Origin of the sequence: Aristaeella lactis (genome assembly GCF_018118585.1) — a bacterium.
GTDB classification, from domain to species: Bacteria; Bacillota; Clostridia; order Christensenellales; family Aristaeellaceae; genus Aristaeella; species Aristaeella lactis.
This window is the reverse complement of the sequence record NZ_CP069421.1, coordinates 692,058-807,400: the sequence shown is the minus strand read 5'-3', so window position 1 is coordinate 807,400 and position 115,343 is coordinate 692,058. Positions and strand designations below refer to the sequence as shown.

Annotated in this window: 103 protein-coding genes, 3 tRNA genes, 1 other RNA gene and 2 pseudogenes (1 of these 109 only partly in view); 26 read left to right on the top strand and 83 right to left on the bottom strand. The window is 50.9% G+C overall.

Translation table 11 applies throughout. The features are described 5' to 3' along the window. The 3 genes and pseudogenes from JYE50_RS03795 to JYE50_RS03785 form a co-directional block, all read left to right on the top strand. Nucleotides 1–71: the 3' end of an ImmA/IrrE family metallo-endopeptidase gene (locus tag JYE50_RS03795; RefSeq protein ID WP_084094554.1), read on the top strand. It extends 583 nt beyond the left edge of the window; the window shows 71 of its 654 coding nt (coding positions 584–654); the start codon falls outside the window, past its left edge; its stop codon occupies nt 69–71. A gap of 12 nt (nt 72–83) precedes the next feature. Next, nucleotides 84–503 (top strand): hypothetical protein, encoded by a 420-nt coding sequence (locus tag JYE50_RS03790; RefSeq protein ID WP_143763494.1) that lies wholly within the window; start codon nt 84–86, stop codon nt 501–503. Continuing rightward, nucleotides 500–1,504, top strand: a pseudogene (locus tag JYE50_RS03785) (recombinase family protein); the annotation flags it as partial. The gene JYE50_RS03790 and the pseudogene JYE50_RS03785, both read left to right, overlap by 4 nt. 593 nt (nt 1,505–2,097) lie before the next feature. Here JYE50_RS03785 and fdxA read toward each other — a convergent pair. The 4 genes and pseudogenes from fdxA to JYE50_RS03765 all read right to left on the bottom strand — a co-directional run bounded on the left by fdxA (nt 2,098) and on the right by JYE50_RS03765 (nt 4,896). Beyond that, nucleotides 2,098–2,268 (bottom strand): 4Fe-4S ferredoxin, encoded by a 171-nt coding sequence (gene fdxA / locus JYE50_RS03780; RefSeq protein ID WP_283399142.1) that lies wholly within the window; start codon nt 2,266–2,268, stop codon nt 2,098–2,100. A gap of 361 nt (nt 2,269–2,629) precedes the next feature. After that, a pseudogene (locus tag JYE50_RS03775) lies at nt 2,630–3,541 on the bottom strand (PSP1 domain-containing protein); the annotation flags it as partial. Beyond that, nucleotides 3,529–4,548 carry a DNA polymerase III subunit delta' gene (gene holB / locus JYE50_RS03770; protein WP_283399159.1) on the bottom strand — a complete coding sequence of 340 codons (1,020 nt, stop codon included), beginning with the start codon at nt 4,546–4,548 and terminating at the stop codon, nt 3,529–3,531. The gene holB and the pseudogene JYE50_RS03775, both read right to left, overlap by 13 nt. 12 nt (nt 4,549–4,560) lie before the next feature. Beyond that, complete coding sequence (locus JYE50_RS03765) at nt 4,561–4,896, bottom strand: cyclic-di-AMP receptor (protein WP_084094550.1); 336 nt, start codon at nt 4,894–4,896, stop codon at nt 4,561–4,563. A gap of 165 nt (nt 4,897–5,061) precedes the next feature. Between JYE50_RS03765 and JYE50_RS03760 the strand changes: the two genes are divergently transcribed. Next, a complete protein-coding gene (locus JYE50_RS03760) occupies nt 5,062–6,183 on the top strand; it encodes a THUMP domain-containing class I SAM-dependent RNA methyltransferase (protein ID WP_179138196.1) in 1,122 nt (373 codons plus the stop codon). Here the strand turns inward: JYE50_RS03760 and JYE50_RS03755 are convergent. Further along, nucleotides 6,177–7,910: a CapA family protein gene (locus JYE50_RS03755; RefSeq protein ID WP_179138195.1), complete on the bottom strand. Its 1,734-nt coding sequence runs from the start codon at nt 7,908–7,910 to the stop codon at nt 6,177–6,179. The genes JYE50_RS03760 and JYE50_RS03755 overlap by 7 nt on opposite strands. Nucleotides 7,911–8,740: 830 nt before the next feature. On the opposite strand from JYE50_RS03755, the gene JYE50_RS03750 reads away from it, so the two are divergent. Then, nucleotides 8,741–8,825: transfer RNA gene (locus tag JYE50_RS03750), tRNA-Leu, on the top strand. 67 nt (nt 8,826–8,892) lie between these two features. Here JYE50_RS03750 and ssrA read toward each other — a convergent pair. Together ssrA and smpB are read right to left on the bottom strand one after the other, a co-directional pair. After that, nucleotides 8,893–9,236, bottom strand: a transfer-messenger RNA (tmRNA) gene (gene ssrA, locus JYE50_RS03745). A 26-nt stretch (nt 9,237–9,262) separates the two neighbouring features. Further along, nucleotides 9,263–9,730 carry an SsrA-binding protein SmpB gene (gene smpB / locus JYE50_RS03740; protein WP_084094547.1) on the bottom strand — a complete coding sequence of 156 codons (468 nt, stop codon included), beginning with the start codon at nt 9,728–9,730 and terminating at the stop codon, nt 9,263–9,265. A gap of 92 nt (nt 9,731–9,822) precedes the next feature. Between smpB and JYE50_RS03735 the strand changes: the two genes are divergently transcribed. The 10 genes from JYE50_RS03735 (at nt 9,823) to ispF (ending at nt 18,310) form a co-directional block, all read left to right on the top strand. Continuing rightward, complete coding sequence (locus JYE50_RS03735; protein ID WP_084094546.1) at nt 9,823–11,121, top strand: glutamate-5-semialdehyde dehydrogenase; 1,299 nt, start codon at nt 9,823–9,825, stop codon at nt 11,119–11,121. A 20-nt stretch (nt 11,122–11,141) separates the two neighbouring features. Further along, nucleotides 11,142–11,846, top strand: a complete 705-nt coding sequence (locus JYE50_RS03730; protein ID WP_143763492.1) for a pseudouridine synthase — start codon at nt 11,142–11,144, stop codon at nt 11,844–11,846. A gap of 50 nt (nt 11,847–11,896) precedes the next feature. Then, nucleotides 11,897–11,987 (top strand) — tRNA-Ser (locus JYE50_RS03725). 125 nt (nt 11,988–12,112) lie between these two features. Further along, nucleotides 12,113–13,477 carry a Trk system potassium transporter TrkA gene (gene trkA / locus JYE50_RS03720; protein ID WP_084094544.1) on the top strand — a complete coding sequence of 455 codons (1,365 nt, stop codon included), beginning with the start codon at nt 12,113–12,115 and terminating at the stop codon, nt 13,475–13,477. Then, nucleotides 13,474–13,770 (top strand): hypothetical protein, encoded by a 297-nt coding sequence (locus JYE50_RS03715; protein WP_084094543.1) that lies wholly within the window; start codon nt 13,474–13,476, stop codon nt 13,768–13,770. Before trkA ends, JYE50_RS03715 begins: the two co-directional genes overlap by 4 nt. After that, nucleotides 13,715–14,938 (top strand): TrkH family potassium uptake protein, encoded by a 1,224-nt coding sequence (locus JYE50_RS03710; RefSeq protein WP_084094542.1) that lies wholly within the window; start codon nt 13,715–13,717, stop codon nt 14,936–14,938. The genes JYE50_RS03715 and JYE50_RS03710 overlap by 56 nt, the downstream gene beginning before the upstream one ends. A 72-nt stretch (nt 14,939–15,010) precedes the next feature. Then, nucleotides 15,011–16,456: a MazG family protein gene (locus JYE50_RS03705; protein ID WP_084094541.1), complete on the top strand. Its 1,446-nt coding sequence runs from the start codon at nt 15,011–15,013 to the stop codon at nt 16,454–16,456. A gap of 65 nt (nt 16,457–16,521) precedes the next feature. After that, nucleotides 16,522–16,815 carry a non-specific DNA-binding protein Hbs gene (gene hbs, locus JYE50_RS03700; RefSeq protein ID WP_084094540.1) on the top strand — a complete coding sequence of 98 codons (294 nt, stop codon included), beginning with the start codon at nt 16,522–16,524 and terminating at the stop codon, nt 16,813–16,815. Between the two features lie 59 nt (nt 16,816–16,874). Further along, entirely contained in the window at nt 16,875–17,153 is a 279-nt protein-coding gene (locus JYE50_RS03695) for an RNA-binding S4 domain-containing protein (protein WP_084094539.1), read from the top strand. Beyond that, nucleotides 17,150–18,310, top strand: coding sequence for a 2-C-methyl-D-erythritol 2,4-cyclodiphosphate synthase (ispF, locus tag JYE50_RS03690; RefSeq protein WP_084094538.1), 1,161 nt, complete (start codon nt 17,150–17,152; stop codon nt 18,308–18,310). The genes JYE50_RS03695 and ispF overlap by 4 nt, the downstream gene beginning before the upstream one ends. A gap of 9 nt (nt 18,311–18,319) precedes the next feature. On the opposite strand, the gene JYE50_RS03685 is transcribed toward ispF, so the two are convergent. From JYE50_RS03685 to upp, 6 genes are all read right to left on the bottom strand, one after another. Then, entirely contained in the window at nt 18,320–19,324 is a 1,005-nt protein-coding gene (locus JYE50_RS03685) for a hypothetical protein (RefSeq protein ID WP_143763490.1), read from the bottom strand. Between the two features lie 186 nt (nt 19,325–19,510). Continuing rightward, nucleotides 19,511–21,085 carry a hypothetical protein gene (locus JYE50_RS03680; protein WP_084094536.1) on the bottom strand — a complete coding sequence of 525 codons (1,575 nt, stop codon included), beginning with the start codon at nt 21,083–21,085 and terminating at the stop codon, nt 19,511–19,513. A gap of 15 nt (nt 21,086–21,100) precedes the next feature. Further along, complete coding sequence (locus tag JYE50_RS03675) at nt 21,101–22,483, bottom strand: hypothetical protein (protein WP_084094535.1); 1,383 nt, start codon at nt 22,481–22,483, stop codon at nt 21,101–21,103. Then, the gene (dusB, locus tag JYE50_RS03670) at nt 22,480–23,460 is read right to left on the bottom strand and encodes a tRNA dihydrouridine synthase DusB (protein WP_084094534.1); all 981 of its coding nucleotides are present in this window, start codon (nt 23,458–23,460) and stop codon (nt 22,480–22,482) included. The genes JYE50_RS03675 and dusB overlap by 4 nt, the downstream gene beginning before the upstream one ends. Next, nucleotides 23,448–24,926, bottom strand: coding sequence for a hypothetical protein (locus tag JYE50_RS03665; RefSeq protein ID WP_143763488.1), 1,479 nt, complete (start codon nt 24,924–24,926; stop codon nt 23,448–23,450). Before JYE50_RS03665 ends, dusB begins: the two co-directional genes overlap by 13 nt. 205 nt (nt 24,927–25,131) lie before the next feature. Continuing rightward, nucleotides 25,132–25,761, bottom strand: coding sequence for a uracil phosphoribosyltransferase (upp, locus tag JYE50_RS03660; protein WP_084094532.1), 630 nt, complete (start codon nt 25,759–25,761; stop codon nt 25,132–25,134). A gap of 156 nt (nt 25,762–25,917) precedes the next feature. On the opposite strand from upp, the gene lgt reads away from it, so the two are divergent. From lgt to JYE50_RS03645, 3 genes are read left to right on the top strand one after another with little or no spacing between them, the layout of a single operon-like run. Beyond that, nucleotides 25,918–26,898, top strand: coding sequence for a prolipoprotein diacylglyceryl transferase (lgt, locus tag JYE50_RS03655; RefSeq protein WP_179138193.1), 981 nt, complete (start codon nt 25,918–25,920; stop codon nt 26,896–26,898). After that, nucleotides 26,879–28,033, top strand: a complete 1,155-nt coding sequence (locus JYE50_RS03650) for a serine hydrolase domain-containing protein (RefSeq protein ID WP_084094530.1) — start codon at nt 26,879–26,881, stop codon at nt 28,031–28,033. Before lgt ends, JYE50_RS03650 begins: the two co-directional genes overlap by 20 nt. After that, nucleotides 28,027–28,644, top strand: a complete 618-nt coding sequence (locus tag JYE50_RS03645; RefSeq protein ID WP_084094529.1) for a regulatory protein RecX — start codon at nt 28,027–28,029, stop codon at nt 28,642–28,644. The genes JYE50_RS03650 and JYE50_RS03645 overlap by 7 nt, the downstream gene beginning before the upstream one ends. Before the next feature lie 100 nt (nt 28,645–28,744). Here JYE50_RS03645 and ppdK read toward each other — a convergent pair whose 3' ends face one another. The 4 genes from ppdK to JYE50_RS03625 form a co-directional block, all read right to left on the bottom strand. Then, nucleotides 28,745–31,387, bottom strand: a complete 2,643-nt coding sequence (gene ppdK, locus JYE50_RS03640) for a pyruvate, phosphate dikinase (protein ID WP_084094528.1) — start codon at nt 31,385–31,387, stop codon at nt 28,745–28,747. Nucleotides 31,388–31,550: 163 nt separating this feature from the next. Continuing rightward, the gene (gene recN / locus JYE50_RS03635) at nt 31,551–33,260 is read right to left on the bottom strand and encodes a DNA repair protein RecN (protein ID WP_084094527.1); all 1,710 of its coding nucleotides are present in this window, start codon (nt 33,258–33,260) and stop codon (nt 31,551–31,553) included. Between the two features lie 20 nt (nt 33,261–33,280). Further along, nucleotides 33,281–33,733: an arginine repressor gene (locus JYE50_RS03630; protein WP_084094526.1), complete on the bottom strand. Its 453-nt coding sequence runs from the start codon at nt 33,731–33,733 to the stop codon at nt 33,281–33,283. Between the two features lie 27 nt (nt 33,734–33,760). Then, on the bottom strand, nt 33,761–34,573 hold the full coding sequence (locus tag JYE50_RS03625) for an NAD(+)/NADH kinase (protein WP_179138192.1): 813 nt from the start codon (nt 34,571–34,573) through the stop codon (nt 33,761–33,763). A gap of 128 nt (nt 34,574–34,701) precedes the next feature. Here JYE50_RS03625 and JYE50_RS15495 point away from each other — a divergent pair, with 128 nt between their 5' ends. Further along, nucleotides 34,702–35,397 (top strand): RluA family pseudouridine synthase, encoded by a 696-nt coding sequence (locus tag JYE50_RS15495; RefSeq protein ID WP_084094524.1) that lies wholly within the window; start codon nt 34,702–34,704, stop codon nt 35,395–35,397. On the opposite strand, the gene JYE50_RS03615 is transcribed toward JYE50_RS15495, so the two are convergent. The 7 genes from JYE50_RS03615 to JYE50_RS03585 are packed head-to-tail and all read right to left on the bottom strand — an operon-like array spanning nt 35,346 to nt 43,063. Beyond that, nucleotides 35,346–36,161 (bottom strand): TlyA family RNA methyltransferase, encoded by an 816-nt coding sequence (locus tag JYE50_RS03615; protein WP_084094523.1) that lies wholly within the window; start codon nt 36,159–36,161, stop codon nt 35,346–35,348. The genes JYE50_RS15495 and JYE50_RS03615 overlap by 52 nt on opposite strands. Before the next feature lie 4 nt (nt 36,162–36,165). Beyond that, nucleotides 36,166–38,028 carry a 1-deoxy-D-xylulose-5-phosphate synthase gene (dxs, locus tag JYE50_RS03610; RefSeq protein WP_084094522.1) on the bottom strand — a complete coding sequence of 621 codons (1,863 nt, stop codon included), beginning with the start codon at nt 38,026–38,028 and terminating at the stop codon, nt 36,166–36,168. 21 nt (nt 38,029–38,049) lie between these two features. Continuing rightward, complete coding sequence (locus tag JYE50_RS03605) at nt 38,050–39,261, bottom strand: D-alanine--D-alanine ligase family protein (protein WP_084094521.1); 1,212 nt, start codon at nt 39,259–39,261, stop codon at nt 38,050–38,052. A gap of 14 nt (nt 39,262–39,275) precedes the next feature. Continuing rightward, nucleotides 39,276–40,886 (bottom strand): UDP-N-acetylmuramoyl-tripeptide--D-alanyl-D-alanine ligase, encoded by a 1,611-nt coding sequence (locus JYE50_RS03600; RefSeq protein ID WP_084094520.1) that lies wholly within the window; start codon nt 40,884–40,886, stop codon nt 39,276–39,278. A 1-nt stretch (nt 40,887) separates the two neighbouring features. Further along, nucleotides 40,888–41,670: an alpha/beta fold hydrolase gene (locus tag JYE50_RS03595; RefSeq protein WP_084094519.1), complete on the bottom strand. Its 783-nt coding sequence runs from the start codon at nt 41,668–41,670 to the stop codon at nt 40,888–40,890. After that, nucleotides 41,667–42,134, bottom strand: a complete 468-nt coding sequence (locus JYE50_RS03590) for a GNAT family N-acetyltransferase (protein WP_084094518.1) — start codon at nt 42,132–42,134, stop codon at nt 41,667–41,669. The genes JYE50_RS03595 and JYE50_RS03590 overlap by 4 nt, the downstream gene beginning before the upstream one ends. A 2-nt stretch (nt 42,135–42,136) precedes the next feature. After that, on the bottom strand, nt 42,137–43,063 hold the full coding sequence (locus tag JYE50_RS03585) for a 1-phosphofructokinase family hexose kinase (RefSeq protein WP_084094517.1): 927 nt from the start codon (nt 43,061–43,063) through the stop codon (nt 42,137–42,139). A gap of 150 nt (nt 43,064–43,213) precedes the next feature. Here JYE50_RS03585 and JYE50_RS03580 point away from each other — a divergent pair, with 150 nt between their 5' ends. From JYE50_RS03580 to yajC, 4 genes are all read left to right on the top strand, one after another. Further along, a complete protein-coding gene (locus tag JYE50_RS03580; protein ID WP_084094516.1) occupies nt 43,214–44,683 on the top strand; it encodes an NAD(P)/FAD-dependent oxidoreductase in 1,470 nt (489 codons plus the stop codon). Then, nucleotides 44,676–45,935, top strand: coding sequence for an NAD(P)/FAD-dependent oxidoreductase (locus JYE50_RS03575; protein WP_084094514.1), 1,260 nt, complete (start codon nt 44,676–44,678; stop codon nt 45,933–45,935). Before JYE50_RS03580 ends, JYE50_RS03575 begins: the two co-directional genes overlap by 8 nt. A gap of 4 nt (nt 45,936–45,939) precedes the next feature. After that, nucleotides 45,940–46,296 carry a DUF1667 domain-containing protein gene (locus tag JYE50_RS03570; protein WP_084094512.1) on the top strand — a complete coding sequence of 119 codons (357 nt, stop codon included), beginning with the start codon at nt 45,940–45,942 and terminating at the stop codon, nt 46,294–46,296. 91 nt (nt 46,297–46,387) lie between these two features. After that, entirely contained in the window at nt 46,388–46,780 is a 393-nt protein-coding gene (gene yajC, locus JYE50_RS03565) for a preprotein translocase subunit YajC (protein ID WP_084094510.1), read from the top strand. 49 nt (nt 46,781–46,829) lie between these two features. On the opposite strand, the gene dnaX is transcribed toward yajC, so the two are convergent. The 23 genes from dnaX to JYE50_RS03450 form a co-directional block, all read right to left on the bottom strand. Beyond that, nucleotides 46,830–48,464, bottom strand: a complete 1,635-nt coding sequence (gene dnaX, locus JYE50_RS03560; RefSeq protein WP_179138190.1) for a DNA polymerase III subunit gamma/tau — start codon at nt 48,462–48,464, stop codon at nt 46,830–46,832. A gap of 1 nt (nt 48,465) precedes the next feature. After that, nucleotides 48,466–48,840, bottom strand: a complete 375-nt coding sequence (locus JYE50_RS03555) for a ComEA family DNA-binding protein (protein ID WP_084094506.1) — start codon at nt 48,838–48,840, stop codon at nt 48,466–48,468. Nucleotides 48,841–48,951: 111 nt separating this feature from the next. Then, the gene (locus JYE50_RS03550; protein WP_084094505.1) at nt 48,952–49,551 is read right to left on the bottom strand and encodes a hypothetical protein; all 600 of its coding nucleotides are present in this window, start codon (nt 49,549–49,551) and stop codon (nt 48,952–48,954) included. A 7-nt stretch (nt 49,552–49,558) separates the two neighbouring features. Continuing rightward, a complete protein-coding gene (locus tag JYE50_RS03545; protein ID WP_084094503.1) occupies nt 49,559–50,110 on the bottom strand; it encodes a hypothetical protein in 552 nt (183 codons plus the stop codon). Nucleotides 50,111–50,156: 46 nt separating this feature from the next. Further along, nucleotides 50,157–51,026 carry a diacylglycerol/lipid kinase family protein gene (locus tag JYE50_RS03540; RefSeq protein ID WP_084094501.1) on the bottom strand — a complete coding sequence of 290 codons (870 nt, stop codon included), beginning with the start codon at nt 51,024–51,026 and terminating at the stop codon, nt 50,157–50,159. Nucleotides 51,027–51,110: 84 nt separating this feature from the next. Next, nucleotides 51,111–52,028: a transketolase family protein gene (locus JYE50_RS03535; protein WP_084094499.1), complete on the bottom strand. Its 918-nt coding sequence runs from the start codon at nt 52,026–52,028 to the stop codon at nt 51,111–51,113. Nucleotides 52,029–52,032: 4 nt separating this feature from the next. Beyond that, entirely contained in the window at nt 52,033–52,845 is an 813-nt protein-coding gene (locus tag JYE50_RS03530; protein ID WP_084094497.1) for a transketolase, read from the bottom strand. A 79-nt stretch (nt 52,846–52,924) separates the two neighbouring features. Beyond that, nucleotides 52,925–54,175 (bottom strand): methionine gamma-lyase family protein, encoded by a 1,251-nt coding sequence (locus tag JYE50_RS03525; RefSeq protein ID WP_143763486.1) that lies wholly within the window; start codon nt 54,173–54,175, stop codon nt 52,925–52,927. Nucleotides 54,176–54,185: 10 nt separating this feature from the next. Beyond that, nucleotides 54,186–55,103, bottom strand: coding sequence for a tRNA (adenosine(37)-N6)-dimethylallyltransferase MiaA (gene miaA, locus JYE50_RS03520; protein WP_084094493.1), 918 nt, complete (start codon nt 55,101–55,103; stop codon nt 54,186–54,188). Between the two features lie 12 nt (nt 55,104–55,115). After that, nucleotides 55,116–56,996: a DNA mismatch repair endonuclease MutL gene (mutL, locus tag JYE50_RS03515; protein ID WP_084094491.1), complete on the bottom strand. Its 1,881-nt coding sequence runs from the start codon at nt 56,994–56,996 to the stop codon at nt 55,116–55,118. Between the two features lie 26 nt (nt 56,997–57,022). After that, nucleotides 57,023–59,620, bottom strand: coding sequence for a DNA mismatch repair protein MutS (gene mutS / locus JYE50_RS03510; protein WP_283399140.1), 2,598 nt, complete (start codon nt 59,618–59,620; stop codon nt 57,023–57,025). 13 nt (nt 59,621–59,633) lie between these two features. Further along, a complete protein-coding gene (locus JYE50_RS03505) occupies nt 59,634–60,038 on the bottom strand; it encodes a YlbF/YmcA family competence regulator (protein WP_084094489.1) in 405 nt (134 codons plus the stop codon). A gap of 14 nt (nt 60,039–60,052) precedes the next feature. Continuing rightward, on the bottom strand, nt 60,053–61,387 hold the full coding sequence (gene miaB / locus JYE50_RS03500; RefSeq protein WP_436197980.1) for a tRNA (N6-isopentenyl adenosine(37)-C2)-methylthiotransferase MiaB: 1,335 nt from the start codon (nt 61,385–61,387) through the stop codon (nt 60,053–60,055). Nucleotides 61,388–61,446: 59 nt separating this feature from the next. After that, a complete protein-coding gene (locus JYE50_RS03495) occupies nt 61,447–62,553 on the bottom strand; it encodes a ribonuclease E/G (protein WP_084094485.1) in 1,107 nt (368 codons plus the stop codon). A gap of 2 nt (nt 62,554–62,555) precedes the next feature. Then, entirely contained in the window at nt 62,556–63,230 is a 675-nt protein-coding gene (locus tag JYE50_RS03490) for a TIGR03936 family radical SAM-associated protein (RefSeq protein WP_084094483.1), read from the bottom strand. Beyond that, complete coding sequence (locus JYE50_RS03485) at nt 63,208–65,067, bottom strand: TIGR03960 family B12-binding radical SAM protein (protein ID WP_084094482.1); 1,860 nt, start codon at nt 65,065–65,067, stop codon at nt 63,208–63,210. Before JYE50_RS03485 ends, JYE50_RS03490 begins: the two co-directional genes overlap by 23 nt. A gap of 23 nt (nt 65,068–65,090) precedes the next feature. Further along, nucleotides 65,091–68,012, bottom strand: a complete 2,922-nt coding sequence (locus JYE50_RS03480; protein WP_179138189.1) for a clostripain-related cysteine peptidase — start codon at nt 68,010–68,012, stop codon at nt 65,091–65,093. Nucleotides 68,013–68,060: 48 nt separating this feature from the next. Continuing rightward, nucleotides 68,061–68,627, bottom strand: a complete 567-nt coding sequence (scpB, locus tag JYE50_RS03475) for an SMC-Scp complex subunit ScpB (RefSeq protein ID WP_179138188.1) — start codon at nt 68,625–68,627, stop codon at nt 68,061–68,063. After that, nucleotides 68,617–69,414, bottom strand: a complete 798-nt coding sequence (locus tag JYE50_RS03470) for a segregation and condensation protein A (RefSeq protein WP_084094476.1) — start codon at nt 69,412–69,414, stop codon at nt 68,617–68,619. Before JYE50_RS03470 ends, scpB begins: the two co-directional genes overlap by 11 nt. Before the next feature lie 21 nt (nt 69,415–69,435). Further along, the gene (locus JYE50_RS03465) at nt 69,436–70,233 is read right to left on the bottom strand and encodes a site-2 protease family protein (RefSeq protein ID WP_084094474.1); all 798 of its coding nucleotides are present in this window, start codon (nt 70,231–70,233) and stop codon (nt 69,436–69,438) included. 14 nt (nt 70,234–70,247) lie between these two features. After that, nucleotides 70,248–72,212 (bottom strand): NAD-dependent DNA ligase LigA, encoded by a 1,965-nt coding sequence (gene ligA / locus JYE50_RS03460; protein ID WP_084094472.1) that lies wholly within the window; start codon nt 72,210–72,212, stop codon nt 70,248–70,250. After that, the gene (locus JYE50_RS03455; protein WP_084094470.1) at nt 72,209–74,533 is read right to left on the bottom strand and encodes a UvrD-helicase domain-containing protein; all 2,325 of its coding nucleotides are present in this window, start codon (nt 74,531–74,533) and stop codon (nt 72,209–72,211) included. Before JYE50_RS03455 ends, ligA begins: the two co-directional genes overlap by 4 nt. Before the next feature lie 2 nt (nt 74,534–74,535). Continuing rightward, nucleotides 74,536–74,832 carry a YerC/YecD family TrpR-related protein gene (locus JYE50_RS03450; protein WP_084094468.1) on the bottom strand — a complete coding sequence of 99 codons (297 nt, stop codon included), beginning with the start codon at nt 74,830–74,832 and terminating at the stop codon, nt 74,536–74,538. Between the two features lie 210 nt (nt 74,833–75,042). Between JYE50_RS03450 and JYE50_RS03445 the strand changes: the two genes are divergently transcribed. Continuing rightward, nucleotides 75,043–77,127: a glutamine synthetase III family protein gene (locus JYE50_RS03445; RefSeq protein WP_084094466.1), complete on the top strand. Its 2,085-nt coding sequence runs from the start codon at nt 75,043–75,045 to the stop codon at nt 77,125–77,127. A 101-nt stretch (nt 77,128–77,228) separates the two neighbouring features. Here the strand turns inward: JYE50_RS03445 and JYE50_RS03440 are convergent, their stop codons facing one another. Genes JYE50_RS03440 through glmM form a run of 4 tightly spaced genes read right to left on the bottom strand, consistent with a single transcriptional unit; the run spans nt 77,229 to nt 80,893 of the window. Continuing rightward, on the bottom strand, nt 77,229–78,047 hold the full coding sequence (locus tag JYE50_RS03440) for an MBL fold metallo-hydrolase (protein WP_084094464.1): 819 nt from the start codon (nt 78,045–78,047) through the stop codon (nt 77,229–77,231). A 57-nt stretch (nt 78,048–78,104) separates the two neighbouring features. After that, nucleotides 78,105–78,836, bottom strand: a complete 732-nt coding sequence (locus JYE50_RS03435) for a glucosamine-6-phosphate deaminase (RefSeq protein ID WP_179138187.1) — start codon at nt 78,834–78,836, stop codon at nt 78,105–78,107. Between the two features lie 33 nt (nt 78,837–78,869). Then, nucleotides 78,870–79,529 (bottom strand): acyltransferase, encoded by a 660-nt coding sequence (locus JYE50_RS03430; protein ID WP_084094459.1) that lies wholly within the window; start codon nt 79,527–79,529, stop codon nt 78,870–78,872. Beyond that, the gene (gene glmM, locus JYE50_RS03425) at nt 79,529–80,893 is read right to left on the bottom strand and encodes a phosphoglucosamine mutase (RefSeq protein ID WP_084094458.1); all 1,365 of its coding nucleotides are present in this window, start codon (nt 80,891–80,893) and stop codon (nt 79,529–79,531) included. Before glmM ends, JYE50_RS03430 begins: the two co-directional genes overlap by 1 nt. A gap of 271 nt (nt 80,894–81,164) precedes the next feature. Between glmM and JYE50_RS03420 the strand changes: the two genes are divergently transcribed. Continuing rightward, nucleotides 81,165–83,120, top strand: coding sequence for a hypothetical protein (locus tag JYE50_RS03420; protein WP_084094456.1), 1,956 nt, complete (start codon nt 81,165–81,167; stop codon nt 83,118–83,120). A 58-nt stretch (nt 83,121–83,178) separates the two neighbouring features. Here JYE50_RS03420 and JYE50_RS03415 read toward each other — a convergent pair. The 30 genes from JYE50_RS03415 to JYE50_RS03270 form a co-directional block, all read right to left on the bottom strand. Next, nucleotides 83,179–83,263, bottom strand: a tRNA-Leu gene (locus JYE50_RS03415). 52 nt (nt 83,264–83,315) lie between these two features. Further along, on the bottom strand, nt 83,316–84,035 hold the full coding sequence (rsmG, locus tag JYE50_RS03410; RefSeq protein ID WP_084094454.1) for a 16S rRNA (guanine(527)-N(7))-methyltransferase RsmG: 720 nt from the start codon (nt 84,033–84,035) through the stop codon (nt 83,316–83,318). Nucleotides 84,036–84,038: 3 nt separating this feature from the next. Continuing rightward, on the bottom strand, nt 84,039–84,671 hold the full coding sequence (locus JYE50_RS03405) for a YdcF family protein (protein WP_084094452.1): 633 nt from the start codon (nt 84,669–84,671) through the stop codon (nt 84,039–84,041). Nucleotides 84,672–84,674: 3 nt separating this feature from the next. After that, the gene (locus tag JYE50_RS03400; protein WP_084094450.1) at nt 84,675–85,376 is read right to left on the bottom strand and encodes a JAB domain-containing protein; all 702 of its coding nucleotides are present in this window, start codon (nt 85,374–85,376) and stop codon (nt 84,675–84,677) included. Between the two features lie 3 nt (nt 85,377–85,379). After that, complete coding sequence (locus JYE50_RS03395; RefSeq protein WP_084094448.1) at nt 85,380–86,516, bottom strand: phosphonoacetaldehyde reductase; 1,137 nt, start codon at nt 86,514–86,516, stop codon at nt 85,380–85,382. A 24-nt stretch (nt 86,517–86,540) separates the two neighbouring features. Beyond that, nucleotides 86,541–87,893 carry a tRNA uridine-5-carboxymethylaminomethyl(34) synthesis GTPase MnmE gene (mnmE, locus tag JYE50_RS03390; RefSeq protein ID WP_084094447.1) on the bottom strand — a complete coding sequence of 451 codons (1,353 nt, stop codon included), beginning with the start codon at nt 87,891–87,893 and terminating at the stop codon, nt 86,541–86,543. A gap of 26 nt (nt 87,894–87,919) precedes the next feature. Beyond that, nucleotides 87,920–88,567 (bottom strand): ribulose-phosphate 3-epimerase, encoded by a 648-nt coding sequence (rpe, locus tag JYE50_RS03385; RefSeq protein ID WP_283399139.1) that lies wholly within the window; start codon nt 88,565–88,567, stop codon nt 87,920–87,922. After that, nucleotides 88,560–89,471: a ribosome small subunit-dependent GTPase A gene (gene rsgA / locus JYE50_RS03380; RefSeq protein WP_179138186.1), complete on the bottom strand. Its 912-nt coding sequence runs from the start codon at nt 89,469–89,471 to the stop codon at nt 88,560–88,562. Before rsgA ends, rpe begins: the two co-directional genes overlap by 8 nt. A gap of 19 nt (nt 89,472–89,490) precedes the next feature. Continuing rightward, entirely contained in the window at nt 89,491–91,374 is a 1,884-nt protein-coding gene (pknB, locus tag JYE50_RS03375) for a Stk1 family PASTA domain-containing Ser/Thr kinase (protein ID WP_084094444.1), read from the bottom strand. Beyond that, nucleotides 91,371–92,309, bottom strand: a complete 939-nt coding sequence (locus JYE50_RS03370) for a Stp1/IreP family PP2C-type Ser/Thr phosphatase (protein ID WP_084094442.1) — start codon at nt 92,307–92,309, stop codon at nt 91,371–91,373. Before JYE50_RS03370 ends, pknB begins: the two co-directional genes overlap by 4 nt. Further along, the gene (gene rlmN, locus JYE50_RS03365) at nt 92,296–93,360 is read right to left on the bottom strand and encodes a dual-specificity RNA methyltransferase RlmN (protein ID WP_084094440.1); all 1,065 of its coding nucleotides are present in this window, start codon (nt 93,358–93,360) and stop codon (nt 92,296–92,298) included. The genes JYE50_RS03370 and rlmN overlap by 14 nt, the downstream gene beginning before the upstream one ends. Next, the gene (gene rsmB / locus JYE50_RS03360; protein WP_084094438.1) at nt 93,353–94,708 is read right to left on the bottom strand and encodes a 16S rRNA (cytosine(967)-C(5))-methyltransferase RsmB; all 1,356 of its coding nucleotides are present in this window, start codon (nt 94,706–94,708) and stop codon (nt 93,353–93,355) included. The genes rlmN and rsmB overlap by 8 nt, the downstream gene beginning before the upstream one ends. Continuing rightward, complete coding sequence (gene fmt / locus JYE50_RS03355; protein ID WP_084094436.1) at nt 94,709–95,641, bottom strand: methionyl-tRNA formyltransferase; 933 nt, start codon at nt 95,639–95,641, stop codon at nt 94,709–94,711. It abuts the gene before it with no gap. Then, on the bottom strand, nt 95,641–96,138 hold the full coding sequence (gene def, locus JYE50_RS03350) for a peptide deformylase (RefSeq protein WP_084094434.1): 498 nt from the start codon (nt 96,136–96,138) through the stop codon (nt 95,641–95,643). The genes fmt and def overlap by 1 nt, the downstream gene beginning before the upstream one ends. Before the next feature lie 100 nt (nt 96,139–96,238). Continuing rightward, nucleotides 96,239–98,476 carry a replication restart helicase PriA gene (gene priA / locus JYE50_RS03345; protein ID WP_179138185.1) on the bottom strand — a complete coding sequence of 746 codons (2,238 nt, stop codon included), beginning with the start codon at nt 98,474–98,476 and terminating at the stop codon, nt 96,239–96,241. 117 nt (nt 98,477–98,593) lie between these two features. Beyond that, nucleotides 98,594–100,639 (bottom strand): TRAP transporter permease, encoded by a 2,046-nt coding sequence (locus tag JYE50_RS03340; protein ID WP_366212093.1) that lies wholly within the window; start codon nt 100,637–100,639, stop codon nt 98,594–98,596. A gap of 90 nt (nt 100,640–100,729) precedes the next feature. Further along, nucleotides 100,730–101,674: a TAXI family TRAP transporter solute-binding subunit gene (locus tag JYE50_RS03335; RefSeq protein WP_084094430.1), complete on the bottom strand. Its 945-nt coding sequence runs from the start codon at nt 101,672–101,674 to the stop codon at nt 100,730–100,732. A gap of 98 nt (nt 101,675–101,772) precedes the next feature. Continuing rightward, nucleotides 101,773–102,927: a cysteine desulfurase NifS gene (gene nifS / locus JYE50_RS03330; RefSeq protein WP_084094428.1), complete on the bottom strand. Its 1,155-nt coding sequence runs from the start codon at nt 102,925–102,927 to the stop codon at nt 101,773–101,775. Between the two features lies 1 nt (nt 102,928). Beyond that, nucleotides 102,929–103,231 carry a hypothetical protein gene (locus tag JYE50_RS03325; RefSeq protein WP_084094427.1) on the bottom strand — a complete coding sequence of 101 codons (303 nt, stop codon included), beginning with the start codon at nt 103,229–103,231 and terminating at the stop codon, nt 102,929–102,931. 1 nt (nt 103,232) lies between these two features. Further along, nucleotides 103,233–103,757: a VanZ family protein gene (locus JYE50_RS03320; RefSeq protein WP_179138184.1), complete on the bottom strand. Its 525-nt coding sequence runs from the start codon at nt 103,755–103,757 to the stop codon at nt 103,233–103,235. 137 nt (nt 103,758–103,894) lie between these two features. Continuing rightward, nucleotides 103,895–105,013 (bottom strand): molecular chaperone DnaJ, encoded by a 1,119-nt coding sequence (gene dnaJ / locus JYE50_RS03315; protein ID WP_084094422.1) that lies wholly within the window; start codon nt 105,011–105,013, stop codon nt 103,895–103,897. Nucleotides 105,014–105,102: 89 nt separating this feature from the next. After that, nucleotides 105,103–106,929: a molecular chaperone DnaK gene (gene dnaK / locus JYE50_RS03310; RefSeq protein WP_084094420.1), complete on the bottom strand. Its 1,827-nt coding sequence runs from the start codon at nt 106,927–106,929 to the stop codon at nt 105,103–105,105. Nucleotides 106,930–106,998: 69 nt separating this feature from the next. Continuing rightward, nucleotides 106,999–107,580, bottom strand: coding sequence for a nucleotide exchange factor GrpE (gene grpE / locus JYE50_RS03305; RefSeq protein ID WP_179138183.1), 582 nt, complete (start codon nt 107,578–107,580; stop codon nt 106,999–107,001). Nucleotides 107,581–107,591: 11 nt separating this feature from the next. Further along, on the bottom strand, nt 107,592–108,644 hold the full coding sequence (gene hrcA, locus JYE50_RS03300) for a heat-inducible transcriptional repressor HrcA (protein WP_179138182.1): 1,053 nt from the start codon (nt 108,642–108,644) through the stop codon (nt 107,592–107,594). Nucleotides 108,645–108,797: 153 nt separating this feature from the next. Continuing rightward, complete coding sequence (locus tag JYE50_RS03295; protein ID WP_143763480.1) at nt 108,798–109,406, bottom strand: outer membrane protein assembly factor BamE; 609 nt, start codon at nt 109,404–109,406, stop codon at nt 108,798–108,800. Nucleotides 109,407–109,467: 61 nt separating this feature from the next. Then, nucleotides 109,468–110,229 (bottom strand): lysophospholipid acyltransferase family protein, encoded by a 762-nt coding sequence (locus JYE50_RS03290; RefSeq protein ID WP_084094412.1) that lies wholly within the window; start codon nt 110,227–110,229, stop codon nt 109,468–109,470. After that, nucleotides 110,226–111,185 (bottom strand): prolipoprotein diacylglyceryl transferase family protein, encoded by a 960-nt coding sequence (locus tag JYE50_RS03285; protein ID WP_084094411.1) that lies wholly within the window; start codon nt 111,183–111,185, stop codon nt 110,226–110,228. The genes JYE50_RS03290 and JYE50_RS03285 overlap by 4 nt, the downstream gene beginning before the upstream one ends. Nucleotides 111,186–111,200: 15 nt before the next feature. After that, on the bottom strand, nt 111,201–112,256 hold the full coding sequence (locus JYE50_RS03280) for a phosphodiester glycosidase family protein (RefSeq protein WP_084094409.1): 1,056 nt from the start codon (nt 112,254–112,256) through the stop codon (nt 111,201–111,203). Next, nucleotides 112,253–112,567, bottom strand: coding sequence for a DUF1292 domain-containing protein (locus JYE50_RS03275; protein ID WP_179138181.1), 315 nt, complete (start codon nt 112,565–112,567; stop codon nt 112,253–112,255). Before JYE50_RS03275 ends, JYE50_RS03280 begins: the two co-directional genes overlap by 4 nt. Nucleotides 112,568–112,681: 114 nt before the next feature. Beyond that, nucleotides 112,682–112,900, bottom strand: coding sequence for a DUF896 domain-containing protein (locus JYE50_RS03270; protein WP_084094405.1), 219 nt, complete (start codon nt 112,898–112,900; stop codon nt 112,682–112,684). Nucleotides 112,901–112,963: 63 nt separating this feature from the next. Between JYE50_RS03270 and JYE50_RS03265 the strand changes: the two genes are divergently transcribed. Next, the gene (locus tag JYE50_RS03265; protein WP_084094403.1) at nt 112,964–113,419 is read left to right on the top strand and encodes a GNAT family N-acetyltransferase; all 456 of its coding nucleotides are present in this window, start codon (nt 112,964–112,966) and stop codon (nt 113,417–113,419) included. Here JYE50_RS03265 and JYE50_RS03260 read toward each other — a convergent pair. Together JYE50_RS03260 and JYE50_RS03255 are read right to left on the bottom strand one after the other, a co-directional pair. Next, a complete protein-coding gene (locus JYE50_RS03260; RefSeq protein ID WP_084094401.1) occupies nt 113,407–114,153 on the bottom strand; it encodes a hypothetical protein in 747 nt (248 codons plus the stop codon). The two genes, JYE50_RS03265 and JYE50_RS03260, sit on opposite strands and share 13 nt — an antisense overlap. Continuing rightward, complete coding sequence (locus JYE50_RS03255) at nt 114,146–115,240, bottom strand: bifunctional glycosyltransferase family 2/GtrA family protein (RefSeq protein WP_179138180.1); 1,095 nt, start codon at nt 115,238–115,240, stop codon at nt 114,146–114,148. Before JYE50_RS03255 ends, JYE50_RS03260 begins: the two co-directional genes overlap by 8 nt. Between the last annotated feature and the right edge of the window lie 103 nt (nt 115,241–115,343).

The window sequence follows — 115,343 nt, the reverse complement described above, 5'->3', positions numbered from 1 at the left end:
CTATGATTGCTCACGGTGATAATACCGCCGTTGCAGATTTTGGCTCTTTTATGGACGGATATAAAGAATAAGGAGTTATTGTTATGAGAAAGCTGTTTTGTCTACTTATAGTCTTTTTGTTCTGTTCCTCCGCCCTTGCTGACACCGTTTCTGTTTCTTCTCATTATTCGTTGTTTATTGATGCTTCTTCTGCTTCGGGCGGAAAAGGTAATTCTTTTGACTTCGATTCTTATTGTCTTGATATTTATTTTTTGAAAGACTCTCAAAAAGCATATGTAAACTCTATTACTTGCTTCTCCGGTGTTTTTACAAATTCCGGAACAATCCCTGTTACGATTGCTGAATCTAATAATGTTCTGTATTTTGTTTATGAAAACGGTAATTCTTTTACAGGCTATTTTGATAACGCCGGCGATCTGTGGATTGATCTTGATATGGGAACAGTCAGACTTCACTCTGTCCCCGTTTATTCTCCGCTTTATGATTTGATGGTGCAGCCATGAAAAAGCAGAAAACCCCTTCCTGCTCTCCGCGGACGGCTGTTGCTTATGCCCGGTATTCCTCCGCCGGCCAGCGGGATGTATCAATCGATCAGCAGCTCTCTGATATTCGTGCCTTTGCCCTCCGCGAAGGCTATACCATCGTGCATGAATATGCCGACCATGCTAAGTCCGGCTTTAAGGATACCGCCGCCCGCACATCCTTCCAGTCCATGATCGCCGCAGCGGAAACAGGATCATATGATACCATCATCGCCTGGAAGGTTGACAGGTTTGGACGCAACCGGGAGGACTCTGCCATTTATAAAGGCAAGCTCCGCCGGTTCGGTGTCCGTGTGCTTTATGCAATGGAGCCGATACCGGAAGGATCTGCCGGTGTTCTCCTGGAGGGAATGCTGGAGGCTACCGCCGAATGGTATTCCCGCCAGCTCTCTGAAAATGTCACCAGGGGCATGACTGACAATGCCATGAAATGCCTTTACAATGGTACAAAAGTCCTCGGATATACTCGCGGATCTGATGATAAATATGCCATTGATCCGGATGGCGCATCCATCGTCCGCTATATTTTTGATAAATACGCTTCCGGCGTTTCTGCGGTCCGGATCTGCGCGGACCTGAACTCTCGCGGTCTGAGCTCCTCCCGTGGAAAGCGCTGGAAGCCTGAAACCATTATCCGCGTCATCTCTAACGAGCGATATACCGGAACCTATATCTGGGGAGATATTCGCATACCTGACGGTATGCCCGCCATTGTCGACAATGTTCTTTTTGATGAGGCCCAGCGCATGAAACGAAAAACCGCCCGCCATGTCGACCAGGGCGCCGTTGATTACCTTCTCACTAGCAAAGCCTTCTGCGGTCACTGTGGCGCAGCTATGATCGGTGACTCCGGAACCTCAAAATCTGGCGCCCGTCACCTTTATTATTCCTGTCAGGCCCACAAGGCCCGCAAAGGCTGTGATAAAAAGTCCGTCCGGAAGGACTGGCTGGAGGATACCGTCATTGACTTTGTTCTCGATCACGTTCTTTCTGATGAACATATAGATCAGACCGCTGATGCCGTCCTTGCCCTTCAGCAGGAGGAAATGAAACATTCACCCCTTGCCGCCATGGAAGCGGAGCATGCTGAAACTTTGAAGAAGATCCGGAACATAAATGAAGCCATTGCCGCCGGCATCTGGAACTCCTCCACCTCCGCCATGCTTAAAGACCTTGAGGATAATGCTGAGTCCATCCGCGTGTCTATCGAAACTCTGAAGTATTCCCAGTCCCAGCTCCTGGATAAGGATCGTATCATTTTCTTCCTTCATCAGTTCACCCAGGGAGACAGATCTGATCCAGCCCTCTGCCGGCATATTATCGAAACCTTTATCAATGCTGTTTATCTTTATGATGATCATCTGAAGATCATCACCAATAACATAGAAGGCAATCAGCGCGTACCGCTTGAGGCCCTCCCTCCGTGTTCGGATAATAACAAAAATGGTGTACAGGAAAGCCGGAAGCGTAAAGTTTCCGGTTTTTTTATCTGTTCAGCTGTCTGTTTTAACAAAAAAACAGCTGCCATAAAGGCAGCTGCTCTTTTCATTCATGCTTATGCCTGGGCAGGAGCGCCTACCGGGCAGGTGTCAGCGCAAGCGCCGCATTCGATGCAGACTTCGGGATTGATTTCATACTTGCCGTCGCCTTCGCTGATGGCGGAAACGGGGCACTCAGCAGCACATGCACCGCAGCTGATGCATTCTTCGGAAATTTTGTAAGCCATTTGATTTACCTCCTCATTTTTGATCGCACATTCGTGTGATACTGAAATAATTATATCATCGTCATTTTGTGAAATCAATATCTCATTTATCCCTGTCAATAGCCTGCATGGCTTTCTGAAGCGCTTCCGCCCAGGAATTCTGATTGTTCGTTTCTTTACCTTTTGTATCGGTATCCCGGATGTTCATGTTTTTCGTTTCGGTGGATTCTGCCTTTTTGTTGGGATTTTCTCTTCTGACAGGCTGGCCGAGAACAGGTTTACGGTTCTTTTCCCTGTTTTTATCAGCCGGTATGTTGTTCTTCGTACGGACAGGAGCCAGCGCCGGCTTGCTTTCTGGAAGTTCTTCACTGTTTTCATTCATGTCAGAACGCTGTGCTTCCGGCTGCAGCCTGTTATCATCCTCCTGTATGTCCTCGCTGCAGGATTCCGTTTTAACCTCATTGGTTTCAGAATGCGTTTTGCCGTCCTGAATCCTTGTGATATTTTCCAGCGGATATTCCTTGATTTCACTTGTGTCTCCGTTCGTCATACGAACGAATACTGTTTCTTTGACAATATTAAGATCGGTAACTGTGCCCTTTCCGTCCGGTGTAATCACTTCCCTGCCGACTTTCGGCATCTTTTTACGGGTCATCTCATAATGCTCCTGCTCATATTTCAGGCAGCACATCAGACGACCGCAAACACCGCTGATTTTGGTCGGATTGAGGGAAAGGTTCTGTTCTTTTGCCATCTTGATCGAAACAGGCTGAAACTGATCAAGAAATGTTCCGCAGCAGATGGGACGTCCGCACGGTCCCAGCCCGCCAAGCATTTTTGCTTCATCCCTTACTCCGATCTGCCGCAGTTCAATGCGCATTTTAAAGATAGAGGCAAGATCCTTGACAAGCGATCTGAAGTCCACCCGTCCGTTTGCAGTAAAGAAAAAAAGGATTTTGCTGTTATCAAACGCGTATTCCACAGAAACAAGCTTCATTTCAAGCTTATGTTCGGCAATCTTCTTCTGGCAGATAGTAAATGCTTCTTTTTCTTTGGATCTGTTTTCCCTTCCGTGCTGTATATCCTGTTCCGTGGCAAGGCGGATCGCCTTTTTCAGGGGAGTATTCCAGCTTTCCTCATCTATATCACGCGCGCCCATGATGACTTCTCCCAGATCATACCCGCGTGCGGTATCGACAATGATATAATCTCCTGTTTTTGCTTCGATTCCGTTTGAATCAAAATAATACAGTTTTCCGTTTTTCTGAAACTGAACTCCAATTATTGTTGCCATAGTTCTCCTTCTCCTATAAATAGTAAAAGCAAACGTTCAATAACCGCCTGGAAATTTACGTTGAATTCACACTGCTGCCTTGCTGCCGATATACCGTCCTGCAGCAGCATGATTTTTTCCATATCAGCGGAAGCAGCAAAGGCCTGCCATTCTTCAGGAAACGTGTCAGGATAATCCTTTTTCTCCTTGTACAGGCGATATCGCAAAAGCTGATGAACATACTGTTCAAGAATCTCAAACAAAACCGGAGCCTCGGATTTTCTGTCTTTCCACGCTGCGGAAAAGCCGAGTACGCTGCTTCTGTTTCTGTTCCGGAAAAAAGCATTCATGATTTCTTCCCGTAGTTTCCAGTATTCATCATCCGCGGCAAGTCTGAACGCATTGCCGATGGATCCGCCTGATACGGAAGCCGCCTTCATGGCAGTTGCCGGATCAATTCCTGCATCTGTCAGCTGTTTGCTGATATAATCAGTCTCCCATGGAACCAGCCTGATCATACGGCATCTGCTTCTGACAGTAGTCAGTATTTGTTCAGCCCTGCCGGAGGTCAGGAGAAAGTAAGTATTCGCCGGAGGTTCCTCCAGTATTTTCAGGAGGCTGTTCTGGGCCTGTACAGTCATATTCTCCGCATCCGGGATAACAATAACCCGATTGCCGCCTTCATAGGCAAACCGGCTGCATTGCCTGATCATTTCCCGGATATCCTCAACCGGAATGGTGGATCGGCCCTTTGACGTTTCTGATGACAAAGGGATTCCTTTTTCAATGACAGTCAGGTCGGGATGTTCCCCGCTCGCAGCCAGTCTGCATCCTTCACAGCAGTCGCAGGGAATATCGTGATCATCCCGGCAAAGCAAAGCCCTTGCGATCAGAAAGGCAAGGGTTCTCTTCCCCGTTCCCGGTTCCCCGGTAATCATCAGGGCGTGTACAAGCCTGTGTTCTTTTATCTGCCGGTGAACAGACTGTATTTCTTCACCCTGATACAGATAATCGTCAAATGAAATCATTTTCATCCTGATTTATACTTTCAGAAACTGATCAACTGTCAGGACAAATACCGTGGCGCCTCCGACTGTTACTTCAATCGGATAGGAAGAATATTCACCATGGGATATACCGCCTGCCATGGATGAAGGCGCAGCTGATATCTGCTTTCTGCTTTTGCATACAGACTCTATTGTGCTGACAGCCTCATCTGTCCTGTTATCATCAACACCGAGAAGCAGTGTGGTATTCCCGGCTTTCAGGAAGCCTCCCGTTGTGGCAAGCTTGGTAACACCAAAGCCCTGCTGCATTAATACGGACAGGAGTTTTGAAGAATCTTCATCCTGAACAATTGCAATGATTAGCTTCATTGATCAATCATCCCTCCCGTATATATATTCAATATATTATACGTTACATTCCCTTGTAAATCAAGCATGTCAGGTATGCTGCCGGGGACCCGGAGTGTATTCCTCCGATATTCTTTACATCATGATTTATATGAGATAAACTGAATCTGTATGGGAGGGAGCTTTATGGAAAAGCTGTACAGCTGCCAGGCCAGCGCCGCCTTTGGTCTTGAAGGCCTGGTATCAAGGGAACTAAAACAGTCCGGTATTCAGGATGTCCGCACGGACAACGGCTGTGTCCGTTTTTCCGCAACAGCGGAGGAACTGTATCTGTGTAATCTTCGTATGCATTACAGCGACCGTTTATACATTGTTCTGGCATCCGGAATCTGTAAAAGTTTTGAGGATCTTTTCCAGCTGGTAGGATCTGTTAACTGGCCGTATTTCTTTTCCGGTAATGAATCCATTGATATTTCCTGCAAGTGCACGAGAAGTATCCTGATGAGCACAAGAGACTGCCAGTCCATCTCCAAAAAGTCAATCATTGAAAAAATCAAAAAAGAAACCGGACGGAAAGTGTTTCCTGAATCCGGTCCTTCCCTGTCTGTCCAGATTTCAATCAGAAATGATGAAGCAGCCGTTATGCTGAATGTATCAGGCGATGCTCTTTCACGCCGCGGATACCGCACATGGAACGGAGAAGCCCCGCTTCGTGAAACGCTGGCTGCCGCTCTTGTTTCGCTAAGCGGCTGGAAGCCCGGACAACCGCTGCATGACCCCTGCTGCGGAACAGGAACGATTCTTACAGAAGCCGCCCTGCTTGCTGAAGGAAGAGCTCCCGGAATAAACAGGCATTTTGCGATGGAGGATTATCTCTGCTTCTCCGGCGTCGATTTCAGGATAATCAGAGAGGAAGAACTTTCCAGGTCTGCACCGGATCGTGTACGTAACATCAGCGGATCGGATATCAATCCCGAGGCTCTTGAACTGGCACGCCGGCATATTCGTCAGGCTGGACTGAATGAAAGCATAATCCCCCTTGAACAAATCGCTCTTCAGGATCTTTCCGTTGATAAGGAAAACGGATATTTTATCTGTAATCCTCCCTACGGAGAAAGGCTCAGCGATCAGAAACAGTGCCGAGCCCTTTATCACGACCTGTTTCTCCTGAAGCAACGACATCCCACATGGAAATTATGCGCGATTTCTTCAGATCCGGCTTTTGAAAGAAGCTTCGGCCGCAGGGCTGACAGGAAACGCCGCCTGTATAACGGCCGTCTTGAATGTGTATATTACATCTATTACTGATTCAGGATATGGAATGCTGTTTTCTCCATAGCTTCATTCGTGGAATCATACCAGATTGATTCCATGATTTTATGCTCAGATGATACGGACGGACATTCAATCGGACAATAATTGTTTTTCCCCTCGGATACATTCCCTGACGGAATAATCGGAATAATCTTCAGCTTTAAACTGTCAGCATTCCTTTCATCAAATTCAAAAACTGCCTGAACCAGGATTCCATGTGCTGCTTTGGATATGGAGGATGTGCTCCCGTCCAGCAGACATCCTGTGCTGTATATCACAGGTACCTCCTGAATATACTCAATTCCCTGTACATGCACAGGCTGGTTTCCAATCACCAGATCCGCACCGGCCCTGACACATCTGTGTGCCATTGCCTCCTGCACAATGGAATGAGACAAGGCCTGATCTTCCTTCCGGCTTATCAGGAAAATAATTTTCTCACATTTTTGTTCTTTGAGTATACTGATCCTTTCATCAATAACGGAAGGATCAGCAATATATTCGCTTTCACTGCATCCCGCAAACCCAAACAGATGGCCTTTGATGGTAATGGTTTCCGGACTGTTCCGGTCCATGGATCCGGCGCAGCCGCTGATCACATTTTGGGTCTCCTTCAAAAATGCTTCATCGTTGGCAAACAGCCTGTCATCGGTCATTTGAACCAGGTCTATGGAGGCATTTTTCAGCAATTCACCGATTTCACCTGGTCCGTAATTGATATTGTTCCACTCTTCCCTGTCTTCAACGGCATTTCCCATATAACAGCCAAGGCTTACGCAGGTAAGATCATCCGATGCAAAATACCGCATCAGTCCGTCAAAGGGTTTAACATATCCTTCCGTTGTTATATACGAAGCAAAGCTGTCTTTCCGTGCATTCACCTTGCGGTTTCCGCCCGGAGTAAAGGATCCGCCGAAAGTGATTGTGACTGTGTCCTGATCTGCCGTAACCGATTCATCCTGATCGGTGCGGATCAGTGAATAATCCGGCTTCCCGTTTCCTCTTTTCAGCTTATTGATTGCCGCCTTTCTCTCATCCGGATCATCCAGTATCATCACACGCGTATGGTATGGAATGTTGGAATAAATCCAGTATGCATTCAGTCCGCCTTCTCCGGGTTCAGGTTGTATGCGGATACATGCATGGGAAGCTTTTGCGCCAAGGTAAGCCCTCCCCAGCGTGAAGTCCTTTTTCTGCTGTCCCCAGTCATAAGGTGTCTGATGAAGCAGGTTGCCGCCGTCATATTGAATGACATAATCATATTTTTTTCCGTTCGTCGAAAAATTAACCCTGTGATAGCCTGTCAGGAAGCAGCCCGCGGATGTTTCCTGGTAAAAGCTGTTTTTTTCAGCTCTTCCCGTGGAAACAAGCAATGTATCAACCGGTTTCCCCTGATGGAACACTGTCAGTGTCTGTGCTTTTTTATCGATCAGAATGGCATATTCACCCTGGGGATACTCCACCTTCAGTTTTTTCAGCGGAACCCAGCCTTCAACGTATTCTGCTTCCTCATGATTCCAGGCTCCTACCTGTGCCCAGTCGCCGTCAATACTGATCACTTTCAGCCCCTGCGTCTGTCCGTGAACCGTTCCGAGTGATCTGCTTTTACTGTCCGGCTCGCTGTATATATCCTGATGCTTAAAAAAATCGATATCAACAACGACAGACGGTTTCATCATCATTTCCCACAGCTCATCCGCCGTCGAGGACCTGTCAGGCATGATCTCTCCCGTAACAGCAACAACCGGTTGAGCAGGTTTTTCCTTTTGTATGTCAATTCTGAATTGTCTGATGTCATCCGGTCTGGATTTTTCGTATACGGAAACAGAATATGTACCTGTTTCCGGTACTTTCTTCCCTATGACCGAGTCGAATGTTTTCCTGTATATTTTTCCGCCTGTTACTGCCTGGCTGTATAAATATGAGCGGTTTTCATCCTCTTCAGACTGCAGCGATATGACAACGGTACCGTTTTTGACAGTCCTGTATTCAAGAAACCATTCATCAGCTGAATCAAGGTAAATACATTCAGAAGACGGCAGTACATATTGTATATATTGTCCTGCATACTCTATGGGCGACTGAAAGGATATTGTGTGTTCCTGACCGTTTTCGGTGATCAGTTCCGCAGTAACAGTATATGTTTTTTCATACAGTCTTTCTTTATTATATCCGCATCCGTCCCATTCAATGACGGTTTTGCCTTTGCCGATTGTTTGTGTGATGGTCCTGTATACACAGATATTGTCATGTATGCTGATGGTCAGTATGCCTTCCTGGTCAGAAATAACTTCAAACGAATTCATCTCGTATGGATGGATGTTTCCGATCCTTCTGACCTGGAACGATTCATCACAATAAGCGCTGTGATGGACAGCACAAAGAAGCATCATCACGATCAGCAGGAAAACTCCTGTCTGCAGCCTTTTTCCAGTCATACCCGATGCTCCTTTCTGTCTTTTTCATATTACTTCTTTCTTCTTTTCGCCGCAAGTTTTTCCTTTCTTCTTGACAAAGCGAATCCCCGGCTTTATAATTTCGATGTTTGTTCGCGGTCGTGGCGGAATCGGCATACGCGCACGTTTGAGGGGCGTGTCCGGCAACGGGTACGGGTTCAAGTCCCGTCGACCGCACCACAAAGGCCTGAGTTGTCTCAGGCCTTTTCTTTATCAAAAAAATCCGGCTTTTCACAGCCGGATTCTGATGTGGAGATGAGGGGAGTTGAACCCCTGTCCGAAAGTACTTCAGAAGGACTTTCTCCGAGCGCATTCCGTGGTTGATTTTCCCCTGGATGATGTCCGCGGAAAAACATTATTCAGAGTAGCTTCATGATTACGGATTCCGCTGCAAAGCTTAGGCGAAACTCGTTCCCTGCATTAATGACGCCGGGAACCTGATCTGCAGGCGGTCAGGGCCGACGCGCGGCATTAAGCCGCGAAAGCGTAATTGCTATTGTCAGTTATTGTTTTTCCCCGTTGATACGCAGTACAGGGTCTGCGGCTCGCTTATCCTACCTCTGTTACCCCCGTCGAAACCGGATCATCCCCGGGTAAATACAGGGTGACAACAACAATTATCTTTGTCTTTCCTTCAGCGCGCGCTGAATTTCACGCTGCGCGTCTTTCCGGGCCATGCTGTCTCGCTTGTCATGCAGCTGTTTGCCCTTGCACAATCCAAGCTGCACTTTCACACGTCCGTTGCTCAGATAGACTTCAAGCGGAATCAGCGTAAATCCCTGACGCATAACCTGGCTGTCAAGCTTACGGATCTCCCGGCGGTGCAGCAGCAGCTTCCTGGGGCGCAGGGGATCGCGATTGTAAATATTCCCCTGCTCATACGGGCTGATATGCATTCCTTCAACCCATATCTCTCCCTTTCGGATCTGTGCCCAGCTTTCCTTCAGGTTTATCCTGCCCTGCCGGATGCTTTTGACTTCCGTTCCGAAAAGCGCTATGCCGCATTCAAGTTTCTCCTCAACAAAATAGTCATGAAAAGCTTTGCGGTTCTGGGCGATCATTTTAATTCCCTGCTGATGCGGCATTTCCATATCCTCCCCGCAAAAGTATAACACGTACAGATTCCCTTTTCAATCGTCGGTTTGTCTGTTATAATCTCGCAAAAGGAGTGATTGATTTGAAAGACCTTCATGAGATTGCGGCAAGCGCAAGAAACGGATTTTATCAGATTTCCGTATCTGAATCCGATAAAAGAAACGCGGTTCTGAAATCCCTCGCGCGCCTCCTTACAGAAAATAAAGACAGCATTTTTGCGGCAAACCAGGCAGACAGGGATGCCGCAGAAGCGGAGAACCTTTCGTCTCCGCTTCTGCATCGCCTGACCTTTGGCGAGGAAAAGCTCAGCCAGGTAATCTCGGGCCTTTATGCCCTTGTGGATCTCCCGGATCCGATCAGTAACACTTTGGCCGCAACCGAAATAACAGAAGGACTTAAGCTTTATCGTGTTTCCTGTCCTATCGGTGTAATCGGAGTTATTTTTGAAAGCCGTCCTGATGCGCTTATTCAGATTTCATCCCTGTGTATTAAAAGCGGAAATGCTGTCCTGCTGAAAGGCGGACGTGAAGCGATCCATACTAATCAGGTTCTCTGCGGCCTTGTTCGCAGCGCGCTGGAGGAAAACGGTTTCTCTCCCGATACCGCCCAGCTTCTGGAAACACGTGAGGATGTCGCTCAAATGCTGAAGGAGGATACGCTGATTGACCTGATCATCCCCCGCGGAAGCAACAGCTTTGTCCGGTATATTATGGATAACAGCCGTATCCCTGTACTTGGCCATTCTGACGGAATCTGTCACGTATATGTGGATCGCGACGCTGATCCTGAAATGGCCTGCAAAATCGTTACCGACAGCAAAACACAGTATGTTTCTGTCTGTAACGCCGCTGAAACCCTTCTGGTTCACAGGGATATCGCGGCCCGCTTTCTTCCCGAAGTATACCGTTCCCTTCGGAATAAAAATGTTGAAATCCGCGGCGACGAAGAAGTGCGGAAACTGATTGACTGCGTACAGGCTACTGATGCTGACTGGTCTACAGAATACCTTGATTATATTATTTCCGTAAAAATCGTTTCCTCTCTGGAGGAAGCCGTTGCGCATATAAACCGTTTCGGTTCACATCACACCGATTGCATCGTTTCGGAGAATGCTTCGGCCGCATCTGCTTTTATGAATACTGTTGACAGCGCTGGCGTTTACTGGAATGTTTCCACCCGTTTTGCCGATGGCTTTGTCTATGGTCTCGGTGCCGAAGTCGGCATTGCCACCGGCAAGCTGCACGCAAGAGGGCCTATGGGTCTGGAGGGACTGACCACCTACAAATATAAACTGATAGGTTCTGGGCAGACTATGGAAGAGATGAAAACAGGGAAAAGGCATTATACCCATGTTCCCCTGCATGAAAATTGTCCCCTTTGATGAATGAAAGGAAGAATTGCATGCGTCTTCAGAAATATCTGGCTTCCTGCGGCGTTGCTTCCCGGAGAAGCGCTGAAAAAATGATTCTGGACGGCCGTATTACCGTTAACGGCGAAGTGGTGAACATTCTCGGCACACAGGTGGATGAGCAGGCTGATACGGTTCAGGTAGACGGAGTTACAGTATCCCCTGAAACGGAAAAGCATTATATCGCTTACAACAAGCCTGTCGGTGAAGTGACGACTGTATCCGATCCCGAAGGCCGGGCCACTGTCATGGATCGATTCAGGGATTATCCTGTGAGGCTTTTTCCTGTCGGCCGCCTGGACTATGACAGTGAAGGCCTGCTTCTTCTTACAAACGATGGAGATTTAATGAATCAGCTTCTTCATCCCAGTTTTGAAATCAAAAAATCCTATCTCACCAGGGTTTCCAATATTGTTACCGAAGATGAGATCCGTCTTCTGCGCAAAGGCGTTATGATAGACGGAAAACTGACGTCTCCCGCTGAAGTCAGGCTGATCCGCCATGACGCTTTTTCAACAGAACTGCTGATTACAATCCATGAGGGCCGGAACCGGCAGGTTCGTAAAATGATCGATGCCATCGGGCATCAGGTTGTCCGCCTGAAAAGGGTACGTTTTGGCCCTGTCAGCCTGGGCGATCTTCCTTCCGGTATGTGGCGCAAACTGACAGATGATGAGATTCGTAAACTGAGACCTTGACAAAACCTGAAATGACGCTATAATGTACCGATGTGAGCATTCGCTGACCCGGAGAGTTGGCTGAGTGGTCTAAGGCGCACGACTGGAAATCGTGTGTGGGGTGATACCTCACCCAGGGTTCAAATCCCTGACTCTCCGCCAAACAGTGCAGACTTGTCTGCACTGTTTTTGTTTCCGACTTTGTCATTTTCCACAGAACATGAAACCACTTTTCATGTGTTCTGAAAAATGATAAAATAAAATGATTTTTATGAGGAGGAAATGTCATGAGAATCATTGTGATCGGTGCAGGCAAAGTAGGTTATACCCTCGCGGAGCACCTCATTGCAGAAGAACACGATGTGATCATCATCGATAAGGATGATGACGTGATAGAAAGATGCAGCGGTTCCCTGGATGCACTCTGCATCCGCGGAAACGGAGCCAACGCTAAAATCCTGCTGGAGGCAGGAGTCGATAAGGCCAATATTGTGATTGCTTCAACGGAAAGCGATGAAACAAACATGCTGGCCTGCCTGATCTCCAAACGACTGGGTGCCGGCTATACCATCGCCAGAATACGTGATCCTGAGTTTAACGAAAGCCAGATGCTGCTCCAGAATGAACTTGGTATCGATGTGGCAATTAACCCTGAACGGGCAACCGCGCTCGAAATAAGCCGCCTGCTTCGTTATCCTTTCGCGGGAAGCATTGAATCTTTTGCCAAGGGCCTGGTTGAAATGGTGGAATTCCGTGCCCAGGAAGAAGATTGTTTCATTGGAATCCCGATGCGGGATCTGGCCGGAAAACTTCCCCGTCTGCCCCGTATTCTGTATGCCATGGTTGAAAGGAATAATACGGTCACAATTCCCGGCGGTGATTTTACCATTCTTCCCGGCGACAAGGTTTTCGTGTCGGGCGATATGATCACGATTACGGAGTATTTTCGTTTTCTTGGCAGAAACAAACATAAAGTACGCAGCGTCATGCTGCTGGGCGGAGGCAGAATTTCCTATTACCTCAGCAAGCTGATCGTTCCCATGGGAATCCATGTGACTCTTTTTGAAATTGATCCTGTCAAAGCGCGTGCCCTGAGTGAACAGCTCCCCAAAGTGGACGTGATCGAGGGAGATGGTACGGACCAGGATCTTCTGGAGGAACAGGGTCTTTCACAGATGGATGCTTTTGTTTCCTTAAGCAACAGGGATGAGGAAAACCTGATCTGCGGTATGCACGCTTCCCGGTGCGGAGTTCCCAAAGTCATCGCTAAAAACAGCCGCATGGCTTATCAGGAAATCCTGAACGACCTGGGACTCGATTCCGTTATCAGTCCGCAGTTTATTACCAGTTCCACCATTCTTCGTTATGTCAGAGCAAGGGAAAACAGCAACGGTACCAAAATTGAAAGACTTTACCGTCTTGTCGGCGGAAAGGCTGAAGCGATTGAATTCATTGCCCGCAAAGGTGATTCCTATATAGGCATTCCGTTAAAGGATCTGACCATGAAAAAGGGATCCCTGGTTTCGATTATTGTTCATCAGGGAAAAATCATTGTGCCTTTCGGTAATGACCACATTGAGGAAAATGACCACGTTGTAATCATTTCCGTTGAATCTGGTATTTCCGATCTGAATGAGGTGCTCTACAAATGAACCGGAAACTGATTATCCGAATGCTGGGTGCACTGCTTCTGATTGAAGCTGCTGCCATGGCACCTTCTCTTGTCGTTTCCCTGATATATGGAGAAGGAGACGCCGCTGCCATTCTGTACAGCATCATCATCAACCTTCTGGCCGGTTCAGGCATGTGTTTTATTCCCAAAAAGGATCAGAATTCCCATCTGCGGCTGAAAGAAGGATTTATCATCACAGCGCTCGGCTGGATTCTTCTTGGCATTTTCGGTTCTGTTCCCTTCATTACTTTCAGAAACGCTTCCGCGTTTTGAAGACGCGTTTTTCGAAACGGTTTCCGGCCTGACTACGACAGGTGCAAGTGTTTTTACGCAGGAAACGTTTGATCATGCCAAACGAGGCATTGTTTTCTGGCGCGCAACAACACACTGGATCGGCGGTATGGGCGTCCTTGTTCTCACACTGGCTCTTCTGCCCAAGCTGACGGGCCGTACAGCGCATCTGGTAAAAGCCGAAAGTCCCGGACCTTCCCTGAGCAAACTTGTGCCCAAAACAGGCGCCACTGCCAAGATCCTTTATAAAATTTACATTCTTCTTTCACTGTTTGAATTTGTTACGCTGCTGATCTGCGGCATGTCTCCTTATGATTCCGCTGTCCATACCATGGCCACCGCGGGCACCGGCGGATTCAGCCGTTACGGGGACAGTATTGCGCATTACAACAGTGTTCCCATTGAAATAGCCATCACCATTTTCATGTTCATGTTTGGCGTGAACTTCGCACTGTATTACAAATTCCTGATTGGTGACAGGTTTAAGGCTTTTTTCCATGACGAGGAATTCCGCTGGTATTTTATTTTTGCCTTTGGTTTTATCCTGCTTATTACCGTCCTGAATCTGGGTCACTATAACGGGGATTTCCTTACCTCCCTGCGGTACGGATCTTTCCAGGTCAGTTCAATCATGTCGACCACAGGATTTGTTACCTATGACTTTAATCTGTGGCCGGCGGCCTCTCATATCATTATTGTCATTGCCATGCTGATCGGATCCTGCGCTGGTTCAACCGCAGGCGGCATCAAAGTAATCAGAATCATCGTCCTGTGCAAACTGTCCCGCAGGAATGTCCGTGCCACTGGACAGCCTAAAAAGATGGATGTTATCCGCATTGACGGAAAATCTGTGGATGAGCATATGCTTTCCCAGATTGCTCAGTTTGCGTTCATGTACATTGCGCTGATCCTGGTAGGCGGGTTTATTATGTCATTGGGAAGCAGTTATGATCTGACAACAAATCTTTCTGCTTCCCTGACTTGTGTGAGCAATGTCGGGCCGGGTCTGGGTGCAGTAGGCCCGGTTGAGAATTATGCGGGTTTCACTGTTCATGCCAAGCTTACCGCTTCATTCCTGATGCTTTTCGGCAGGCTGGAACTGCTTCCTCTGTTTATTCTCTTTACCCGTTCCGCCTGGCATAAATATTGATTTACCCGGTCGGTTTATCTCATTTTTCACTTTTCGGTAGGTTGTCCTGATTTTGCGGAAGGGAGAGCACAAATGCATTCAGGAATCATGATTGTCTCACTTGGTTCAGGTGACCCCGAACTGATGAACGGGAAATCACTGCAGGCTTTTCATGACGCATCATCTGTCGTTCTTCGTACAGGAAAACACCCTTTTGCTAAATGGCTCAATGATAACGGGCTTTCTTATACAACGCTTGACGCTTTATATGAGGATGCTGACAGCTTTGATCATCTTAACAGTATGATTGCTGAGAGGCTTATCCGGCTGTCCGCAGATTCGGTTGTCGTATATGCCGTAGCTGATGCATATACGGACAGTTCAGTCCGCTGGCTTTTGCAGCACAGACCTGACAGTATTCAGATTTCTGTCATTCCCTCTGTCGGTTTCCATGATCTGTATCTGGCTTCTTCCGTTGTTCTTCTGAACGATTCAAACATTCAGATTTCTTCCGCGTATGACCTCCTCTTCTCAGATTTCTATAACCCGAATATTTCTCTCCTGATCACAGAAATCGACAATGAGATCCTTGCCGGGCAGATTAAGATCTTCCTTTCAGACAAGCTGGATGATGAATCCACTGTCTATCTCTTCAGCGGGCACAACAGTTACTCACCTGTTCCTGTAAAGCTTTACGAGCTGGACCGTCAGATGGGTCTGGATCACCGTTCAGCACTGCTTATACCGGGTTCTGATTGTCTGAGCCGCAGTCGTCACAACCTGGAAGACCTTGCAAGCATTATGGAAACACTGCGTTCTGATCACGGATGTCCCTGGGACCGTATCCAGACGCACGATTCCCTGAAAACATATCTGATTGAAGAGGCCTGGGAATGCGTGGCAGCGATTGATCAGGATGATCAGGATCATCTGTGTGAAGAACTCGGTGACCTTCTTTTCCAGATCGTTTTCCACGCCTCGATCGGCAAAGCCTTTGATGAATTCACACTGAATGACATTATTTCGACAGTATGCAATAAAATGATCAGACGTCATCCCCATGTTTTTGCCGATACAGAACTGGCGGATCCGTCCGCTGTATCTGAAACCTGGGAGCAGATCAAACAGTCTGAAACAGGAAATAATACTGTCCTGACAAGCCTGGAAGATGTTTCCACTTCCCTTCCTTCTTTGAAATATGCATCGAAAACGCTCAAAAAGCTTGATAGGATTGTTGGAACACACAGGCCTACGGACAAAATTGTGTCAGATATAAAGAAACAGCTGAACAGGATTTGTTCCGGACAGCAAACGCCGGAGACGTCTCTTGTATATGGTTCCCTTCTGCTGCTATGCTGCGAATTATGCTATCGTTCCGGGCTCGACAGTGAGGTCATTCTGCATCAGACAGTGGATCATCTGAAAAGCTGTCTCAGCAAGGCGGAAACAAGGCTATTACAGGACGGAAAATCCTTGGAACACTTGACTTTCGAAGAACTATGTGTATACTTAAAGTATGTTGAAGGCGAAATTGAATAATTCCGGTCTTTGGCATATTTATATTCTTTTATGCAACCTGCATAAAGACAAGGAGGAGATTACCCGTGAACAAAAGTGAACTGATCAACGCGCTGGCCGAGAAAACATCATTTTCCAAGAAAGATGCCGAAAAAGCTCTGAACGCCTTCGTTGAGACAATCAACACCGCTCTGGCAAAGGGTGAAAAAGTTCAGCTTATCGGTTTCGGAACGTTTGACGTGAAAAAGCGTCCCGCCCGTACCGCCCGTAATCCGCGGACCGGTGCTGAGATCAAGATCGCTGCTTCCAAGGCGCCCTCTTTCAAAGCAGGTAAAGCTCTGAAAGATAAAGTCAACGCCAAGAAAAAAGCCAAGAAATAATTCATCGTTTCTGCCCGCAGGAACACTGTTTCCTGCGGGCTTTGTTTTGTGAGGGTAATATGCGGATAGACAAATATCTCAAAGTTTCCAGAATTATCAAACGCCGCACTGTCGCTAGCGAAGCGTGCAGCAGCGGACGTGTCATGATCAACCAGAAAGTTGCGAAACCTTCTTCTGACGTAAAAGAAGGCGATATTGTCAGTATACGTTTCGGAGAACATACAGGATTCTATGAGATCCTTTCTGTACGTGAAACCGTCAGTAAAGAGCTTGCATCTGAAATGTATAAAGTCCTGGAAGAGGATGCTTACCTTTCTTCGGAGCGTAATAAAGCATGAAAAGGTATGTCATTATGCTCGCAGGCGGGCGCGGAACGAGAATGAATCTCCCCTACAATAAAGCGCTCCTTTCGCTCTGCGGGAAAACTGTTATTCAAAGAAGTATAGAAGCATTCTGTTCGTTTGCGGATGAAATGATCATTGTTTCACATGCGGATGAACAGTCATTTATACAGGAGTCGATCAGTCATTCCTCTCTTCCTTTTCCCTGCCGCTATGTATGCGGAGGTGAAACCAGGCAGGAATCCGTTCTGAACGGGTTGAAAGCACTGAATACGAATCCTGAGGATATTATCCTGGTTCATGATGCTGCAAGATGCCTTGTTGATCCTATGCTGATTGAACGCGTAATCCATTCTGTTGAAACCTGCGGAACCGGAATTCCTGGTATCCCTGCTTCCAGTACTTGTAAAATCTGTAACGCGGATCATCTTGTCGTCCATACGCCTGACAGGACAAATCTGTACGAAATACAGACTCCTCAGGGATTTACAGCCGGCACTCTCCTGCCGGTTGCGCTGAATGCATTCAGGGATGGAATAGAGTGTACGGATGACGCAGGTTTGCTTGAGCATTATCATATACCCGTTAAAGTTGTTCCGGGATCACCGGATAATATCAAGCTCACAGAACCCCAGGATATTGCCAGGGCCAAATCAATCATACAAGGAGTTGCTCATACCATGCGTGTTGGAATGGGATACGACGTTCATCGTCTGGTTGAAGGCAGAAAACTCATCCTTTGCGGAGTGGAGATACCCTTTGAATCAGGCCTTCTCGGGCACAGCGACGCAGATGTGGCTCTGCACGCGCTCATGGACGCTATGCTTGGCGCCTGTGCTCTTGGAGACATAGGAAAACATTTTCCTGATACCGATGACCGGTATAAAGGGATATCTTCCGTTCATCTTCTTCAGGAAACAGTCAGGATTATACGGGATGCAGGCTATAAAGCCGCAAACGCGGATGTTACAATCGTTGCGCAGAAGCCAAAGCTTCTTCCCTATATTCCGCAAATGATCAGTAACATAGCTTCTGTATTGAATTTGCCGGAAGACAGGATCAATGTGAAGGCAACCACAACAGAAAAGCTTGGTTTTGAAGGTCGTATGGAAGGGATTTCTTCCTATGCGGTATGTACTGTTGCTGAATTATAATATTTCTGTTCAGAGACCGGGCATAAGCGAGAAAATGATTTTCTGATAGGATAACGGCAAATTGGGAAATACCTTATCCGCCAGCGTCAGGCCCGCGGCAATAAAGTTCATGCTGATAGTGTCATAATCCTCTTTCAGTTCAGAATCCAGTGTCTTTTTATCAGAAAAAGACACTGGATTTTTCATATTGTCATAATACGCAGAAATATGCGCTATTTCCCTGCCGCTCTCCCCTGCAAGGATTTCCAGGCTCAGACTGTTTTCCTGTTGAATCCCTGAAACAATGAAAGGATCACCCAGTGCGGCGGATTCCGCTTTATACTCATAACGACAGGTATGGTCACTGTTTTCAACAGCATACAGGGAAGTCCGGATCAGAGGATTCCGATCGGACAGGTTCAGGAAAGAGGACTGTGTACCGCCGTAAAAACGATTTTCAACGGTAAAGGATTCCAGTCCGGCCGAATAGGTTATGTCATGATAGTAATACTTCCCGTTCTCCTTATGACCTGAGATAACGCGTCTTGCATGATCCGCTGTGTTGTCAACGGAAATGGTACAGATGGTCTCATTCTGCTTCTGTATTGCGAATGTAAAGTATCTGTTTTCATCATAGCAGCGTACGCTGACAAGAATCTTGTCATTTTCCGGAATGCTCTGGAGTTTTTTTGCGACATCTGACAGGAATCCGTAATACAATACTGATTCTGTCGTGTCAGTTTCAGTATCCGGATGGTATTCTTTTGAGAAAACATCATCCAGAAAACGAGCAAAATCAGAAAGCTGGAAAGACGTTGTACTCACGGAAGAAGCATATTCAAAAACCTCTCCTGAATAGCTTCCTGAATGCGTTTTCATATTCAGGCGCTGCAGCCATTCCGCAAGGATCCTGTCTGTCATATCCATGACGGACGCAAACCGTCCGGGTTTAAACAGGAACAGCTCATACAGTATATCATCCGTACAGCATCCGTGATTCAGTATAACTGCGAGATCCGGAAATAAAGAGGACACAAGAATGGTGTCCCCGTTCTGCTGATAAAGATCAGCTGTTATAATTTCCCCGTTATTCTGACCGGAAACAGTACCCTCAATGCCAATATGCCCACCTGCGGAAGCAGCTGAACAGGCAAAGCATATGATGACGATTAAAGTACAGAATAACCTTTTCATCTGTAACCCCTGTATATATCAGTTATTTTATTCCTGACCGGATTCACTGTTCTCTTCCGATGCCGGCTCATTTCCGCCGTCTGTTTCGTTTTCAGACTGAGGATTGCTTTCTGCGGTATCATTCAATGCTGAAGCTGTGTCTTCCGTCTCATCATTCATATACCGAAGCATGGACCGGGCGTTGGCAGCCCACTCTTCCAGGTAGGGAGCCAGAACCGTTTTGGTATCTGTTTCGGTATAAACGGGATTGCTGATTTCAAACGGAATAAACGGCCAGTTCCGGACTGTATTCATTTCGGCCTTTACGGTCATAACCGATTCTCCCTGATGAACAGACGCATTGATAACCAGCTTGGTTCCGCTGCTCTGCGCGTATTTGCTTGAATAATGCATTTCAACATCTGCATTGATTGTTTCAAATTCCTGGAGCTTTGATGTGTCAGTGTCTTCCGGGAGGTATCTGGTGTCATGGATAATGCTCACCTTGTACAGGTTCTTCTCGTTGCTGATTTCCTCATCTTTGGCGTTTTTTGTTTTAAATGCTTCATTTGTTTTGTTTATTTCAATCCGGACAGAAAGGTTATCCTTGTCTGTATCACTGGAAACACGCGAGAACCAAAGGTTCTTATTGTATGACAGCGCTTCATTATTATCCTGGACAGGCAGTCCGAGAACAGTAACTTCGTTTTCCTTTTTTAATGTATAGATCGTATTGCCGTCTGTCATCTCCATGCTGAACATCTGACAGCCTGTGCTTTTTTCATCCAGAGGCAGCTCCAGCTTGAATCCAAGCACTTCACCAAGCGCGGAAACACGTTTGTTCATTTTCAGAGTACTTTCTGCATCTATGGATTTCAGCGCTTCTGAATAGTAATACAAAAGATTATTGTTCAGATAGAGGTCTTTTTCTTCCTGCGTCATCACCGTATCAAGGAGTGCAATAACCTCAGGATCTGTTGTCAGCTCGCTGAAAAGCTGAATGATCTGTGTATTGACATCGCTCATTGGAATTTCATAGGAGAACACAAGGGCGGAAACTCCGTTTTCCTGCTTTACTGTTTCCGCGTTCACCGTGTATCCCGCAAGCCACATCTCCAGTTCGTTCTGGTATTTTGTCAGTACAGGATCCCAGTTCTGTTTCACGTCATTTTCAGGGAGGGAAACAATATTCATGATAAAAACAGCAGGAGAAATGTTTTCTCCTTTTACAGGAAACAAAGATTCAAGATACTGAACAGGAGTCGGAAAAACAAGCGTTTTTCCCTGAACCATATCACTTCTGAAATAATAAACGCCTTCTTTTCTGTACAGTTCCGACATGGCCGACTGATTGCCTTCATCGTCCTGGAAAAGATAAAAATACAAATCATTTTCCGGAACGGAGATTTCGCCGCGAAGGTTGAATTCCGCGCCGCTGACAGTTCTGAGGAAGGGTGTGTTGAACTTTTCTCCTTCAGCATGAATGGAGACTGTTCCCTTCAGACCGCTTCCGATCGCAAGCTGCTTGTACATTTTTTCCGGAAGCGTGTTATAGGCTGCATAACTGCTGCTGACAATCAAAGTGAGGATTATCGCAATAATAACGGCCAATCTCTTTTTCATGATTTTTTCTCCCTATTACTTATATTGAATCAGTGTATTCCAGATTTCATCCGGTATGTCCTTACTTAGGAAACTGAGATCCTCTTTCGGCAGTTCCAGCAGTTTCTGAACAAGCACCTGCGTAAAATCCGTCTGCGTATCATTCAGTTCAGCACCGGCGTCATGTCCCGCTGGCATATATTCAAGATCAGTGTTTGTGCTGACAGAAGGTCTTTTCATGCTTTCGCCGGCACCCAGTCTGATTCCGGTCTTTATACTGCTTGTCACTATTTTACCTTTTTTGTTTGTAATTTCAAGTATTCCGTTGTATTCAGACCTGTTTTCTTTCACAATCTCTGTTGAGACGCCAATGGTCTGATCTGTACTGTCCTGTTTGATGTTATACGTTATTTCACCTGACAGGGTACCCGCAGTCAGCGATATTGCAGCACTGAACTGGGTTTTTCTTTTGACCTGCCCCTGTTTCCGGTCAATCTGCATATTCCAGCTGACGGATGCATTTTCATCATCCGTTACAGTATAATCACGTTCATATGTGATGTTGTCCCTGTCATATCCCTTTACTTCAGGGGTTTTCAGCACAATAGCGTCTTTCCTGTAATTTTCATCCCTGAAGCATTTCCAGACGATGGAAACCTTCCTCAGTTTTTCAGCTGACAAACCCAGTATCCCGTCATAATTCACCCTGATCAGATGATCTTCTTTGTCATACAACAAGATAATTTTCTGGTTTCCCTGAAAGGAAAGGCTGTTCAGAAAAGCACTGGTGTACTCATCCGCGGATAAAAGGTGAAATGATTCCGGAAACAATTCACGGACTTTGTCAGGCGAAAGCTGTATGGTGATTCTTTTGACGCCCCGCCCGTATCCTGAAAAGTTCAGGTTCGCGCTGGAAACAGAAGAGTACTCTTTATATACATCAGCAGCATTTTCAAATACAGGATACAATCCGTCAAGCAGCCGGTTCATGTGGAAAAAGCGACTGTCAAGAAACTCAATAATATCATCTTTCTGATCAGTCACCGGCTCCCCATTGTCTGATTCCTGTCCGTCATTTGGCAGCTGCTCATAATCAGTCTGATTGTTTTCGCCGACATATGTATAAATGGTATAGAACGGTTCTTTATCAATGGAAAACACAGTCCTGCTGACATCTTCATCCATATTGATACATACAGAAAAATGCTTCATCAGGCGGTTGAGACTCTCGACTCTTTCACCTTCATATTGTGCAATCTGCAGGTATTCAGGCGATTCAATCACAATGGAAACAGGCTCTGACTGACTGCCGGTAAGCATGGTTTCCATCATGTCCTGTATCTCTGCCGCAGCACCGGATATAACAGTTGTCAGAAACAGGATAATGATTATGATATATACACCAACATGTTTCCTCATTTTTCTGCCTCCGGTTCTGCTTTTTGATATCTGTCAGCTTCTTCAAAGAAACAATCAATGATACGCATTGCCTCGCAGGCCTCTGTACAGCGGTTGATTTCAAGTCTGAACTGGGCAGCGCCCTTCATTCCTTTGATATACCATCCGATGTGTTTTCTCATTTCCCTGACCGCTATGTTTTCAGGTTTTGTCTCAAGCATCATATGATAATGCCTGATGATCATCCTGTGTTTTTCATCGGTTGTTACCGGGGTTTCGCTTTCCCCGTTCATCCGTCTTTTGATACTTCTGAAGATCCACGGATTCCCCATGGCGCCTCTTCCGATCATAACGCCGTCTGTATGACTGGCTTTCTGCTTCTGAATCGCGTCATCTGCCGTAAAAATATCCCCGTTACCAATCACGGGAATATGAACGCTGTTTTTTACTTTTTCGATGATCTCCCAGTCAGCTTCTCCTGAATACTGCTGCTCTCTGGTCCTTCCGTGAACAGTGATGGAAGAAACGCCCGAATCTTCAGCCATCCTCGCGAATTCAACGGCGTTGATGTGTTCCCGGTCATATCCCATTCTGATTTTTACCGAAACAGGCACAGAAGACGCTGCAACTGTTTTTCTCATCATTTCACGGGCTGTTTCAGGCGTTCTCATCAATCCGCACCCCTCGCCGGACGGTGCTATTTTTTTCGCCGGACATCCCATGTTCAGGTCAATGCCGTTGTACAGGCCGAGATCGCATATGCGTTCGGCGGCTTCCGCCACTGTATCCGGATCCCTTCCGAATAACTGCAGAATCAGCGCAGGCTCGTTTTCTCCCCGGATCATCAGTTCCTTTGTGGCCCGCTGGTTCGGTGCGCACAGATACCCCATTGCGCTGATCATTTCAGTATAGGCAAGATCACATCCCTGCTCGTAACAGATTGTTCTGAAAATATGATCTGTAATGCCGCACATGGGAGCAAGCCTTACTTGAAACATAAATTGTTAACCCTCGGAAACATCGTAATACGATTCTTTGTCATATGATAATAATGCAGTTCTGTCCCGGACACAGGTCCCTTCTTTTCAGGCAGGACCGGAATATCCCCGGGCTGACCGTCCTTCTGACGCCATTGTTCTGTAATTGAAGTCTGAACAATGAACCTTCCGTCCGTTTTTTCCGGCATTTCACAGACCGTATATGCATACTCACCCGGCGAAGCCTCTGCTGACAGCAGCCGGTTGCCCGCGTAAAAGCACACACCCTGATGATGGGTTTGTTCACAGAAAGTTTTTCCGCTTTCCTTGATGACAAATCCGTCCTGATCCTTCCATTCACCCTTCACACGGATATAACATCCCGTATCCGTGCTGTGGTGATGCGGGGTACACTCATTCTGCTCCCTGTTTCTGATGACCATAACGCTGTACGATCCGATGGAGGGAATATAGAAATCAGCATATGTATAAATTTTCTTTTTACATTGAATATGGGCGGAAAAAGAATCCATATGAAGAATCATATTCTGTTTCTGAACCATCAGAAGATATCTGGCCGGAATGAGATAATTGATGCGGATCCCGTCTTCTGTCAGTGATACAGCGTGTTTATAGGCAGCGGCAGCAGCTCTTGTCATTCTGGCGTATATCTTTTCCGGATTGTTCACAGGAACATTTCTTTCAGAAACCGTATTCAGGTACTGTCTTTCCGGAACAACATCACACTGCAGGCAGTCATCAAGTCCGTTGAAAACAATACGGATCATTTCATCCAGCGCCCATTCAGAATCAGGCAGAATCATCTGGGACGAAAAAGCCTCTGTCCACGCCGCAAGGGCAGCGTTGTCAACAGGCTGATCGGCCTGACTCCCGCATAAAAACGGATTTGAAGTTGTACCGCCGCACAGGGCATGATGATGCTTTTTCAGGTACTGCCAGAGATTATTCCCTGACGAAAGATCCTGTTTGTTTCCGCTGAACATCCCCGCATATAAAGTGTACCTCATTCCGTCGGCAAGCAGTTCAGCATAATTGATCAGTTTTTCTTTCTGGCAGTAATCCATTTCCTGCGGTTTCGCCGGCAGGGAATCAGGAAAACCGTCAGTATCCTCTGTTACAGGAATGGATTGCTGGAAAGTATGAAGCGCAGTAGTCCAGTCAAACGCAGTTGCTCTTACCCTGGCACACAGTCTGAGAACAGATTTCATTCCGGTGACAAGATAAAAACGGATCAGCAGTTCCATAAGATCTGCGGGCCTGTAAAGGAAATGATCCTGAAGGGACAGTTTGTCATATTCGATTTCAAGATAACGAAGCCAGACCGCGATCCTTTTCAGGATAGTACGGTCTGTATTGTATTCGAATACGGCAAAAGCCGCCCGCATCTTTTGGATCTGTTCCGCGAGACTGCCTTCAACTGATCCGTTGTCCGTGTCCCGTATGGCATTATAAATGAAACCTGCCACAGGTTCATCTGCCGGTTTGTTTTTAATCAGACAGGCAACTTTAAACAAGCCTTCCCATACACAAGGCTTTTCATTCCATTGGCTGGCTTTCTGATACAGGTTCGCTATTCGATGATCTGTTGTACGGATCGTTCCGTTTGCCGGAAAGCAATGCGGCACTTTCAGAATCGGAGATCTCTGATATAAAGGTTTTTGAGGCATTTTATCACTTCGTGCCGAAAAGGCGGTCTCCGGCATCACCGAGGCCGGGTACGATATAACCATGATCGTTCAGGTGATCATCCAGTGCGGCTACATAGATATCCACATCAGGATGGTCTTTCTGGATTCTGGCAATGCCTTCAGGCGCCGCGATCAGGTTTACAAGACGCATATGATGGCATCCTCTTTGTTTGATAAAACTGATAGCCGCGCTGGCGCTTCCTCCGGTTGCGAGCATCGGATCAAGGATCAGCAGTTCCCTGTTCTCGCTGTCTTCAGGCAGCTTGCAGTAATACTCAACAGGTTCAAGCGTTTTGGGGTCCCTGTACAGTCCAATATGACCTACACGGGCAGCCGGAACAAGATTGATCACACCGTCAACCATACCGAGACCTGCGCGCAGGATCGGAACAATACCAAGTTTTTTACCGGAGAGAACCCGGCACTTGCACGTTGTAATAGGAGTTTCCACATCTATCTCTTTTGTTTCCAGGTCTCTGGTTACTTCGAATACCATCAGCATGGCAATTTCGGACAGCAGCTCGCGAAATTCCTTTGTGCCTGTATTCTTATCACGCATAATGCTGAGCTTATGCTGGATAAGAGGATGATCAAAAACGACAACCTTGCTCATAACGGGTTCCTCCTCACATGATTTCGCGTTATTGGTTCCTTCATGGTATTTTACCAGAAACATCATTTCTCTGCAATGCACCTGTATGGTTTTCTCAGATTGACACCCGTTACAGCCACTTTTATAATATCTGTATCTGTACTGAGGAGATTTAGCATGTCATCTGTTCCTTATTCAAGATACCTGATCTATCCCGTTCCGTGGTATAGTTTTCTCATTGTGATCGGCGCTTCTCTGGCTGTTTTCCTTTCATGCCGGAAAGAGCAGAAAGCCGGTTTCCCGAAAGATACAGTGATCGATCTTGCTTTTTGGATCCTTCCCTTTGGGATTATCGGCGCAAGGCTTTACTATGTGATTTTTTCCTGGGATCAGTTTTCAGGCGATCTTCTTTCTGTTTTTCGCATCTGGGAAGGAGGTCTGGCGATCTACGGCGGTGTGATTGCGGGCCTGATCATTCTCTTTCTTTTTGCACGCAGGCGGCATCTCTCTGCGTTACTCCTGTGTGATATTATCGTACCCGGACTGGCTCTGGCTCAGAGCATCGGCCGCTGGGGAAACTGGTTCAATATTGAGGCTTACGGTTTCAACGTCACGGGAACCGCCATTTGTTTTTTCCCCCTAGCTGTCCAGGTCCCCGCGGATCAGTATGCATGGCATTTGGCAACCTTCTTCTATGAATCCGTATGGGATTTCATTGTTTTTCTGTTTTTAACCGTTCTGTGGCATAAGCCAAACCGGAAACAGGGAGATCTGTTCTTTTTCTACCTTTTCCTTTATGCTGCCGGGCGTCTCATCATTGAAGAAATGCGCCTGGATTCCTTATATGCTTCGTCTGTACGGATCAGTCAGCTTCTGAGTGTTTTACTTTGTATATCTGTTTTTATTGTCTTTTATATTTCAGCCCGCAGACGGACTTCCCTTTCCATTCCTGTACGGTATATCCTTTTCCCTTCAGCGCTGGCTTTTTCAATCTTCCTGCTGTTCTGTATGATTACGGGATACTGCCTTTATACCCTGTCCATATCCCGCATTCTGCTCATCCTGCTGATCTATGCGCTTTATATGACATTGTGCCTGTTTTCTGTTTATCATCGACTGACTCATTCGGAGGTCCGGAATGCCGACATCCAGGCTTAAAAATATTGTTTATCGTTTTGTGCTTCCTTTCAGCCAAACAGACAGCGGAACCAATCCTGTATCCGATGTGTACGGCCACAGTCTGACTCATCCGGATGTGTTTCGCAGGCTGATCCGCAGGCACCATGTGCTTGGCTCTTCAACACTGATTGAAACCGGCAGTCTTTCCTCTGTTATCTGTACTTCATCCATCTGTCCCCCTCACGCTGCTCAGCCTGATTCCTTTTTCCGCGTTGCTTCCATCACAAAAACTGCCACATCTCTGCTGACACTCCGCCTTGCTGATTGTGATATTCTGTCACTTGACGCTCCGATCAGCCATTACCTGCGTTCTTTTTATTCAGGCAGCAGTCTCGATGGCATTACGATCAGGCACCTTCTGTCCCACACATCCGGGCTTGTTGATCCTGCAGGTCTTGAATCCAGCCTTGAAAAAGGCGTCCCTTTTACTGATCTGCTTCATGACTCAAGACAGTTTCCTGCAGGCAGTTCCTTTCATTATTCCAACCTGGGATACGGTCTGATCGGCTGCATCCTGGAAGCATTGCTTGATCGTCCGGTAAGCGGTATTTTCAACGATTTTCTTTTCTCTCCTCTGCATATGAACGCAACCCTGGAAGGGTGCATTCTTCCCAGGGACAAAATAGTTCCTGTTGTCCGCGTTCTTCCATATCGCGAGAGGAATGAGATGATCCTCACCCCGCTTGGTTCAAAGCAGCTTACGGAAGCAGATCCCCTGCGTCATTACGGGCATACCGCCGGCAGTATGTATACTGACATCGCTTCATTACAGACCATGTTCCATGTCCTGATCTACGGCGAAAACGGGTTTCTGTCCGGTAATATATTGTCTGAAATGAAAAAAGAACATGCTGTTTACGGAAAGCTGTCCCCTACGCTCTCCTATGGCCTTGGACTGCTGATCGTAAAGGATCCGTCTGTTTCCAATAGTCGCATTCTTGGACACCAGGGTTTCGCTTACGGATGCGTTGACGGTGCATTCTGGGAAGAATCAACAGGACGTCTGCTTATTACTCTGAACGGCGGATGCAGTGAAGCCAGAAGCGGTCGTCTTGGATTATCAAACAGGGATTTTATGCGCTGGGCATTCCGGAAGGAGCTTCCGTCATGGTAACAATACAGGAGATTTCCCGAAACCGTTCCAGAGTTTCTGTCAGGCTTGATAACGGTGAGATTTTCTGGCTCACTCAATCTGATGTCTATGCGGAAGGATGTTATGAGGGGAAGAAATATGATCCGGAATCCTTTTATCAATGGATCCGAATCTGTCAGTATCCACGGGCACTGAATCACGCTGTATCGATGCTCGCGAGGCGTCCGTGCAGCACCGGGGAAATACGCAGAAGGCTTATGCTGCATCATTATACAGAAGAAGTTACAGAACTTGTTCTGTATAAGCTGGAGAAAGAAAAACTGATTGATGACATTTCTTTTTGCGAGCAATGGATTCACTTCCGGCAGCAGCGTGGTTACGGTCCTTCTTTGATCCGCCGCGAACTGAAATATAAAGGTATACCTGATGATATCATTCAGGATTGCTTCGACAGACAGGAATCCTGTGAAGATACATCCGGCGCTTTACTGCTCGCCCGTAAAGCATGGAAAAAATACAGTTCATCCGAAGACCGGCTCAAAAGCCGTCAGAAAGTGATACAATTCCTTGTCAGAAAGGGATATGACTGGAGTACTGCCAGATCAGCTGCTGAAGAGGCGGAAAAAGAATAAACCTGCGGAAAAGCATTCCCGCAGGTCTTTTTTATGGTTCATCAGTTATAAAAAGAACCGGTGCATTCAAACGCCGGTTCTGTATGGGACCAGGAGATCATTATTTGCCGGATTCGCTGATCGCAGCCTGCGCAGCGGCAAGGCGTGCAATCGGAACACGGAAAGGAGAACAGCTCACATAGTCAAGCCCGATCCTGTGGCAGAATTCAACAGAGCTGGGATCGCCGCCGTGCTCACCGCAGATACCTACATGCAGCTTCTGGTTGACCGGCCGGCCCAGTTCAATAGCCATCTTCATCAGCTTGCCCACACCTTTCTGATCCAGTCTGGCAAAAGGATCGCTTTCGAAAATTTTGGATTCATAATATGCGCCCAGGAATTTGCCTGCATCATCCCGGCTGAAGCCAAAGGTCATCTGTGTCAGGTCATTGGTGCCGAAGCAGAAGAAGTCAGCTTCAGCGGCAATTTCGTCAGCAGTCAGGGCAGCCCTCGGAATCTCAATCATGGTTCCGACTTCATACTCAAGCTTGACACCCGCAGCCGCGATCTCCGCGTCAGCGGTTTCCACAACAGTCTTTTTCACATACTTGAGTTCCTTGACTTCACATACCAGCGGGATCATGATCTCAGGCCGTACATTCCATTCAGGGTGGTCTTTCTGTGTTTTGATCGCAGCCCTGATCACAGCCCTTGTCTGCATTTTGGCAATTTCAGGATAAGTGACCGCAAGACGGCATCCGCGGTGACCCATCATCGGGTTGAATTCATGCAGGGAGGATATAATATTTTTAATCGTCTCAACGCTCTTGCCCTGTGCTTTGGCCAGCAGCTGGATCTCTTCCTCGCTGGTGGGAACAAACTCATGAAGCGGAGGATCCAGGAACCGGATGCATACCGGATATCCTTCAAGCGCTTCGTACAGTTTTTCGAAGTCTCCCTGCTGATAAGACAGGATTTTATCAAGCGCCGCTTCCCTTTCCTCAACCGTATCGGAACAGATCATCTCGCGGAAAGCAGCGATACGTTCCGGTTCAAAGAACATGTGCTCCGTACGGCACAGGCCGATACCTTCCGCACCGAGCTCGCGGGCTTTCCGTGCATCCGCAGGCGTATCGGCATTGGTGCGAACATGCAGTTTACGATACTTGTCAGCCCACGCCATGATCCTGCCGAATTCACCGGCAATACGGGCGTCCACCGTCGGAATCAGGCCGTCATAGATATTGCCTGTTGTACCGTCAATGGAAATGAAATCACCTTCATGGAATGTCTTTCCGGCAAGTGTAAACTTCTTGTTTTCTTCATCCATGGCGATATCACCGCAGCCGGAAACACAGCAGGTACCCATACCGCGTGCCACAACCGCCGCATGGCTTGTCATGCCGCCGCGTACTGTCAGTATTCCCTGTGCGCTCTTCATGCCGGTAATATCTTCGGGAGAAGTCTCGAGGCGTACCAGGACAACTTTTTCCCCTCTTTTTGCCCAGGCTTCTGCATCTTCAGCTGTGAAGACGATCTTACCGCACGCAGCACCGGGAGAGGCACCAAGTCCTTTGCCGATCGGTTCAGCCTTTTTAAGCGCAGCTGTGTCAAACTGGGGATGAAGCAGCGTATCCAGGTTGCGCGGATCGATCATGGAAACCGCTTCTTTTTCTGTGCGCATTCCTTCATCCACAAGATCGCAGGCGATTTTCAGGGCCGCCTGTGCAGTGCGTTTTCCGTTGCGGCACTGAAGCATATACAGTTTACCGTTTTCAACAGTAAACTCCATATCCTGCATGTCACGGTAATGCTTTTCAAGCAGATCGCATACTTTTTCAAATTCAGCATATGCCTGCGGGAATTGTTCCTTCATCTGGGAGATCGGCATGGGGGTACGTACGCCCGCAACCACATCTTCACCCTGGGCATTGACAAGGAATTCGCCCATCAGCTTGTTCTCACCGGTGGCGGGATCCCTGGTAAAAGCAACGCCTGTACCGGAATTGTCATTCAGGTTGCCGAAAACCATGGGCATAACATTGACTGCTGTACCCCAGCTGTAAGGGATATCATTATCCCTGCGGTAAACATTGGCGCGCGGATTATCCCAGGAACGGAAGACCGCTTTTATCGCGCCCATCAGCTGCTCTTTGGGATCGGAGGGGAAATCTGAACCGATTTTGGATTTGTATTCAGCTTTAAACTGACCAGCCAGCTCCTTCAGGTCTTCCGCTGTCAGTTCCACATCGTAGGAAACGCCTTTCTTGGCTTTCATTTCGTCGATCAGCTGTTCGAAATACTTTTTACCCACTTCCATGACAACATCAGAATACATCTGGATAAAGCGGCGATAGCTGTCATAAACAAAACGGGCGAATTTAGGATCGGGATTGCCGGCGATCATCGCTTCAACGACGTCATCGTTGAGTCCCAGGTTCAGAATAGTATCCATCATGCCAGGCATGGATGCACGCGCACCGGAGCGGACAGAAACCAGCAGCGGGTTTTTCAGATCACCGAACTTTTTGCCGTTGATCTCTTCCATTTTGGCAATGTATTCTATGATCTGTGCCTGAATCTCATCATTGATTTGACGGCCGTCTTCATAATACTGGGTGCAGGCTTCTGTTGAAATGGTAAAGCCCTGCGGAACCGGCAGACCGACCTTTGTCATCTCAGCCAGATTTGCGCCTTTGCCGCCAAGCAGTTCACGCATGGTGGCATCGCCTTCCGTGAAGAGGTACAGATACTTTTTGGACATTGAAAATTCCTCCCCGATATTTGTCGCAGCGGAGTGTTCTTGCAAAAGAAAATCCGACACGTTTTCCATTGATTTATTATATAATCCACAACAAAACAATGCAAGTGGTTTCTTTCTTTATTGTTTCGATTTTATTAAGATGTGCGGCATTTTTCATCCATATTTATCTTTCGGTTTTCTGCTTCAGGGCGGCCTGTATCATTCCTGATGCATAAGTCTTTGATTCCTCGGTCATTCCGGCTGCCCCGCTGATCATCCTGCCCACTTCTCCGATCCGGCCCTCTGTGTCCAGTTCGGCAACTGAAGTATGCGTCCGTCCGTCATCCACCGCTTTCCGTACAAGATACTGATAATCAGCCGCGGCGGCAATCTGCGGCAGATGCGTGACGCAGATGACCTGTTTTTCCTTTGAGATCAGTATCATTTTATCAGCTACAACCTGTGCCATACGGCCGCTGATCCCTGTATCAATTTCATCAAACACCATTGAATCGACACCGGAATGCGCTGATTCAAGCGTTTTGACCGCAAGCATAATTCTGCTCAGTTCTCCGCCGGAAGCAATCTTCGCAAGAGGTTTGACCGGTTCGCCAGGGTTCGGGCTGATCATGTATTCAATGCGATCATCCCCGTTCTCGGTAGGCATAACAGGCTTCCCTGTCTCGTTTTCCATAAACTGAATCACAAACCTGGTATTTTCCATGCCCAGGTCATTCAGTTCCTTCATCATTCTTTTTTCAAATAAGGAAGCCAGGTTCCTTCTGGATGCGGTCAGCTCTTTCGCCGTATTTCTGTAGCAGCTTAATAGCCTTTTATGCTCCGCGGACATATCGCTGATCTGCTTTTCCAGATCTTCCAGAAAGCTGTATTCTTTTTCCATGGATTCCAGCATTCCCGGTATTTCATCTGCATCCACACCGTGTTTGCGTTCAAGCCTGTGGATCAGGTCCAGCCTGTTGTCAGTTTTTTCAAGCGCTCCCGGCTCGTATCCGTTCCGCTCGGTCAGCATACTGATCTGATATGCGATATCTTCCAGTTCATAATACAGATTATCGCATCTTTCACTGATTTCGCGGATCTGATCATCATGAAGGGATAAAGCCCGTAATACGGAAGCAGTGTCTTTGATTTTTCCGAGACAGGACGAACCGTCTTCTTCACCGGTAAGAACGTTGCTGATCTCATTCAGGGATCTTGCTGTTTTTTCATCTTCCGCCAGCTGTTTCCGTTTTGCAAGAAGCTGATCCGCTTCACCGGTTTCAACATGGGCTTTTTTCAGCTCTTCCAGGTCCCTTTCAAGCGACCGCATTCTTGCTTCCCTGTTTTCGTTCTGCCGTACAAGCCTGGCATACGCCCGGTGATTATCGATAAATTTGGCATACTCCTCCCTGATTTGAATCAGGAGCTTCCTGTGTTTTTCATCGCCGGTCTGATCGAGAAAAGCCAGCTGTGCGGACGGATCTGACAGAAAAAGCTGATCACTTTGTCCGTGAAGATCCAGCAGCATTGCAGCCAGATCTTTCAGTGCCGAAACAGGGATCATAACCCCGTTAACCCTGCAGGTGTTTTTCCCACTGATGGAAATCTCACGGTATACCGTCAGGGTATCATCACAGTCAATGCCTTCCTGTTTCAGATAATCAAGTGCCTGGCGGTTGTTCTGCACGGAGAAGACTGCTTCAACCGATGCTTTTTCGCATCCTGTCCTGATCAGGTCACGGTCTGCCCTTCCGCCGAGAATCAGGTTCACCGAATCAACAACAATACTTTTTCCCGCGCCGGTTTCACCTGTCATCACCTGCATTCCGGGATGAAAACAGATTGTTGCTTCATCGATCAGCGCCACATGGCGGATTGTTAATGACTCCAGCATTTTATTCCCCCGGTATTTTATCAATGATCAGTCAGTTTGCGGATACGATTGGTGATCTCTTCCGTGTCCGAATGATCGCCTACAACCATAAAAACAGTGTTGTCTCCGGCGATCGTACCGAGGATTTCAGGCCAGCCCAGATTGTCCAGTGCCTCAGCCGCCACATTGGCTGAGCCGCTGAGCGTTTTAATCACAATAATATTGCCTGAAGAATCCACACTGATCAGGGAATCATTCAGGATTCTTGTCAGTCTTTCACTTACAGCGATCTCATGCTTTTCCGGTTTTGCATATTTGAACCCGCCGTCACCTGCTGTAACTTTGATCAGCCTCAGTTCACGGATATCCCTGGATACCGTAGCCTGGGTCACTTTATAACCGAGTGAGCGAAGGACTGAAGCGAGTTCTTCCTGTGTTTCAATATCTTTTGAAGAGATAATATCCAGAATTTCGTTTTGTCTTTTGGACTTCATATCAAATCATACCTCCGTAAAGACCGTTCAGATTCCCCATTCACTGAGTTTTCTGCGCATCAGCCCGAAGAAGTCATATGGATGTATACGGATCAGCCGGATTTTTTTATCTGTACCTGTGATATGGATTTCATCTCCGGTTCTGAGACTTTCCATACTCTGACCATCTATCTGCAGTTCTGCCGTCTGCTCTCTTTCCCGATTAAGCACCAGGCGTATGCGCGCGTTTTCAGGCACAATGCAGGGACAGTGCTGCATGCTGTGTGAGCATACAGGGGTGATGATCATACAGTTCATTTCCGGCTCGACAATCGGACCGCCGGCAGACAGTGAATACCCGGTTGAACCTGTGGGAGTCGCAACAATAATCCCGTCGGCGGTAAATGATCCGTATTCCCTCTGATTGACAAATGCGTCAACGCGGATAAGCCGGGCATAGCCTCCCCGTGTAATCACAGCATCGTTCAGCGCGTAATATTCATTCCCTGTTTCCGGACTGCTGATATGCAGAAGGCTTCTGGTTTCGATCTGATACCTGTCTTCGATAATCGCTTCAAGCGCTTCATCCAGGTGATCAGGATCCTCTTCCGTCAGAAATCCAACCGTTCCCAGATTGATTCCAAGGAGCGGTATATCGTATTTCATGGCATAACGCGCTCCGATCAGAAGAGTGCCGTCCCCTCCGAACGTGATGATCACATCAGGCGCTGCACTGCTGTTTTCAGTCTGAGGATTATAGGTCGTGATATGGTGTCTGTGCAAAAACGCTTCCGCCTGTCCGGCACACTGAACAGCATTCATATTCTTGCTGTTCAGGATCAGTCCGGCTGTTTTTATCATAGTCCTCATCCTCCCGCCGGGATTTGACAAAATAGTAACACAACCTGTATATTTACTCAAGCATCACGTTGTTTTTTCCGTTTTATACGAATAAACAATGTATATATTCATGTAAAGGACAGGTCTTTATGATACGTATACTGTACCGGGATGACCAGTTACTGGTCTGTGAGAAGCCTGTCGGAATCTCTTCTGAATCACCGGGGCTGCCTGATCTTGTCAATGATCAGACAGGTCTGAAAACATATCCGGTGCATCGTCTGGACCGGGGTACAGGCGGTGTCTGTATTCTCGCGCTCTCTTCCCGTATATGCGGTCTGCTTCAGACGCTTTTCCGCGACGGCAAAGTGGACAAGGATTACTTTGCCGTCGTCTGCGGCCGCCCGGAAACTGACAGGGGCTGCTATACCGACCTGTTGTTTCATGACCGCCGCCAAAACAAAACATTTATTGCCCGGCAGATGCGCAAAGGTGTGAAAGAAGCCTCCTGTGAATGGACTGTCATCCATTCTGTCACCCGTGAGGATCAGGTCCTGTCGCTGATCCATGTTCGTATTCATACAGGAAGAACCCATCAGATTCGTATTCAGTTCGCTTCACGCGGTCTTCCTCTTGCAGGTGACCGGAAATACGGCAGTCCTGTAAAAGGAAAAAACCCCGCCCTGTGGGCCGGGTGTATTTCTTTCCCTCATCCTGTTCAAAGCAGTATGTCGGTCCGCGCGTCTTCCGTACCGCCATCGGAATTCCCGTGGAACTGTTTTCCGGAAGAGGCTTATGACTGTGTCATATGTTCATGTGCGTCACGAACAAGCTCACAGACCTGATCTGTGCTGATTCCTTCATGGCTGTCATCTTTTCTGATGATCTCAGCAAGAAACTCAATATTCCCCTTGGGACCGGTAATGGGTGAATAATCCATAGCAATAACCCGGAGGCCGATCTGATCCGCATAGGATATAATCCCGTTCAGAACGTTTTTGTGCGTTTCGGGATCACGCACAACTCCGTTTTTCCCTACGTGCTCCCTGCCCGCCTCAAACTGCGGCTTGATCAGCGTGTAGAATATGCCCCCTTCACCCATGATCCGTGCCGCAACAGGAAGAATCAGCCTGATGGAAATAAAGCTGACATCCATAACCGTCACTGAGGGTTTTTCCCGGAACATTTCCGGTTCAAGATATCTCGCGTTTGTTCTTTCCATGACGGTCACACGCGAGTCATTTCTCAGTTTCCAGTCCAGCTGTCCGTATCCCACGTCTATAGAATAGACGTGCCTGGCGCCATTGCGCAGACACACATCTGTAAATCCGCCTGTGCTGGAGCCGATATCCATCACGGTTTTGTCTTTCAGGTCTGCATTGAATACACGAATTGCTTTTTCCAGCTTAAGCGCGCCTCTGCTTACATAATCATTTTCAGGAGCCCTGATGGTCAGTTCACCGTTTTCGCTGACCATTTCTGATGCTTTGTTGATCCTTTTTTCACCAAGGTATACCCTGCCCTCCATAATGGCAGCCTGTGCCCTTTCCCTGCTTTCGCACAGCTGCTGCTGCACAAGAACGATATCGGCTCTCTTTTTATCAGCCAAATTCTTACGCTCCCTTCAGCAATTTCCGGATTGTATCAGCAACAGAGTCAGCATCAAGACCCGCGTCCTTCATCAGATGCCCGTGATCTCCGTGCTGTATATACTGGTCCCTGACGCCAAAGCAATACATCGGGACTTTATATCCTTTTTCAAGACAGAGGCCGCTGACATATTCACCAAAGCCTCCTGTTACCATATGTTCCTCCAGTGTGAAAACAGATGCCGTCTGCGGAACAGCAGCCAGAAACGCCTCATCAAGCGGCTTCAGTGTTGAACAGTTGACAACTGTTGTATTGATCTTTTCATCTTTCAGTCTGTTATAAACATCCATGGCAACAGGAACCATAGACCCTGCCGACAGCAGAAGAACACTGCTTTCCTCTGTCATCGCTGTCCATCTGGCCGGACAGAAATCCTGACCCTGTTGCGTCCCGCATTCCTTCATGGATTTGGGATAACGGATCACACACGGCCCATCCTGTGTCAGGGTCCATTGAAGCATGCTGACCAGTTCTGCGGATGAGGAAGGAGCAAGCACTGTCAGGCCGGGAACCGGAAGCGAGAGGGAAAGATCAAACAGGCCGTGATGCGTCTGTCCGTCTTCTCCCCCGATCCCGCTTCGGTCAAGCAGGAAAACAACGGGCAGATTCTGCATGCATACATCATGGAGCATCTGGTCATAGCAGCGCTGGAAAAAGCTTGAATATACTGCCACATAAGGTCTCATGCCGCCCGCAGCAAGTCCGGCAGCCATTGTTACGGCATGTTCCTCAGCAATGCCCACATCAAGAAGCCTGTCCGGAAAACGTTCACCAAAGTGATCCAGTCCCGTCCCCAGTTTCATTGCGGCTGTAATGGCTACAATCCTCGAATCTGTTTCTGACATGTCGGCAAGCGTGTCAGCCATCATATGCCCCCAGGACGGGCAGGAAGGCTTATCGATTCTGTATCCCGTTTCGATATAGAAAGGCGGTGTGCCGTGGAAGGCTTCCGGCCTTTCTTCCGCTTTTTCATATCCGTATCCTTTTTTGGTCAGTACATGAATAACACATGAACCTTTATACTGTTTGGCCTGCCGGAATGCTTTTTCCATACCCGCCTGGTCATGTCCGTTGATCGGTCCGAAATACGCAAAACCAAGCGCTTCAAAAAAGCCGCTTTCAGAATCCCTGACAAACACGGAACGAACCAGTCTTTTGATCCCGTGAATTGTTTTATAGAGGGGCTTTCCGATCAAAGGAACGCTGTTCAGGTGACGGACCTTTCTTTTGGCACTCTGCCACCCGGCACTGATTCTGAGATTTGTCAGGTAGTTGGAAAGCGCGCCGACGTTCGGGGCAATGCTCATTTCATTGTCGTTCAGGATCACGATCATTTTGGTTCCGCTGTTTCCAGCGTCATTCAGTGCCTCGTAGCACATCCCGCCTGTGAGCGCTCCGTCTCCGACAACAGCAATCACTTCATACTGCTCTTTCTGATAATCCCTTGCCCTGGCCATCCCCAGGGCAGCGGAGATGGCTGTACTGGCATGTCCTGTTTCAAAACAATCGTATTCACTTTCGCTTCTTTTGGGAAAGCCTGCTATACCGCCGTAGGAACGAAGGCTTGTGAACCTGTCATATCTTCCTGTGATCATCTTATGGACATAACTCTGATGACCCACATCGAAAATGACCTTATCTTCAGGCATATGAAACACTCGATGCAGCGCAAGCGTCAGTTCCACCACACCGAGATTGGAAGCCAGATGTCCGCCGTTTACTGAAACGGTTGAGATAAGTTCCCTGCGTATTTCTCCTGCCAGCTGTTCAATCTGTTCATAGGACAGCCCATCCAGGTCACGCGGGGAGTGAATTTTCTCAAGCATGCTTATTCGTGGGCCCTTTCATCATTTTGAAAGCTTTGCAGCTTTGCTTCCTTTAGCTCCCTTTGCTCCCAGCGAAACATTTTTCAGTATGTCGCTGGTGTAGGCATAATTGGCCGTGTTTTTATCAGCGTGCGCTCTCTCAGCGTATTCAATCATATCATTAATCAGGCTGCTGTACGGAATTCCTGCGTTTTCCCAGAGATAAAACGCCAGGCTTCCCGGAATGGTATTGATTTCTGTGATATAGGTTTTCTCGCTTTCGCGGTCAAACATATAGTCGATCCGCACGACTCCCTTGCAGTCCAGCAGACGGAAGATTGTCCTGCTCATTTCCTGGATCTCATCCCTCAGGCTGTCTTCGATCGGAGCCGGCAGAACCCTGTGAAGACTCGCCATACCTTTGCTGCCGCCGGATGCAAGGTATTTATCTCCGAAATCCAGGAAACCGTCGCTGTTCAGAGGCATTTCAATCGGGGATGCCTGCACATCATCATCGTATCCTTTTACGCTGCAGTTCAGTTCAACAGGTTTATCCAGGCCTTTTTCAACCAGAACACGCCGGTCGTATTCAAAAGCAAGTTCAAGGCTGTCATAAAGGGATTCCCTGTCATCAGCACGGCTTACGCCTATGCTTGACCCCAGATTGGCCGGCTTGACAAATACAGGATATCCGATTTCTTTTTCGACCTGTTTGGCAACAGAATCACGGTCACTCCGGAACGCGCTACGTGAAAACCATATTCCGGGCAGGACAGGCAGTCCGGCTCCCCGGAAAAACTGCTTCATCATGATTTTATCCATTCCCAGGGCACTGCCGGCAACACCTGTGGAAGTATAAGGTACATTGGCCAGTTCAAGCAGGCCCTGCAGCGTACCGTCTTCCCCGTTCAGGCCGTGCATGACAACGATATATACATCAATACGGGCAGCAATTTCGATTTTTTCACGGCTGAAAAGTCCCGTTCCCCTGTTCAGTGTCAGCAGGGCACCGGAAGCGGAGGAAAGATCCGGAAAAACTTTGACAATCCCTTTCTGATCCCCGCGGAACGGCTTATAAGTATTGATGTCCATCAGTTTTTCTCCGGTGTACCAGTTTCCGGTCTCATCAATATAAACAGGAACTGTGTTGTACTTTTCCGTGTCAATATGGCGCATCAGCTGAACCGCGCTGATAATCGCGACTTCCCTTTCACAGCTTCTGCTTCCGAATATAACTCCGATTGTTTTTTTCATACTTCTGTCCTCCGTCAGCCTTCCGTATAATTATCAGGCAGATCGTTTTCAAATAAAACAGTATCCCCTGCTCCCGATATATTCCGAAGCAGTTCTGCCGCTTCATTCAATGATGACACCATCATAATCGAATCCACAGGAAATCCGCCGTTTTTAAGTCCTTCCGCAATGGGTTCACACCGTTTTTTCCCCACAAGGATCGCAATATCACAGCAATCGGCCATTGCTTCTCCGAATTCCCTGTTCAGTTCGTATTCCCGGCTTCCCAGTTCGACCATGCCCGGAGTAACAATGATTCTTTTTCCCGGAAACTGTTTCAGCACCTGGAAGGCCTGTCTGGCGCCTTTTATGTTGCTGTTGAATGCGTCATCTATAACACTGAGTCCATCCGGATGGCTGGTCAGCTGAAGCCGGTGCTCCACAGGCTGGATCCTGCTGATTCCCCGTACAATCTGTTCTTTCGTCAGTCCGAGGCTGATTGCAACGGAAGCACACAGGAGGATATTCCTTATATTCAGTTCACCCAGAAGCTGTGTATGGCAGGGATAACGTCCTTCTTCAGTACAAAGTACAAATGTTGTACCTCTCTGTGTATAGGCTATCTCCTCAGCCCATACCTCATCCTTCTCCCTGTCAAGCCCAGTCAGGTGCTTTTTGTTTTTCGTTTTATCATATAGCTTTCTGCAGATTCCGTCATCATCGGCAAAGAAGGCTTCACCGTCTTCAGGAAGGGCCTCGATCAGCTCATATTTTGTTCCTGCAACACGCTCCACTGTCCGGAAAGTGTCCAGGTGCTGCGGGCCCACGGAGGTGATAATCCCTATTTCAGGATGTACAAGCCGGCACATTTCCCTGATATCCCCGACATGCCTGGCTCCCATCTCCGCGACAAAAACACGGTGTCCCGGTTCAAGCCGGGTCCGGATCACTTTTGTGACCCCCATAGGGGTATTAAAGCTGGCCGGAGTGACCAGAGTCCGGTATTTCTCTTCAAGGATTGTACCGAGTATGAACTTAACGCTGGTTTTGCCCCAGCTGCCGGTGATGCCGATTCTGATCAGGTCTTTTCTTTCCCGGAGAATACGCTGCGCGTCCCTGAAATACATTTCGCTGATTGCCTTTTCCACCGGCCACGCCAGAAGTCCGCACAGTGCGGTCCAGAGAGGCAGAAGAACAGGAAAAACAATCAGTATGGCAGCGGCATAACGTCCTGCGTAACCGGTTGTCATACGGATAATAAGACAAAGCAGCAGCGTCAGAACAATAAAGGAAACGATATACAGTCTTTTAACCCGTGCTGTCAGTACAAATGCCTTTTTGGCATGTTTTTCAGAACACTGTCTGCCAATGAACCAGCCGCCTGCAGCAAGGATCAGGATCTCAGCCACGCAGAAAAAAGCATTGTTTCCTTTTCCCTGAACAACCAGGCTGAGAAGTCCTGCGGAAATACCAAACAGCAGCATAAAAAGGAAACCCGGCAGAAGGGATTTGAGGAGATTTCTTCTGACCGTACGAAAGTATCCCGGGAACTGATAGCTTTCCAGCTGGAAATAATGAAACAGAATCCTGCCGGACAGCAGACATCCTGCCGCAATCCCCATACTGAGAAGTACAGTGAGCAGCATATTACTCGTCTCCCTTCAGAAAATGAGATACTATCGTGTTAAACCTCTGGATCTGCTCGAGATAAGCGAAATGGCTTCCGCCCTCAAGGATCACAAGGCCTGCGTCAGGGATGCGTTTCTCCATCTCTTTGGCCATCCAGAGCGGAGTTTCCGAATCCGAATCACCCCAGATCAGCAAAGTGCTGGCCTGAATATCTTTATAAAGATCCGTAAGATCCTGGTTAATCACTTTGACAAATGTTTTGCGCATTTCCGGATCCAGCGCATTGTAATCCCGGCTTCCGAAACGCTTTCTGAGTTTATCTTCCATGCGTTCTGCCATTGAACGGGACAAAGGAACGCGCTTAAGAATCTCACAGTATTTTCTGAGTTTCTGATACCTGGCGCTGCGTTTTCTGGATTCTTCAGTCTGCTTCGGCCGAATTCCCGCGGCACCCGTAAAAACCATTTTCCCAAACATATCAGGATGATGGGCTCCTATCCAGGCAGCCACCCGGCACCCGAAGCTGTGTGCGACAACATCACACGGTGTGTATTCGAGTTTATCAAGCAGTGCCGTAATGCATCCGGCATATTCAGGCACTCCCCACGGTTCAGGAGGTCTGCCGCTTTCTCCATGTCCTGGAAAATCCACAAGAAGAATCTGATGCTCTTTCTCAAGCGCATCAGCCACAGGCTGCATCAGTTTCATATCGCAGCCCCATCCATGAAGCAGAAGGACTCTGCTTCCTCCGTTTCCGGCAGTCCTGTAATGAATCTCTGTTCCGTTAATGATCTCTTTCATTTCTCTTCCGCTGCATCAATATGCCAGATATACCGGCATTTGCTGTGACTGATTTCAAATTTCCTGTATATATCTTCCGGCACGTCTGTAATCCTTTCAAACAGGCATCCCAGCCTGCAGCATGTCTTCCGGCTGGCCTCGTTATCCGGATCACAGGTAATGACCACCGATGTTTTGCCTGACAAACGGATCTCTCTTTGCAGCAGTTTACAGGCTCTGGCTGCATAATGATGCCCCCGGTACGGAGGATCAATGTGATATCCGATATGTCCGTAATAATATACACACCTGCTTTCACCGTCCCGGTAACTGATCTGGCCGATCTCCTGTTGCTCATTATGCAGTGTGATTTTCCAGACCTGTTCATGCCCGAAACCCAGTTCACGGTTAGGTGCACCGATATGAAGCGGTATAAGATCAATCACGCCGTCAGAATACTCTACTCTGTAACGCCGAAAAAACATGTTTACACTTCCTGAATACGGACCTGGTCCAGAAGTTTTTCAAAATCAGAACGGACAATCAGCTGGGTGCCTTCTGTCATTACGCTGGCAGCGCCCGCTGCTATGCCGTACCTGAACGCTTTAGCCATATCCTTTTCCACTTCATAGCCCAGGAGCATTCCGCCGATCATAGCATCACCGGCGCCGACGGTTGATTTTGTTTCAACCCGCAGCGCAGGCGCAAACAGCGTTTTTTCCGCAGAAATATACATGGCCCCCATAGCTCCCATGGATACAACAGAATGCTGAACGCCGAGCCTGATAAACAGCAGAGCGGCATCCCGTATGGCACGCATCGTTCTCAGTTCAATTCCAAGCGTTGCTTCCATTTCCCTGAGGTTAGGCTTAATCAGAAAAGGATGTCCGCCCTTGGCGGCCATTTCCAGTTCCCTGCCTTCAGTGTCAAGGATACATTTTTTGCCTTCCAGCGCTTTCATCAAATTTCTGTATGTACCTTCGGGGCATCCCGGAGGCAGGCTGCCGGTCATAACAATCATATTGCTGTCCCGTGTGGCCTCTTCGGCAATCGCCGTAAACTGTTCCAGCATTTCCGGATTCAGCGGTGAACCGGGCTCATTCAGTTCCGTAACACCCTGCCCGTCCAGGCTGTATACCTTCATATTCGTTCTGACATGACCGGGAACAGTCATAAAACGGTGTTTCAGGCCTTCCCTGTCCATCATGGCTGTCAGCTCTGTGGAACCGTTTTCCCCCATTATGCCTATACACTGGACATCCAGGCCGAGACGGCTCGCAACAACGGCAACGTTGATCCCCTTTCCGCCCAGATCCACACGGGTATCCCTGATCCTGTTAACCTGTCCGGTCTGAAGATTCTCAACATTGACCGTCTTGTCAAAGCAGGGATTCAGGCAAATGGTTGTAATCATTTCTCCACCCCATTACACACTATTCGTATTATTATACCATTCCGATCATACATACGCAACCGAAGTCCGGTCGGCTGACTGCCCTTTCATCTTTGATTGCATGCCGATCTATATTTTGTTATATTATATACAGATACAGGAGGCGACAATATGTCTTATCAGGCTGATATCCTTGTGATCGGTGCCGGTATAACCGGTTGTGCTGTCGCGCGGGAATTGTCCAGGTACAATGCTTCCGTAACCGTACTGGAAAGCGCGTATGATATTGCCGAAGGTGCTACAAAGGCCAACAGTGGTATCGTCCATGCCGGTTATGATGCCCGTCCCGGAACCAAAAAAGCCCTGTATAATATCCGCGGCGCAGCCATGTACGAATCACTGTGCACATCACTGCATGTGCCATACAGGCGTAATGGTGCTCTTGTCATTGCCCTGAATGACAACGATATACCGGCTGTTGAGGCGCTGAAATCACGGGGACTTGAAAACGGTGTTGAAAACCTGGAGATCCTTGATCATGATGCCGTACTCTCCCTTGAGCCGAACATCAGTCCCGAAGTCAGATGTGCCCTGCACATCCCCGGAAGCGCTGTGATCAGTCCATATGAAACTGCTTTTGCACTGGCAGATCACGCTGCGGTAAACGGTGTTTCCTTCCGCTTTGATGAAACGGTTTTGTCCGCCGAGCATCTGCCTGACGGATGTTTTTCCGTTAAAACAAATCATGATACTTACACCTGCAGGGTTCTTGTCAACTGCGCGGGTGCTTCAGGAGCAGACATTCATAATCAGCTGTCGGAACAAAAGCTGACAATGATTCACCGGAGAGGCCAGTACTATCTGCTGGACCGTGAAACAGTTCCGGCTTTTTCACACACCATCTTCCAGTGTCCGTCTCCCATGGGAAAAGGCGTCCTTGTTTCACCGACTGTACACGGGAATCTTCTGCTTGGTCCCACAGCTGAAGACATCACTGATCCCTCCGATACCGCCACAACCGCGGAAGGCCTGGATGAAGTGATCCGTAAAGCCGCGATGACCTGGCCGCGTCTTTCTGTCAGATCCAACATTACAAATTTCAGCGGGATCCGCGCGCATCTTACAACGGATGATTTCGTTATCGGTCCGTGTGAAGACTGCCCGGGACTTTTTGAAGCCATAGGAATTGAAAGTCCAGGACTTTCATCCGCTCCCGCGGTCGGACAGGATCTGGCAGAAATGATCGCACGTTATCTGAATCTTCCTTTCAGGGATCCTTTCCTGGACTGTCCGGAAAAGCCCCGTCCTTTCAATGAAATGACAGACGCAGAAAAGGCAGAGGCAATATCTTCTGATCCGTCATACGGCAATATCATCTGCCGGTGCGAGGTGGTGACGGAGGCTGAAATCCGTGCCGCCGTACACCGGCCTGTCGGAGCACGGTCTGTTGACGGTGTCAAGCGTCGTACTCGTGCCGGTATGGGACGCTGCCAGGGCGGTTTCTGTATGCCCCGTGTGGCCGAAATCATATCGGCTGAGACAGGTTTGCCCCTTGACAAGGTCACAAAGAACGGCGGAAACAGTTATATCCTCGCCGGTACCGTTGATTCTTTTCTGAAGGAGGAAACGGTTCATGACTGAAAGAAATGTTGATATCCTCATTGTCGGTGCCGGTCCGGCCGGCCTTGCCGCTGCCATTGCCGCTCATGAGGAACACGTCGGTTCCGTACTGGTGATTGAACGTGAAAAAGAGCCGGGAGGCATTTTGCGTCAGTGTATTCATAACGGGTTTGGTCTGCATCGGTTTAAGGAGGAACTGACCGGTCCTGAATATGCGCAGAAAGATATAGACCGTATACATGAACTGGGGATTCCTGTTGAATGCTCCACAACTGTTCTTTCTGTATCGCGGGATAAATCAGTCATCTGTGTTTCATCCGAAAACGGATTGCAGCTGATTCATGCCAAAGCGGTTATTCTTGCCATGGGTTGCCGGGAACGTCCCCGCGGCGCTCTGTGCACTCCCGGCACACGCTGCGCCGGAATCTTTTCAGCCGGAACAGCGCAGCGTTTCGTCAACCTGGAAGGTTTTATGCCCGGACGGCGTGTAGTGATTCTCGGTTCAGGAGATATCGGTCTGATCATGGCTCGCCGGATGACGCTGCAGGGTGCAAAAGTGCTTGCCTGTGTTGAGATCATGCCTTATTCTTCCGGTCTGAACCGCAATATTGTACAATGTCTGCAGGACTATAATATCCCGCTGTATCTCAGTCATACAGTCACAGATATCAGAGGGCGTGAGAGACTTGAAGGGATCACTGTATCCAGGGTTGACGATCACAGAAAGCCTGTTCCCGGAACAGAGATGGATTTTGACTGTGATACGCTTCTCCTCTCCTGCGGCCTGATTCCGGAAAACGAACTGACAAAAGGCGCAGGAATCGATATTTCAGCAGTCACTTCCGGTGCTGTGGTGGATGACATGCTGCAGACGAGTATCCCTGGCATTTTTGCCTGCGGCAATGTCCTTCATGTACACGATCTTGTGGATCATGTTTCCGATGAGAGTTTCCGGGCCGGCAGGGCTGCCGCGGATTATATCCGTACGGGTTTTGTTTCTCCGGAATACATTTCTGTTCTTGACGGCAGCGGCGTACGGGGGACCGTTCCCCAGAAAATACGGATTCCCACGGACAATCCTGTTACGCTTTCCTTCCGTCCTGCGGATGTTTTCCGGGGCAGTTCCGTTGTCGTTGAATGCAACGGAAAGGAATTGCTCAGGAAAAAAGCTCTGATCTTTACGCCGGGCGAAATGGTCCATATCGTCCTTCAGCCCGGTCTTCTTCACGATCTTCCCTCGGATTCCATTATCGTTCGTCTGGAAAGGAACTGATTGTATGGAACAGAGTATAACCTGTATCAACTGTCCGGTAGGATGCCGGATGACTGTTGTTTTGTCGGACACCGGCGGGTTCGAATCGGTTTCCGGAAACACCTGTCCCCGGGGAGCCGCTTATGCCCGTCAGGAATGTACCCTGCCGGAACGCATGGTTACAGCCGTGATTCCTGTATCCGGCAGCGCAATCCCTTTGTCCGTCAAAACATCAAAGCCTGTGCCGAAGGATATGATCCCTGCGGTGATGGGTGAACTGAGCAAGGTATGTATCAGCGTCCCCGTTTCCCTGGGGCAGGTGATCATTCCCGACATCCTTCATACGGGATCGGATATTGTCGCGACACGCACCCTGAAATAACGCCTTGTTTTGTTTGTGTTGCTGTCTTGTATACGGTTATCTATTCTGATATAATACGTCTATATTTGAGTCCGAAAGGAGTTTATGGGTCATGGTCGAAAAAATCTTTGGAATTGCTTCCGCGGTTGCGGAGGATGCTGCCGCTGCCGCTACTGCTGCTGAAGGTGAAGCCGCTCAGGGAAGTATGGTTGCCGCACTGGCCACCACATTCCTGCCTCTTATCCTGATTTTTGTTGTTTTCTGGTTTATGCTGATCCGTCCGCAGCGTAAAAAAGATAAACAGGTCAAAGAGATGCTTAACAACCTGAAAGCCGGAGACCGCATCTGCACCATCGGCGGTATTTACGGAACCATCACCGGTCTGAAGGATGATACCGTCACACTGTCCGTCGGAAAAGACAACCTTTCGATGGTTGTTGCTCGCTGGGCCATCCGGAGTGTTGAGGAAGTGTCCATCGAAAACGATGCTCAGGAACTGAACTGATCATCCACTGTTCAAAAAGGGAATCCGGCTCAATAGCCGGATTCCCTTTTTATTTGATCTGATCAACCACATTGACCGGTCCTTTGCCGAAGGTATCATAAAGTGTTTCAAGATAGGCATCATCACTGTTATCGTTCAAAACTGCCGAATCTTTCTCGATGGCTGAGAACATGCATTGCTGTCCGGTTATATCAGCCAGGCAGTCACAGATGACCTTTTTTCTGTCCGGATTATTCAAAACCGCAATAAACTGCTGTTCTCCTTCCTTCCTGTTTGCCTGCCAGCGGAAATGCCCGTCCCGGCTGCTTACAAGACTTCCCTGGGAAAGGAAGCTCCATGCTGCCATATCTTTTTGCCGGATCACTGTCATAAACTGTTTCCAGACAGCAGGGTCTTCCGGCTGTGCATTTTTTGTCGGTTTAACGGAAGATGCTGCCTGCTTTTTTTCTGTCGGTGTTTTTTCAGTTTCGTTTCGGCCCGGCTCTGCTGCTGCCACCCTGACGCTGACAGAACCGTTTTCAAGTTTACGGGTCAGTTCCGCAATCCTGTTCTCCAGCTCCGTGATCCGGTCGGATAAAGCCTGTTCATCTGTTTCCGTCGTTTTCAGACAGCATTTGATGCTGATATTCTCAAGAGCCATACGCGGAGAGGACGTATACCTCATTTCCGTTCCCAGGCTCATATAGAGATCAAGAATCCTGATCAGCCTTGTGAACGTCATGTTCTCACTGTGCTGTATGTATTCCTTCGCTTCTTCTTCTGTTATATTCAGGATCGCCGCCAGATCATCCGGGCTTGTTTTGGCGATCAGCAGTCCCCTGATATGTCCGCATATATCTTTTGCGAAAACGGCCGGATCTTTTCCTTCCTTCATCAGCTGGTCGATCATCATAAATACGCATCCCGCGTCCTGCATCGCCAGCGCGTCGCAGAAGCGGAAAAGGAAAGAAGTATCGCTTGTCCCCAGAATGCTTCGAACCAGATTTTCATCCACCTTGTTACTGTATCCAAGGCACATATCCAGAAGGCTCAGTGCGTCGCGCATGCCGCCTTCCGCGGCCCTGGCGATCAGCATGAGTGCGCCGTCAGATACTTCCGCAGAACATCCGTCAGCTGCCTCTTTCAGTCTTCCGGTAATGTCCTGAATGGAAATCCTTCCAAAATCGAACCGCTGGCACCTGCTCAGAATGGTCTCAGGAAGCTTCTGCGGTTCAGTGGTGGCAAGAATGAATACAATATGAGCCGGCGGCTCCTCCAGGGTTTTCAGAAGAGCATTGAACGCGGAAGTGGACAGCATATGTACTTCATCAATGATATATACTTTATAGCTTCCGTACTGCGGAGGATACTTAACCGTGTCCCTGAGATCACGCATTTCATCAACACCGTTATTGCTTGCGGCATCGATCTCAATTACATCAAGGGTTTCTTCCCGGTCAGTACGCATGCAGTTTTCACAGACTCCGCACGGGTCGCCGTTTACCGGTGAAAGACAATTGATGGCTTTCGCCAGGATCTTGGCTGTTGACGTTTTGCCTGTTCCTCTGGATCCGCAGAAAAGATAGGCATGGGCAATTCTCCGGTTGATCACCTGGTTGCGAAGCGTTTCCATAATCGCTTTCTGCCCGACAACATGGGAGAAATCCTTCGGTCTCCACTCCCGGTAAAGCGCCTGATATGCCATGCTATTCCTCGCTTTCATCCTGTGACAGATTGATCATGGAGCGAAACTTCAGCAATGTGGCAGGACCGATTCCTCTCACTGCTTCCAGATCCTCCGGATAATAATACGGACCGTTTTGCCTTCGTTCGGCAATGATCATTTCCGCAATTGTTTCCCCGACGCCGTATAATTCTGTCAGTTCTTCTTTTTCGGCTGTATTGACCGAAACCGGACCCTGCTGTTCCTCTTTGACTGTCTCAGGAGAGAATACCTGTCCGGATCCGCTGCGATATCTGTCACTGATTCCCTTCCGGGAGGACAGGGCCGCAGCTGCGCAGAGAAATACGCTGATGATAACCAGCACTATCCCCAGGTTCCGCTTTAAATGCTCAGCCATCTTTTATACCTTTTGTACGGGTCTGACATCTTCATGAATACAGCGCGTATTGTTATTCCGCTGTTCCGGTACGGAATGCCGGACGCTTTGTTTCCTGAAAAGCTGCGGACATTACAGGTTTCTTTCCTTTTTGCGTATAATCAGGCTTCTGAGAAGAACAACCGCCCAGATGATAATGGCTGCTGTCCCGGCAATGATGGTAATACGCCCGATATTCCACGATATGTAAAACGAACCTGCGGCAGCTGCTGTATCATTGTCCCGCACGCTGACTTCATCGGTGATGCGCGTCAGTTCCCTGCCGGTATTGTCAAGGATCCGGAACTGAAACTCGATGTGTTTCACATGTTCTTTTTCCGGAAGCTTAATGCTCCCTGAAAAAGCCAGCATGGACGATTCCCCGCCGGGCGTGAAAACCGTGCTGCTGCTCTGCTGCCTCATCGGGATCCTTTTTCCGTCAACCACTGTAAAAAGCGGGTTATGGTCTTCATCATCCCCGTAAATCAGGTTTGTTGTCATATTGATTGTCAGTTCCTGACCTGTATAAGGGGATAATTGCATAGTACCGCTGAACAGGTTATAGTTTCCCGGATCCCAGGACCATTCTTCTCCTGTTTCTATTTGAACAGCGGCATATTCTTCACTGTATGCCGCTGTAAAGCACAGTATCAACATACAGATGACAGATAAAATGATGATCCGTACTTTCATTCCAAAGTTAATCCTGCCTTTTCTCCGTTTCTTCTTCATTAGCCGGAAACTTTTTTATGGATTCACTCATCTGGTTCAGCGTACTGTTTACTTTTTCAGCCATTTTCCCAACGGAAGAGGTATTATCGAACAATTCATTGATCTCTGTACATACAGGAGACTGTTCAGCCGGAAAATCAGCCGGATCATCCTCCGCTGTATCTTCACTGCCGGGATCGTTCGTTATGTTCCACTCACTGTCCTGAGACGCTCCGGATTCTTTAATGCTCATGGAAGCAGCATATCTTTCCGCTCTCATATCATTAAGCTGTTCATCCAGCTTTTTCATTTCCTCCAGCATCCTGACCATCGGCTGTGGAAAAGATTCTCCCTTCAGCCACAGGGCATAAGCTTTGTTTGCCAGGTCGCCGAGAACCTCCCTGCGCCGGTTCTGGATGGTCACTTCGTCAACTTTGTAGCGGGTGTTATTGGCAATACTGGCAGCTGTATTTCCGACAGCTTTCATGCCTCTCAGCCAGAGCGCCTTCGCCCTGTCGCGAATATCCAGTTTGTCTGCCATTTTGTCATCCTCCTTAGGGTTATGGGCCCTGATCACCTGTATCCGATCAGTGGATCAGGATAATCGAGCCCGGATTAATGCGGAAATCCGCACGGGACATGGAAACAATATCCCCGTCTATATTGATGCGAAGATCTTTACCTTCAACAATCACTTCGGATACTCTCCTGTGACGCGTGATCCGGAACTTGAGGTCCCTGGAGAGCATCAGCCCCGGAAGGTAGAAGGGGATCTGCCATCTGTGAACATCCCTGATCAGAACCAGGTCCAGCAAACCGTCACCAATATCCGCCTTGGGACAGATCGGAATCCCTCCGCCGATAAAACGCCCGTTCGCTACGGAACATATAAGGAACTGTCCTTCTTCCTGTTCCCCGTCTGCAATCAGGTTTAGTCTGACGCTTCTGTAGTGGAAAATAGCCTTTATCAGTCCAAAAAGGTAAGGGGTTAATCCACGGTATTTCTTTTTTTCAGCTTCAGCATAATCCAGTACAGTCACATCAAAACCTGTTCCGCATACATTCAGGAAAAACTGGTCATTGACAATACCTGTATCAATACTGTCCTGTTTGCCGTTAAGAAGGATTTCCATGGCTTTGTCCGGATCATTGGGAATATTGACGGATTTGATAAAATCATTGCCTGTCCCCGCCGGAATGATTCCCATGGGTTTTCCGGTTCCCGTGAGGCCTGCGGCAACCTCCCCTGCCGTACCGTCTCCGCCGACAGATACAACCGCAAGTACATCCTGATCCGCTGACAATTCAGCCGCTATTTCCGTACCATGCCCGGGTTTTTCAGTCCTGTATATCCGGTATTCGATGTTTTTTCCCTGCAGAACTGCCTCAAGCTTTTGCATGGCCGTGAGTGCAAAACCCGAACCGGCGGCAGGATTCACGATAAATGCATAGAACACATTCCATCACCCGGCCTTCTTCATTTCTTTGCAGAAACCCCCTTTCCGCAGCTGGAACAGCGTGCAGGAAAGGGGGAAATAACATTACAGATTTTTCAGGATCTTTTCAGCAATCTGGGGACCAGTCAGCTCATATTCCCTGAGCAGGTCAGCAGGTTTGCCGCTTTGTCCGAAAACATCATTGATACCAATCTTCAGGAATTTTTCAACACCGTTTCCGATAATAGCGGAGGCAACCGCATCTCCGAGTCCGCCGATCACAGAATGTTCTTCCACCGTAAATACCTTTCTGCACTTGGCCGTGTACTGCAGTGCCAGTTCCTCGTCGAAAGGCTTCAGTGTATGGAATGAAACAACAGCCGCATTCACGCCTTTTTCAGCAAGGATATCCGCGGCTTCAATCACGTGCTCGAGCATGATTCCGCAAGTAAAAATCGCGCAGTCGCTGCCGTCACGGATCACGACGCCTTTGCCAACGGTAAAGGGCCTGGGATCATAAACGGGAGTCGCCAGACGGGCGGTACGGATGTAAACCGGTCCTTCGATCTTCGCGGCAGCTTCAACGCACTGATAGCACTCGTTGGCATCAGAGGGGACGAAGACTGTCATACCGGGAAGAACACGCATCAGCGCGATATCTTCAATGGCCTGGTGGCTTCCGCCGTCTTCACCAAGTGTGATTCCGGCATGGCTGAATCCGAACTTGACATTGAATTTGGGATAGCAGACGCCGTTACGGATCTGATCGTAGTTGCGGCCGGCGAACACCGCAAAGGTGGAACAGAACGGGATCAGTCCCATGGTACTCATACCGGCGGCAACATCAACCATATTGGCTTCCGCAATACCGCAGTCATAAAACCGGTTCGGGTAAGCTTTCTTAAAACCGTTTGTCATGGTTGCGCCGGCAAGGTCAGCATCAAGCACAACAACCTTTTCATTTTCTTCGCCCAGTTTGACAAGGGCCTCACCATAGGCAACACGTACTGCTTTCTTTTCCATTGTTTCAGCCCTCCAATTCCTTCAGTGCCTGAGCGGCCTGTTCAGCGTTCGGTGCTTTTCCGTGCCAGCCCACCTGGCCTTCCATGAAGCTGACGCCTTTGCCCTTGAGCGTATTGAGGATAATGTACCTGGGTTTTCCGGGGCAGGCAGGCGCATGAAGCGCGTCCACAACCTGCTTCATATCGTTTCCGTCAGCCACTTCGATTACATCATAACCGAAAGCAACGGCCTTTGCTTTAATATCGCCAAGGCTCATAACTTCATCATTTGTACCATCGATCTGAAGACCGTTATGGTCCAGGATGACAGTCAGGTTGTCCAGTTTGTAATGAGCCGCAGCCATGCTGGCTTCCCATACGAGGCCTTCCTGGCTTTCACCGTCACCGATGATCGTGTAGACATGGCATTTGTTTCCGGTATGCTTCGCGCCAAGGGCCATACCGACAGCAATGGAGATACCCTGTCCGAGGGAACCGGTTGACGCATCAACACCGGGGCACTTTTTTGTGTCCGGATGTCCCTGGAGAATACCATGAAGCTGGCGGAAATGATCAAACTCCTCACGGCCGAAAAAGCCGCGTTCGCAAAGTGTGCCGTAAAGGGCGGGAGCGGAATGTCCTTTGGAGAGGACGAATCTGTCGCGATTGGGGTTTTTGTCATCCTTGGGATCAACATTCATTACATCAAAGTAAAGCGCGACCATTGCTTCCGTGCTGGAAAGGGATCCGCCGGGATGTCCCGCGCCTGCAGCAGCGGTCATGATGATGATATCTCTCCTCACCTGCCGTGCATATTTTTCCAGAGTCTGAATATCCATTTCCGTCCCTCCGATCAAGTGAATTGCTTTATGCTCAACATTAAAATATTATATGTTTCATGCCCGTTATTGTCAAGAATTACGGTACTTTTAGCGCACCGGTGCTGATCATTCTTTTCAGTGCTTCCGCAAGGGCAATTTTCCCGTGCGTATAGGTCAGGCCGCCCTGCATAAACGCTGTATAAGGAGGCCTTATGGGGCCGTCCGCGCTCAGTTCTATGCTGGCGCCGGCCACAAATGTTCCGGCCGCCATGACAACCTGATCATCATATCCGGGCATGTCCCATGGTTCCGGCATAGCCATACTGTCCACCGGGCTGGCTGTCTGAATTCCCTGGCAGAACGCGACAAGCCTCTCCGGAGACTGCATTTTGATGGCCTGGATAATATCCGCACGGCGTTCTGCGGAAGAGGGTGAAGACTCCATACCCAGATTCTCAAACAGCCTGGATGCCAGCAATGCTGTCTTCAGCGCCTGGGCTACTGTGTGCGGTGCCATGAACAGTCCCTGGTAAAACGGACGATACGACGCCGCATAGGAACCAAGTTCCCTTCCCAGTCCGGGAGCCGTCAGACGCCCCGCAATCCGATCCACCATGTCTTTCTTTCCGGCAACATATCCGCCTGTGGGAGCAATACCGCCGCCCGGATTCTTGATCAGGCTGCCGACGCAAAGGTCAGCACCGTAATCCGTCGGCTCTTTGCCGCAGACAAACTCTCCGTAACAGTTGTCAACCATCAGGGCAACACCGGGATGCCTGCTGTGAATCATATCCGCCAGATCGGCAAACTGTTCCGGAAACAGGCTGGGCCTCCAGGCATAACCCCGGCTTCTCTGTGCGATGACCAGCGAAGTGTTGGGTGTAATGGCCCGTTCCACTGCCTCAGCATCGATTTCGCCGTCTTTCAGTTCAACGCATTCGAAATCCACACCCATTTCCTTCAGGGAACCCGGCTGCGAACCCTCTCCTGTGCCGATCACCCCAAGAAGCGTATCATAAGGCATGCCTGTCGCGCTGATGATCTTTTCTCCCGGTCTGGTCATTCCGAACAGGGTCAGGCTCAGCGCCGCGGTACCGCTGGCAACATGCGGCCTCATCAGCGCGGCTTCTGTATGGAAAACGGCTGCGTAAATCCTTTCAAGCGTATCCCTGCCGATATCATCATATCCGTATCCGGTGGTAGGAGCAAAATGCCTGTAGCTCACTCCTTCATTCCGGAAGATATCCAGAATCTGCCGGGTTCTGGCTTCTTCATTTTTGTCTATCTCTTCGAAAGCAGTTTTCAGTGCTTCCTCCGCTTCCTGAATCAGGTTTTTGATATCTTTCATGCGTTCCTCCTCACAGCAGGATGCTTCTGATCTGCTCATAAGCGTTATCCATGTCCGTTCTCACATAGGTTATACTGTCTTCCCTGCGAAGAAAAGTCATCTGCCTTTTCGCATAATGCCTTGTCCCCGTCCGGATTTTTTCTGCCGCTTCCTCCAGGCTGTATTCGCCGCGAATGCAGGGGATCATTTCCTTATATCCCAGCCCGTTCATACTTTGCGCGTCTTCACGCACGCCTTCCTCCAGCAGCGAGGTTACTTCTTCTTTCAGGCCGTTCCGGATCATATCCGATACGCGCCTGTTGATCCTTTCATACAAAAGAGCCCTGTCCATCTGTGTGGAGACCGCTTTCCACCGGAACGGGCTGTGTTCTTCACGCCTGGGCTGCTGCGAAAACGGAATGCCGGTATCTTCCCACACTTCTATGGCACGGATAACCCGTCTGACATCATTGACAGGCAGTTTTTGCGCGGTCACTTCATCAATACGTCTCAGTCTTTCATGCAGAGCGATTCTGCCCTCCGCTGTTTCCGCCTGCTTCCCCAGTTCTTTCCGAAGTGCTTCATTGGCCGGAGTAAGGCCCATACCCATCGGATGCATGAGTGCCTGAAGGTACAGAACAGTCCCGCCGATAAAAAGGACTTCCTGCCCCTTCCCGGCCAGATCAGCAACCAGCCGTTCCGCGTCATCCCTGTACTGGGATACAGAATATTCATCATCAGGTTCACAGATATCAAGCAGATAATGCGGCACGTCCCGCATCTCCTCAGCCGTCGGTTTGGCTGTGCCTATATTCATTCTCCTGTAGATCTGCATACTGTCCATACACAGAACAGCCCATCCCTGCTCCAGAGCAAGCCGGATTCCCAGGTCTGTCTTTCCGCTGGCTGTCGGTCCTGTCAGCACCCTGCAGGTGATCTGATCCTTCATATGCAGCTCCGTTTATTTCTGTATTCTCTTAAACTTTTTATCCAGTTCATAGTGTGTAATGGCTACAACCAGGGGACGTCCGTGCGGACAGGTGGGCGTTACTTTTTTCTCGATCATCGTGTCCAGCAGGCTGCGCAGCTCATCCTCGGTCAGTGCCTCACCGCCCTTAACGGCATGTTTGCAGGCAGTCTGCAACAGCGCTGTCCGTTTTTTCTCAAAGGTCGGTTCTTTTCCGTTTTCCAGTTCCGTGATCACTTCCCGTATAAAATCCTGTGTCTGGGTTTCGCCAAGGATCATCGGAATCGTCCTGACCGCTATGTCACGTTCTCCGAAAGATTCCACCACAAGTCCGATGCTTTCCAGTGTATCACGGTTATCTTCCAGCAGCCTCTGTTCCGCATTGGTGACGCTGATGATAACAGGCACAAGCAGCTCCTGCCCTGCCTGGCTTCTCTGTTCCTGCATCAGCTTGTCAAAAAGAAGCCGCTCATGGACCGCGTGCTGGTCCACCATCAGCAGCTGATCCTCATATTCCACAAGAATAAATGTATTGAACAGTGCGCCGAACACCTTCATGGGTTTTTTGATATCCGGCAGGATGGTGTTGATCTGTTCAGCAGATTCTTTCACGGCAGAAAACTGCGGAGCTGTATAAACAGAAGCAGGTTGTTTTTCAGGAATATCAGGCGTAAAGGGGCGGATATCCTCTGTTTTCCTGACTTCCCTGAATTCCGGTACCGGTCTTTCCTGCGGAACAGGCGCGGCCGCTTCCGGCGGGAGCGTTTTACTGACCTGGACTATGCTGTCCTGAATGATAAAAGGTTTAACGCTTTCTTTATACACAGGCTGACGGTCGGGTTCCCTTCCTTTGTTCAGGACCATTTCAACAGGTTGTTCAAAGGCATCCCTTACCCTGATCGCATTCAGAACAGCGCTCATTACTGCCTCATAGACGCCTGTCTCATCCCTGAACCGAACCTGCAGTTTGTTCGGATGGACATTCACATCCACTGCTTCATAGGCAATCGTGATATATAAGGCGCATACAGGGAATTTACCGATCATAACGCGTTCCCTGCAGGCTGTTTCGACCGCATCGTTCAGGATTTTGCTGTGCATAACCCTGCCGTTAATGAAGAAAAACTCCTGGCTCCGGTTGCCTCTCGCGTTTTCTCCGATACCGACATATCCCTTTATCACAAGGCCGTTTCCGTGATCATCCACCGCCTTCATTTCCTTCATAGCGCGGCTTCCGTACACCGTCTGCATCGCCGTGGCTGTTTGTCCGTCTCCCGGGGAATGGTATTCTGTTTTCCCGTTTGATATATACCGGAAGCTGACATCCGGCCTGCTGAGCAGCATCTGTGTCATCAGGTCATGAACAGCTGTTGCTTCCTGGCCGGATTTCTTCATAAATCCTTTCCGGACCGGCACATTATAGAACAGATCTGAAACAGTGATGGTGGTTCCCTGCGGGCAGGCTGTTTCCTTGATATCGGTTATCTTTCCGCCCTCATTTGTCACTTTAAGGCCGGTTTCCCTGCCGGCCGTCCGGGTTGTCATGGTAACCTTCGATACAGCCGCTATACTGGCTAAAGCTTCACCGCGGAAACCGAGTGTGGCAATGGAATCCAGATCCTGTTCCCTGCTGATTTTGCTGGTCGCGTGGCGTTCAAACGCCATCCTGATATCGCTTTCATCAATACCGCTGCCGTTATCAGATACGCGGATATAGGACAATCCGCCTTCCCGGATTTCCACAGTCACCGTTGTCGCGCCGGCATCCAGGCTGTTTTCAACCAGCTCCTTGATGGCTGCAGCGGGTCGTTCCACAACTTCACCCGCAGCGATTTTGCCAATCAGGTTTTCGCTCAGTGGTCTGATTTTTCCCATGTCATTCTCCCTCTTGTGACAGCTGTTTAAAGCTTCCTTGCTTTTTCTCTCAGCAGGAACAGTGTGTTCATCGCGTCCATAGGCGTAATCGCCATTACATCAATCTGCTGCAGTTCCTGTATGATCTCATCCTTTTTATACTCAAACAGATCCATCTGTTCATTTTTTCTCAGTACAGACTCCTCGCCGAGAATATTCTGCCCGATGGTATTCTGGTTGATATCGCTGACTTCAAGCCTGGCCTGTATTTCATGTGCCCGTACAATGACCGGATGAGGAACTCCTGCCAGCCTTGCCACATGTACGCCAAAGCTCTTATCGGCTCCTCCCCGGACAATCTTCCGGAGGAAAATCACATCTTCTCCGTGTTCCTTCACGGAAATGCAGAAGTTCTTGACCCCTTCCAGATGGCCTTCCAGTTCGCTCAGTTCATGATAATGCGTGGCAAACAGCGTTTTCGCGCCGATTCTTTCCTTGTCCGCGATGTACTCAACAACAGCCCAGGCTATGGACAATCCGTCAAAAGTGCTTGTGCCCCTGCCGATTTCGTCCAGGATGATCAGGCTGTTTCGTGTCGCGTTCCTCAGTATATGGGCTGTTTCGCTCATTTCCACCATGAATGTGCTCTGCCCGCTTGCCAGGTCATCGCTGGCGCCGACCCTGGTGAAAATCCGGTCGCAGACCGGCAGGCATGCTTCTTTGGCCGGGACAAAGCTGCCGATCTGCGCCATCAGGCAGATCAGGGCAACCTGTCTCATGTATGTACTTTTACCTGCCATATTGGGGCCGGTGATGATCATCATCCGGTTTTCATCGCAATCCAGCACGGTATCGTTGGGGATAAACTCGCCGTCTTTCATGTTCTGTTCCACAACAGGATGCCGTCCCTCTGTGATGGAAAGGGATCCGTCTTCTGTCATGACAGGCCTTACATAATGGTTTTCAGAAGCAATCCTGCTGAGGCTTTGATACGCATCCAGTTTTTTGACCGCGAAAGCTGTCTGCTGAATACTGCCGATCCTTTCAGCGATGCTGTCCCTGATCTCCGTGAAAAGCTGAAGTTCAAGCCGTACGCTCTGTTCCTGCGCTCCGATAATCTTCTGCTCCACTTCTTTCAGCTCAGGTGTCATGTAGCGTTCGGCATTTGTCAGGGTCTGTTTCCTGATATACCTTTCAGGAACAAGGTGAAGGAAGCTTTTGGTCACCTCAATATAATAGCCGAATACTTTATTGTATTGAATCCTGAGGTTCCGGATGCCCGTATCTTCCCTCTCTTTTGCTTCCAGGTCCAGGATCCACTGTTTTCCGTTCGTCTGGGCTTCGCGGTATTCATCCAGTATGGCTGAATAACCTTCCCTGATAATGCCTCCCTCTGTTATTACGACGGGCGCGTCAGGATGGATGGCACGTTCCAGCAGATCCGTCATGTCTTCCAGGGGATTCAGTTCTTCCCGGATCCTGACCAGTTCAGAACAGGACGCGTTTTCGAGAAGCTTACGGAGGCCCGGAATCCGTTTGAGGCTCGCGCAAAGCGCAAGGCAGTCTCTTGCGTTCACGTTGCGGTACGCGACTTTATTCATCAGCCTTTCCAGGTCATAAACCCCTTCCAGTTCCTCGGAAAGCGTCATGCCAAGGATCCTGTCACTGACCAGTTCAGCTACAGCATCCAGCCGCTGGTTGATCTCTTTCTGATCCAGAAGCGGCTGTTCCACCCAGCTCCGCAGAAGTCGGCCGCCCATCGCTGTGCTTGTTTTGTCAAGCAATCCAAGCAGGGTGCCTTTCCTGCGGTCGCCCCTCAGGCTTTCTGTCAGTTCCAGGTTCCTCCGCGTATTCTGGTCCAGGAGCATAGTCTTTCCGTTTTCCGCAAAACGGAGTGTCCTGATATGCTCCAGGCTGTTTTTCTGTGTTTCATGAAGATACCGTAGCAGCGCTCCCGCGGCGCACGCGGCTTCCTTCCTGTCTGTGAGCCCGAGTGAAGTAAGCTGCGTCAGGTGAAAATGATCACAGAGCATCTCTTCGGCATTGCGGCGCTGGAACCATGTCTGGGGCTGTCCGCTCAGGCCGCGCACATGATCTCCTGTGATCGCCGTCAGCTGCGGAGGGTCGTTGCAGATCACCTCCATAGGGTTGACCCGTGCGATCTGTGCCCGGAGCAGGTTCATCTCGGGCTCCATCACATAAAATTCGCCCGTGGATACATCTGTGTAGGCAATCCCTGTTTTCTTCCCGTCCAGGAAAATACACATCAGGTAGTTGTTCGCCTTATCCTCAAGCATAGTCGGGTCTGTCACCGTTCCGGCCGTGATCACCCGGACCACATCCCGTTCAACAAGCCCTTTGGCCAGTGCAGGATCCTCCATCTGTTCGCAGATGGCAACCTTATATCCCTTGGATATCAGTTTTTCAATATAGGTATTGACGGAATGGTACGGAACACCGCACATGGGCGCGCGTTCCTCCAGTCCGCAGTCTTTTCCTGTAAGTGTCAGTTCAAGTTCCCTGGAAGCTGTTTTGGCGTCTTCGAAGAAAAGTTCGTAAAAATCTCCCAGGCGGAAGAGCAGCAGGCAGTCCGCGTATTGATCATGTATGCGAAGATACTGCTGCATCATGGGTGAAAGTGCCATTCTGCTCCCTTTCTCAGCGGCATCCGCTGCAGCCGGAGCAGTTACCGCCGCATCCGGAAAATTTTGTATCGTCCTCTGTTTCCCCTGTGATCACCAGCCTGAGGATTTTGTTGACATTGTCCATCATGGTCTGGAAATCCTTCCGGCAATCCTTCAGGGACTGGATCATCTCATTCTCATTCATCCGTTTTTCCGCTTCTTCCATTTCCCGGCTGGCTTCCGCCAGTTCATTCGGATCCATATCCGCCGCGGAAAGGATGTTTTCCACCCTGTTCCTTTTTTCGATCATATCACCCAGCGCTTTCGCCGCTTCCGGATCACGCCGGACAGCGTTTTCCTGCTGTTTCATTTTCTGGTATATTTCGCTGTCCAGGATGGATTCAGCCAGTTCCTGTGCTTTCATCATAACAGTGCGCATGCTTTGTGTCCTCCTCAGATTCTTTCCCCCATCAGGGTATTGTTTTTCAGTCCGGTGATCCTGCAGGGAAGAATCCGGCCTATATCTGCCTCGTTGCCGTCAACGGTCACTGATATTCCGTGCCTTCCTTTTCCGGAAACCGCAAGTTTGCTTCTCCGGCTCAGTCCCTCAACAAGGATTTCTTCTTCCTGTCCGATAAACCGTTTCAGTGTTTCCTGCTGAAGGCTTTCCTGCAGCGCGATAAGGCGCTGTATTCTATCCGTCGACACCTCATCCGGAATCAGTCCTTCCATTCTGGCAGCCTTAGTTCCGGTGCGCGGACTGTATATAAACGTAAATGCGCTGTCGTACCTTACTTCCTTTACAAGGCTCATTGTATCTTCAAATTGTTCATCAGTTTCCCCGGGGAAACTGACAATAATATCTGTGCTCAGTCCGATACCGGGAATCGCTTCCCTCAGTTTCCGAACCCGGTCCAGGTATTGTTCCCGTGTATAGTGGCGGTTCATCTTTTTCAGGATTTCATCGTTACCGCTCTGTACGGGCAGATGGAACTGCGGCAGGATGTGTCTGCTGCTGCTCATTACCTCAATCAGTTCATCACTCAGATCCTTGGGATGGCTTGTCATAAACCTGATACGCGGAATACCGATTCCATCCAGCTCCCTGAGCAGGGAGGCGAAGGTCGGATGGTCCGGCAGTCCTTTTCCGTAACTGTTTACATTCTGTCCAAGAAGCATGATTTCTTTCACGCCGCTCTTTGCAAGGCCCTCTGCCTCATATAGGATAGCCTTCATATCACGGCTCCGCTCCCTGCCCCGTACATACGGAACAATACAGAAACTGCAGAAATTATCGCAGCCGTACATGATTGTCAGGTACGCCGCGTCCTGCCTGAGCCTGCGAACCGGAAGGCCTTCCGCGATAACGTCCTTATCCTCCACGCAGACATGCTGCATACCGCTGTCCAGTGTTTCATACAGCAGTTCCGGCAGTTTATGGAGGTTTGACGTGCCGAAAGCGAGATTCACAAATTTATACTGTTTCAGAATGGTTTCAGCCATCCCAGGTTCCTGGATCATACACCCGCAGACAGCAATGATCATATCCGGCTTGCTTTTCCGGACTTCCTTCAGCCATGTGACATTGCCCAGGGCACGTCTCTCTGCGTTTTCCCTGACGCAGCATGTGTTGAATATGACAAAATCAGCCTCTTCCCGCACGGTGGACGGCTCCATTCCCATCCGGTCAAGCATACCCGCGATTTTTTCGGAGTCATGTGCGTTCATCTGGCATCCGTAAGTTACAACATGATAGTAATGCGGCCTGTGCGGAAGTGTCCGGATCATTTCCGTAAACCGTTCCTGCCGCTCCGTTTCTTCCTGTGAAACAAGTATTTCCGCTGTTCTCATTCTTTCTGCTCCCTCAGTCTGTATCCTGTTCCTCCGCAGGATGGGCAGACCTTAAATAGTTCTTCATATAGCGCCGGCCTTGTACGTTTCCTTGTCATCTCAAGCAAACCAAGACTTGTCCATCCATGAATGACCGTTTTGATCCTGTCGCAGCTGAAGCATTCCGTCAGTTCCTGCTGAACCCGGATCCGGTCGGTATCACTGTCCATGTCAATGAAGTCAATCAGGATGATTCCGCTGATGTTCCTGAGCCTGACCTGCCGGGCAATCATCCGGCAGGCTTCCAGGTTGGTTTCCAGGATAGTTTGTTCCTTCATGCCGTGTCCCGAAAACGAAGCGGTATTCACGTCGATCACGGTCATGGCCTCGCAGCGGTCCACAACGATATTTCCGCCGCCCGGAAGCGTAAGCTTTCTTTCTGTAGCTGTTGTCAGCTGTTTCCTGATATCCGGACTCAGGGTTTCCGTTTCCTGAACCATATCAATACCGCGTGACGCATAGTCCTGCTTCAGTTGTTCGGCAGCACTGCCGGAGTATAAAACGGTGCCGGGTTTCCCGATGGAGGCTGCGGTTTCTGTTAATGCGATCCATTGTTCATACAACGATTCTGCTTCCCCGCGGATCGTTTCAGCGTCAGCGGTCTCAGCGGCCTTCCTGAGCACAAGTCCGAACCTGCCTGCGGCGATTTCCCTGCCAAGCGTCTTCAGCCTGTCCCGGATTTCTTCGTCTTCTGTCCGGCTGCTGACGCCGATAAAACGGTTAAGCGGCATCAGGATAACCGTGTTTCCCGGAAAGGTCACGTCCCTTGTCAGAAAAGCGCCTTTGGAACCGGTCTCCTCCTTTTTGATCTGCAGTATGATTTTTTCACCTGACCGCGGCTTGCTGCCGGTAAAACTGCTGCTTTGTTCATCAAGCGGAAGAAATCCGCTTTTTTTCCGGCCTATATCCACAAATGCGCAGTTCAGTCCCGGCATCAGCCTGTCAATCCTGCCGGTCAGGATATCGCCGCACTGCCGGGACGGATCTTCCTGTATATACTCCACAAGAACTCCGTCTTCCGTAACAGCGCAGAATTCCGGACCCTGAATAATGTTCCTGATCATCTTTAAAGTGTCTCCAGGGGAACCAGGTTCCCGTTCTCATCCATTCCCAGCAGGCCGGTACGTGTGATCAGCACCCGGATCTCGCCTTCAATGCCTGCTTCTTTTGCGAGTGCCTCTATCAGCATTCCCGGTTTGCAGGCTTCCTTTTCTGTCAGCACGAGGGTGGCATAAATATGCTGTCCCTCGCCCTTCAGTTCATAAATAAGCGGTTTGATGTCACATTCCCTGACAGCGGTTTTGGTCTTTCGCGTCGCAAGGACAGCATCCTTTTCCATCATAGCAGAAATTGCCCCGACCAGCTTGTCTGCTGTATCCTTTTCGCGGATCAGCAGGTCATATTCAGCCGCCCGGAGGCTGGCCATCAGTGCCGGATGCTTCTGGTCCACCGCCCGTGCTTCAGACAGCTGCATTTCCGGAGGCATTGCCTGATTCATCCGTGTGAGGAACTCCTCCTCACTCACATCCTCAGCCATGGTGACATCCATGATTTCCCGCTTACCGCAGGCTCCCGTGGATAACGCGCTGGCGAAAGTGATCAGAATATGGGGGTTGAAACCGTTTGAGTAGGCTACTGGAAGCCCGCTCCTGCGCAGGCCGCGCTGTACGCTGCGCTGGATATCCAGGTGCCCGATATGCCGGATTCTTTCTCCTTTTTCAAACACTGCGAGCATTCGCATATGAGCATACTCCCTTCCACCGCTGCAGTCCGCATCCGTTGCATCCTTTTCTGCAGTCTTTTGTTGTCTCGGCGCGCTCGCTCTTTTCCTTTTCATGCCAGAGGAACTGCTTTGTGATGCCGCTGTCAATATGATCCCACGGCAGCACTTCATCTTTGCTTCTCTCACGGTGTGCGTAGAAATCCGGATCCAGGCCGCATTCCCTGAACGCTTCCATCCAAAGGTCATACCTGAACGTTTCATTCCATCCGTCCAGGAGGCATCCTTTTTCAAACGCCCGCTTCAGCACATTGCCCATGCGCCTGTCACCCCTGGCAAAACAAGCCTCCAGGAAACTGACAAAAGGCTCGTGCCAGTGGAACGTGACGCCCTTGATATTCAGTACCTGTTTCAGGTGTTCCTGTTTGGCGATGATCTTTTCCAGGGTATCCTGGGCAGCCCACTGGAACGGGGTGAATGATTTGGGCACAAATACGCTGACACTTACGGTTACGCGCAGTCCCTTCGCCCGCTGCGTCTTGGGAACATTGAAATACTCGGCGATGACCTTTCGTGCCAGGTCTGCGATCCCGTCAAGGTCCTCCATGGTTTCCGTCGGAAGTCCGGACATAAAATAGAGTTTTATACTGCTCCATCCGCCTTCAAAGGCATCCCTGACCTTGCCGAGAAGATCTTCTTCCGTAACACCCTTGTTGATGACATCCCGCATGCGCTGCGTTCCCGCTTCAGGGGCGAATGTCAGGCTTGTTTTCCGGACCTGCTGTGTCTCCTCCAGGCTTTCCTTAAGAACACTGTCAAGACGCAGGCTCGGCAGGGAAATGGAAACCCGTTTGTCCTTCATGCGCTTCATCAGTTCCCGGATCAGTTCCGGCAGGCAGCTGTAGTCACCGCTGGAAAGGCTGCTCAGGCTGATCTCCTCGTATCCTGTGGAAGCCTGGAGTTTTTCAGCCAGGTCAATCAGCTTCTCCATGCTGCGTTCCCGTACAGGCCTGTACAGCATTCCCGCCTGGCAGAAGCGGCAGCCGCGGGTACAGCCGCGCATGATTTCCAGCATAATCCGGTCAAAAACCACTTCCGTATACGGAACCGGAAACTCTTCCGGATAATACGTATTGTTCAGATCAGTAACAACACGCTTCCTGACAGTGGCTTTCGCCTCCGGGCAATTAGGCGTCACAGAGGCGACTGTTCCGTCTTCGTTATATTGGACGTCATAGAGGGAGGGCACATATACACCCTCCAGTTTCGCCAGTTCCTTCAGGCATTTTTCCCGGCTGTATCCTTTCTCCTTGCGTTCCAGGATCACACGGTTCAGTTCCGTCATCACGTCTTCCCCGTCACCTATCATAAACGCGTCGATAAAATCCGCCAGGGGTTCAGGATTAAAGGCACAGGGACCGCCGGCCACAACAATGGGATCCTTTTCTCCCCGCTCCCTGCTTTCCAGCGGAACACCGCCCATTTTCAGCATGGCAAGGATATTGCTGAAACTCATTTCATACTGCAGCGTAAAACCGATTACATCAAATTCGTTCAGCGGATGCCTGCTTTCCATGGAAAGCAGCGGCAGCTTCTCCTCTTCCATCAGTGCGATCATGTCTGTCCAGGGCATGAAAAAACGTTCGCAAAGGCTCCAGCTTTCACGATTGATCAGCCCATACAGAATTTTCATACCCAGATGGCTCATGCCGACTTCATAGGTGTCAGGGAAGCAGAAACCGAAGTGAATGGGACATTCATCCCACCCCTTCACTTCAGTATTCATCTCGCCTCCTGTATATCGCGGGGCCTTCTGGACCTTTTCCAGTACTTTTTCTATTTTGTCATTCAAATCCATATTCGGATACTCCGTATTCTTTGTCAGTGGATCGCCGGCGTCCAGTAATTCTGCTGATAGATGTCGGTAAAGCGGAATGTCACCTGGCATTTGCTCATATCAATGGGCGTATTCGCGATTTCTACCGTATTCCCAAGGATGATCGGATCACCCAGTTTATAGGTGTCACGGTAGTTCCCGTCATAATCAAAGTAATCGCACACAAACTGCAGCTTGTCGCCCTGTCCGATGGCGATCAGTTCCTTTGACTGGGTGTCTGAAACACCGTCTGTATACTTATACATTGCTCCGGCAATATATCCGTCTCCGTCATGCTCGCTGTCAAAATTCAGGATCAGGTCCACCAGGACTGCCTGATTATCCCCTTTCTTGGTCAGGTATGCCGGAACATAACCGTATATCACATAGTTTTCGCCGTCATCCACCGTATTCAGGTAATAATAGGCTACCGGCTGCCTGTCGATGGATAGCCAGGTTCCGTCAAAACTGGACAGCAGGCTGTTTCCGTCACTTTCATATGTGGTATCCATGCCCAGGTCTATAAACCCGTTTCCGTCATTGTAGAACACATTGATCAGCAGGGATGTTACAAGATCCCACTGTTCTTTGTCCAGGGTGATCTTTCCGTCTTTCCATACGAGGGTGGACGCGTCAAAATGATTGTCCAGGATGTATTCAGCCGCGTTCTGCGCTGTCATGCTCCGGCCCATGAACAGATCCAGGATGCTTCCTGTGGATCCGCTGCTGCTTCCGCCGCTGTAAAGCCCGCCAAGCAGTTCAGAAAGTCCGCCGGCTGAATAGGAGCTGGAATAACCGCCGCTCTGTCCCAGCAGGCTGCCAAGCAGATCCTGTGAAGCGTAGGCACCGCTGCCGTAACTGCTCAGGGAGGTTCCCGCACTCACCTGGCCGCTGACTTCGAGGCTGGCAAACTCCTGGATGCACCGGGTGTATTCCTCATCCATGCCGATTTCCCTGTATGTCGATACCATCTGGCTGACTTTGTTGGCCCGCTTGTACGGGAAATAGATGCTCAGTCCGTACGCGTGGCTGATGCTTCCGCCGGTCTTATTGTATTTAACGGCACTCTGGAGCGCCTTTGCCAGGGATTTCCCCTCACTTGTACCCATATTTTTCGCGAAATCCACCAGGTCGATCTGGTCGATCCGGGTTGACTGGGCAAACTCCCGTGTCTTGCTGCGGGCCTGGGAAACCGTTTTGTATTCCTTGTTCTGGATCAGTTCATTGGTATCAATGCTGAACTGTTTCAGTTCATCCGGAATCGTCGCCTGCAGTTCCGCAAGGTCCACAACACTGAGGGTGGTTGCCTGGCCGCGGCACTGCCGGCTGCAGACTTCAACAAAATCATCAGCAATCTGCTTGCCAATCTGGATCGTCGGCATGCTGGTGTTTTTATTCAGGTTATTCAGCCAGTTGGTATAATACCAGCCAACACCGGGCTCTGTTTCTTCGCTGGCAATCATATAATCCGCGTACTGGCTCAGCATGATCCCGTTTTCAACCGTTGCCATCAGGCAGGCATCAAAACCGATGAAATCAAATTTGACATCCGCCTTTTTCAGCGCGCGGTTTATTCCGGCCAGGGTCATCGACTGGTTATGGCCCACTTTTTCGTCATAGCCGAAGCCGCTCACAGATCCGCCGCCGTGGTCCCACAGGATCAGGCACATCCGGTTTGCCGGGAAATTCTTCTTACCGTAATTGATAAAGGACGTCAGCGTATCAGGATTCACCATGCTGGAACTTCCCATATCCTTTTCCAGGCAGATAAACTGTCCGTTCCGGATCTGGTAGATCTGGTTCACGGAAGAGGAAACAACATTGTTGCGCCATCTTCTGCAGCCGCCGGTAAAGACCAGCAGATTGATTTTGTCTCCGACCGACGCGTTGGCCATTTCCTTCAGGTCGGAGGTTGCCATTCCCTGCTGGCTTTCCAGGTCTGTTCCGCACATATAAACAAGGATAGTTACCTCATCCTTGTTGTTACCGATGATTTCGGTAAACTTGTCCCTGGCTCCCCTGGCCACCGTTTCATCGAGCGAGGAGGAGTTTTCACTGCCCGAGGAGGTAAAATACGGGGTGGAAGCGGTGCTCTGGGACACTGTGCCGGTTCCGCTCAGCCCGGACAGCAGGCTTCCGGCGCTGCCGGTAAAGTCATAGGCTGAACTGCCGGATCCCATCAGGGAACTGAGCAGGTTCGATAGATCCATTCCGCCGCCGGAAGAGGAGGAAACCGATCCTGAGGATGTGCCCGCGGACTGGGTAACGGTATTCAGGACGCTCTGTACGCCGCTTTCACCGCTGTCACCGCCGAACAGGCCGCTGAGACCGCCCCCGCCGAGCAGCAGCACCAGTGCCGCAATGATCAGCAGCAGTTTGCCTCCACCCAATCCGGATCCGCTTCCGGATGAGCGCTGTGTTCCGGTTCCGGTACCATTCTGCCTGATACCGCTGTTGTATTGTCTTTGGCCTCCCGCGTTATTTCCGGACGTCGGGCGTGTACCGTACGCGCCGGACTGCCCCGATGTCGGACGGCTGCCGAAAGGATTGGTGCTTCCGCTGTCCGGACGTGAACCGAAAGGCATGGAAGAACCGGATGACGGGCGGGTGCCATCAAAGGAATTCTGTGTTCCCGGCCGCTGCGTGCTGTTTCCGAAGGGGAAACCACTGTCCGGTCTCTGCTGCGGGCGCTGCTTTCCGAAAGGAGTATGCTGAACCTGCTCCCGCGCGCTTTGTCCCTGTGCCGGACGCTGCTGGGACTGGCTGACTGATGAACCCGGCATTCCGCCCTGCTGCGCACGGCGGTCCTCATAGTTCCCGGTATTGTTAACCGGACCCGTTCCAAGTCCTTCACCGCGTTTTTCGACGCCTTTGCCTTCACTGACAACCTTCTTTTCACGGGATCTCGGTCTTCTCTGCTCGTCCATGGTTCTGTCTCCTTTCATTTGGTTCATCTGATGTTTCCGTCTTCAGACTTACGGAATCAGTTCTTCTGTTTCTGTATCCTGTCCGCTCTGCTCTTCCGGGGGCTGCGGCATCGGCGGCAGGCCTTCCAGGCCTTCCAGCCCGAAATGACTCAGGAATTCGTCCGTTGTGCGAAACAGGATCGGTCTGCCGATGGTATCCTTCCTGCCCGCTTCACAGATCAGTCCCTTGTTCATCAGGCTTTGCAGGCTGTAATCACACTTAACCCCGCGGATCTGTTCCACTTCCGCGCGGGTAACCGGCTGCTTGTAGGCAACAACCGCCAGCGTCTCCATGGCGGCCTGGCTCAGGCTTTGCTGCTGTACCGGCTGGAGAAGCCGGACCACATCGCCTGAATACAACGGTCTTGTCGCAAGCTGCACGTGATCACCAAATCTTTTGATCAGGAATCCCCGCTGTTCATAATCATATTCATCACGCAGGCCCCTGATCGCCTCCCTGGTTTCACTCTCGCTGATCTGAAGGGCTCTTGCCAGATCCCTGATCGGAACGGCTTCTCCCGCTACAAACAGGATAGCTTCAATCCTTCCCTTCAGGTTTCCTTCTTCACTGCTCAAGCGTGACCACCTCCCCAGTCATATCAGCCAGATCCTTCGGCGCTTTCTTCTGCCTGGCTTTTCCCGCGATCAGTTCAATCCCGCCGTAAACGGAATCCTGTCTTACATGCATCTGTCCAAGCTTCAGCAGTTCCAGGACAGCCAGGAAATAGGTAACCACTTCTTCCCGGGTTGGCGCTTCTGAAAAAGCATCCTCAAATTTCATCCGTTTTTTCTTCCTGATCCGGTACATCAGGTTCAGCATACAGTCCTGCACCGTATGGCTGTCACGGTGTATATTCCTGGCCGCGTAATGATTGCTTTCCGGATCATCATCCAGCTGCGGCCGGCGCTGCCAGATCCTGAGGAATGCCTCCTGCAGGCCTTCCAGAGTCAGGCCGGTAAGCTCCACTTCCTGCGGCGGCAGAGGATATTCCTCCGGAAGTTTTGTGAAAACCCGTTTCGCCGCGTTTTCAAACTCCTTCATGCTTTCCGCTGTTTCACGGAACCGCTTGTATTCCTCCAGCCTCCTGATCAGCTCGGTTTCAGGATCTGTCTCATCCTCTGTTTTCGGAGGCCGGGGCAGCATGGCCCTGCTTTTGATTTCAAGCAGCGTGGCAGCCATCAGCAGGAAATCGCTCGCTTCATCCATGTCCAGATCCGGTGCGTTCCGTACGATCTCCAGGTACTGGTCTGTGATCTCGCTGACAAAGATATCCCGTATATCGATCTGGGCTTTGCCGATCAATGTCAGAAGCAGGTCGAGCGGTCCGTCATAATCCTTCAGTTTAAACTCTCTGTTGATCATCCGTTTTTTCTTCCCCGTATTTTATATAAGCATGGAGATGACAGATGAGAACACGCCCATCACTGCGCTGTTTACTGTTGTCAGCAAGCCTGTAAGAAGTCCGCTCATACAGACAATCAGGAAACCTGTGTGGATCATCTGCATCATCTGCGGCGTCAGGGCAAGGCGTCCCTTGAACACAAACTGATCAAACACACGGAAACCGTCCAGCGGCGGTACAGGAAGAAGGTTGAACACAGCCAGGCCGAGATTCATCTGCGCCAGTATCAGGAATAACCTCTGAATATACATCAGCCAGGGCACCTGGGCATAGCTTCCAAAGTAGGAATACAACCCTGAATACACTGCAGCTGCAAAGCTGCCGTCATAAACATTGATCAGTATGGATCTTTCCCCCATATCCGCTATTTCCCTGATAATCTCCGGCTTCCAGATAAACCTGGCCATAACGGCTGAGATAATCAGACTGAGCAGGCAAACAATCAGGTTGGTCACAATACCTGCCAGTGAGACGAAAATGTAGTCCCTCCGGTAATGACGGAAATTGCGGGGATTGACAGGAACAGGTTTTGCCCAGCCGACGCGCAGAAAAACCATGCAGATTGTACCAAGCGGATCCAGGTGTTTTGCCGGGTTCAGGGTGAGCCTCCCAAGCCATTTGGCCGTCGGGTCTCCGCATTTAAGGGCCACATATCCATGGGCGCACTCATGAATAATCAGGCTGAACAAAATGCATACAGCCACATATAAAAATGTGATGATCGTACCGCTCGGGTCAGTTCTTAACCCGTCCAGAATACTTGTTATACCTGAAAACATTCGTTTTGCTCTCCTTACACTCCTGCTCTCCTGAGCAGTTCTGCCTCGTCTATGGTTTCGATGCCAAGGCTCTGGGCTTTGCTCAGCTTGCTGCCCGCATCCTCTCCAACAACCACAAAGGCTGTTTTTTTGCTTACAGAACCGGCCGCGTTTCCACCCCGGCTTCGGATCAGGTCTTCCGCTTCCTTCCGGCTGAGTGTCGGAAGTGTTCCGGTAACCACAATACTCATCCCGGAAAAGGCTCCTTCAGATGCCGCTGCCATTTCCTTCGGATGCACCCCTGCCGCAATCAGCCGGTCGATCATCTGGTTGTTTTCCGGGAAACTGAAGTATTCCGTCACGCTTGCCGCGACAATATCCCCAATATCCGGAATGGCGGTAAGGGCTTCCTCATCTGCTGCCTTCAGTCTTTCCAGGGTACCGAAACGCTGTGCCAGGTCCCTGGCTGTTTTCCGTCCCACATTGGGAATCCCGAGCGCAAACAGGAACGCGTCCAGCTCACAGTGCTTGCTCTTTTCAAGCGCATCCGCCAGGTTCCCGGCTTTCTTTTCCTTAAAGCCGTCCAGCATCAGGAAATCCATGGGGGTCAGTGCATACAGGTCCGCAGGCTGCCGGATTCCCATCTGGTCATACAGCTGTCCGGCAGTCTTTTCGCTGAACCCGTCTATGTCCATGGCTTCCCGTCCGGCAAAATGCGCCAGCCGCGCCACAGCCTGCGGACGGCAGGTTTCCCGGTTCATGCAGAACAGATGGGCACCGCGTTCGATCAGTTTTGATCCGCAGGCCGGACAGAATTCAGGTTTCAGGATGGGCTTCTCATCTTCCGTTGCGTCTCCGGCGCGTCCCATGATTTCTGGGATGACGTCATTGCTTCTGCGAATCCATACATTGCAGCCGATCGCCACGTCTTTCCGCTGGATATCGCCCAGGTTGTTGAGGGTGGCTTTGCGTACCGTTACGCCGTAAAAATCCACAGGCTCCAGATGGGCAAGCGGAGTCAGTTTTCCTGTTCGTCCCAGCTCCCATGTCACATCCAGGAGTTTTGTCACACATTCTTCCGCTTTGAATTTATACGCGACACCCCATCGCGGGTATTTTTCGGTATATCCCATCCGTTCCCGCAGGGCATAATCACCGACTTTGATCACAACGCCGTCGATCAGCCAGTCCAGCTGGCTCCGGCTCTGTTCTATTTCCCGGATACAGGCTTCCAGTGCCTCTCTGCCCCTGCTGCTTCCGAGATAGGGGCTGACCTGGAAACCGTTTTCCCGCAGGAAGTCAAGCATTCCCGGCTGGCTGTCATAAGGCGGGTTCTCAATCGTACCGACCTGGTAGAAAAAGGCATCCAGGTGACGGGAGGCCGTTACCCTCGGATCAAGGTTGCGCAGTGCTCCCGCGGCGGCGTTTCTTGCGTTCTTGAGGGGTTCCTTTGCTGTCTTGTTGTATTTCTCCAGGGTGCTGAGCCTCATGATGCATTCACCCTGTACCTCCAGCAGGCCTTTATAAGGGATTTTCCTGGGCACACTGTGGATCGTCCTGGCCTGCGGCAGGATGGCTTCTCCGGTAACACCGTTGCCACGGGTGGCAGCCTGTACCAGTTCGCCGTCCCGATAGGTAAGATTCAGCGTTAATCCGTCAAATTTATACTCGACGTAGTACTGGAGGTCTTTTGCTTCTGCCAGTTTCTCCGTACGCTGGATCCAGGCTTCCAGTTCTTCCAGGCTCTGGACCTTGTCCAGCGACCACAGGCGGGTAATATGCCTGTGCTCCTCAAACCCCTTCAGCGGATCGCCGCCGACTTTCTGCGTCGGGGAATCCGGCAGGATGATACCGGTTTCCGCCTCCAGCTTTTTCAGCTCATCATAAAGGCGGTCCCACTGCATGTCGGAAATAACAGGATTGTCCAGCACATAGTAGGCATACGCAGTTTCATTCAGTTTTCTGACAAGTTCCTGCATCCTTTCCTGTGCTTCGTTCATTCCTTTTCCTCCACCTTTACAATCGGGGCCACTGCCAGTGACAGCTCTCTTTCCCCGGCTGTTTCAAACGTGATCCTGATCCTTGCGTCCGAACCGCTGCCGGATACGCTGATCACATTGCCAAAGCCGAATTTGGGATGCCTGACACGGTCTCCGGGACTGAACAGCTTTTGCATGGCTGAGCCCGCGAGCGCATTTGCCGTACTGCCGGCAAAGCCCTTCGAAACGCCCGGAATGCTGTTCAGGTTCAGTCCGTTCAGTTTCAGTTTGGGCTTTCCCAGGTTCGAAAGCGGAATGTGCTTTGGGGCTTCCTGTACGAAATCATCGCTTTCCCATCCGGTATATTCATCTCTCCGGACAGCACTCCGCTCATTGTTTCTCCTGTATCCGCCGCGTGCGGCTGCTGAGAATTCCTCCCTGATGAGTCTCGCCGGAATCTCTTCCAGGAAACGGCTCGGCGGATTATGGCTGTACTGGTTATACAGCATTCTTTCTGAAGCCCGTGACAAATAAAGGCGTTTCCTGGCCCTTGTAATGCCCACATACATCAGTCTTCTTTCCTCTTCGAGCCGGTTGTCTTCTTCCAGGCTTCTGGAAGAAGGGAAAATGCCTTCCTCCATTCCGGGAATAAACACATTGTCAAATTCCAGGCCCTTTGCGGAATGAAGCGTCATCATCGTGACATAGCCGCTCTGGTCTTCAGCCCGGTCCAGGTCCGTCACCAGCGCGACATTTTCCAGATAGGCCTCCAGGGTGGGCTGTTCGCCGAGTGTGGCAAATTCATGCACTGAACCGCGGAATTCCTGAATGTTTTCAATGCGGTTCATGGATTCCTCAGTATCTTCTTTCCTGTATTGTTCCTCCAGTCCTGTGATGCGGATCATTGTGTCCACAAATTCTTCCAGTTCCATGGTTTCCTTCATGGCACAAAGCATGATCATCATGCGGAAGAATTCAGAAACGCTGTTCCTGGCACGGCTTCCCAGTTCTTCAGGAAGATCAGCCAGAACCGCATAAATCGGCACCCCCTGCCTGGCAGCATATTCTGTCAGCGTTTGCACGGTACTGTCGCCGATGGAACGTTTGGGAACATTGATAATCCTTGTCAGGGATATATCGTCCGCGGGATTGGCAATCACACGGAGATAGGCCAGGATATCCTTGATTTCTTTTCTTTCATAGAACTTCTGACCGCCGAAAACGCGGTACGGGATCCCGGCCTGCATCAGTACTTCTTCGGGAATACGGCTCTGGGCGTTTGTCCGGTAGAGCAGGGCGATATCCCCGTACTGTATTCCTGTTTTTTTCAGTTCCTGTATCTGCTGGATGATCCAGGCCGCTTCTTCACGTTCATCCTGCGCGCAGTAACAGGTGATTTTGTCACCTTCCCCGTGTTCAGTCCACAGCGTTTTATCCTTTCGGTCCGCATTGTGGGCGATCACCTGGTTTGCGGCATCCAGTATGTTCCCTGTGGAACGGTAATTCTGCTCCAGTTTGATCACGGTCGCGTCAGGATAATCTTTTTCAAAATCAAGGATATTCCGGATATCCGCCCCGCGCCACCCGTAAATGCTCTGGTCATCGTCACCGACAACGCACAGGTTCCGGCTTTCAGCGGTCAGCAGCCGGATGAGTTCATACTGTGTCCGGTTCGTATCCTGATACTCGTCCACCATGACATAGCGGAAACGTCTGCGGTACATATCCAGCACAGGCGGGTGATCAGCAAGGAGGATGAGCGTCTTCAGGAGAAGATCATCAAAATCAAGCGCATTCAGTGTTTTCATGCGCTTTTCATATTCTGTCATCACATCATGAATCATGGATGCTCTCCGGTCACGCGCGGATTTGGCGAACCACTCATCCGACATGAGCATCCTGTTCTTGGCATCACTGATCTTTGAGCGTATTTCCCGTACAGGCAGGAATTTATCATCAATATTCTGCTGCTTCAGGATTTCTTTCAGCACACGCTGCTGGTCATCGTCATCATAGATCGTAAAGGATCGGCTGTATCCGATCTTTTCAATATCTCTGCGCAGAATGCGTGCGCAGGTGGAATGGAAAGTGCTGATCCAGGCGGTCTCAGCCTGCTCTTCGCCAATCAGGCTCTGTACCCTGGATTTCATTTCCCTGGCAGCCTTGTTTGTGAAGGTCAGTGCCAGGATGGAATAAGCCGGTACTCCATGGTCAATCAGATTGGCAACACGGTATGTAAGTGCGCGTGTTTTGCCGCTTCCGGCACCGGCCAGGATCAGTACAGGTCCTTCCAGTGTCTCAGCGGCTCTGCGTTGTTCAGGGTTTAATGCTGTCAGATCCATGCTTATTTTTTCTCTCCCATTGCATCAAGAACACGGCGGTAGCCGTCCGCTCCGTATGAAAGAGAGCGGTTGACCCTGGAGATGGTGGCGCTGGACGCGCCTGTCTCTTCCGCGATCTTCTGGTAGGTTTCCTTCCTGTCAAGCAGGTAGGCCACTTCCAGCCTCTGGCTGATGCTCTTGATCTCGGGAATCGTACAGATATCCTCAAAGAAGCGGTAGGCATCTTCCTCGCTTTCCAGCGTAAGGATTGCTTTCATCAGCAGATCGGTCTGACTGTTTCTGATTTTTGGTTCAAACATAACGTCACTTCCCGCTCAATTTCACACTTTAGCGTGCGACTATATGATACCATAAAATGGGACAAAAAAATATGTATTAATTGTTACGTTTTTCCGGTCTCTTTCCGGCTGTGCACCATATGGCTCTGTTTCTTGAAAATAAACCCTTGACACGCTTCCGTATCTCTTCTAAACTGACATGTATTATTGATGATGAAAGGTGGGATTCCGATGGCGTTTGTGGAAGAGAATTTCGGTATCAATGTGTTTAATGATTCCGTTATGCGCCAGCGTCTTCCCCGGGAGACATACAAAGCCCTCCATAAAACAATTGATGACGGACGCCGTCTGGATCCCCAGCTTGCCAGCATTGTGGCAAACGCCATGAAAGACTGGGCTGTTGAGCGCGGCGCAACACATTATACCCACTGGTTCCAGCCCTTGAATTCCGTCACCGCGGAAAAGCACGACGCTTTCATTACGCCCGTGGACGGCGGCCGCGTGATCCAGGAGTTCTCCGGCAAGGAACTGGTCCGCGGCGAAGCGGACGCTTCCTCCCTGCCCAGCGGCGGCCTGCGCTCCACTTTTGAGGCTCGCGGCTACACTGCCTGGGATCCGACTTCCTATGCCTTCATCAAGGAGCACGTCCTGTGCATCCCCACGGCATACTGCTCCTATGGCGGCGAAGCCCTGGACAAGAAGACTCCCCTGCTCCGCTCCATGGAAGCGCTCAACAAACAGGCTGTCCGCATCCTGAAACTCTTCGGCCGGCTGGATGCCACGCGCGTCACACCCACCGTCGGTCCTGAGCAGGAGTATTTCCTGATTGAAAAAGAACTGTATGACAAGCGCAGCGACCTGATTTTCGCCGGCCGCACGCTCTTTGGCGCACCTGCCCCCAAGGGACAGGAGCTGGGCGATCACTTCTTCGGCACAATCAAGACCCGGGTCCAGGCGTTCATGACAGAGCTGAATGAAGAACTCTGGAAGGTCGGCGTCCTGGCCAAGACCGAGCATAATGAGACCGCCCCGGCCCAGCATGAGATGGCGCCTATCCATTCCATCGTCAACGTGGCCTGCGACCACAACCAGCTGACCATGGAGATCATGAAGAAGGTTGCCCGCCGACACGGTCTCCACTGTCTCCTGTCCGAGAAGCCTTTCGCCGGCGTCAACGGCAGCGGCAAGCATAACAACTGGTCCATGTCCACCAACACCGGCTACAATCTGCTGGAGCCCGGCGACAGTCCCCATGAAAGCGCTCAGTTCCTGCTCTTCCTGACCTCGGTCATCAAAGCCGTGGACGATTATCAGGATCTGCTCCGCGCCTCTGTGGCTTCCGCAGGCAACGACCACCGTCTGGGCGGCTGCGAAGCTCCGCCCGCCATCATCAGCATCTTCCTCGGGGACGAGCTCACCGAGATCCTGGAAGCCCTGGAAACCGGTTCCATCTATAACGGCCGTGAGAAGACCGATATGACCATCGGCGTCCATATGCTGCCCAAGTTCCCGAAGGACACCACTGACCGGAACAGGACCTCTCCTTTCGCCTTCACCGGCAACAAATTTGAGTTCCGCTCCCTGGGCTCCTCCGATTCCATTTCCGATGCCAACGTGGTCCTGAACACCATCGTGGCCGAAAGCCTGCGCCAGTTCGCTGACGAGCTGGAAAACGCGTCGGATTTCCGTTCCGCGCTTCACGATCTGATCGTCAGGACAATTCATGATCATAAGCGGATTATTTTCAATGGGAACAATTATACTGACGAATGGGTAAAGGAAGCCGAAAGACGCGGACTTTGCAGGCTTGATTCTTCCGTGGACGCCCTGCCCTGCTATACCGACGAAAAGAACATCCGCCTCTTTGAGACCCACAAGGTCCTTTCAGAATCCGAACTTCGTTCCCGCCGGGATATCGGCCTGGATTCCTACGCCAAGATCATTGCCATCGAAGCCAACACCATGATCATGATGGCCCGTCGCCAGATCCTGCCCGCGGTGCTGCGTTTCACCGGTGATATGGCTGCGGCCTCCCGGAACATCCGGGAAATCGGCGCGGAGTGCGCCAGCGGTCCGGCACTGGTGTCCACCCTCAGTGCCACAGTGGATCAGCTGAACAGCGACCTTCTGCGGCTTGAAACCGTCATCCGGGAGCGCCCCGCCGGAGACGATCCCCTTTCTGATGCCCGCTATATGCACGATACCGTGCTGCCCGCCATGGCGGATCTCCGGAAGTCAGCCGATACCCTCGAGACCCTCACGGACCGGAGCTATTGGCCGTTCCCGACCTACGATGAGCTCCTCTTCAGCATCTGATTTTCATAAAACATAAACCCGCTTCGCTTTCAATTCATCGAAGCGGGTTTATTTGTATCGTTTTTTTCAGTATAAAACTTTGAATTATTCATGATGCATGTTTATCTGATCTTTCGAAGATCAAATAAAAGCACCCATCCTTCCGGATCCTTCACAATCTGGTGTGTATCGATAGGCGCACCCATATCCACCGCCGGTGCCGCTTTCATCCGTTCATCCGTCATGTACTCCAGGAAGGCTTTCAGCTCTTTTCCGTCACGGGCCTTTGGCTGATGTGAACAGATCACTGTTTTGATTTCCGGTCCGTCGTCTTCCAGCACCCGGATCAGCGTCTTCATATTCTCCCGCCATCCGGAAGCGTCCATGGAAGTCGGGAACCACATCCAGGTGCAGGGATTCCAGTCATCTCCGGTGAGCAGCAGTCCCCGTGCCGGTATGAAAACCACAATGCTTCCGGGTGTATGGCCCGGCACAAGGATAACACGGATTTTCAGGCCGCCCAGGTCCTCTTCCAGGCTGTCAAAAGTCCCGGTTTTTCCGTTGAAGCATATTGCCTCCGGCAGGCTGATGTTCGCAATCATGAAATCGTCCGGTACCGGCACATCCTGTCCTTCCGCCTGCTTCATGACCTTCCTGCGCTGTCCCTCACCGGTCCTTTCCCGGAATTCGTCCATGTCCGCTTCGCCCATCAAGGTCTGCCCAAACCACCTGGCACCCAGCACATGGTCATGGTGTCCGTGGGACAGGTATACCTTCACCGGCTTGTCCGTCAGCGTTCTCACATACGCCTGCACATCTTCCATCCCGTATCCGGTATCAAACAGGATTGCGCGCTTGTCTCCCTCGATCAGTGTAAAGCAGACGCCCATGGCGTCCTGAATGTGTTTCACGCCCGGGGCGATTTCGGTAAAATGAAACATGTTTCCTCCTGAAAAAAGGGACAGCCGCTTATGCAGCTGTCCCCTGTGCTGTTAGTCTTATCCCTTGTATCCGATTTCGTCCGCCAGTTTTTTCTCGATGACAACGGTGGCGTCCCGATGGAGCCGCATGAAGGTGCAGGGGCATTTCGGGTCGATCTTGTCTTCGATCAGCAGCTTGGTGGCTGCTTCCTGCTTGTTGCCGCTGATGATCATGATCAGGCGCTTCGCCCGCATGATGTTGCCCATGCCCATGGTCACAGCGTGGGTCGGCACGTCTTCCTTGCTCGCGAAGAACCGCTTGTTGGCTTCGATGGTGGAATCATCCAGCGTCTCCTCATGCGCGCCGTCGTACAGGGTTTCACCGGGCTCGTTGAAGCCGAGGTGGCCGTCCGGGCCGACGCCCAGCACCTGGATCTCGATTTCGGTCCTGTCCAGAATGTCGTTGAACTCCTTCAGGTTCGCGGCCACGTCGCCGGTTCCCTTGGCGACATACGTGTTCGCCTTGTCAATGTTGATATGATCGAACAGGTTGTCGTTCATGAAGTAACGGTAGCTCTGGTCATGGGTGCCGTCCAGGCCCACATACTCGTCCAGGTTGACGCTGTGGATCTTGCTGAAATCCAGGCCTTCCTCCCTGCAGCGGCGGGCCAGTTCCTTATACATGCCCACAGGGCTGGAACCGGTGGCAAGACCCAGCGTGCATTCCGGGTTCTCCCGTACGATCTTCTCGATAATGTCCGCTGCCTTGCGGGCGCCGTCTTCATAGTCCTTCGCGATGATAACCTTCATAGTCATTTCCCCCTTGAAATGATTTTTATATTTTTATTTCTTGGCAACAACAGTACCGTTGTTCTTCCAGATGCTCTTTTCCGGAATGGTTCCGCGCACGCAGGATGTCGGGTACACGTTGGAATCCCGTCCGATGACCGTACCGGGATTCAGCACGCTGTTGCAGCCCACTTCGACGCGGTCGCCGAGCATGGCGCCGATCTTTTTCCGGCCAGTCTCGATCTTCTCGTCTCCGCACTTCACCGTCACCAGCAGCTTGTCGCTCTTGACGTTGGAAGTGATGGATCCGGCACCCATGTGGCTCTTGTAGCCCAGGATGCTGTCACCCACATAATTGTAATGCGGCACCTGAACGTTGTCAAAGAGAATCACGTTCTTCAGCTCGGTGCTGTTGCCCACCACGCAGTGGTCACCCACCAGTGCGCTGCCGCGGACGAAGGCACCGGGGCGCACTTCGGTCTCATGGCCGATAATCGCGGGCGCGCCGATATAGTTGTTCGGATAGATCTTCGCGTCCTTTGCGATCCAGACATTCTCGCTGACTTCGTCATATTCATCCTTCGGCAGGGTCTTGCCCAGCTCGATGATGAAATCCTTGATCTTGTCCAGCGCTTCCCAGGGGTATTCGGTGTTCTCCAGGATCGGAGCCGCCTTGCTGTGGCTCAGGTCAAACAGATCTTTCGTTTTCAGCATTACTTCTTCACCTCAATCAGATGTCCGCTTTCTTTCATGGCGTTGATAATATAATCCACATTTTTCTCGCACTCTTCTGTGCTGGTAGCCTCGCTCATCACACGAAGGACAGGTTCCGTACCGCTCTTGCGCAGCAGCACGCGTCCCGTATCACCAAGCTGTTCCGTGCAATGGTTGACTGCATCCATAACAGCCTGTTCAGCCAGTGTTCCGTCCTTATCATCCACAACCACATTTTTCAGCACCTGCGGATACATCTTGCAGGGCTCGGCCAGGATGGAAAGGGGCAGCTGTGTATCAATCATCACTTCCATCAGCATGATGGCTGTGATCAGGCCGTCACCTGTACGGGCATGCTTGCGGAAAATAATATGTCCGCTCTGCTCTCCGCCGATCAGGTGGTTGTACGCTTTCATGTTTTCATAGACATACCTGTCGCCCACAGCAGTCTTCTCATAATTGATTCCGGCGCTGTCCAGGGCTTTGTACAGTCCGAAATTGCTCATGATGGTTGTAACGACTGTGTTGCTTGGCAGCTGTCCCTTGCTCTTGAGGTATTTGGCGCAGATATACATGATTTTATCACCGTTAACCTCATTGCCGTTTTCATCCACAGACAGGCAGCGGTCAGCATCGCCGTCAAAGGCAAAACCGACATCCAGCTTGTTTTCCTTCACATACTCCTTCAGGGATTCGATATGGGTGCTGCCGCAGTTTTTATTGATGTTCAGTCCGTCAGGCTTATTGTGGATCACATAGGTCTTTGCGCCGAGCGCGTTGAATACGGCAGGTCCGATCATCCAGCTGCTGCCGTTGGAGCAGTCCAGCGCCACTTTATGATCATCAAACGGACGGGTCGCCAGGTTGGTCAGGTAGCCGATATACCGGTTGCGGCCGGTATAAAAGTCAACCGTACAGCCGATCCGGTCTTCCGCTGCGAAAGGAATCTCTTCGGTCTTGCCGTCGATGTAATCCTCGATGGCGTCCTGAAGATCATCATCCATTTTTTCGCCTTTACCGTTCATCAGTTTGATACCGTTGTCATAGAATGCGTTATGGCTGGCGGAGATCATAACGCCGCAGTCAAAATCCTCTGTCCGCGTAATATAACTGACGCACGGGGTCGTAGTGACATGCAGCAGATACGCGTCTGCCCCGGAAGAAGTAATACCGGCAGCCAGGGCGCTTTCATACATATAGGAGGAACGGCGCGTGTCCTTGCCGATCACGATCCTGGCCTTGTCATCCAGGTGCTTTTTGCCGTAATACCATCCCAGGTACCGTCCGGTTTTAAAAGCGTGCTCCGCAGTCAGTACCACGCCCGCTTTTCCGCGAAATCCGTCTGTTCCGAAGTATCTTCCCATATTTATCCTCCTTTTTCCTTTTCCTGTACAGCCCGAAAAATTGCATGGTTTACTCAAAAATCAGATGTATTATAACGTCTTATTTTCTGATTGTCAATACAGGATATGGTAGATGTGCGGCATTCACTCTACAAATAATGCATTCTGTCCTTTTTCTTTCCTCTGTTTCCTTGTTTGACTTTCTGTTTGCTCGTGTGCCATAATAATGCCAACATATCATTTATTCGCTGTTTTTCTGAATGTCACTCGCCTGTCATGGAGGTTTTTTCTGATGAAAAAAGGCTTTTCCTTTACGCTCATCGCGATGCTGATTGTGCTGTCAGTCGTCCTGGGCGTTCTTTATCTGTCTAACAATCAGGAAAAAAGCCGTAAAATTGAGGCGCTCACCGCTGAACTTGATGACAGGGACCGGATGATTCAGGATTTGAATGAAGATACTGCCGGTCTTTCCTCTGAAGTCAGCTCCCTGGAGCAGAAACTGGTTGAAAAGGATGTCCGGCTCGCAGAGCTGGATGGACAGATCAGGGCGCTCAGTTCCGATATCACTTCCAGGGATGAACAGATTCAGGCCCTCAGCTCAGACATCACCTCCAGGGATGAACAGATTACCTCCCTTACAGATCAGCTCAGCACACAGGCGGCAGCAATCGACGAATACTCAGATTCCATTGATGAAAAATCAGCCAGAATCCTCTCGATGTCTGAAGAAGCTGAACAGAAAGACAAGCTGATCAATGAACTGAACAACAGCCTTTCAGGGAAAAGTGCACAGATTGATGCCCTGAATGCGGATCTGGAATCAAAAAACGCCGAAATACTTGATTTAACAGAAAAAATAAACAGTAAAAACACACAGCTTGAATCCCTTTCCGCTTTGATTTCCAGCCAGCCCGAAAACACTGAAACAGACGGTAATGATCCTGCTGTTTCAGAGGAACGCATCCGGGAACTGGAAGACCTTCTCAAAAAAAATAACGCTGTCATTGCGGAACTCGAAACATCTCTTGCTGATAAAAACCGCGAGATTGCAGAACTTCAGAAAACTGTTTCTGCCGAAACCGCGCATGAAACAAATTCCGATGAAGATCCGTTACCGGCTGCACAGGTTTCTGCTCCTGTCAGTGAGCAGGAAAACACAGCTGTTCCTGAAACAGATCCGCATCCTGCCCGTATTGCCGAGCTGGAATCCCAGGTTTCCGGACTCGAATCCGAAAACGCATCGCTGACAGCTTCCCTTGCTGAAAAAGCAGCTGAACTTGATAAGCTGTCTTCTGAAGTGTCAGCTTCTTCCAGCCGGATCAGCAAACTGGAAGCTGTCCTTTCCGAAAAGGATGAACAGATCCTCAGTCTCTCCGGAGACTGTACCGATAAGGAAACGCGCATCCGGGAACTGGAAGCCGGTCTTAAGGACAGCACGGATACAGCTTCATCCCTGAGGGAAAAAACAGACATCTTGTCCGAACAGGTATCCGTCCTGACAAAAGACCTATCCGCGAAAGAAGCACAGATTCAGGAGCTTCAGGAAAAGCTGGGCAGACAGACCGAACTGGCCTTTTCCCTGCAGACAGATCTGTCTGAAAAGGAGGAACAGATCCTTCAGCTTTCAGCGGATCTGGCCCTGAATAATGAGAAAATCGAAACGCTTGAAGCGGACGTCACACACAGGGATTCACGCATCGAAGACCTGAATAATGAGGTCACCAGCAGGGATAATACCATCCAGTCCCTTTCCGATGACCTTTCGGATAAAAACGACGAGGTGAACCAGCTTAAGGAAGATATCCTCAGCACCTCCGGCGAAAGTGAACGGCTGAAAACCGGTATCAGCACCAGGGATGAAATGATCACTTCCCTGAAGGCGGAAAACTCTTCCCTTGAAGAGCAGCAGCTGGTATACTCCGAAAGAATCGAAGATCTTCAGAATCTTTTCATCGACACTTTTGTTTCCTCCTCGGGCAATTCCCTCTCCCTTTCGGAAGGCAGCGGAATACAGGTGATCAAAAGGTTCAGGATCAGGGATACAGACAGTCCGAATGTTCATAAAACGGCATCCCTTTCCTCCCGTGTGATCGGGCACGCGAAAGCTTCCGTTGAATATGAGGTGCTTGATATAGCTCCCAACGGCATGTACAAAATCAAACTGGAAAACGGAAAGGAAGGCTGGATTCATCCCACTGTCGGAACGCTGAAGATTCTGGAGTTTGACTTTGACCAGGTTGCGCCGTAAGGATCATATCATCGGTATATAAAAACAAAAAAGCAGTGTGCCGGGCACACTGCTTTTTTGGTGCGGTTGGCGGGACTCGAACCCGCACGCTTTATGGGCAGGGGATTTTAAGTCCCCGGTGTCTGCCATTCCACCACAACCGCATTGCGGATAGTATACCATCCGAAAGAAATAAGCGTCAAGATATCATTCCTGTTACAGGCCAAGCGGTTTGTTTTTCGGCGTTCCTGCTTTCCTCGGATACTGACCGGATGTATGCTGTACTTTCCGGATCGGAAGGATCATGTGATCCCAGTCCCGCCCGTACACTGTGCTTTTGAACGGCATTTCCAGCCGTCCTCCCAGCAGGTGCGCTGCTTTTCTTCCCGCTTCGGTTTCCTCTTTCAGGGCAGGTCCTTTCCAGCACAGGGCGCAGCCTTCCAGCTTCACATAGGGAAGCAGATACTCGCACAGCACATTCAGCGGAGCGACGGCTCTCGCTGCCGCTATATCGAACTTTTCCCGCAGTTCATCTTTCCGTGCGCCATCCTCCGCCCGGGCGTGAACAAGGGTAACATTCGCGGCACCGGCGGCTTCCGCGACCGCTTTCAGGAAAGAAAGGCGTTTTTGCTGGGCATCAAGCAGTGTGACCCTGATTTCCGGGCAGGCAAGCGCCAGAACCATACCGGGAAAACCCGCTCCGGTACCCACATCGATCAGCTGCATACCGTCCCTGATCAGACCTGTCCTGAGCACCGTCAGGCTGTCTATAAAATGCTTGTCAACTGTCTCCTCATCCTCCGTAACAGCCGTCAGGTCCATCCTGCTGTTCCAGTCGTTCAGCAGGGACAGATAGATATTCAGTTTTTCCGGAAGGTCCTCGCTGAACGGAATTTCATTCTGTTCAAGGCTTAACCTGATTCGTGCTGTCTCCATATCTCACTCCAATGGCAGATGCAGGTATTTTACGCCCCAGTATTTACACCATGATAATACTTCCCGTGCATGATTTTTGAGCCAGTATTCCGGTTTACACGGACTGCCCATTCCGCATGCTTCAAATCCAAGGTCCTGTGCCAGTGCCATGGCGCGGGGAATATGATAATCGCTTGTAACGATCAGCACCTTTTGGATTTTCTGTCTTTCTTTCAGCAGGGCCGCGGCATTTTTGAGATTCTGGCTTGTATTGAAGGAATCAGGATCCGTCAGGATATCCTGTTCCGGGATTCCTTTCTCCATAAGGTACGTCTTCATGGCTTCCGCTTCCGGCACAGGTTCATCCTTGCCCTGTGCGCCGCAGACGACCACAGGTACATTTTTCTGTGCGTAGGCGTCATAAGCTGTATCCAGGCGCAATGCAAGCTGAACATTGGGAGTACCGTCACGCTTCACCTGGGCACCGAGAACAATAATCGCGTCATATTTGTCAGCATCCGGCACGTCAGTCGGCACGCTCCTTTCACGAATACATACGTAGGCAAAGATCCCAACGTAGGCCAGGACCGCCGCTGCGGCCAGCAGGATAAAAACTTTGATAATCCGGGGTATGGAACGCTTTCTTTTTTCAGTCATCTTTTATTTTCCCTTTATTCTGTAATCAATATCTCCGTGCTGGATCATACTGTATGTCCTGTCTCCCGCAACGATAATATGGTCCAGGAGGAGAATGCCTACACCGTTCAGCATCCGCTGAAGCTGCAGTGTGGATGCGATATCCTCCGGGGACGGCGCGCATGTGCCGCCTGGATGATTGTGGCACAGCAGCACACTGTGCGCGTTGTAGTTAAGCGCGGTCTCCAGGACCATCCTGGGATAGGCTGAGACTTCGCTCAGTGATCCTTCGGATATTTTCCTGCGTCCAAGTACATTGCACTTGGCATTCAGCGAAACGACATAAAAACGCTCGGTACGCTCCCCTGCCAGAATGGACAGGCAGTAGTCCTCTGCTTCCCTGCTGTTTCCGATTCTGTCAGGGACAGTCATCGCGCAGCGATGCCATACCCTTGTCAGGGGCACAACCATACTGATCAGCGTTGCCTGCTGCTGCCCGATGCCATGAACTGTCATCAGCTGTTCCGGCCTGGCTTCCAGAACGCCTTTCAGGCTTCCGAACCTGTCCAGCAGCTCATGGGCCAGCGGATTGGTATCGCTCCGGGTATTGGCATAATACAGCAGAAGTTCCAGGATCTGGTGATCCTCGAAGTTTTCAAAACCCTTGTCATGGATAAAGCGCGCCCTCATTTTTTCACGATGGCCGGCATGAATGTTTTCATCCATTCTTTATCCCCTCCCGTAGTATCTCCAGATATCCAGGCAGGCCAGCTTTTCATTCTCCCTCAGGGGAGTCATGGCCCTGCGGTACGCGGTTTTGATTTCATCTTTTGTCATTGTCACCGGATGATTGTTCAGCCTTTCCACATTCACGGATCCGGCCAGTTCATCCAGTGTTTCTTCATCAGGTACAGGCGGGATATCCATTTCCAGATCATACAGAATACCCTTCAGCAGTTTGGGAGCCATTCTCATGTCCCCCAGTCTCATTTTTTCACTGATATCCCGCAGGGTATCCTGCATTTCCTCCTTTTCCTGCATCATCTCCCACAGGGTGGGCAGGGTGATCATGCAGGCATGTCCATGCGCAAGCCCCATCCTTTTGGTCAGCATATAGGACATGGCATGGGCGGCTGTTGTCCTTGTAATCTGGATGGCTTTACCGCTCTGGTAGCTGGCATCCAGCATTTCTTCCGCGGCGTGTGGATCCCCGTTCAGATAGTTTTTCAGGTTATCCAGCACACCGATGATCGCCAGATAGGCATGAACCCTGCTGTCATCGTTTGCTCCCCTGCTCCAGTAGCTCTCAATTCCCTGCGCCAGCGCGTCCAGCGCACAGGATTTCTTATGATACAGGGGAAGGGAGTCCAGCAGAGACGCGTCAAGGATGACGCCGTCCGGTTTCAGCATTTCATGGTTCAGGCTTACTTTGATCCCGTTCACGTAGGCCACGGCAATCTGGGTTGCTTCAGATCCCGTTCCGGCTGTTCCGGGAACGGCGATATGCGGGCAGGCATCTGTGCCTCTGAGACGGCTGTGAATAATATCATCCTCGCAGGCCGCGTTGAGACGGGCCTTGATGGCTTTCGCCGTGTCAATGCTTGATCCGCCTCCGACAGAGATCAGACCGTCACAGTTTTCCCTGATATAGACTGCCGCGCCCTTTTCTGTGTCCGCAAGATCCGGATTGGCATGAAAATCCGAGTATACCGGGGATGAAAGGAGCCACGGATTCTTCTTCATCAGCAAACCCGTCAGGGGTTCCATCCCCACGATCATCGGTTTACGGATCCCCAGTTTCCCGGTCATTTCCTGCAGCCGTTTCAGTGAATCCCTGCCCCGTATTACCTTCTGATAGCCAGCCATATAGCGGTTCCTCCGGTTGTTTGTTTATTTTCCGACACAAAACTGGGCGAATATCCTGTCAAGCAGTTTCTCATCCGCGCTGTCTCCTGTGATCTCGCTCAATGCCGCCTGCGCTTCCTGCAGGTCCGTTGAAGCCACGTCAGGGGTATAACGATCCAGCGTGATCATCGCGTCTTTCAGATGCTGAACGGCGCGTTTCACCGCGTCCAGATGCCTGGGTTGTGTCAGGGCCAGCTGGTCAGAGATCTCAACATAGCCGGCAAGATACTCACGGAGCTGTTTCATGCTTTCGGGGTCTTTCGCCGAAACGGTGATGCAGTACACATCAGGCCTTACTGCGTGAATGGTTTCTTCTGAAACAGCCTGGGGCAGGTCCGTTTTATTGATGACTACTGCTCCTTTTCCGCTGAAATGTTCCAGCAGCTCCCTGTCATCGCTGTTCAGCTTTTCCGTACCGTCCAGAATAAGCAGCGTGGCATCCGCCTCCCGGCGTGCTTTCTCGCTGCGTTCCACACCGATCTTTTCAACAGGATCCTCTGTTTCCCTGATGCCGGCTGTATCAGTAAGAATAATCCTGAATCCGTTGATACTCATCTCGCCCGATACTGTATCCCGTGTTGTTCCCGGGATATTGGTCACAATCGCGCGGTCTTCCCCCAGGAGCGCGTTCAGGATACTGCTTTTCCCGACATTCGGTCTGCCGATCAGGGCCACCTGAAGACCCTGGTAGATCAGGCGGCTTGCGTGTTCGTCAACTGCCTTTTCCAGGTCAGAGATGAGTTTCTCAAGGCCCTGTTTCAGCATTCCGGCGCCTTCCTCATCGCTGATCTCCTCCGGGTAGTCTATACAGGCTGCCAGTCCCGCCTGAAGGCCGTACAGCTCATCCGCAAAAGAACGCACAAAGGAGGATGCTCCCCCGTTCAGTTGTCTTACAGCTGCTTTATGAGCCTGTTCTCCGCCGGCTGAGATCATGTCCATCACAGCTTCCGCCCGGCTGAGGTCAATCCGCCCGTTCATAAACGCCCGTCGTGTGAACTCTCCGGCATCCGCCAGCCTTGCGCCTTCCTTCAGGCACAGTTCCAGGGCACGGTGAACCACATACCGCCCGCCGTGCAGCTGAATTTCCGCAACGTCTTCACGGGTATAGCTGCGCGGAGCGCGCATAAGGACGGCCATACACTCGTCCAGGACCTCAGGACCGTCTGTGAGCCAGCCGTACGTCAGCTTATGTGACTCCATTCTGGTTTGTTCCCTGCCGGCGGGTTTGAACACCCGGCACAGAATCTTTTCGGCTTCGGGTCCGCTCATCCGGATGATACCGATCCCGCCCGATCCCGGTGCGGTGGCAATTGCGGCAATTGTATCTTGTCTGATCATGTCCCTTTACCAGCGCTCACAGGCGCTTACAGTTCGTTTTTGATCCCGTGCAGTCTCCTGATGCATTCCGCCATATCTTTCTGTCCGAACAGAGCCGTTCCCATCACAGCCACGGAAAGTCCGTTCATGACCAGCATCTCAAGATTATCTTCCCGGATGCCTCCGTCCGCTTCTATTTCCCCTGTGTATCCGGCATCCTTCAGGCCGCGTATTTTGCTGATCACGCGGGGATCAAGCTTCTGTCCTCCAAAGCCGGGCTCAACCGTCATCATCAATACCAGGTCTGTCAGTTCCAGATACGGATGAACAGCCTCAAGCGGCGTTCCCGGTTTCAGGGCCAGACCCGCCATGCGTCCGCGCTTGCGGATTCCGGCAAGGAGAGCAGTAATATCCGAGTCTGCTTCGGCATGGATGGTCAGGCAGGAAGCACCGGCATCCAGGAAGGCATCCACCATGGTTTCCGGATGATCCATCATGAGATGTACGTCCAGCGGAAGCTGTGTCACCTGGCTCAGCCTTCGTACAGTATCAGCGGAATAGGCCAGGTTCGGAACGAAATGGGCGTCCATCACATCCACATGAATCCAGTCACATCCTGCCTTTTCCGCCGTCCGCACATCCCTTTCCAGGTTCAGCGGATCAGCCGCAAGAATGCTTGGTGCAATCTTAATCATATCGTCCCCTCCATATTTCCCTGGCTTCAGCGAGAAGGATCCTGTATCGTTTCAGTCTTTCCGGGCTGATTTCACCTTTATTCGCCGCTTCTTCCACAGCACATCCGGGTTCCCTGTCATGCAGGCATGCGTCAAACCTGCATTTCCCTTCATAGGGTTCAAATTCCGGATAACGGTCTTTCAGGCTTGCGGGATCTAGTTCCTTTTCAGCCTCAAGAAGATTGAAACCAGCTGTATCCATCACCCGGATTCCGTTTTTTTCAATCAGTTCCGTATGCCTGGTGGTGTTTTTACCTCTTTCAATTTTCCTGGATATATCTCCCGTTTCCAGTTCAAGTCCCAGCAGGGCATTGAGCAGGGTGCTTTTCCCTGCGCCGCTTTGTCCGGTAAAGCAGCTGAGCTTCCGGTCTGCCAGTGTCTTTCTCAGGGTTTCCAGGCCGGTCCCGTCCTTTGCGCTTACGGAGATAACAGGAATACCCGCAGTCCGGTATTCTGTTTCAATTTGTTTCGGCAGTTCCGGATCCAGGTCATGTTTTGTCACCACAACAAGCACATCCATTCCCTGGCTGTTAGCCCTGGATATCTGACGGTCCACCAGGATCATGTCCGGTTTGGGAACCGGGGCAATCACGATTACAAGCCTTGTGACATTGGCCACAGGCGGCCTCAGGCACTCTGTGCTGCGGGGAAGGATCTGCTCCAGCCAGCCGTGTTCTTCTCCCTGTCCGGGAGAAAACAGCACTTCATCCCCGACCATGGGAGTAATCCTCTCATGCCTGAATTTCTTCTTGCACCGTACGGTATATTCACGGAGGTTCTCGTCCCTTATGGTGTAAAAACCGCCGATTCCCCGTACCAGTGTGCCGCGTATCAGGTCAAGGTCTTCTGTCTGTTTCTCTGTCATATTCCTGTCTTCATCCATTTTATTCCCATAATCCGAATGTATCTGTCAGCACCCCGTTCTGATAGATCCTGCATGTATAGGCCCTGTCATCCGGGATATTGAAGCTAACCGGCTGTATCCTTTCCTGGTCCGGCGGATATACGTATTCGCACGCTTCATATTCCACATCAGATCCGTCAGCCTGGAGTGTTATGCGAAGCGTAATACTCTCCTCCGATTCTTCAAGGTTTACGGTAAGCATTTTTTCCGCCCTGTCCGTCGGATATCTGTATACGCGCAGGGAAACATCGGTATTCAGCTGAACGTCAATATTGCCGGCAGGTGACTGTTCCATGATGATGCCGTGTTCCTTCGCGTTTCTGGTATCAGTATAGTCCAGAACCGGATTGATCCTGAGCCCGTTCTGTTTCAGGAGTTCCTCGGCTTCTGCCAGTTTCATATTCACCATATCCGGAACTTTGGTTTTTCCGCCGCTGAAGTCAAGATATACGATCGTATCCTTGTTTGCCTTTTCTCCGAATGCCGGTGACTGGGAAACAATCGTCCCTTCAGCGCTGTCGCTCATAACCGATTTGAGTGAAGGAATAAGCCCGATACTCCGGATAATCGCGGCCGCTTCTTCGTTATCCTTTCCTATGAGGTCAGGCAGCTGGATCTGGGTAGGTCCGCTGGAAACAGAAAGCATAACGGTATCGCCTTTCCGCTTCACGGTGTTTTCCTTCGGGTTCTGCATAAAGACAGTATTGGCCTTCACATTGTCATTGATATAATACTGCTCTATGTATTTAAACCCTTCCCTGGTCAGCAGCTCCTTGGCATCCTCAACGTCCAGGTCTTTGACGTTCGGTACCGTGGCAGTGGTCACAACCTGCCTGAACACAGCCCGTGCGCCAAAGTACAGACCCGCGCACAGCAGGAGGCCCAGCAGCACTGTGAGAATGATTTTCCCCGTCTTTCCCCGATGAACGTTTTCCGTACGGTTTCGGCCGGTATCGCTCATCTGCTTTCTGTTTTCTTCCCTGATCTGCGGTTTAGGCTGCTGTACGGCAGTAAACTCTTTTTCCGGATAAACCGGTCTTTCCGGTCTGTTTTCAAGCGCTGCCCGGATATCCGCGGCCATATCCCTCGCCGTCTGGTACCGCTGGGCCGGGTTCTTTTCCATGGCTTTCATGCACACACGCACCAAAGCGGGAGGCACATCCGGCGCAAGGTTCTGGATGGGGATTGGTGTGGCGTGCAGGTGCTGCATGGCGACAGCCACCGGATTGTCCCCGTCATAGGGCACCCTGCCTGTCAGCATCTCATACAGTACGATACCGGTGGAATAGATATCGCTTGTGGCATTGGCTCCCTCTCCCCTTGCCTGTTCGGGAGAGAAGTAATGAACTGAGCCCATGACATTGTCGCCTTTTGTCAGCGTTGAGCTGTTCGCGATACGGGCAATGCCGAAATCGGCGACCTTGATATGTCCGTCAGCATGAACCAGGATGTTCTGCGGCTTAATATCCCTGTGTACAATGCCGTTCCGGTGCGCATGTTCCAGCGCGCTGAGGATACGTATGGCGATCTGGCCGGCCAGTGCAGGGCTCAGCTTACCCCTCTCCTGGATAACACTCTTCAGCGTTTTTCCCTGTACATATTCCATGACCAGGTAACGGTTGTCACCGTCCATACCCACATCCAGCAGATTGACGATATTGTGATGGGTCATTTTGCTGGCAGCCTCAGCCTCCCGCTGGAAACGGCTGATAAATTCAGTATCTTCGTTATACTCAGGACGAAGCACTTTAACCGCCACATTATGTCCGGTTCTCAGGTCAACCGCCCGGTAAACGATCGCCATGCCGCCCATACCGATCTGTTCAGTCAGCCTGTAGCGGTTTGCCAGGATTTTTTCTTTCACGGACAATTCACCTCCTCGGAGGAATCTACGTCCGCGGAAGAATCAGCTTTATTTTCCGCCTCTTCCGTATTTTTGTCCTCTGGTTCAGAATCATCCGTATCATCCTGCAGCAGGATCAGGGAAATGTTATCCTTTCCCCCGCCGTTGAGAGCTGCCTGAAGCATTTTATCCGCTGCTTCATCCAGGTCCTCAGTCTTCATCAGCTCAATAAGTTCATCACCGAACACAGTTCCGTGAAGCCCGTCAGAACAGATCAGCCAGCGGTCACCCTTTTTACGGTCATGTACAGACAGGTCAACTTCTATCAGCGTTTCTGTACCGACTGCCCTTGTAATATAATTGCGCATCGGATGGCACGCTGCCTGTTCCTCTGTCAGGACACCTTTTCGCACCATATCCGCAACCATGGAATGGTCATTCGTAACCTGCGTCAGTTCACTGTCCCGCAGCAGATAAGCGCGGCTGTCACCCACCTGGCCGATAATCATCTCTTTTTCCTTCGGCCAGAGAACGGTCAGCGTAGTCCCCATTCCTGAAAGGGATGCGTCGTTTTTCTGGCGTTCCCACAGCTCCGTGTTGACTTTCTGCACTGCTTTTTCAAGGGTCTGAACGTCCGGTTCCGCATCCTTCGTCTCCCGAAGCAGTCCATCCCTCAATCCTGCGGAAGCAATCTCCCCGCCTTTATGTCCACCCATGCCGTCAGCGACACCCACAAGGCCGTTTCCCAGGATCACGGCATCCTGATTGTTCTTCCTGAGCTTTCCGACGTCAGTACGCCAGGCATAGCGAAGCTGGCCCTGCGCGGAGGTAAAACCTGCGGACATTTCCGTATTCACCTGGACCTGTTCCTTTTCATTCTCCGGAGCTTTCGGTGTTTCACGCTCAATTCCCCGCATCCTTTGGATCACGGTCCCCTTCAGGTTAAACTTGCGCATCTTTTTCTGATTCTCCCTCTGAGCTTTTGATTGTTTTCCTGCGCAGCTGTCCGCAGGCTCCTTCTATATCGTCACCCATTTCCCGCCTTCGTGTGGCGGAAATATGATTATCCTGCAGGATCTTCAGGAACTTCTGGACGTTTTTCTCCGTAACGCCCCTCATATCCCTTTCCTCCACGATGTTCAGCGGAATCAGGTTCACATGGCACTGCATTCCCCGCAGGAGGGCAGACAGTTCCTTTGCCTGTTCTTCACCGGCATTGACGCCGTCAGACAGCGCGTATTCGAATATGACCCGCCGTCCTGTTTTCCGGATATAGTTCCTGCAGGCTTCCATGATCTCGCTGATGGACCAGGTATAGGCGATAGGCATTGTTTCACGCCGGATCTCATCATTCGGAGCGTGAAGGGAAACGCACAGGGTCACCGGAAGGTTTTCCTCGGCCAGCGCGTACATTTTCGGCACAATACCGCAGGTGGAAAGTGATACGTTCCTCAGACTGAGCCTGATCCCGTCCTCTTCCCTCAGAAGCTTCAGGAAACGGATCACATTGTCATAATTATCCAGCGGTTCTCCGCTTCCCATCAGCACCACATGACTGACCTTTACGCCTTTCCCGGAAAGGTAGCGGTTGGCACACAGGATTTCCCCCAGCATTTCCCCTGCTGTCAGGTCGCGGACACGCCCTTCCAGTGTGGACGCGCAGAAGCGGCATCCCATCCGGCAGCCTACCTGTGTGGAAATACACAGGCTGACACCGAATTTATAGCGCATCAGCACGCCTTCAACGCAGTTCCCGTCTTTCAGTTCGTACAGGAATTTCACTGTCCCATCCAGGGCGCTTTTCCGTTCAAGACGTATCTTCACAGGCTGGGCTGTGGCTGTCTCTTTCAGCTGTTCCCGGAGGACCTTGGGAAGATTCGTCATCTCATCGAAATCGGCGCTTTGATGGATCCACTGAAAGATCTGCTTTCCGCGGAATGCAGGATACCCCTGTTCCTTCACCCACTCTGTCAGTTCAGCGCAGGTCATCCCGGTCAGTTCAGTCATTTTTTCTCCTCATTCTAATCAGATAAAAGCCTTCCATCCCGTCCCGGTATTCCAGAAGCTGCAGGCCTGTTTTTCTCATCCTGCGGTACTTCTCCGGAATGGTGTCAGGCAGTTCCGTTTCCTCAAACTCAGGATGCCGCGCAAGGAAATCCGCTGCCTGTTTTTCATTTTCTTCCTTTAGGATGGAACAAGTTGAATACACCAGCGTTCCGCCGGGTTTTACGTATTCACAGACCGTATCAAGCAGCCCGGCCTGCAGTTCCGTCAATCCCCTGACGCTGTCTTCGGTCACTCTCAGCTTCAGATCCGGTTTCTGTGACATAAAGCCCAGTCCGGAGCAGGGAGCGTCCAGCAAAACCGCGTCCATCGTCCTGTAAAGATCTTCCCGTTTCTTGGCGGCGTCACGGACCATCGGCCGGATGTTCTCCAGTCCCAGCCTCTGCGCCTGCGCCTCGATCAGTTTCACGCGGTGGTCGTGGATATCCCAGGCCTGTATACGGCCCGTTCCCCCCATCAGTTCCGCCATATAACAGGTTTTCCCGCCGGGAGCCGCGCAGCAGTCAAGGATCTGCTGACCCCGTTTTACATTCATGGCCAGGCACGCAAGCATGCTGCCGCCGCTCTGGATCGAATAGTTCCCTGAAAGATAATCGGCATCCCGGGATATATCCATAGCGCCGCTGATCCGCCAGGCATGCGGAAGGTCAGCTTTTTCCTTTTTCCAGACCTTTCTGGCAAGCAGCTGTTCAAATCCCGTGTCATCAAGCTTCAGAAGGTTGGGCCTCAGCATCCATCCCTCATCATGGTTCCTGAAAGCAAGGATCTTTTCGGCTTCCTCCCCGTAATCATCATATACTCTTTTATAGATCCATTCCGGAACACTGTATTTCAGGGCTGCCGCTTTAACCGGATCCTTTTCCGCGTCGGGTTTGGCAAGTTCGTCTTTTTTTCGCACAAGGTTGCGCAGGATTCCGTTGCATACCCCCTTCAGTCCGGGCATACCCAGTTCCGTGCACAGCTGAACGCAGATATTCGTTGCCGCGCTTTCCGGAATCCGGTCTTCCAGAAGGATCTGGCAGGCTCCCAGCCGCAGGATATTTTTCAGTTTGATATCCGTATCCGGTTTCGCCATGACCTGGCTCAGTGCCCAATCCAGCTGGATCAGGTGATCCAGCGTGTCATATGTCAGCCGGGAAACGAGCCTGCGGTCAGCGCCGGACAGTCCGCAGTTTTTCAGGGCGGCATCGAGTGCCAGTGCCGCGTAGGCACCTTCCTCTGTCACCTGCCTGATCACCTTCAGGGCCGTCCTTCTGGCAGCAATGCCTTCCATGCTTTTCTGCTCTTTCATTTACGCGTCCTCTCTCAGGGATGTTCCTTCCGGAATCCCGTGTCCTCTGAGCCAGTCCTCGGCCTTCATACGTTTGCCGCCCGGCGCCTGTAATTCCAGGATCCTCACAGCACCGGAACCGCAGGCGATCCTCAGGCCGTTTTTCGGATCTGCCGAAATCACGCTCCCCGGTTCACCGCTGCCTTCACAGGTCACCGCCCGCAGCAGTTTCAGCCGTTCGCCCTGTATCGGCACAGTAACACAGGGCCAGGGATTCAGTCCGTTTATTCTTCCCCTGACTGCGTCGTCCTTCATCATGAAGTCAATGATCCCCATCCCTTTGTCAAGCATCGGGTCATAGGTCATTTCCGCCTCGTTCTGAGCATAACGGACCAGTGTGCCGGCTTCGATTTCCTTTACGGTGCGGATCAGCAGTTCTGCGCCGATAACGCTCAGCCTTTCTGTCAGCTCAGCGCAGGTTTCATCACATCCGATCTCCGTTGCTTCCTGCAGCAGCATATCGCCTGTATCGATCCCCGCGTCCATAAACATGGTTGTTACGCCTGCTTTTTCATCTCCGTCCATGATCGCGTGGGCAATGGGCGCGGCCCCGCGGTGTCTGGGCAGCAGGGACGCGTGCACATTGATATTGCCCAGCGGGGGTATGTTCAGAATCTCCTGGCTCAGAATCTGTCCAAATGCTGCGGTCACGCACAGATCCGGTTTCAGGTTCCGCAGGTCTTCCACACCGGTTTTCCGGATTTTTTCCGGCTGGAAAACAGGAATTCCCGCTTCTTCCGCGGCCATTTTCACCGGGCTCGGCGCCGGCTTCTTTCCGCGTCCCTTCGGCCGGTCAGGCTGCGTAAACACACCGGCGATTTCATATCCTTCACGGATCAGTGCCTTCAGGGAAGGCACTGCAAACTCCGGAGTGCCCATAAATACAATTCTCATTATGCGTCATCCTCCGGAATATGCCCATGGATTTCTTCTTCCGTCAGTTCTCTGTCCATCACATCGATATACAGGGTGCCGTCCAGATGATCGAGTTCATGGCAGATTGCCCTGGCCTCAAAGCCTTCTGTCTCTATTTCATAGGTATCTCCGTTCCGGTCCTGGAATCTGGCTTTGATCTTCATAGGCCGGGTCACAACGCCCTGCCTCCCGGGAACGCTCAGGCACCCTTCCCGTCCGGTCTGCTCTCCTTCACGTTCAATGATTTCCGGATTGACCATCTCCAGCAGTCCGCTGTGATCCTCAGTCACATCAACAACAGCTATGCGCCTGAGAATACCAACCTGCGGTGCGGCCAGGCCGACACCTTCAGCTTTGTACATGGTATCTGCCATATCCTTCAGCAGCGTTGCCAGCCTCTTGTCGAATTTCTCCTGCGGTTTGCAGTGCTTCCGCAGCGTTTCATCCCCTAAGGTTACAATCTTTCTGATAGCCATGTTTTGTTCCTCTTCCTGTTTCTCTTATATATTATGACGTTCAGGCACCCGTCCGTCTTCCCGTTCCCGGGTGCGGCAGCCATTGCGGAAATACAGAAGGTCAGATCATCGTGGTCGGGTTGACCTCAAACCATACTTCCGTATCCCCGGCCGGCTCGCGTGCCAGTTCAGTCATGGCGGCGATCATTTCATCCGTTTCCGGCCCGACCAGCAGTTTCATCAGTACGTGGCGGCGGTTTTTACCCCGCAGCACTTTCACCCCGGGTGTATCGTTGGAGACAAGCAGCACCTTTTTCTGCCAGGCAGGATGATTTTCCATCATGTCCCGTATTTCCCGCTCAAGCTGGTCTGCCGTGCGGACCGCTGCTTCTTCGCTCCGGCTTTCTGTCAGGAAACGGACAAGCAGGGTAAAAGGCGGATACAGTCCGCGTCTGCGTCTCCGGAATTCATCTTCAAAGAAAGACCGGTAGTCCTGGGATGCTGCATATCCGATCACAGGATCTTCAGGCTTATAGGTCTGAATGATCACCTTCCCAGGTTTTTCCCCGCGTCCTGCCCGGCCGGCCACCTGCGTCAGCAGCTGGAAGGTCCGCTCCCTGCTTCTGTAATCCGGCAGGTTCAGGGTCATATCCGCCGCGATCACACCAACCAGTGTGACCTGCGGAAAGTCCAGCCCTTTGGCAATCATCTGCGTGCCGATAAGGACCCGTGCGCGTCCGCTCCGGAATTCCTCCAGGATCTTTCCGTGTCCGTCTTTTCCGCCGGTTGTGTCATAATCCATTCTGGCGGTCGGAATACCTGGCAGGAGTTTCGCGACTTCCTCCTCAACTTTTTGTGTCCCGGCCCCGAAATACCGGATATATTTCCCGCCGCATTCCGGACAGGTTTCAGGCGGCCTCATGGCCTGTCCGCAGTAATGGCACCTGAGCATTCCATCGTTGCTCGCCACATGGTAAGTCATGCTGATATCACAGTTCGGGCACTTGACAACATACCCGCAGGACCTGCAGCTGACAAAGGAATTGTATCCCCGCCGGTTCATCAGCAGCATCGCCTGCTCTCCCCGTGTCACACATTCCTTCAGGGTTCTTCTCAACGATGCGCTCAGGACGGTACGGTTGCCGTTTTCCAGTTCCTCCCTCATATCGACGATCTCCACTTCAGGAAGCGGACGATCCTTGACCCTCCTGGGCATCTCCAGGAGCATGTAATCACCTCTCCTGGCCCGGGCAAAACTCAGGATGCTGGGTGTGGCGCTGGCAAGGATCAGGGTGGCATTTTCACGCGCGCACCGGTTCAGGGCGACTTCTCTCGCGTCATACCGCGGATGGTGATCACTCATGTAAGTGCTTTCATGTTCCTCATCCACCACAATCAGTCCCAGATCCCTGGCAGGTGAGAAAACAGCGCTGCGGGCTCCGATCACAACCCGTGCCTCTCCGCGCCGGATCCGACGCCATTCGTCAAACCGTTCTCCCGGACTGAGCCTGGAATGAATAACGGCGGCAACAGGCCCGAACCTTCCCCGGAACCAGGACACCATCTGCGGGGTCAGGGCAATTTCAGGTACAAGAATAATGGCGCTTTTTCCCAGTGTCAGCGTTTCCTGAACAGCAGCCATAAAAACTTCGGTCTTTCCGCTGCCTGTTACGCCATGAAGGAGAAACCTGCCTCCCTTTCCTGTCAGGCAGGGAAGAATCTCATCCAGTGCCTCCCGCTGCCCGGCAGTCAGTGTAAACCCGGGATTCTGAAGGCTTCCAAATGAGCTGCCCGGAACGCGGAGGCTTTCCTCTTCCGACAGCAGGATGATTTCATCCGCTGCAAGTTTCCTGAGCGCTTCACGCGGTTCCTTTACCGCGGAAGCCAGTTCACTGACCATATGGACTTTTCCATCCGCAAGCATCCGCAGGATGGCTGCCCGTTTGGGGCTTCTTTTTTCAGCTTCCGCCATTGCCAGGGCTTTTTCAGCCTGAACATTCAGTACGGCCGTTTTTTCTGTCTTAACGTGAATACGGCCGCCCCGCATCTGTGCCGGCAGCATAAGGCGAAGGGTTTCAGCCAGGGGGCAGTGCGCTTCGAGAGCCATCTGCCCGGCCAGCTCCATCAGTTCAGCCGGAACAGCCGCATAGTCTTCCAGCGGACGGAGGATGTCCTTCACCCTGCTTTCATCAAGATCGCAGGTTTCAGACAGACCAAGGATAATTCCTTCCTTTTCCCGTCTTCCGAAAGGTACGGCCACACGCTGGCCCGGTATAAGTTCCATTTCCTCAGGAATTCTGTAGGTAAAAGGGCTTGCCACGTTCTCGTGCACGATGTCGATGATCACCTGACAATACACCCTTTTCCCTCCTTTTGGGGTAAAATATACCATCTTTTATTATAACTTTTTCATACTCACGTGACAAGCTAAAAATGCCGTGCCATACAGGCACGGCATTGGTAAAATATAGCTTTGTCAGGTTTTGATCTTATTCTTTCCCGAACTGCTGATACGTCTCCAGATCAGCACAGCGCCGACCAGCGCAACGCCGATAATATCCGTCAGAATACCGGGATAGATCAGGAGCAGTCCTCCTGCAATGGATATGATCCGCTGCACATATCCGACAACCCGTCCCTGCCCGCTCATTTCGAAGGAATGGAATCCGCTCAGTCCGAAGGTGACGCCGTACATTCCGATGATGGATGTCACGGTGATCAGGAGGACATCCTGCCATGTTGCGTTGATCAGCAGCATATCAGGACTGAGTGCGAAAATAAACGGGATAATAAACCCGGCGATGGCAAGTCGTGTGGCGTTCACACCTGTTTTCATCGGGCTTCCGCCGGAAATGGCAGATCCTGCATAGGCCGCCAGCGCAACCGGCGGTGTAATATCCGCTACGATACCGTAATAGAACACAAAGAAGTGAGCCGCCAGCAGCGGAACATCCATCTTAAACAGGATCGGTGCGCAGGTGGATGCCATAATGCAGTAGGTTGCTGTAGTGGGAAGCCCCATGCCCAGGATGATACAGCAGATCATTGTCAGCAGGAGCCCCAGGAAAAGTTTTCCCTGGGAAACCGTAACAATCGCGTTGATCACGGTGGAGGCAAGGCCTGTGACGGTCAGGCATCCGCAGATCAGACCGGCCACGCCGCAGGCAACCGCTACGGAAATGCAGCTTCTGCCGCCGTTTTCAAGCGCCTCAAATACGTTTACGGGCCTGAAACGCTGGTTGTGGGTTCCCTCTCCTGTCTGCAGGGGTTTTCCGTGGCGTATATTCCTGTGGATATTGCTGATCACGCCGACCGCGATCGTTGCCAGGATGGAGACCGCAGCGGAGAACTGCATGGTTTTCGTGTTGGAACAAACCAGGTAGATCAGGATGGCCAGCGGAAGAAGAAGGTAGCTTTCCTTCATCAGTTCCCTGATGCGCGGAAGCTGTTCCCTGCTCAGGCCCTTAAGTCCAAGCCGTTTCGCTTCCAGGTGGACAGAAAGGAAAACACCGAGGAAATACAGGCAGGCGGGCAGGATGGCTCTTACGATGATGTCGGAATACGGCACACCCAGGTAATCCGCCATCAGGAACGCGGCCGCGCCCATGATCGGAGGCATGATCTGTCCGCCGGTGGAGGCAGCTGCCTCAACCGCGCCGGAGAAGTTCTTGTCATAACCGGTTTTCTTCATCATCGGAATCGTGATGGAACCGGTCGTAACGGTATTGCCGACAGAGGAGCCTGAAACCATTCCGCACAGTGCGCTGGAAATAACAGCAACCTTTGCGGGACCACCTGCAAACCGGCCTGTCAGTCCGTTCGCCAGAGCGATAAAGAATTCTGATATGCCCGTTTTCTCAAGGAATGCGCCAAAGATAATAAATACTACAATATACTTTGAACACACATTCAGCGGCGTTGACAGAAGCCCGTTTTCATTGTAAAAGAGCTCATGCACCACATTGGACAGCAGTTTGCCGTCCTTGACATAGAAATAGATCGTGTAGGAAAGGAAGAGTCCTGCAACGCAGAGGATCGGAAGACCCACACTGCGGCGGCACAGTTCACACAGGACAACAATACCGACTATGCCGGCTGTAATGTACACCGGATCGGTCAGCTTTGTCTTGATCCTTGTCGTCATCAGCGCAGGAGCCCGGAAAGTATAATAGAAGAAGGCGGCTGCGCCCAGGATCATCAGCACAATGTCATACCAGGGCATATGATTTACCTTCACATGTCCCTTTTTGGCGGGATAGGTCAGGTACCCCATGATAATAACCAGTCCCAGGAATGAGCTGAGCCGCACCTGGTCCAGGAAATTGGCAAACAGGGTCACATACATGCAGTACAGGGAAAACACGGCCAGGATGATCCCGACGAAAATTTTTGGTTTTCCCACCCAGATCCGGACATTGCTTTCCCGGTCATATTTCCGCATAATTGCGTCAAGATCGGCCGCGGCCGCCTGTTTTTCGGCTTCCGCGGATTCAGGCATCATGTTCATGTCCTTATTATCCACAAAAAAACGCTCCCTCGGCAAAACAATACCAGTAAAATGAAAACAGGATCCGCATATGACTCAGATATGCGGATCCCCGTTTATGTCAATTCAGGGATTGACGACATCCACAGTGATGCCCTGTTCCGCAAAGTACTTCGCGGCGCCCGGATGATAAGGCAGTCCGCAGGTGGAAGCATACTCAAGATCAAGTTCCTTGGCTTTGTCATGGGCGATGCTGTCCTTGCCTTCGAAGATGGTCTTCACGATGGTGTAGGCTTCGTCTTCGGTCACCTGTCCGTTGGCGATGATGGTAGCCTTCACGCCGACAGTGACCACATCGGTATCCTGCTTGGCATAGGTGCCGGCAGCGATGATGCTCTTGGTGTAGGCACCGGAGATCTCCTGCAGTTTCGCGACATGCTCATCGTCCAGGGAGATCAGGTACATATCCTTGCTGGTGGCCAGGTCCGTCACGGCAGGGGTCGGAGCGCCGGCAACAACAAAGGCAGCGTCAATCTTGCCGTCCTTCAGGGCTTCTGCGGAATCACCGAAGCTCTGGTAGGTGGGGGTGATATCGGCTTCTGTCATATCATAGGCATTCAGGAAGTCGATGGCGTTGAAATACACGCCGGAACCCTGGGAACCGATGGAAACGTTCTTGCCCTTCAGGTCCGCCACGCTCTTGATGTCTGGGTTGCAGGTGATCAGCTGAACGGTCTCGGTATACAGGGCAGCAATGGCCGTGAAGGAGTCCACAGGATCGCCTTCGTAAATCCGGATGCCGTTGTAGGCATAGTAGGCAACGTCATTTTGCACGAAACCCAGCTGGGCAACTTCCATATCAAGCTTGTCGATGTTGTCAGCAGATCCGTTGCCGGCAACAGCGGTCATGGCCACGTCGGAATTACCGGCAACATACTGGGCCAGCACATTGCCGTAAGCGTAATAGGTACCGGCTGTTCCGCCGGTTGTAAAGGTCAGCCCGTCTGCCAGTGCGGCAGTCACGGACAGAACCATCATCAGGCTCAGCAGCAGCGCAATCAGTTTCTTCATTTGTGTATAATCCTCCTGTAGTAAAGTAAAAAAAGAATCCATTGCAGATATGATACAACAGATTCTTTCATCCTTTATGTCTTTTTCGTGTTTTCGTTTCAGCCGTGATACAGGGAACGAAGGTCCTTCACGATATCGCTGATCGTCTGTACCGCTGTGTCAATTTCCGCTTCCGTATTGTCAGGACCTGTGGTCAGCCGCAGGCTGCTCCGGGCTTCCTCTTCAGTCAGTCCGACAGCCCGCAGCACATGGCTGATTTCCTGGCTTCCGGAGGTACAGGCACTGCCGCTGGACGCGGCGATTCCCGCAAGATCAAGACGAAGCAGCAGAGCTTCCCCGTCGATCCTTTCAAATCGCATGCTGCAGTTATTCGGCAGACGGTTTTCTTCAGGTCCGTTGATCGATACACCGGGAATATTCCGCAGGATTCCGTCCGCCAGCCTGTCACGCAGGGAAGCGGCTTTGCGGGCATTTTCATCCATATGGTTCACAGCTTCTTCGATTGCCTTGCCAAGGCCCGCAATACAGGGAACATTTTCGGTGCCTGCCCGCAGGCCCCTTTCCTGTTCTCCGCCGTGAATGAGGTTGTCGATCCTGGTCCCCCGCCGGATAAACAGCGCGCCGATCCCCTTGGGACCGTAAAACTTATGTGCGCTGAGGCTCAGAAGGTCCGCGTTCCATTCATTCACGCTGACCGGAATGGATCCGACCGCCTGTACAGCATCTGTATGGAACAGGATCCCCTTTTCATGTGCAGACCTGCCGATTTCAGCAACAGGTTCAATGGTTCCGATCTCATTGTTGGCAGTCATCACGCTGATCAGCACAGTATTATTCCGGACCGCGCTCATGACTTTTTCAGGGCTGATCCATCCCCTGCTGTCAGGCTGTACATAGGTCACTTCAAAGCCCTGTTTTTCAAGCCATCTGCAGGTGTTCAGCACTGCCGGATGCTCGATGGCTGTCGTGATTATGTGTGTTCCTCTGTCCTTCAGCGCAAAGGCTGTTCCTTTCAGCGCAAGGTTATCGCTTTCACTTCCTCCGGATGTAAAGAGGATCTCCCTCGGTTCCGCACCGATCGCCGCAGCCACCTGTTTCCTGGCCTTTTCCACGGCTTTTCTTGCTTCCCTGCCTGCGGCATACACGGCCGAAGCATTTCCGGAATATTCAGAAAAAAAGGGCAGCATAACCTCCAGCACCGCAGGGCTGACAGGTGTTGTTGCCGCATGATCCAGGTAAATGTACTTCTTCATATCAGAAATTCGTGCTGAACAGTGAAAAATTCCTGTTCATATCATTGATCACGTAGTAAGCCATGCTGAATATCATGGTTAAAAGCAGCAGGATCAGCACGGCGCCGCCGATCACAGCCACAAGATTCCCGGCACCGACAGCCAGCCTGAAATGGTTTTCCTTGCGTTCCTCCATCTCTTCTTCCGTCAGTTCCGGTTCATCTTCCTGCGTCAGCTCATCAAACCCGTCATCGTATTCTTCAGCGTCCTCTTCTTCCTCATAGGGCTCTTCAGAATAGGGTTCATTGTTTTTGAAATATGCCATCTTACGCCTCCGCTGTCTTCCTCAGTGCGTCCTTCCGGTTCATCCTGCGAATCAGCAGTGTCGCCAGCATAACGCCGGCCAGCACCCCGCTTCCGTCCACAAGCACGTCAGTCCATTGTCCGCTTCTTCCCTCTATGGCCAGCTGATGCATCTCATCACTGCAGGCATAGGCAGTACCAGCTCCAAACCCGATCAGCGCCAGCGGTGAAAGCTTTTTCATCCGGCTGCCGAACCAGCTTTCCAGGCACAGCCTGAGCATGAAGCCCAGCAGCAGATACTCGGTAAAATGAGCGGTTTTTCGAACCGCGTGCTGAATACTGTCATATAATTCTTTCTGCTGTACCGTTTCCATCTGTTCATAATCAGGATGAAGAATACTGATCACCGTTCTGGAAAACGCTCCGCTCCTCAGATCGGACTGTTCAGCGTTCTCCATGGAAAAAGCGAATATCATCGTCATAATACCAATTGTCAGAATGGTTGTCAGCAGCCTGACCCAGGTTTTCTGCCAAACGGTTCCTGTCATCCGGGTACCTTCCTTTCGCTTTTGCCTTACCATTTTACTTGTGCAGTATTCCGCCGTCAAGCAAAACGGAAAAAGCGCCTCCTGACGCGTCCATTCCTCTTATAAACAAAAAAAGAGGTTGTTTCAGTGATCAGGGATCACTGAAACAACTCCTTCACACGGTCCATGAAAGACTTCCGGTTTTCATATTCACGGTCGCCGGTTGTCGCGTCAAATTCCCGCAGCAGATCCTTCTGTTTATTGGTCAGCCGCCTGGGGATCTCAACTTTGACCCGCAGCAGAAGATCGCCCTTTCCGCTGCCCCTCAGCTGCTGTATGCCCGCGCCTTTGATCCTGAATTCCGTTCCGGGCTGTGTGCCTTCCGGAATCCTGTATTTGACCGGGCCGCTCAGTGTAGGCACCTGAACGTCTCCGCCCAGGGCTGCCGTGGCAAAGCTGATCGGGAAATCAAGCAGAAGGTTATAACCATCACGCTTAAACAGGTTGTGCGGCTTCACATTGACCACGATATACAGGTCTCCGTTCGGGCCGCCACGAAGTCCGGGTTCACCCTGGGCATTCATGATGATCGTCTGTCCGTGATCAATACCGGCAGGTATCTTTACGGTCACCGTCCGTTTTTTCCGTACGCGTCCTGTACCGCCGCAGGAGGAACACTTGTCTTTGATCATCTTGCCGGTACCGCCGCATACGGGGCAGGTTCTGACTGTTGTCATCCAGCCGCCGCTCTGGCGGATCTGACCGGTACCCTTACAGCTTGTACAGGTTACAGGACTGGTGCCCGGTTTGGCGCCGCTTCCCTTACAGGTATCACACAGTTCATTGCGGTATATTTCAAAGCTTTTCTCGCAGCCTTTGGCCGCTTCCTCAAAGGTGATCCTCAGCTCATACCTGAGATCATTGCCCTGGACAGGGCCCTGGTTCCGGGTGCTTCTGCCCATACCGCCGTTAAAGAGCTGATCAAAGATATCACCCATTCCGAAGTCAAATCCGCCTCCGAAAGGATTGCCTCCGCCGCCCATACCGGCCATCGGATCTTCAAACCCGTACCGGTCATACCGGGCCCGCTTGTCGGCATCCGAAAGCACTTCATTGGCTTCGTTCAGTTCCTTGAAGCGTTCCACTGCTTCCTTGTCATCCGGATGAAGGTCCGGATGGCATTCTTTGGCTTTTTTACGATAAGCACGTTTAATCTCGTCGTCCGTCGCGTTTTTGGAGACGCCAAGCACCTCATAATAGTCCCGCTTATTCGCCATAAAGCCTTCTCACCTTCTTCCTCAAAGCAAGCCCACCCCTCTTGCCGGGGGCGGGCTTGCCTGCCAGAGATCTCTTTCCGGGGATTGTTTTACTCAACGCTTCCGTCCGCGTTCACGCTGCCGTCATCATTGGTGGTACCGGCCTGCGGACCGGTGCCGTTCATCGGATCGCCTTCCCCGCCGGCCTGCTGCTGATACAGCTTGCCGAATACGGCATAAACCTTCTGGGTGAAGCTTTCCATAGCGTTCTTGATCTCATCCGCGTTGTTGCCTTCACGGACTTTCTTGAAGGCATCGATCTCGCTCTGAACCGCGTTCTTGTCTTCATCGGAAAGCTTGTCTCCGTTCTCACGAAGGGTCTTTTCCGTCTCGTAGATCAGGCTGTCCGCGTGGTTGAGTGTTTCCACTTCCTCACGGCGTTTCTTGTCCTGTTCCGCATACTGTTCAGCTTCCTTAACGCGCTGGTTGATCTCTTCCTCAGACAGGTTGGTGCTGGCAGTGATCGTGATCTGCTGTTCGTTGTTTGTCGCCTTATCCTTCGCGCTGACGTTCACGATGCCGTTATTGTCAATGCTGAAGGTGACTTCAATCTGCGGAACGCCCCGGGGTGCGGGAGCGATACCGGTCAGCTGGAAGCGGCCCAGGGTCTTGTTGTCATAAGCCATCTGGCGCTCACCCTGGAGCACATGGATCTCAACAGTGGTCTGTCCGTCAGCAGCCGTGGAGAAAACCTGGCTCTTGCTGGTCGGGATGGTTGTGTTCCGTTCAATCAGCTTCGTAAAGATATGGCCTTCCGTTTCAAGGCCCAGGCTCAGCGGGGTCACGTCCAGCAGCAGGACGTCTTTCACTTCTCCGCCGAGAACGCCGCCCTGGATCGCGGCGCCGATCGCGACACACTCATCCGGGTTGATTCCTTTGAAAGGCTCTTTGCCGGTGATCTTCTTGACGGCTTCCTGCACGGCGGGAATACGGGTGCTGCCGCCTACCAGGATGACCTTGTTGATCTGTTCAACGGTCAGGCCGGCATCCTTCAGCGCTTTCCGCATAGGCTCAATGGTGGCTTCCACCAGATCAGCGGTCAGCTCATTGAACTTGGCCTGGGTCAGGGTAACATCCAGATGCTTCGGACCGGTTGCGTCCGCTGTAATGAAGGGCAGGTTGATGTTGGCTGTGGTAGTGCCGCTCAGCTCAATCTTGGCCTTTTCAGCAGCTTCCTTCAGGCGCTGTGCCGCGATCTTGTCCTGCTTCAGGTCAATGCCGTTCTCTTTTTTGAACTGCTCAGCCACATAATCAATGATCCTCTGGTCGAAATCGTCACCGCCCAGACGGGTGTTGCCGTTGGTGCTCAGCACTTCGAAAACGCCGTCACCGATGTCCAGGATACTGACGTCGAAGGTACCGCCGCCCAGGTCGTAAACCAGGATCTTCTGGTTGTCTTCCTTATCGAGGCCGTATGCCAGCGAAGCGGCTGTCGGCTCATTGATAATACGCAGGACTTCCAGTCCGGCAATGCGGCCCGCGTCCTTTGTGGCCTGGCGCTGGCTGTCGTTGAAATAGGCAGGTACGGTGATAACCGCCTGGCTGACCTTTTCACCCAGGTAGCTTTCGGCAGTTTCTTTCATCTTGGTCAGGATCATCGCGCTGATGTCCTGGGGGGTGTACTGCTTCCCGTCAATATTCACTTTATAGCTGGTACCCATCTCACGCTTGATGGAAATCACAGTACGGTCCGGATTGGTAACCGCCTGGCGCTTGGCGACCTGGCCGATCAGCCGTTCACCGTCTTTGGTGAAAGCGACTACAGAAGGCGTGGTGCGGCTGCCTTCCGCGTTGGCGATAACAGTGGGCTGTCCGCCCTCCATCACAGCTACGCAGCTGTTTGTGGTACCAAGGTCAATACCGATAATCTTGCTCATAATAATCCCTCCGTCTTATCTTCATCCTGTAGGATTGACAGCATTTTTATTTCCGAAAACGCATATGCGTTATTCAGGCACTACTTTAACCATTGCGTGCCGAAGCACTTTGTCACCGATCATATAACCCTTCTGAAGCACCTGGCATACTGTACCGGGTTCTCCTTCTTCCGCGGTCCCCTGCAGGATCGCGTTTTCCAGGTTCGGATCGAACTTTTCACCGAGCCGGTCAATGGGTTTCACTTCCAGTTTCCCGTAAGCATCCGTCATCTGCTTCAGCACCATCTCCACACCGTTTTTCAGTGCGTCATCATGGCTTCCCGCAGCTGCTTCAACAGCCCGTTCCAGGTTGTCCAGCACCGGAAGCATCAGCGCCGCCGTATCCTTACGTCCGTCCGCGTAGGCATCTGCCCTCACGCTTTCGTTCCGTCTTCGGAAGTTTTCAAAATCCGCCTGCACACGCTGGGCCAGCGCCAGGTACTCAGCCGCCTTGGCGTTTGCTTCATCAAGCGCTTTCTGAACCGGATCTTCCTTCTCTGTTTTCTCCGCCGGAGTATCCTCACCGGCTGCTTCGATGTTCTGTTCCTCTTCCGGGTTTCCGTTCTTCAGCTCATCCGGAGTTTCGAATGCTTCGTTTTTCTTCTTGCTCATGTTTCTGCCTTTCATCCTTTATGATCCTTCGGATGATCTTCATCCTCTCCGGTGAACATATCCGTCAGCTGATGCCCCATCATATTCAGGATTGAAATAACCCTGGAATAGCGCATCCGCGTCGGCCCGATCACGCCGATGGTGCCCTGCTGTCCGCCCCTCGTGGAGTAGGTCGCTGTTACGATGGAACAGTCTGCCATTTCCGGGACACCTGTTTCAGGTCCGATCCTGACCGTAAAGGCAAGTTCACCGTTTCCGCGCACGATCTCCGCCAGCTTATCCCGCGTTTCCATCAGGCTCAGGAAGCTCCTGGCCTTATCCACGTCGCTGTATTCCGGATAATTCAGCATATTGCTTGTGCCTCCGATGGCGACATGAGTGATGATGGGGGTCTGCTGACCTTCGGTGAAATACCCGTACAGGCCGCGGAGCACTTCATCATTGCCTTCCATCCGGCGGATCAGTTCCGGCAGTGTCCTGCATGCTTCACTGAGTGTGCATCCCCGCAGTTCGTTGGTAAGTGTCCTTGAGATCGCGTACAGCGTATCCCCGTCCACATCAGGACTGATGCGGATGACGCTGTCACGGATCACTCCCTGATCGGTTACGATCACAACCAGGGCGCTGCCCATGGAGATCTGCACAAGCTGGATGGTCTGAAGACGCGGTTCCATTCCCTTCGGGGAAAGCACCACCGCGGTGTACTGGGTCAGGCTGGAAAGGACCCGTGCCGCATGGTCGATCACGTCTTCCATCTGGTGAACCCTTCCGCTGAAATGACCCAGCACGCTTTCCGCGCTGTCATCCGGAATGATACCGGCCTGAAGCAGGGAATCCACATAAAGCCGGTAGGCTTTGGCGGATGGAATGCGGCCCGCGGATACATGGGGCTGGTCCAGGAAACCGAGTTCCTCCAGGTCGCTCATCTCGTTCCTGATCGTGGCGGAAGACAGGCCTGTTTCGTATTTCTTGCTGATCGTACGGGACCCGACCGGAACGCCGGTCAGGATATAATCGTCAATGATAGCGCGTAAAATCCGTCTTTTACGCTCGTCCATCTGCATCTGACCGTCTCCTTTCCGGGTCATTGTTAGCACTCAACTCATGCGAGTGCTAACCACAGGCATAATGTAACACCAAGCCTGTTCTTTGTCAATAGTTTCCATGCCTTTTTTCAGTGAATTCTTTGTGTGGAAATGTGAACGGACTGTGAAAGATCACAGTCCGTTTGTCTGGTATACCCGGCTTCCCAGCCCGGGAGATACATACATGATTGCAAACGCGTCAGAGGAATAGTAGTAAAGGTAAACCGTTGTTCCGTCGGATGTCGTCCATACGCCTGGTTCCCGGATCATTTCCGTCTTGTACAGATTCGGATTGATCCCGTCCATCAGTGCCTTGATCTTCATGGGCTCTGCAGGCGCTTTTTCACCGTACAGTGAACTGAGCGCCGCTGAAAGATAGGCATAATCATTCGCCAGTGTCTGGCTTTTGAACTCGTAGGTGATCATCAGCAGCCTGTCCTCCCGGAACATAAACACAAGGTCTGCTGTGAACCGACTGACAGTCACTTTACCGTTTGTCTTCATAATGGAAAGGGTGTTGTCGTCCGAATTCCTTTCCGTCATAGGGGTTGGTTCCAGGGCCTGTACCTGCTGTTTGTTCATGCCCCAGCGGATTCCGTCCCGAAACCGGAACGCGTCAGGCGAGGGAGTTGCGGTCGGCGTGCTGAACCAGTCTGATATGCCTGAAACGGTCTCACAGCAGCCGGCAGCCGGCAGTATAAGGAAAATCAGCGCTGCCATCACAGCCGCGAGTTTTCTCAACCTGAATCCCTCCCCTTCCTTATCCTCTGTATTTTTCCTTTCGGGTTTCACCCGTATATGCTTATTCTTCCTCGTCCGGTTCAATCCCGGCCATGCGGAGGATCTGATCCCTGGATTCCTTCAGGATGCGTTTCTGTTCGGATGCGTACCCGTTCTCGGGAGCGTAGACAATCTCATCCCCGAAAGTAAAGGTCCGCTCCTCCCGGTTGGCATATACCGGCATGATCCGCATCTTTTTCCCTGTTTTTTTCCACCAGGCTTCCGCCAGCATCACAAAACCGGGAGAAAACTCGCTGACTCCGCCTTTCTCATACTTTCCGTCCGGATGCTCGGGAAAGATCATCAGGTTATCGCCGTTTTCCATCGCTTCAACGCTTTTGCGCAGCGTGGTCCTCAGCTTCATGGGAGAATCGCGGTATACAGGAATGGAATTCAGGCCGCACATGACATTGACACTGAGCCATCCCATCAGCCATGCCAGCAGTTTCCGAACAAATACCGGCAGGAATGTCTTTTTGCTGAATGTATTTTCATACAGGTATTGCTTCACGTCCTGCCTGCGGCCCATCATTTTATAGATGACCCAGAATCTCACCGGCACAGGAAAACACAGGGCGCTTGCGATCGGTCCGTATATTTCGGCATGGTTTCCCAGAAAAACGATGGGATTATCAGTGTCCGTATGCACATGATCCAGATTCACCATTTTATGGCGGTTAAACGGCCTCAGGATTCCGACAACAACGCGCGTAACGATCTTTTCCTTCAGTCCCGCCTTTTTTTCTATCAGCGAATCTGCTCTGTTTGTACGTTCCTCACTCACTCTGCATCGATTCCTTTATCGTTGTTTTTCAGCAGTTTCATTCCGAGAATAACAGGGATGGATACCGTAATGATCATTCCCGCGTAGATCAGCAGCTTATTCCACGTTGTCCTGTCCAGAGCAAACTCCAGGCCGATCACAATGAGAACCATGACCGGGATGCTGACAATTGCGGCAATGGAGAGAGCGGACTTCGTCTTTCCGCTCCTTTTAACCGCCAGGGCCACACCCAGCGCGAGCATGCAGGCGGCAGCGATCTGCTGCAGGCCTACAAAGGAAACACTCAGGTACCGGTCGTAGCGAAGGCTTTCCGTAACAATGGACGCGGCGCCGAACAGCAGCAGGAAAGCATTGGTCAGGTTTCCCTTTCTTTCCTTTTTGTTCAGGCGCAGCGCAAGCACCGCAAACAGGACAATCGCCACTGCCGCCGCCACATAGTAAGTGGCCAGGCAGGGTTCGTCCTCTCCAACAGCCAGGAATGTGCCCTTCAGGAAAGAGCTGTCCAGCGGTCTGCTGATATCAAAGTCTTCGATCCGGCTTTCACCGATCCGTTCCGCCGCGATCATGGGCAGCAGGGAAAGGCTCACCGTGTCCAGCACTTTGCCGGTCTTCTCCTTCATCAGGAGCGCGCTGATGAGTCCGCCCGCAAGCGCTCCGCCGATCAGGCCGAACATGCTCCATCCGCCTCCGTTGACCCGCGGCCAGAAGAACAGCGGTGTGCTGTGGCCCAGCTCACGGTTCAGCAGGCAGAAAGCCACCCGGGCGCACAGGAATGCGCACAGGATCGTCAGGCATGCCGTCAGGGGAACTGTCCCCTTTTTCAGGGAAAGCGTCCGGCCGGCCATCGCGAGGACAATCACCGCAAAAAGGGTGCCCAGCGCCACATAGACGCCGAACGCGTACATCCGGATTCCGAACAGTTCAATAATAACTGCTTCCTCGATCAGATGGTTCATCCCGTCATTCCTTCCTCAGGGCTGTATTGTCGCAAAATAGATAATATCGCTCAGTGTGCGTTCATCACCGTACGCCATACCCTTGATAATCTGCTGTCCGAATACCATTTCCGCGCTGTTTCCGCCGTCCAGGTTGAAGGCCTGCACGCATCCGAGGTTATACATAAGCTCGGCCAGTTTTCCCTGGGACAAGCCTGTTTTACCGTCTCTGTCCGTAGTCTGCACAAGCACCATCACATAGCTCAGCGGTCCTGTCTGTCCGATGGCAGCCCGCGGATCGCGTCCGTGCGGATTGTATCCGTAATTGTCATCAATCTCCAGTAGCTCCCCGTCCTTTACAAGAGCGGGGCCGAAGGTGAAGGCGTTCACCAGCTTCCGGCCCTGCTTTTTCAGTTCGGCCGGAAATTCCTTGATCCCCTCAGATTTGATGAACAGGTGGAAATCGCCCTGGTCGTCAATGATCAGAATATCCTTCAGCTTGTTTGTTGAGCTGCGGATTTTATTGGTCATCCTGTATTCGAAGGTTGTTTTTTTCGGATTGTCCACATAGTTGTCACCGCTCAGGGCGATCACAGCGTTATAGTTTTTCGCCATTGCCTTTACGGTTTTTGTCTTCGTGGAGCTGGGTTTTTCCGGTTTGGCAACCCCGGTACGCAGCTGGGACGGATCAGCGATCTGCACATGGGCAATGAATATCTTGGTTCCGTCCTCCATGGACTGCTCTTCCAGCTTTACGCGGATGGAATCATCTTCGTAGGTATTCTCGCCGAACGCTTCTTCCTTCGGTTCCTGTCCGGGCGTAAAATCAAGCGGAAGCGCCCATTCAGGGCTGACCGATAACTCTCCTTCGATCATTTCTTCCACTTCAAGGCTGTTCTCATCTTCTGCCTCTTCAGCTTTGGCGGATGAAAACAGCAGCCTGCCGAAGTCGATCACATCAGTTCCGTCATTCATCAGTTCCGTCTTCACGTCATTGAGCAGGTTCGGGGAGGATACCGCAAAAGGCAGTATCAGGATCATCGCGGCGCAAAGAATGATCAGCAGGATCCTTACAGGCAGTTTCATCATCATTCGTCCTCTTCCTCTTCTTCAGCCATTTTGGTATTGAAGATCTCCACCAGTTTCTGTCCCAGGCCTTCATCTTCCACCAGTTCAAAGCTTTCGCTTTCCTCGCCGTCTTCATCAGTCTCGGCTACGATTTTGCAGACGATGCATTCCTGGTTCCCGTCTTCCGGTTCTTCGTCAGTCGCCTCAACCAGCAGGGCATATTCATCGCCGTTGTAGAACATATAGTCCACCACGGTATAGTTGTATTCGTTGCCGTCCTCATCCTCAAAAACGATGATGTCCTCTTCCATGTTGTTCATTTCGTTATCTGCCATTGTGATTGCCATCCTTTCTTTATAAATCATCTTTGGGTTATCTCTGAAAACAACAAAAGATTATATCCGAACGGGAAATCTTTGACAAGTTGACTTTCCTGCCTGCGGGCCGTATCATTGAACGGCCGGATTATCCTTTTGTTTCAGGGCGTGCCTTGTGCCGTCCTGTTCCTGGATCACAAGATTGTCAAGCATGGCTTTCATGTTTTCCCGGTATTCGGCAAGGTATTCATGCCGCAGCGCCGCCTGCTCCTCGGCTTCCTCAGCGGTCAGTCCGCCGGCCTTTTTCTTTCTGGCCAGCTCGTTGATCCGTTCTATCTTTTTCTTATCCATTGGTACCTCATCCTTCCTGTCCGTTATTCCGGTCAGTGATACAGATTCGTAAGGAGTTTTGATATGATTCAGGGTAAATGGTTCGCTCCCGGGGATGATCTCTCCGACCTTCTGCCTGTACGTGAAACGGTTTTCGGCCTCAGCGCGGATGCTCAGGATGCGGAAAGCTGGAATGTTCTTGTCCTTTCGGATTCGGTTCCCGTAGCCACCGGCCGCATCTGGTGGCAGGACGGTTCCTTCTGGCTGGGCGGCATCGGCGTCCTGGAGGAATACCGCCGCAGGCATCTCGGAGACCTGGTTCTCCGGCTTCTGCTCTATAAAGCACAGAGCCATTCCGCCCGGGAAGTCCGCCTGGTCTGTCCCGGAAACCTGACAGGTTTCTTTTCCCGTCTCGGTTTACAGGAGCAGCCGGGATCGAGTCCCGATTCAGTTGAGATGATGATCCCCGGTGACCGGATTGATCTGGATACCTGCAGCCGCTGTCCGAAGCAGAACTGCCCGAATCGTCAGCCCTGCTGAACAGTACGCTGTTTCAGTTTCCTCACGTCTCCACCCACAATCAGTGTCAGGATCAGTGCCAGCAGCGCGCTTCCGGTCTTCACCGCGAAATCCGCAATGCCGCTTCCGGCAGTAAGTGTTCCGGTCGCAGTCAGCAGGTTCACCGCGATACAAAGGCTGACCGCTGCCAGGTCAGCTGCCGTCCTGAGCGGCATCCTGCAGATCTTTGACCTCCTGACAATCCAGATGATGAGACACAGCATCATCGTCACACAGGAAGTAATGTGAAACAGGATCTGCGGCTCCAGCCTGAAATCTTCTGTTACCAGCCGGATGGCGGACCACAGGCACACAGCAATCATCAGCAGGTCCCCGTTGTCCGGAAATTCCTCTTTCCTCAGGATCAGCCACAGGCACAGCAGAATAAACAGGCATATGGCCGCGGCGGTCTCAATCCGCATCGGCCGGTAGCATCCGTCTTCCGTCAGCCACCGCACCAGCGGGAGCGGATCCGTCACCGCTGCTCCCTTTCCCGTGGAAATATCCTGGAACGCTTTCAGGAAGGCAAGAGCCGGAAGCAGTCCAAAACCAACCCCGTTCATTACCTGACCCGCAAAAATCGGCTGGCCGGTTCTTTTTTTTCTGTTCAGAAGCCACCAGGTCATAAAAAGGAGCAGCACAATCACCGACAGGGTTCCGTATACCCCTGTCACCGTTACCGTCACGCCGGAAAACTCAAAGAGTTTTTCACTCATGCGTCACGTCCTCCTTAAATACCCATCGTTCCTGAACACGATAGCTGACGAAATACAGGACCAGATCCGTAATCAGTTTCGCCACGGTACTGCTCATGCCGATCAGTCCCAGGAGCCACGTGCCGGCCGCGCTGAGGAACATGATGCCCGCACATACAACGACATAGCGCAGGAAAGACTTCCTTGCGTCTCCCCTTCCGTTGAAAACAATGTTCCGGTTGATAAGGTAATTCATCGTGGCGCTGATCACGCGCGCGATGACCGTGCTGAGCAGGATAATGGAGGCACTTTTCTTTTCCGCGTTGGCAAAAATAACAACATTCAGCAGGTTGAAGAGGCCCTGGTCAACGGCCCAGCAGCTCAGGCTGGAAGCCATAAACTTGATAAAGCTTCCGAGAATCACCTTGTAAATACGCCAGCTGTCGCGGATTGGATGGAAGTGTGTCCCTTCATTATTGTTTTCATAGATTGTCTCTATTTCGACAGGGATCATCGGGATTCTGGCCCGGGAACAGGCAATGAGCACTTTCATTTCATACTCATACCGTTCTCCCTCCACTTCCAGCATAAACGGGAGCTCCTCCCTGCGGAACGCCCGCAGGCCGGTCTGCGTATCCGGCAGATACTGTCCGTATAGTAATTGAAAGATTCTGGAGGTGATTTTATTCCCGCTCCTGCTTTTGGGCGGAATACTTTCCAGGTTAAAATCCCGGCTTCCGAGATAAAGGGCACGCCTGCCCTGTTCCAGTTCATCGGCAAGGCGAAGGCAGTCCGTAACGGTGTGCTGCCCGTCTGCATCCGCTGTGATGACACCGGTAATGTCCGGCAGGTTGTCCATGATATACCGGTACCCGGTCTTCAGGGCAACACCTTTGCCTTTGTTCACCTCATGGCGAAGGACCACCGTATCTTCCACCGCGTCAACGGAATCAAAGATGGGACGGTACGCTTCTCCCGATCCGTCATCCACCACCACAATATGGGCAAATCCGCCTTCCTTCAGTTTCCGGATATAGGCCGGAAGTTTCTCATCCGGTTCCAGCGAAGGGATCAGGATCACTGCCTGTTCCGCCGCGCGTTTTTCCATCTGCCTGTTCATCCTTTCACAACCGCCGGTCTGTACAGCATGTGCGGTATGTCCTGAAATCGTTGCGACCGGTTTCCCTTTTCGCGTTCACAACTGATTTATT

Coding starts and splice junctions, on each gene's coding strand:
- JYE50_RS03790 (WP_143763494.1), top strand. CDS start 84: ATGAGAAAGCTGTTTTGTCTACTTATAGTCTTTTTGTTCTGTTCCTCC.
- fdxA (WP_283399142.1), bottom strand. CDS start 2,268: ATGGCTTACAAAATTTCCGAAGAATGCATCAGCTGCGGTGCATGTGCT.
- holB (WP_283399159.1), bottom strand. CDS start 4,548: ATGATTTCATTTGACGATTATCTGTATCAGGGTGAAGAAATACAGTCT.
- JYE50_RS03765 (WP_084094550.1), bottom strand. CDS start 4,896: ATGAAGCTAATCATTGCAATTGTTCAGGATGAAGATTCTTCAAAACTC.
- JYE50_RS03760 (WP_179138196.1), top strand. CDS start 5,062: ATGGAAAAGCTGTACAGCTGCCAGGCCAGCGCCGCCTTTGGTCTTGAA.
- JYE50_RS03755 (WP_179138195.1), bottom strand. CDS start 7,910: ATGCCTGACAGGTCCTCGACGGCGGATGAGCTGTGGGAAATGATGATG.
- smpB (WP_084094547.1), bottom strand. CDS start 9,730: ATGCCGCATCAGCAGGGAATTAAAATGATCGCCCAGAACCGCAAAGCT.
- JYE50_RS03730 (WP_143763492.1), top strand. CDS start 11,142: ATGCGTCTTCAGAAATATCTGGCTTCCTGCGGCGTTGCTTCCCGGAGA.
- trkA (WP_084094544.1), top strand. CDS start 12,113: ATGAGAATCATTGTGATCGGTGCAGGCAAAGTAGGTTATACCCTCGCG.
- JYE50_RS03715 (WP_084094543.1), top strand. CDS start 13,474: ATGAACCGGAAACTGATTATCCGAATGCTGGGTGCACTGCTTCTGATT.
- JYE50_RS03705 (WP_084094541.1), top strand. CDS start 15,011: ATGCATTCAGGAATCATGATTGTCTCACTTGGTTCAGGTGACCCCGAA.
- JYE50_RS03695 (WP_084094539.1), top strand. CDS start 16,875: ATGCGGATAGACAAATATCTCAAAGTTTCCAGAATTATCAAACGCCGC.
- ispF (WP_084094538.1), top strand. CDS start 17,150: ATGAAAAGGTATGTCATTATGCTCGCAGGCGGGCGCGGAACGAGAATG.
- JYE50_RS03680 (WP_084094536.1), bottom strand. CDS start 21,085: ATGAAAAAGAGATTGGCCGTTATTATTGCGATAATCCTCACTTTGATT.
- JYE50_RS03675 (WP_084094535.1), bottom strand. CDS start 22,483: ATGAGGAAACATGTTGGTGTATATATCATAATCATTATCCTGTTTCTG.
- dusB (WP_084094534.1), bottom strand. CDS start 23,460: ATGTTTCAAGTAAGGCTTGCTCCCATGTGCGGCATTACAGATCATATT.
- upp (WP_084094532.1), bottom strand. CDS start 25,761: ATGAGCAAGGTTGTCGTTTTTGATCATCCTCTTATCCAGCATAAGCTC.
- lgt (WP_179138193.1), top strand. CDS start 25,918: ATGTCATCTGTTCCTTATTCAAGATACCTGATCTATCCCGTTCCGTGG.
- JYE50_RS03650 (WP_084094530.1), top strand. CDS start 26,879: ATGCCGACATCCAGGCTTAAAAATATTGTTTATCGTTTTGTGCTTCCT.
- JYE50_RS03645 (WP_084094529.1), top strand. CDS start 28,027: ATGGTAACAATACAGGAGATTTCCCGAAACCGTTCCAGAGTTTCTGTC.
- ppdK (WP_084094528.1), bottom strand. CDS start 31,387: ATGTCCAAAAAGTATCTGTACCTCTTCACGGAAGGCGATGCCACCATG.
- recN (WP_084094527.1), bottom strand. CDS start 33,260: ATGCTGGAGTCATTAACAATCCGCCATGTGGCGCTGATCGATGAAGCA.
- JYE50_RS03630 (WP_084094526.1), bottom strand. CDS start 33,733: ATGAAGTCCAAAAGACAAAACGAAATTCTGGATATTATCTCTTCAAAA.
- JYE50_RS03625 (WP_179138192.1), bottom strand. CDS start 34,573: ATGATAAAAACAGCCGGACTGATCCTGAACAGCAAGAATATGAATGCT.
- JYE50_RS15495 (WP_084094524.1), top strand. CDS start 34,702: ATGATACGTATACTGTACCGGGATGACCAGTTACTGGTCTGTGAGAAG.
- dxs (WP_084094522.1), bottom strand. CDS start 38,028: ATGCTTGAGAAAATTCACTCCCCGCGTGACCTGGATGGGCTGTCCTAT.
- JYE50_RS03605 (WP_084094521.1), bottom strand. CDS start 39,261: ATGAAAAAAACAATCGGAGTTATATTCGGAAGCAGAAGCTGTGAAAGG.
- JYE50_RS03600 (WP_084094520.1), bottom strand. CDS start 40,886: ATGCTGCTCACTGTACTTCTCAGTATGGGGATTGCGGCAGGATGTCTG.
- JYE50_RS03595 (WP_084094519.1), bottom strand. CDS start 41,670: ATGAAAGAGATCATTAACGGAACAGAGATTCATTACAGGACTGCCGGA.
- JYE50_RS03590 (WP_084094518.1), bottom strand. CDS start 42,134: ATGTTTTTTCGGCGTTACAGAGTAGAGTATTCTGACGGCGTGATTGAT.
- JYE50_RS03585 (WP_084094517.1), bottom strand. CDS start 43,063: ATGATTACAACCATTTGCCTGAATCCCTGCTTTGACAAGACGGTCAAT.
- JYE50_RS03580 (WP_084094516.1), top strand. CDS start 43,214: ATGTCTTATCAGGCTGATATCCTTGTGATCGGTGCCGGTATAACCGGT.
- JYE50_RS03575 (WP_084094514.1), top strand. CDS start 44,676: ATGACTGAAAGAAATGTTGATATCCTCATTGTCGGTGCCGGTCCGGCC.
- JYE50_RS03570 (WP_084094512.1), top strand. CDS start 45,940: ATGGAACAGAGTATAACCTGTATCAACTGTCCGGTAGGATGCCGGATG.
- yajC (WP_084094510.1), top strand. CDS start 46,388: ATGGTCGAAAAAATCTTTGGAATTGCTTCCGCGGTTGCGGAGGATGCT.
- dnaX (WP_179138190.1), bottom strand. CDS start 48,464: ATGGCATATCAGGCGCTTTACCGGGAGTGGAGACCGAAGGATTTCTCC.
- JYE50_RS03555 (WP_084094506.1), bottom strand. CDS start 48,840: ATGGCTGAGCATTTAAAGCGGAACCTGGGGATAGTGCTGGTTATCATC.
- JYE50_RS03550 (WP_084094505.1), bottom strand. CDS start 49,551: ATGAAAGTACGGATCATCATTTTATCTGTCATCTGTATGTTGATACTG.
- JYE50_RS03545 (WP_084094503.1), bottom strand. CDS start 50,110: ATGGCAGACAAACTGGATATTCGCGACAGGGCGAAGGCGCTCTGGCTG.
- JYE50_RS03535 (WP_084094499.1), bottom strand. CDS start 52,028: ATGGAAAAGAAAGCAGTACGTGTTGCCTATGGTGAGGCCCTTGTCAAA.
- JYE50_RS03530 (WP_084094497.1), bottom strand. CDS start 52,845: ATGGATATTCAGACTCTGGAAAAATATGCACGGCAGGTGAGGAGAGAT.
- JYE50_RS03525 (WP_143763486.1), bottom strand. CDS start 54,175: ATGAAAGATATCAAAAACCTGATTCAGGAAGCGGAGGAAGCACTGAAA.
- miaA (WP_084094493.1), bottom strand. CDS start 55,103: ATGAAGGATCAGATCACCTGCAGGGTGCTGACAGGACCGACAGCCAGC.
- mutL (WP_084094491.1), bottom strand. CDS start 56,996: ATGGGAAAAATCAGACCACTGAGCGAAAACCTGATTGGCAAAATCGCT.
- mutS (WP_283399140.1), bottom strand. CDS start 59,620: ATGGCACTTTCACCCATGATGCAGCAGTATCTTCGCATACATGATCAA.
- JYE50_RS03505 (WP_084094489.1), bottom strand. CDS start 60,038: ATGCGCACTGTTATGATGAAAGCACAGGAACTGGCTGAATCCATCCTG.
- miaB (WP_436197980.1), bottom strand. CDS start 61,387: ATGATCCGGACACTTCCGCACAGGCCGCATTACTATCATGTTGTAACT.
- JYE50_RS03495 (WP_084094485.1), bottom strand. CDS start 62,553: ATGATCAGGAACATTATTCAGGGTCCGGAATTCTGCGCTGTTACGGAA.
- JYE50_RS03490 (WP_084094483.1), bottom strand. CDS start 63,230: ATGCGAATGCTCGCAGTGTTTGAAAAAGGAGAAAGAATCCGGCATATC.
- JYE50_RS03485 (WP_084094482.1), bottom strand. CDS start 65,067: ATGGATTTGAATGACAAAATAGAAAAAGTACTGGAAAAGGTCCAGAAG.
- JYE50_RS03480 (WP_179138189.1), bottom strand. CDS start 68,012: ATGGACGAGCAGAGAAGACCGAGATCCCGTGAAAAGAAGGTTGTCAGT.
- JYE50_RS03470 (WP_084094476.1), bottom strand. CDS start 69,414: ATGATCAACAGAGAGTTTAAACTGAAGGATTATGACGGACCGCTCGAC.
- JYE50_RS03465 (WP_084094474.1), bottom strand. CDS start 70,233: ATGTTTTCAGGTATAACAAGTATTCTGGACGGGTTAAGAACTGACCCG.
- ligA (WP_084094472.1), bottom strand. CDS start 72,212: ATGAACGAAGCACAGGAAAGGATGCAGGAACTTGTCAGAAAACTGAAT.
- JYE50_RS03455 (WP_084094470.1), bottom strand. CDS start 74,533: ATGGATCTGACAGCATTAAACCCTGAACAACGCAGAGCCGCTGAGACA.
- JYE50_RS03450 (WP_084094468.1), bottom strand. CDS start 74,832: ATGTTTGAACCAAAAATCAGAAACAGTCAGACCGATCTGCTGATGAAA.
- JYE50_RS03445 (WP_084094466.1), top strand. CDS start 75,043: ATGGCGTTTGTGGAAGAGAATTTCGGTATCAATGTGTTTAATGATTCC.
- JYE50_RS03440 (WP_084094464.1), bottom strand. CDS start 78,047: ATGTTTCATTTTACCGAAATCGCCCCGGGCGTGAAACACATTCAGGAC.
- JYE50_RS03435 (WP_179138187.1), bottom strand. CDS start 78,836: ATGAAGGTTATCATCGCGAAGGACTATGAAGACGGCGCCCGCAAGGCA.
- JYE50_RS03430 (WP_084094459.1), bottom strand. CDS start 79,529: ATGCTGAAAACGAAAGATCTGTTTGACCTGAGCCACAGCAAGGCGGCT.
- glmM (WP_084094458.1), bottom strand. CDS start 80,893: ATGGGAAGATACTTCGGAACAGACGGATTTCGCGGAAAAGCGGGCGTG.
- JYE50_RS03420 (WP_084094456.1), top strand. CDS start 81,165: ATGAAAAAAGGCTTTTCCTTTACGCTCATCGCGATGCTGATTGTGCTG.
- rsmG (WP_084094454.1), bottom strand. CDS start 84,035: ATGGAGACAGCACGAATCAGGTTAAGCCTTGAACAGAATGAAATTCCG.
- JYE50_RS03405 (WP_084094452.1), bottom strand. CDS start 84,671: ATGACTGAAAAAAGAAAGCGTTCCATACCCCGGATTATCAAAGTTTTT.
- JYE50_RS03400 (WP_084094450.1), bottom strand. CDS start 85,376: ATGGATGAAAACATTCATGCCGGCCATCGTGAAAAAATGAGGGCGCGC.
- JYE50_RS03395 (WP_084094448.1), bottom strand. CDS start 86,516: ATGGCTGGCTATCAGAAGGTAATACGGGGCAGGGATTCACTGAAACGG.
- mnmE (WP_084094447.1), bottom strand. CDS start 87,893: ATGATCAGACAAGATACAATTGCCGCAATTGCCACCGCACCGGGATCG.
- rpe (WP_283399139.1), bottom strand. CDS start 88,567: ATGATTAAGATTGCACCAAGCATTCTTGCGGCTGATCCGCTGAACCTG.
- rsgA (WP_179138186.1), bottom strand. CDS start 89,471: ATGACAGAGAAACAGACAGAAGACCTTGACCTGATACGCGGCACACTG.
- JYE50_RS03370 (WP_084094442.1), bottom strand. CDS start 92,309: ATGCGCAAGTTTAACCTGAAGGGGACCGTGATCCAAAGGATGCGGGGA.
- rlmN (WP_084094440.1), bottom strand. CDS start 93,360: ATGACTGAACTGACCGGGATGACCTGCGCTGAACTGACAGAGTGGGTG.
- rsmB (WP_084094438.1), bottom strand. CDS start 94,708: ATGAAAGAGCAGAAAAGCATGGAAGGCATTGCTGCCAGAAGGACGGCC.
- fmt (WP_084094436.1), bottom strand. CDS start 95,641: ATGAGAATTGTATTTATGGGCACTCCGGAGTTTGCAGTGCCTTCCCTG.
- def (WP_084094434.1), bottom strand. CDS start 96,138: ATGGCTATCAGAAAGATTGTAACCTTAGGGGATGAAACGCTGCGGAAG.
- JYE50_RS03335 (WP_084094430.1), bottom strand. CDS start 101,674: ATGAAGAAACTGATTGCGCTGCTGCTGAGCCTGATGATGGTTCTGTCC.
- nifS (WP_084094428.1), bottom strand. CDS start 102,927: ATGAAGAAGTACATTTACCTGGATCATGCGGCAACAACACCTGTCAGC.
- JYE50_RS03325 (WP_084094427.1), bottom strand. CDS start 103,231: ATGGCATATTTCAAAAACAATGAACCCTATTCTGAAGAGCCCTATGAG.
- JYE50_RS03320 (WP_179138184.1), bottom strand. CDS start 103,757: ATGACAGGAACCGTTTGGCAGAAAACCTGGGTCAGGCTGCTGACAACC.
- dnaJ (WP_084094422.1), bottom strand. CDS start 105,013: ATGGCGAATAAGCGGGACTATTATGAGGTGCTTGGCGTCTCCAAAAAC.
- dnaK (WP_084094420.1), bottom strand. CDS start 106,929: ATGAGCAAGATTATCGGTATTGACCTTGGTACCACAAACAGCTGCGTA.
- grpE (WP_179138183.1), bottom strand. CDS start 107,580: ATGAGCAAGAAGAAAAACGAAGCATTCGAAACTCCGGATGAGCTGAAG.
- hrcA (WP_179138182.1), bottom strand. CDS start 108,644: ATGCAGATGGACGAGCGTAAAAGACGGATTTTACGCGCTATCATTGAC.
- JYE50_RS03285 (WP_084094411.1), bottom strand. CDS start 111,185: ATGAACCATCTGATCGAGGAAGCAGTTATTATTGAACTGTTCGGAATC.
- JYE50_RS03280 (WP_084094409.1), bottom strand. CDS start 112,256: ATGATGATGAAACTGCCTGTAAGGATCCTGCTGATCATTCTTTGCGCC.
- JYE50_RS03275 (WP_179138181.1), bottom strand. CDS start 112,567: ATGGCAGATAACGAAATGAACAACATGGAAGAGGACATCATCGTTTTT.
- JYE50_RS03270 (WP_084094405.1), bottom strand. CDS start 112,900: ATGGATAAGAAAAAGATAGAACGGATCAACGAGCTGGCCAGAAAGAAA.
- JYE50_RS03265 (WP_084094403.1), top strand. CDS start 112,964: ATGATTCAGGGTAAATGGTTCGCTCCCGGGGATGATCTCTCCGACCTT.
- JYE50_RS03260 (WP_084094401.1), bottom strand. CDS start 114,153: ATGAGTGAAAAACTCTTTGAGTTTTCCGGCGTGACGGTAACGGTGACA.
- JYE50_RS03255 (WP_179138180.1), bottom strand. CDS start 115,240: ATGGAAAAACGCGCGGCGGAACAGGCAGTGATCCTGATCCCTTCGCTG.